88 protein-coding genes, 3 tRNA genes, 3 rRNA genes and 13 pseudogenes (2 of these 107 only partly in view) are annotated in these 115,343 nt (G+C 61.7%); 43 read left to right on the top strand and 64 right to left on the bottom strand.

Features of this window, described 5'->3' with window-relative positions:
- Positions 1 to 198: the 5' portion of a hypothetical protein gene (locus tag MB84_RS05260; protein ID WP_046291010.1), read on the bottom strand. 45 nt of this gene lie to the left of the window's left edge; only the first 198 of its 243 coding nucleotides appear in the window; it begins with the start codon at positions 196 to 198; its stop codon lies beyond the left edge, outside the window.
- A gap of 250 nt (positions 199 to 448) precedes the next feature.
- Here MB84_RS05260 and MB84_RS05255 point away from each other — a divergent pair, with 250 nt between their 5' ends.
- From MB84_RS05255 to MB84_RS05245, 3 genes are all read left to right on the top strand, one after another.
- The gene (locus MB84_RS05255) at positions 449 to 886 is read left to right on the top strand and encodes a MarR family winged helix-turn-helix transcriptional regulator (RefSeq protein WP_046291009.1); all 438 of its coding nucleotides are present in this window, start codon (positions 449 to 451) and stop codon (positions 884 to 886) included.
- Positions 887 to 978: 92 nt separating this feature from the next.
- Positions 979 to 2,733, top strand: coding sequence for a chloride channel protein (locus MB84_RS05250; protein WP_046291008.1), 1,755 nt, complete (start codon positions 979 to 981; stop codon positions 2,731 to 2,733).
- 160 nt (positions 2,734 to 2,893) lie between these two features.
- Positions 2,894 to 3,754, top strand: coding sequence for a DUF72 domain-containing protein (locus MB84_RS05245; RefSeq protein WP_046291007.1), 861 nt, complete (start codon positions 2,894 to 2,896; stop codon positions 3,752 to 3,754).
- Between the two features lie 86 nt (positions 3,755 to 3,840).
- On the opposite strand, the gene MB84_RS05240 is transcribed toward MB84_RS05245, so the two are convergent.
- Both MB84_RS05240 and pobA read right to left on the bottom strand, forming a co-directional pair.
- Positions 3,841 to 5,220 carry an MFS transporter gene (locus tag MB84_RS05240; protein ID WP_046291006.1) on the bottom strand — a complete coding sequence of 460 codons (1,380 nt, stop codon included), beginning with the start codon at positions 5,218 to 5,220 and terminating at the stop codon, positions 3,841 to 3,843.
- Positions 5,221 to 5,545: 325 nt separating this feature from the next.
- On the bottom strand, positions 5,546 to 6,724 hold the full coding sequence (gene pobA / locus MB84_RS05235; RefSeq protein ID WP_046291005.1) for a 4-hydroxybenzoate 3-monooxygenase: 1,179 nt from the start codon (positions 6,722 to 6,724) through the stop codon (positions 5,546 to 5,548).
- Between the two features lie 278 nt (positions 6,725 to 7,002).
- Here pobA and MB84_RS05230 point away from each other — a divergent pair, with 278 nt between their 5' ends.
- Positions 7,003 to 7,968, top strand: a complete 966-nt coding sequence (locus tag MB84_RS05230) for a helix-turn-helix domain-containing protein (RefSeq protein WP_046293433.1) — start codon at positions 7,003 to 7,005, stop codon at positions 7,966 to 7,968.
- 9 nt (positions 7,969 to 7,977) lie between these two features.
- Here the strand turns inward: MB84_RS05230 and pcaD are convergent, their stop codons facing one another.
- From pcaD to pcaH, 5 genes are all read right to left on the bottom strand, one after another.
- Positions 7,978 to 8,766 (bottom strand): 3-oxoadipate enol-lactonase, encoded by a 789-nt coding sequence (gene pcaD / locus MB84_RS05225; protein WP_046291004.1) that lies wholly within the window; start codon positions 8,764 to 8,766, stop codon positions 7,978 to 7,980.
- A gap of 13 nt (positions 8,767 to 8,779) precedes the next feature.
- Complete coding sequence (gene pcaC / locus MB84_RS05220; RefSeq protein WP_046291003.1) at positions 8,780 to 9,223, bottom strand: 4-carboxymuconolactone decarboxylase; 444 nt, start codon at positions 9,221 to 9,223, stop codon at positions 8,780 to 8,782.
- A 17-nt stretch (positions 9,224 to 9,240) separates the two neighbouring features.
- Positions 9,241 to 10,596: a 3-carboxy-cis,cis-muconate cycloisomerase gene (locus MB84_RS05215; RefSeq protein ID WP_046291002.1), complete on the bottom strand. Its 1,356-nt coding sequence runs from the start codon at positions 10,594 to 10,596 to the stop codon at positions 9,241 to 9,243.
- Positions 10,597 to 10,701: 105 nt separating this feature from the next.
- Complete coding sequence (gene pcaG / locus MB84_RS05210) at positions 10,702 to 11,301, bottom strand: protocatechuate 3,4-dioxygenase subunit alpha (RefSeq protein ID WP_046291001.1); 600 nt, start codon at positions 11,299 to 11,301, stop codon at positions 10,702 to 10,704.
- 3 nt (positions 11,302 to 11,304) lie between these two features.
- A complete protein-coding gene (pcaH, locus tag MB84_RS05205) occupies positions 11,305 to 12,015 on the bottom strand; it encodes a protocatechuate 3,4-dioxygenase subunit beta (RefSeq protein WP_046291000.1) in 711 nt (236 codons plus the stop codon).
- 131 nt (positions 12,016 to 12,146) lie between these two features.
- On the opposite strand from pcaH, the gene pcaQ reads away from it, so the two are divergent.
- A complete protein-coding gene (gene pcaQ, locus MB84_RS05200; protein WP_046290999.1) occupies positions 12,147 to 13,094 on the top strand; it encodes a pca operon transcription factor PcaQ in 948 nt (315 codons plus the stop codon).
- Between the two features lie 21 nt (positions 13,095 to 13,115).
- Here the strand turns inward: pcaQ and MB84_RS05195 are convergent, their stop codons facing one another.
- The 14 genes from MB84_RS05195 to MB84_RS05130 all read right to left on the bottom strand — a co-directional run bounded on the left by MB84_RS05195 (position 13,116) and on the right by MB84_RS05130 (position 30,139).
- Entirely contained in the window at positions 13,116 to 14,024 is a 909-nt protein-coding gene (locus MB84_RS05195) for an amidohydrolase family protein (protein ID WP_046290998.1), read from the bottom strand.
- Positions 14,021 to 15,757, bottom strand: a complete 1,737-nt coding sequence (locus MB84_RS05190; protein ID WP_046290997.1) for an acyl-CoA dehydrogenase family protein — start codon at positions 15,755 to 15,757, stop codon at positions 14,021 to 14,023. The genes MB84_RS05195 and MB84_RS05190 overlap by 4 nt, the downstream gene beginning before the upstream one ends.
- A 9-nt stretch (positions 15,758 to 15,766) precedes the next feature.
- Positions 15,767 to 17,650: a feruloyl-CoA synthase gene (locus tag MB84_RS05185; RefSeq protein ID WP_046290996.1), complete on the bottom strand. Its 1,884-nt coding sequence runs from the start codon at positions 17,648 to 17,650 to the stop codon at positions 15,767 to 15,769.
- Between the two features lie 77 nt (positions 17,651 to 17,727).
- Positions 17,728 to 19,179 (bottom strand): aldehyde dehydrogenase, encoded by a 1,452-nt coding sequence (locus MB84_RS05180; RefSeq protein ID WP_046290995.1) that lies wholly within the window; start codon positions 19,177 to 19,179, stop codon positions 17,728 to 17,730.
- A gap of 18 nt (positions 19,180 to 19,197) precedes the next feature.
- Positions 19,198 to 20,028 (bottom strand): p-hydroxycinnamoyl CoA hydratase/lyase, encoded by an 831-nt coding sequence (locus tag MB84_RS05175; protein WP_046290994.1) that lies wholly within the window; start codon positions 20,026 to 20,028, stop codon positions 19,198 to 19,200.
- A 157-nt stretch (positions 20,029 to 20,185) separates the two neighbouring features.
- On the bottom strand, positions 20,186 to 21,328 hold the full coding sequence (locus tag MB84_RS05170) for a porin (protein ID WP_046290993.1): 1,143 nt from the start codon (positions 21,326 to 21,328) through the stop codon (positions 20,186 to 20,188).
- A 162-nt stretch (positions 21,329 to 21,490) separates the two neighbouring features.
- Positions 21,491 to 22,756 (bottom strand): 3-(3-hydroxy-phenyl)propionate transporter MhpT, encoded by a 1,266-nt coding sequence (gene mhpT, locus MB84_RS05165; RefSeq protein WP_245725484.1) that lies wholly within the window; start codon positions 22,754 to 22,756, stop codon positions 21,491 to 21,493.
- 363 nt (positions 22,757 to 23,119) lie between these two features.
- Complete coding sequence (locus MB84_RS05160; protein ID WP_084009612.1) at positions 23,120 to 23,695, bottom strand: MarR family winged helix-turn-helix transcriptional regulator; 576 nt, start codon at positions 23,693 to 23,695, stop codon at positions 23,120 to 23,122.
- Positions 23,696 to 23,886: 191 nt separating this feature from the next.
- Complete coding sequence (locus MB84_RS05155) at positions 23,887 to 24,252, bottom strand: response regulator (RefSeq protein ID WP_046290992.1); 366 nt, start codon at positions 24,250 to 24,252, stop codon at positions 23,887 to 23,889.
- Positions 24,253 to 24,300: 48 nt separating this feature from the next.
- On the bottom strand, positions 24,301 to 24,942 hold the full coding sequence (locus MB84_RS05150) for a chemotaxis protein CheX (RefSeq protein WP_052652970.1): 642 nt from the start codon (positions 24,940 to 24,942) through the stop codon (positions 24,301 to 24,303).
- A 77-nt stretch (positions 24,943 to 25,019) separates the two neighbouring features.
- A complete protein-coding gene (locus MB84_RS05145) occupies positions 25,020 to 25,589 on the bottom strand; it encodes a hypothetical protein (protein WP_046290991.1) in 570 nt (189 codons plus the stop codon).
- A 30-nt stretch (positions 25,590 to 25,619) separates the two neighbouring features.
- Positions 25,620 to 26,348 carry a methyl-accepting chemotaxis protein gene (locus MB84_RS05140; RefSeq protein ID WP_046290990.1) on the bottom strand — a complete coding sequence of 243 codons (729 nt, stop codon included), beginning with the start codon at positions 26,346 to 26,348 and terminating at the stop codon, positions 25,620 to 25,622.
- A gap of 104 nt (positions 26,349 to 26,452) precedes the next feature.
- Positions 26,453 to 28,909, bottom strand: coding sequence for an MCP four helix bundle domain-containing protein (locus MB84_RS05135; protein ID WP_046290989.1), 2,457 nt, complete (start codon positions 28,907 to 28,909; stop codon positions 26,453 to 26,455).
- A gap of 288 nt (positions 28,910 to 29,197) precedes the next feature.
- A complete protein-coding gene (locus MB84_RS05130) occupies positions 29,198 to 30,139 on the bottom strand; it encodes a LysR family transcriptional regulator (protein ID WP_046290988.1) in 942 nt (313 codons plus the stop codon).
- A 123-nt stretch (positions 30,140 to 30,262) separates the two neighbouring features.
- On the opposite strand from MB84_RS05130, the gene MB84_RS05125 reads away from it, so the two are divergent.
- Both MB84_RS05125 and MB84_RS05120 read left to right on the top strand, forming a co-directional pair.
- Positions 30,263 to 31,549 carry a flavin-dependent oxidoreductase gene (locus MB84_RS05125; protein ID WP_046290987.1) on the top strand — a complete coding sequence of 429 codons (1,287 nt, stop codon included), beginning with the start codon at positions 30,263 to 30,265 and terminating at the stop codon, positions 31,547 to 31,549.
- Between the two features lie 107 nt (positions 31,550 to 31,656).
- The gene (locus MB84_RS05120; RefSeq protein WP_046290986.1) at positions 31,657 to 33,024 is read left to right on the top strand and encodes an MFS transporter; all 1,368 of its coding nucleotides are present in this window, start codon (positions 31,657 to 31,659) and stop codon (positions 33,022 to 33,024) included.
- A gap of 12 nt (positions 33,025 to 33,036) precedes the next feature.
- Here the strand turns inward: MB84_RS05120 and MB84_RS05115 are convergent, their stop codons facing one another.
- The 6 genes from MB84_RS05115 to MB84_RS05090 form a co-directional block, all read right to left on the bottom strand.
- Positions 33,037 to 34,674 (bottom strand): gamma-glutamyltransferase family protein, encoded by a 1,638-nt coding sequence (locus MB84_RS05115; RefSeq protein ID WP_046290985.1) that lies wholly within the window; start codon positions 34,672 to 34,674, stop codon positions 33,037 to 33,039.
- Positions 34,675 to 34,752: 78 nt separating this feature from the next.
- Complete coding sequence (locus tag MB84_RS05110) at positions 34,753 to 35,691, bottom strand: ABC transporter permease (RefSeq protein ID WP_245725483.1); 939 nt, start codon at positions 35,689 to 35,691, stop codon at positions 34,753 to 34,755.
- Positions 35,692 to 35,703: 12 nt separating this feature from the next.
- Entirely contained in the window at positions 35,704 to 36,648 is a 945-nt protein-coding gene (locus tag MB84_RS05105; protein WP_046290983.1) for an ABC transporter permease, read from the bottom strand.
- Between the two features lie 13 nt (positions 36,649 to 36,661).
- A complete protein-coding gene (locus tag MB84_RS05100) occupies positions 36,662 to 38,164 on the bottom strand; it encodes an ABC transporter substrate-binding protein (RefSeq protein ID WP_046290982.1) in 1,503 nt (500 codons plus the stop codon).
- Positions 38,165 to 38,207: 43 nt separating this feature from the next.
- Complete coding sequence (locus MB84_RS05095) at positions 38,208 to 39,314, bottom strand: ABC transporter ATP-binding protein (RefSeq protein ID WP_046290981.1); 1,107 nt, start codon at positions 39,312 to 39,314, stop codon at positions 38,208 to 38,210.
- The gene (locus MB84_RS05090) at positions 39,311 to 40,336 is read right to left on the bottom strand and encodes an ABC transporter ATP-binding protein (RefSeq protein WP_211279346.1); all 1,026 of its coding nucleotides are present in this window, start codon (positions 40,334 to 40,336) and stop codon (positions 39,311 to 39,313) included. Before MB84_RS05090 ends, MB84_RS05095 begins: the two co-directional genes overlap by 4 nt.
- A gap of 130 nt (positions 40,337 to 40,466) precedes the next feature.
- Here MB84_RS05090 and MB84_RS05085 point away from each other — a divergent pair, with 130 nt between their 5' ends.
- Positions 40,467 to 41,336, top strand: coding sequence for a LysR substrate-binding domain-containing protein (locus tag MB84_RS05085; protein WP_046290979.1), 870 nt, complete (start codon positions 40,467 to 40,469; stop codon positions 41,334 to 41,336).
- A gap of 131 nt (positions 41,337 to 41,467) precedes the next feature.
- On the opposite strand, the gene MB84_RS05080 is transcribed toward MB84_RS05085, so the two are convergent.
- Positions 41,468 to 42,802 (bottom strand): MFS transporter, encoded by a 1,335-nt coding sequence (locus MB84_RS05080; protein WP_046290978.1) that lies wholly within the window; start codon positions 42,800 to 42,802, stop codon positions 41,468 to 41,470.
- Between the two features lie 160 nt (positions 42,803 to 42,962).
- Between MB84_RS05080 and cyoA the strand changes: the two genes are divergently transcribed.
- The 5 genes from cyoA to MB84_RS05055 all read left to right on the top strand — a co-directional run bounded on the left by cyoA (position 42,963) and on the right by MB84_RS05055 (position 48,027).
- Entirely contained in the window at positions 42,963 to 43,997 is a 1,035-nt protein-coding gene (gene cyoA, locus MB84_RS05075) for a ubiquinol oxidase subunit II (RefSeq protein WP_046290977.1), read from the top strand.
- 100 nt (positions 43,998 to 44,097) lie between these two features.
- Complete coding sequence (gene cyoB, locus MB84_RS05070; protein WP_046290976.1) at positions 44,098 to 46,089, top strand: cytochrome o ubiquinol oxidase subunit I; 1,992 nt, start codon at positions 44,098 to 44,100, stop codon at positions 46,087 to 46,089.
- Positions 46,082 to 46,756 carry a cytochrome o ubiquinol oxidase subunit III gene (gene cyoC / locus MB84_RS05065; RefSeq protein ID WP_046290975.1) on the top strand — a complete coding sequence of 225 codons (675 nt, stop codon included), beginning with the start codon at positions 46,082 to 46,084 and terminating at the stop codon, positions 46,754 to 46,756. Before cyoB ends, cyoC begins: the two co-directional genes overlap by 8 nt.
- Positions 46,753 to 47,154, top strand: a complete 402-nt coding sequence (cyoD, locus tag MB84_RS05060; RefSeq protein ID WP_046290974.1) for a cytochrome o ubiquinol oxidase subunit IV — start codon at positions 46,753 to 46,755, stop codon at positions 47,152 to 47,154. Before cyoC ends, cyoD begins: the two co-directional genes overlap by 4 nt.
- A gap of 12 nt (positions 47,155 to 47,166) precedes the next feature.
- Positions 47,167 to 48,027: an SURF1 family protein gene (locus tag MB84_RS05055; RefSeq protein ID WP_425415885.1), complete on the top strand. Its 861-nt coding sequence runs from the start codon at positions 47,167 to 47,169 to the stop codon at positions 48,025 to 48,027.
- Positions 48,028 to 48,083: 56 nt separating this feature from the next.
- Here the strand turns inward: MB84_RS05055 and pdxR are convergent, their stop codons facing one another.
- The gene (gene pdxR, locus MB84_RS05050) at positions 48,084 to 49,529 is read right to left on the bottom strand and encodes a MocR-like pyridoxine biosynthesis transcription factor PdxR (protein WP_046290972.1); all 1,446 of its coding nucleotides are present in this window, start codon (positions 49,527 to 49,529) and stop codon (positions 48,084 to 48,086) included.
- Between the two features lie 227 nt (positions 49,530 to 49,756).
- Between pdxR and MB84_RS05045 the strand changes: the two genes are divergently transcribed.
- Both MB84_RS05045 and ggt read left to right on the top strand, forming a co-directional pair.
- Positions 49,757 to 50,425 carry a M24 family metallopeptidase gene (locus tag MB84_RS05045; protein ID WP_046290971.1) on the top strand — a complete coding sequence of 223 codons (669 nt, stop codon included), beginning with the start codon at positions 49,757 to 49,759 and terminating at the stop codon, positions 50,423 to 50,425.
- Positions 50,426 to 51,182: 757 nt separating this feature from the next.
- Positions 51,183 to 52,805, top strand: a complete 1,623-nt coding sequence (ggt, locus tag MB84_RS05040) for a gamma-glutamyltransferase (protein ID WP_245725559.1) — start codon at positions 51,183 to 51,185, stop codon at positions 52,803 to 52,805.
- Between the two features lie 99 nt (positions 52,806 to 52,904).
- Here ggt and MB84_RS05035 read toward each other — a convergent pair whose 3' ends face one another.
- From MB84_RS05035 to MB84_RS05025, 3 genes and pseudogenes are all read right to left on the bottom strand, one after another.
- Positions 52,905 to 53,549 (bottom strand): methionine ABC transporter permease, encoded by a 645-nt coding sequence (locus MB84_RS05035; protein ID WP_039400521.1) that lies wholly within the window; start codon positions 53,547 to 53,549, stop codon positions 52,905 to 52,907.
- A gap of 52 nt (positions 53,550 to 53,601) precedes the next feature.
- Positions 53,602 to 54,432 (bottom strand): annotated as a pseudogene (locus MB84_RS05030) (methionine ABC transporter ATP-binding protein); the annotation flags it as partial.
- A gap of 37 nt (positions 54,433 to 54,469) precedes the next feature.
- Positions 54,470 to 55,300 carry a MetQ/NlpA family ABC transporter substrate-binding protein gene (locus tag MB84_RS05025; RefSeq protein WP_046290969.1) on the bottom strand — a complete coding sequence of 277 codons (831 nt, stop codon included), beginning with the start codon at positions 55,298 to 55,300 and terminating at the stop codon, positions 54,470 to 54,472.
- 328 nt (positions 55,301 to 55,628) lie between these two features.
- Here MB84_RS05025 and MB84_RS05020 point away from each other — a divergent pair, with 328 nt between their 5' ends.
- On the top strand, positions 55,629 to 56,918 hold the full coding sequence (locus MB84_RS05020) for a serine hydrolase (protein WP_245725482.1): 1,290 nt from the start codon (positions 55,629 to 55,631) through the stop codon (positions 56,916 to 56,918).
- A 90-nt stretch (positions 56,919 to 57,008) separates the two neighbouring features.
- Here MB84_RS05020 and MB84_RS05015 read toward each other — a convergent pair whose 3' ends face one another.
- Entirely contained in the window at positions 57,009 to 58,523 is a 1,515-nt protein-coding gene (locus tag MB84_RS05015) for an MFS transporter (RefSeq protein WP_046290968.1), read from the bottom strand.
- A gap of 316 nt (positions 58,524 to 58,839) precedes the next feature.
- Here MB84_RS05015 and MB84_RS05010 point away from each other — a divergent pair.
- Positions 58,840 to 59,136 (top strand): annotated as a pseudogene (locus MB84_RS05010) (OPT/YSL family transporter); the annotation flags it as partial.
- Between the two features lie 30 nt (positions 59,137 to 59,166).
- Here the strand turns inward: MB84_RS05010 and MB84_RS05005 are convergent.
- Positions 59,167 to 60,377 (bottom strand): IS3 family transposase gene (locus MB84_RS05005; RefSeq protein ID WP_157122856.1). Its coding sequence is split into 2 segments (ribosomal slippage): positions 59,167 to 60,062 and positions 60,062 to 60,377, totalling 1,212 coding nucleotides; the frame shifts between segments, so codons are not numbered across the junction.
- A 16-nt stretch (positions 60,378 to 60,393) separates the two neighbouring features.
- Between MB84_RS05005 and MB84_RS04995 the strand changes: the two are divergent.
- From MB84_RS04995 to tnpC (MB84_RS04975), 5 genes and pseudogenes are all read left to right on the top strand, one after another.
- Positions 60,394 to 62,262 (top strand): annotated as a pseudogene (locus tag MB84_RS04995) (OPT family oligopeptide transporter); the annotation flags it as partial.
- A gap of 264 nt (positions 62,263 to 62,526) precedes the next feature.
- Positions 62,527 to 63,792 carry an IS256 family transposase gene (locus tag MB84_RS04990; protein WP_046290953.1) on the top strand — a complete coding sequence of 422 codons (1,266 nt, stop codon included), beginning with the start codon at positions 62,527 to 62,529 and terminating at the stop codon, positions 63,790 to 63,792.
- A 312-nt stretch (positions 63,793 to 64,104) separates the two neighbouring features.
- Positions 64,105 to 64,563, top strand: a complete 459-nt coding sequence (gene tnpA, locus MB84_RS04985) for an IS66-like element accessory protein TnpA (protein ID WP_052654594.1) — start codon at positions 64,105 to 64,107, stop codon at positions 64,561 to 64,563.
- A complete protein-coding gene (gene tnpB, locus MB84_RS04980) occupies positions 64,560 to 64,907 on the top strand; it encodes an IS66 family insertion sequence element accessory protein TnpB (protein ID WP_046289885.1) in 348 nt (115 codons plus the stop codon). The genes tnpA (MB84_RS04985) and tnpB (MB84_RS04980) overlap by 4 nt, the downstream gene beginning before the upstream one ends.
- Positions 64,908 to 64,965: 58 nt before the next feature.
- Entirely contained in the window at positions 64,966 to 66,552 is a 1,587-nt protein-coding gene (gene tnpC, locus MB84_RS04975) for an IS66 family transposase (protein WP_046289884.1), read from the top strand.
- A 638-nt stretch (positions 66,553 to 67,190) separates the two neighbouring features.
- On the opposite strand, the gene rrf is transcribed toward tnpC (MB84_RS04975), so the two are convergent.
- The 6 genes from rrf to MB84_RS04945 all read right to left on the bottom strand — a co-directional run bounded on the left by rrf (position 67,191) and on the right by MB84_RS04945 (position 73,548).
- A 5S ribosomal RNA gene (gene rrf / locus MB84_RS04970) occupies positions 67,191 to 67,303 on the bottom strand.
- A gap of 128 nt (positions 67,304 to 67,431) precedes the next feature.
- A 23S ribosomal RNA gene (locus tag MB84_RS04965) occupies positions 67,432 to 70,309 on the bottom strand.
- A 305-nt stretch (positions 70,310 to 70,614) separates the two neighbouring features.
- Positions 70,615 to 70,690: transfer RNA gene (locus MB84_RS04960), tRNA-Ala, on the bottom strand.
- Between the two features lie 51 nt (positions 70,691 to 70,741).
- Positions 70,742 to 70,818: transfer RNA gene (locus MB84_RS04955), tRNA-Ile, on the bottom strand.
- 64 nt (positions 70,819 to 70,882) lie between these two features.
- Positions 70,883 to 72,415: ribosomal RNA gene (locus MB84_RS04950) — 16S ribosomal RNA — on the bottom strand.
- Together the 16S, 23S and 5S rRNA genes with 2 tRNA genes alongside form the textbook arrangement of a ribosomal RNA operon.
- 647 nt (positions 72,416 to 73,062) lie before the next feature.
- Positions 73,063 to 73,548 (bottom strand): filamentous haemagglutinin family protein, encoded by a 486-nt coding sequence (locus MB84_RS04945; RefSeq protein WP_052652964.1) that lies wholly within the window; start codon positions 73,546 to 73,548, stop codon positions 73,063 to 73,065.
- 102 nt (positions 73,549 to 73,650) lie between these two features.
- On the opposite strand from MB84_RS04945, the gene MB84_RS04940 reads away from it, so the two are divergent.
- Complete coding sequence (locus MB84_RS04940) at positions 73,651 to 74,037, top strand: hypothetical protein (protein ID WP_046290966.1); 387 nt, start codon at positions 73,651 to 73,653, stop codon at positions 74,035 to 74,037.
- Between the two features lie 89 nt (positions 74,038 to 74,126).
- Here the strand turns inward: MB84_RS04940 and MB84_RS04935 are convergent, their stop codons facing one another.
- Positions 74,127 to 74,807 carry a response regulator transcription factor gene (locus MB84_RS04935; protein ID WP_046290965.1) on the bottom strand — a complete coding sequence of 227 codons (681 nt, stop codon included), beginning with the start codon at positions 74,805 to 74,807 and terminating at the stop codon, positions 74,127 to 74,129.
- 294 nt (positions 74,808 to 75,101) lie between these two features.
- Here MB84_RS04935 and MB84_RS04930 point away from each other — a divergent pair, with 294 nt between their 5' ends.
- Genes MB84_RS04930 through MB84_RS04920 form a run of 3 tightly spaced genes read left to right on the top strand, consistent with a single transcriptional unit; the run spans position 75,102 to position 77,723 of the window.
- The gene (locus MB84_RS04930) at positions 75,102 to 76,955 is read left to right on the top strand and encodes an amidohydrolase (RefSeq protein WP_046290964.1); all 1,854 of its coding nucleotides are present in this window, start codon (positions 75,102 to 75,104) and stop codon (positions 76,953 to 76,955) included.
- 46 nt (positions 76,956 to 77,001) lie between these two features.
- On the top strand, positions 77,002 to 77,445 hold the full coding sequence (locus MB84_RS04925) for a DoxX family protein (protein ID WP_046293426.1): 444 nt from the start codon (positions 77,002 to 77,004) through the stop codon (positions 77,443 to 77,445).
- Positions 77,442 to 77,723: a XapX domain-containing protein gene (locus MB84_RS04920; RefSeq protein ID WP_046290963.1), complete on the top strand. Its 282-nt coding sequence runs from the start codon at positions 77,442 to 77,444 to the stop codon at positions 77,721 to 77,723. Before MB84_RS04925 ends, MB84_RS04920 begins: the two co-directional genes overlap by 4 nt.
- An 83-nt stretch (positions 77,724 to 77,806) precedes the next feature.
- Here the strand turns inward: MB84_RS04920 and MB84_RS04915 are convergent, their stop codons facing one another.
- The 5 genes from MB84_RS04915 to MB84_RS04895 form a co-directional block, all read right to left on the bottom strand.
- A complete protein-coding gene (locus MB84_RS04915) occupies positions 77,807 to 78,370 on the bottom strand; it encodes a hypothetical protein (RefSeq protein ID WP_052652962.1) in 564 nt (187 codons plus the stop codon).
- A gap of 232 nt (positions 78,371 to 78,602) precedes the next feature.
- On the bottom strand, positions 78,603 to 79,061 hold the full coding sequence (locus tag MB84_RS30705) for a hypothetical protein (protein ID WP_046290961.1): 459 nt from the start codon (positions 79,059 to 79,061) through the stop codon (positions 78,603 to 78,605).
- Positions 79,062 to 79,307: 246 nt separating this feature from the next.
- On the bottom strand, positions 79,308 to 79,943 hold the full coding sequence (locus MB84_RS04905; RefSeq protein ID WP_046290960.1) for a flavin reductase family protein: 636 nt from the start codon (positions 79,941 to 79,943) through the stop codon (positions 79,308 to 79,310).
- A gap of 9 nt (positions 79,944 to 79,952) precedes the next feature.
- On the bottom strand, positions 79,953 to 80,693 hold the full coding sequence (locus MB84_RS04900) for a GntR family transcriptional regulator (protein ID WP_046293425.1): 741 nt from the start codon (positions 80,691 to 80,693) through the stop codon (positions 79,953 to 79,955).
- Positions 80,694 to 80,913: 220 nt separating this feature from the next.
- Entirely contained in the window at positions 80,914 to 81,891 is a 978-nt protein-coding gene (locus tag MB84_RS04895) for a polysaccharide deacetylase family protein (protein WP_211279345.1), read from the bottom strand.
- Between the two features lie 541 nt (positions 81,892 to 82,432).
- Here MB84_RS04895 and MB84_RS04890 point away from each other — a divergent pair.
- From MB84_RS04890 to MB84_RS28810, 4 genes and pseudogenes are all read left to right on the top strand, one after another.
- Positions 82,433 to 82,957 (top strand): annotated as a pseudogene (locus MB84_RS04890) (ABC transporter substrate-binding protein); the annotation flags it as partial.
- Positions 82,958 to 83,007: 50 nt separating this feature from the next.
- Positions 83,008 to 83,873, top strand: a pseudogene (locus MB84_RS04880) (IS3 family transposase); the annotation flags it as partial.
- 289 nt (positions 83,874 to 84,162) lie between these two features.
- The gene (locus MB84_RS04875) at positions 84,163 to 85,248 is read left to right on the top strand and encodes an IS110 family RNA-guided transposase (RefSeq protein ID WP_046289963.1); all 1,086 of its coding nucleotides are present in this window, start codon (positions 84,163 to 84,165) and stop codon (positions 85,246 to 85,248) included.
- A 16-nt stretch (positions 85,249 to 85,264) separates the two neighbouring features.
- Positions 85,265 to 85,582: pseudogene (locus MB84_RS28810) on the top strand (integrase core domain-containing protein); the annotation flags it as partial.
- Between the two features lie 151 nt (positions 85,583 to 85,733).
- On the opposite strand, the gene MB84_RS04870 reads toward MB84_RS28810, so the two are convergent.
- The 3 genes from MB84_RS04870 to MB84_RS28805 all read right to left on the bottom strand — a co-directional run bounded on the left by MB84_RS04870 (position 85,734) and on the right by MB84_RS28805 (position 89,226).
- On the bottom strand, positions 85,734 to 86,969 hold the full coding sequence (locus tag MB84_RS04870) for an ATP-grasp domain-containing protein (RefSeq protein ID WP_169834982.1): 1,236 nt from the start codon (positions 86,967 to 86,969) through the stop codon (positions 85,734 to 85,736).
- A 189-nt stretch (positions 86,970 to 87,158) separates the two neighbouring features.
- Positions 87,159 to 88,246, bottom strand: a protein-coding gene (locus MB84_RS04865) for an IS3 family transposase (RefSeq protein WP_157122635.1) whose coding sequence is annotated in 2 segments (ribosomal slippage) — positions 87,159 to 87,997 and positions 87,997 to 88,246 — 1,089 coding nt in all. Because the reading frame shifts where the segments join, the coding sequence is not laid out codon by codon here.
- 38 nt (positions 88,247 to 88,284) lie between these two features.
- A complete protein-coding gene (locus MB84_RS28805; protein ID WP_084009607.1) occupies positions 88,285 to 89,226 on the bottom strand; it encodes a pyridoxal-phosphate dependent enzyme in 942 nt (313 codons plus the stop codon).
- A 411-nt stretch (positions 89,227 to 89,637) separates the two neighbouring features.
- Between MB84_RS28805 and istA the strand changes: the two genes are divergently transcribed.
- The 3 genes and pseudogenes from istA to MB84_RS04840 all read left to right on the top strand — a co-directional run.
- Complete coding sequence (istA, locus tag MB84_RS04850; RefSeq protein WP_046290957.1) at positions 89,638 to 90,654, top strand: IS21 family transposase; 1,017 nt, start codon at positions 89,638 to 89,640, stop codon at positions 90,652 to 90,654.
- A complete protein-coding gene (istB, locus tag MB84_RS04845; RefSeq protein WP_046290956.1) occupies positions 90,651 to 91,436 on the top strand; it encodes an IS21-like element helper ATPase IstB in 786 nt (261 codons plus the stop codon). Before istA ends, istB begins: the two co-directional genes overlap by 4 nt.
- A gap of 89 nt (positions 91,437 to 91,525) precedes the next feature.
- Positions 91,526 to 92,074: pseudogene (locus MB84_RS04840) on the top strand (transposase); the annotation flags it as partial.
- Positions 92,075 to 92,110: 36 nt separating this feature from the next.
- Here the strand turns inward: MB84_RS04840 and MB84_RS04835 are convergent.
- Both MB84_RS04835 and MB84_RS31685 read right to left on the bottom strand, forming a co-directional pair.
- Positions 92,111 to 93,376 (bottom strand): IS256 family transposase, encoded by a 1,266-nt coding sequence (locus MB84_RS04835; RefSeq protein WP_046290953.1) that lies wholly within the window; start codon positions 93,374 to 93,376, stop codon positions 92,111 to 92,113.
- A gap of 126 nt (positions 93,377 to 93,502) precedes the next feature.
- Positions 93,503 to 94,018, bottom strand: a pseudogene (locus tag MB84_RS31685) (transposase); the annotation flags it as partial.
- A 127-nt stretch (positions 94,019 to 94,145) separates the two neighbouring features.
- Here MB84_RS31685 and MB84_RS04830 point away from each other — a divergent pair.
- Positions 94,146 to 95,411, top strand: coding sequence for an IS256 family transposase (locus MB84_RS04830; protein ID WP_046290953.1), 1,266 nt, complete (start codon positions 94,146 to 94,148; stop codon positions 95,409 to 95,411).
- Positions 95,412 to 95,433: 22 nt separating this feature from the next.
- Here the strand turns inward: MB84_RS04830 and MB84_RS28795 are convergent.
- Positions 95,434 to 95,880 (bottom strand): annotated as a pseudogene (locus tag MB84_RS28795) (IS110 family transposase); the annotation flags it as partial.
- Between the two features lie 213 nt (positions 95,881 to 96,093).
- Positions 96,094 to 97,052 (bottom strand): annotated as a pseudogene (locus tag MB84_RS04820) (IS3 family transposase); the annotation flags it as partial.
- A 336-nt stretch (positions 97,053 to 97,388) separates the two neighbouring features.
- Here MB84_RS04820 and MB84_RS31680 point away from each other — a divergent pair.
- Positions 97,389 to 98,141: a GHMP family kinase ATP-binding protein gene (locus MB84_RS31680; RefSeq protein ID WP_084009606.1), complete on the top strand. Its 753-nt coding sequence runs from the start codon at positions 97,389 to 97,391 to the stop codon at positions 98,139 to 98,141.
- Here the strand turns inward: MB84_RS31680 and MB84_RS04810 are convergent.
- Positions 98,130 to 99,143, bottom strand: a pseudogene (locus MB84_RS04810) (IS3 family transposase); the annotation flags it as partial. The gene MB84_RS31680 and the pseudogene MB84_RS04810 sit on opposite strands and share 12 nt — an antisense overlap.
- Positions 99,144 to 99,258: 115 nt before the next feature.
- Between MB84_RS04810 and MB84_RS04805 the strand changes: the two are divergent.
- Together MB84_RS04805 and MB84_RS31675 are read left to right on the top strand one after the other, a co-directional pair.
- Entirely contained in the window at positions 99,259 to 100,524 is a 1,266-nt protein-coding gene (locus tag MB84_RS04805) for an IS256 family transposase (RefSeq protein WP_046290953.1), read from the top strand.
- 39 nt (positions 100,525 to 100,563) lie between these two features.
- Positions 100,564 to 100,698, top strand: a pseudogene (locus MB84_RS31675) (IS110 family RNA-guided transposase); the annotation flags it as partial.
- A gap of 135 nt (positions 100,699 to 100,833) precedes the next feature.
- Here MB84_RS31675 and MB84_RS04800 read toward each other — a convergent pair.
- Positions 100,834 to 102,044 (bottom strand): IS3 family transposase gene (locus MB84_RS04800; RefSeq protein WP_157122856.1). Its coding sequence is split into 2 segments (ribosomal slippage): positions 100,834 to 101,729 and positions 101,729 to 102,044, totalling 1,212 coding nucleotides; the frame shifts between segments, so codons are not numbered across the junction.
- 85 nt (positions 102,045 to 102,129) lie between these two features.
- Here MB84_RS04800 and MB84_RS31670 point away from each other — a divergent pair.
- The 4 genes and pseudogenes from MB84_RS31670 to MB84_RS04775 all read left to right on the top strand — a co-directional run.
- Positions 102,130 to 102,255 (top strand): annotated as a pseudogene (locus MB84_RS31670) (IS3 family transposase); the annotation flags it as partial.
- 383 nt (positions 102,256 to 102,638) lie between these two features.
- Positions 102,639 to 103,322, top strand: a complete 684-nt coding sequence (locus MB84_RS04790) for a LuxR C-terminal-related transcriptional regulator (RefSeq protein ID WP_046293417.1) — start codon at positions 102,639 to 102,641, stop codon at positions 103,320 to 103,322.
- 138 nt (positions 103,323 to 103,460) lie between these two features.
- A protein-coding gene (locus MB84_RS04780; RefSeq protein ID WP_157122635.1) for an IS3 family transposase occupies positions 103,461 to 104,548 on the top strand; the annotation gives its coding sequence in 2 pieces (ribosomal slippage) (positions 103,461 to 103,710 and positions 103,710 to 104,548; 1,089 coding nt in all).
- A 39-nt stretch (positions 104,549 to 104,587) separates the two neighbouring features.
- Positions 104,588 to 105,778, top strand: coding sequence for an MFS transporter (locus tag MB84_RS04775; RefSeq protein WP_084009605.1), 1,191 nt, complete (start codon positions 104,588 to 104,590; stop codon positions 105,776 to 105,778).
- 185 nt (positions 105,779 to 105,963) lie between these two features.
- Here the strand turns inward: MB84_RS04775 and MB84_RS04770 are convergent.
- Positions 105,964 to 107,051 (bottom strand): IS3 family transposase gene (locus MB84_RS04770; RefSeq protein WP_157122635.1). Its coding sequence is split into 2 segments (ribosomal slippage): positions 105,964 to 106,802 and positions 106,802 to 107,051, totalling 1,089 coding nucleotides; the frame shifts between segments, so codons are not numbered across the junction.
- Between the two features lie 67 nt (positions 107,052 to 107,118).
- Here MB84_RS04770 and MB84_RS28785 point away from each other — a divergent pair.
- Complete coding sequence (locus MB84_RS28785) at positions 107,119 to 107,295, top strand: thiamine phosphate synthase (protein WP_084009604.1); 177 nt, start codon at positions 107,119 to 107,121, stop codon at positions 107,293 to 107,295.
- A gap of 31 nt (positions 107,296 to 107,326) precedes the next feature.
- Here MB84_RS28785 and tnpC (MB84_RS04760) read toward each other — a convergent pair whose 3' ends face one another.
- Genes tnpC (MB84_RS04760) through tnpA (MB84_RS04750) form a run of 3 tightly spaced genes read right to left on the bottom strand, consistent with a single transcriptional unit; the run spans position 107,327 to position 109,774 of the window.
- The gene (gene tnpC / locus MB84_RS04760) at positions 107,327 to 108,913 is read right to left on the bottom strand and encodes an IS66 family transposase (protein ID WP_046289884.1); all 1,587 of its coding nucleotides are present in this window, start codon (positions 108,911 to 108,913) and stop codon (positions 107,327 to 107,329) included.
- 58 nt (positions 108,914 to 108,971) lie between these two features.
- Entirely contained in the window at positions 108,972 to 109,319 is a 348-nt protein-coding gene (gene tnpB / locus MB84_RS04755; protein WP_046289885.1) for an IS66 family insertion sequence element accessory protein TnpB, read from the bottom strand.
- The gene (gene tnpA, locus MB84_RS04750; RefSeq protein ID WP_052652954.1) at positions 109,316 to 109,774 is read right to left on the bottom strand and encodes an IS66-like element accessory protein TnpA; all 459 of its coding nucleotides are present in this window, start codon (positions 109,772 to 109,774) and stop codon (positions 109,316 to 109,318) included. Before tnpA (MB84_RS04750) ends, tnpB (MB84_RS04755) begins: the two co-directional genes overlap by 4 nt.
- An 89-nt stretch (positions 109,775 to 109,863) precedes the next feature.
- On the opposite strand from tnpA (MB84_RS04750), the gene MB84_RS28780 reads away from it, so the two are divergent.
- Positions 109,864 to 110,178 carry a thiamine phosphate synthase gene (locus tag MB84_RS28780; protein WP_084009998.1) on the top strand — a complete coding sequence of 105 codons (315 nt, stop codon included), beginning with the start codon at positions 109,864 to 109,866 and terminating at the stop codon, positions 110,176 to 110,178.
- Between the two features lie 505 nt (positions 110,179 to 110,683).
- Here MB84_RS28780 and MB84_RS04745 read toward each other — a convergent pair.
- The 4 genes from MB84_RS04745 to acs all read right to left on the bottom strand — a co-directional run.
- A tRNA-Ser gene (locus MB84_RS04745) sits at positions 110,684 to 110,774 on the bottom strand.
- Positions 110,775 to 110,861: 87 nt separating this feature from the next.
- Positions 110,862 to 112,880 carry a sodium:solute symporter family protein gene (locus MB84_RS04740; protein ID WP_046290951.1) on the bottom strand — a complete coding sequence of 673 codons (2,019 nt, stop codon included), beginning with the start codon at positions 112,878 to 112,880 and terminating at the stop codon, positions 110,862 to 110,864.
- Positions 112,877 to 113,338 carry a DUF4212 domain-containing protein gene (locus tag MB84_RS04735; protein WP_065225753.1) on the bottom strand — a complete coding sequence of 154 codons (462 nt, stop codon included), beginning with the start codon at positions 113,336 to 113,338 and terminating at the stop codon, positions 112,877 to 112,879. The genes MB84_RS04740 and MB84_RS04735 overlap by 4 nt, the downstream gene beginning before the upstream one ends.
- 341 nt (positions 113,339 to 113,679) lie before the next feature.
- Positions 113,680 to 115,343: the 3' portion of an acetate--CoA ligase gene (gene acs, locus MB84_RS04730; protein ID WP_046290950.1), read on the bottom strand. The gene runs 319 nt beyond the window's last position; only the last 1,664 of its 1,983 coding nucleotides appear in the window; the start codon falls outside the window, past its right edge; the stop codon is at positions 113,680 to 113,682.

Genomic DNA, 115,343 nt, shown 5'->3' with positions numbered 1-115,343 from the left:
ACAGCGCGACGGCGCACCGCGCGCATGCGCGGCATGGCCGGACGACGCGCCCTGACGCCCGAAGCCAATCTGCTGAAAAACACCGCCACCGATCTCGAATCCGGTGGCGTAGTGATAAGCGGCAACGGTCGAACCAAGTGCCACCGACAGCAACAACAACGTACCCGTACGCCAGCGGCGTCGGACCGTGGAAGCCATGTCTCCTCCCTGTCAGAGGTCGGCCCGCTTGGAAGACGTCCGTCGCCGGTTCCCGGTGAACAGCACGCCGGCACGGCTACGTCTTGGCGGGGATCGAGTTTCCAGTCACTACTGAGTCTCGTTTTTTCGCGATTCTGCACGCATCGGTGGCGAATTGTCACCCCGGCTATCCCTAACAGCGAGCGAATATATCGTGATGTGATATATTTTTTGGTTTTCGGACACATCCCATTTACCTGACGGCCGACTTATGACTGCATCGACTCCGCCGAACGCACCGATCACAGGTGACGCGCTGACCAAGAGCGATTTCGAAGCGCTCTCCGAGTTTCGCTATCGCCTGCGCCGCTTCCTCAATTTCAGCGAGACGGCGGCACGCGAAGGGGGCATTACGCCCCAGCAGTACCTGTTATTGCTGCACGTCAAAGGTATCCCGGGACGCGAGTGGGCGTCCATCAGTGAATTGGCCGAGCGCCTGCAGGCGGTGCACCATAGCGTGGTGGCGCTCGTCGCGCGTTGCGAAAAGGCGGGGCTCGTGACCCGCCGCCAGAACGAGAGCGACCGGCGCGTGGTCGAGGTGCATCTCTCGCCGACCGGAGAAGCCTGTCTCGCAAAACTCGCCGCACAGCACCGCAACGAATTGAGCACGTTTGCGGACATCTTCCACATTCGTGGCGTTCATCTGTGATCCCCGAGACTGTCATGGCATCCGCTTCTCAACCGACTTCTCAACCGACTTCGACGCAAGCGTCGAGCGCCCATCGCTCACCGCTCGCGCCCATGGCCTTGCCGGAACACGCCCGCGACTTCGCGCGCGCGCCGGGACTGCCGCGCCTCATCGCACTGGCCGCCGTTATCGGCTTGTGCGGCGTGCCCGCCGCCTGGTTGCTGCTGAACCTGATTCAGGGCTTCACCAACCTCTTCTTCTATCAGACGCTCTCGTTCGCGCCGCACTCGCCTGCGGGTCACCCGCTCGGTGCCATGGTCATCGTGCTGCCGGTCATCGGCGGTCTGATCGTGGGCGCCATGGCACGCTTCGGCAGCGACAAGATTCGTGGTCACGGGATTCCGGAAGCGATCGAAGCGATTCTCTTCGGCAAGAGCAAGATGTCACCGCGCGTGGCCGTGCTCAAACCGCTGTCGTCGGGCATCGTGATTGGTAGCGGCGGACCGTTCGGCGCGGAAGGTCCGATCATCATGACGGGCGGGGCCATCGGCTCGCTCATCGCGCAGTACTTCCACCTGAGCGCCGCCGAACGCAAGACCCTGCTCGTAGCGGGCGCGACTGCGGGCATGACGGCTGTGTTCGGCACGCCGGTGGCGGCGGTGCTGCTCGCCGTCGAACTATTGCTGTTCGAATGGCGTCCGCGCAGTCTGCTGCCGGTGATCGTGGCCTGTGCTGTGGCCGGTTTTGCGCGGCCGTTGTTGCTCGAAGCCGGGCCGCTCTTCCCCATGGCGACGCCCGCCGTCTCTCCGATTGCACTGATGTCGTGTGTGATCGCGGGCGTGTGCGCCGGGCTGCTCTCAGCGGGAATGTCGCGCGCGCTGTACGCCATCGAAGACGCCTTCCACAAACTCCCCGTGCACTGGATGTGGTGGCCAGCCATCGGTGGCCTCGCCGTGGGCGTCGGGGGCTATCTCGAACCGCGCGCGCTGGGTGTGGGTTATGACGTGATCGCCGACCTGCTCGCCGGTCACTTCACGCTGCATGCGGCAGCGGCGTTGCTGCTCGTCAAGGCGCTGATCTGGGCGATTGCGCTCGGCTCTTGCACCTCCGGCGGCGTGCTCGCCCCGTTGCTTATGATCGGCGCCGGTCTGGGGACGTTGCTCGCACCGATTCTGCCAGGCGGCGATATCACCTTGTGGGCGCTCGTGTGCATGGCCGCCACCCTCGCGGGCGTGCTCGGCGCCCCGCTCACGGCCATCGTCTTCGCGTTGGGACTCACGCACGACGTCAATGCGCTGCTGCCGTTGTTGCTGACCTGTGGCGTGTCGTATGGCGTGACGATCTGGATCATGCCGCGCTCGATCATGACGGAGAAGATTGCGCGGCGCGGGCGTCACATCCATCGCGAGTACGGCGTCGATCCGCTGGAACGTCTTCACGTCGGCGAATTGATGACGCCCGAACCGGAAGCGCTTGTCGCCGACATGACCATCGACGAAGCGGCGCAACGCGCCTTCGGGGCAACGCAACGTCACCGCGCCTACCCGGTGATCGACGCGTCGCGCGCCGTGCTCGGCATGGTCGACCGTCAGGCACTCACCCGGGCGCAAGCACAGGGGCTGCAAACGCTTGGCCAGCTCTACGGCGTGAATCCGCCGCTCGTCGCCCTGCCGTCCGAAACCGGACGCATCGTGTCGGCCCGCTTCGCCGCACACCATCTGGAGCGTCTGCCGGTCGTGAGCGACGCCGCCTCACGCACACTCATCGGCATCATCAGCCGCAGCGACCTCGTCAAACCGGCCGAACACTGGCGCTCGGAAGAGGAAGTGCGCGAGCGCATGCTGCACCTCGGCCCCAAACGTCGCTGAGCGTCGCCGCCCGCACTCACGCATGCGTGATGCACGGGGCACGGGGCACGGGGCGCGGGGCGCGGGGCGCGCGTCAGCACCATTGACGCGCGCCCGGCCGTTGATTCACCATCGGGGCTTCCTCCCACCGAATGCGCACCGGCGCGTGCGCCTCTACCCGATGGCGACGACCCGACCCTCCAAAGCTTCGTCCTCCGCAACAGCCCCGTCCCAAGCCGCCGACACGCGCATTCGCATCGGCGTCGGCGGCTGGAACTTTGCGCCGTGGCAAGGCACGTTCTATCCCGAGAAGTGGCCCAAGCGGCGTGAGCTCGAATACGCCAGCCGTCACCTCACGTCCATCGAAATCAACAGCACCTTTTACGGCTCGCAAAAGCCCGCGACATTCCGCCACTGGTTCGAGGAAACGCCGGACGATTTCGTGTTCTCGGTCAAGGCGTCGCGCTACGCCACGCACCGGCGTGCGCTGGGCGAAGCCGGTGAATCCGTGGCGCGATTTTTCGACAGCGGTGTGCTGGAACTCGGCAAGAAGCTCGGCCCGGTGAACTGGCAATTCGCGCCGACGAAACAGTTCGACGCCGAAGACTTCGAGCACTTCCTGAGTCTGTTGCCGACGTCCGCGAACGGGCACACGATTCGCCACGCCCTCGAAGTACGGCACGAGACCTTCGCCGTACCTGAGTTCGTAGCACTCGCACGCAAGTACAAGACGGCCATCGTGCTCGCCGGAGACGCCAAGTTTCCGTGTATTGCAGACGTCACCGCTCCCTTCGTCTATGCACGCCTCATGGGGACCGAGGAACGCTACAAACTCGGCTACGCGCCGAAGGCCATGACGCAGTGGCTCGACCGCGCGACCACGTTCGCGAACGGCGGCGTTCCCGACGATCTCGACACGCTGACCAAAGCCTCGCCGAAGGCAAAGCATCGCGACGTCTTCCTCTATGTCATCAGCGGCTTCAAGGAACGCAACCCAGCCGCTGCAATGGAGATGATCGAGGCACTCGCCCGTCGAAAATAGGACAGCCGTAAAAGAACGCGGCGCTCAAGGCGCCGCGTCGGTAAAGCCACTGCTACGGTCAATCGATTCGCCGCACACTTCGCACGTCAGTGCATCGCGGCCGAGTTACGTGCCTCGCTCGCGTTCTGCGCCGCGTGGTTGCCGCTCGAACGCTCCCAGGCGTTCTTGGCGAGTAGCGCGACGGTCGCGATCACTGCCGGAATCGCCAGCAGCGAGAACGTGGCCGAGAAGCCGAGGTGACGACGCACCAGTTCCGCGCCGAGCAGCGCACCGGCAATGCCACCGAAGCGGCCGATGCCGAGCATCCAGGCCACGCCGGTCGCACGGCCGTTCGTCGGATAGAACATTGCCGCCAGCGACGGCATGGACGATTGCGCACCGTTCATCGCCGTGCCAGCAAGGAAGATCAGCGTCACCAGCATACCGATGTTGCCAATCGCCTGTCCTACGGCATAGACCAGCACAGCGGTCAGCGCATAGCCCACGGCCACGACTTTCTGCGCGTTGAACTTGTCCATCAGCCAGCCCGACAGGATCGTGCCGATGCCACCGCCCAGCGGGAACAGCGCCGTGATCAGCGCGGCGCGCTCGATGGTGAAACCCGCATCCTTGAACAGAATCGGCATCCAACTCGTGAGCAGATAGAAGATCACCAGCCCCATGAAGTAGGTGACCCACAGCATCAGCGATCCGAAACCGTATTGCTTCGACAGCACCACGCCGATCGCCGAGCCTGCGCGCTTCGGTGCGGCTTCCACGACGGTGAACGCGCCAACGTCATCGAGCGATTCGCCCGAGATCCGCGACAGAATGCGACGCACCCGCTCCACCGGCTTGTGCTTGACCACAAGAAACTTCACCGACTCCGGCAGGCAAACGATCAGCAGCACCGACAGCACCAGCGGCAGCACGCCGCCGAGCACCAGCACGCTATGCCAGCCGAAGTGGGGAATCAGCCATGAGGCGACGAACCCACCGACCGATGCGCCCAGCGGAAAGCCGCAGAACATGGTGTTGACGATCACCGCACGGCGCGCTTGCGGCGCATATTCGGAAATCAGCGTCACCGCATTGGGCATGGCCGCGCCCAGACCGAGGCCCGTGAGAAAACGCAGCACGGTCAGCGTCTGGAGATCCTGCGCAAACGCCGTCGCGAGACTGGCGATGCCGAAGAACACCACCGACAGCACGAGCATCGTCTTGCGACCGACCTTATCGGCGAGCGGCCCGGCGAAGATCGCGCCACCGGCCAGACCGAAGAGCGCCGCCGAGAGTACCGGGCCGAGCGAGCCCTTATCGATATGCCATTGCTGCACCAGCGACGGCGCAATGTAACCGATGGCCGCCGTGTCGAATCCGTCGATGGCCACGATAAAGAAGCACAGGATCAGCACCAGCCACTGATAGCCGGAAAATCGCTGTGCATCGATGTAGGCGGGCACGTCCATCGTGCGCGGTTGATTCATGACGCTGTCTCCTCGGGGCGATGCCGCCCCGTTGTTCATTCCATTATTTTTTTGAAATCGCCGCCGCCGGTGCGCGCCCGGATGTCGGGGGTGGTGCGCGCGGGGGTGTCCGGCGCTATCGCTGCCCGCCGTCTTGATGTGGCATCGCAGCGAAGCGGATTTCTGCCGCTAATGTACGTCCTTACGTCGCTTGTCGAAATGATCTTTCGTCAGTCCATCCATAACGGACAGTTATGGACGCTTATGGACGTTTATGGACGTTTATGGACGGACGGGGTAAGCGAGGCCATCGGTGGCGGTTATAGCACACCGGCGACCCGCGCCTTCAGGCCAGCGGCAGCCCGACGTAATTCTCCGCCAGCATGAGCGACGCCGCCCGCGAGCTGACCACGTACTCCAGCTCCGAGCGCTGCATCTGCTGTTCGAACGGTGTGGCATCGTCGATCCGGTGCAGCATGCGCGTCATCCAGTACGAGAAATGCTCTGCGCGCCAGATGCGCTTGAGCGCTGCCTCGGAATAGCCTTGCAGTGCAGTTTCACTGTCGCGATGAAAGAAGTCGTCGAGCGCACGCGCCAGACGCCACACGTCCGCCACGGCCAGATTCATCCCCTTCGCGCCGGTCGGCGGCACGATGTGCGCGGCGTCGCCCGCCAGGAACAGACGCCCGTACTGCATCGGCGTCGCCACGAAGCTGCGCATCGCGACCACGTTCTTCTGGAAGATCGGTCCTTCCTTGAGACGCCAGCCATCGTCGCTCTCGGTACGCGCATGCAGTTCTTCCCAGATGCGCGCGTCGCTCCACTGCTCCGCGCGTTCGTTCGGATCGCACTGGAAGTACATGCGCTGCACCGTGGGCGAGCGGGTACTGATCAGCGCAAAACCACGTTCGTGCGCGGCATAAATCAGTTCGTCCGACGACGGCGGCGCCTCGACCAGAACACCGAACCAGCCGAACGGATACACGCGCTGGTACTCCTTGCGCACCGACGCAGGCATGGCCGGGCGGCAAACGCCGTGGAAGCCGTCGCAGCCAGCGATGAAGTCGCACGTGAGTCGACGCGTCTGACCGTCCACCGTGAATTGCACACTCGGTTGCGTGCTATCGATGTCGTGCACCGAGACGTCGGACACGTCGAACAGAATCTCGCCTTGCGCCGCTTCTCGCGCGGCGATCAGATCCTTGATGACTTCATGCTGCGCGTAGACGGTAATCGCGCGCCCGGTCAGCTCCGTGAGCGCGATGCGGTGACGCTGCCCACCGAACGCCAGTTCGACACCGTGGTGCACCGCACCTTCGCGACGCATGCGCTCCCCGACGCCGGTCTCGTTCAGGATATCCATCGTGCCCTGCTCCAGCACACCGGCGCGAATGGTTGACTCGACGGCTGCACGCGAGCGCGATTCGAGCACGATGGACTCGACGCCTTGCAGATGCAGCAAATGGGACAGCAGCAGACCGGCGGGACCGGCACCGACGATGACGACAGGGTAATGGGTGCGCATGAGTTGTCTCCTTTCATTGCACCGCCCGCGTCCGGCACACCTGCGCCGGACATCTCGTGACAGGAAAACAGCATGTCGGCGGATTGCATTTCTTGGATGCTTCGCGCCAACCGCCCCAACTTAGGACTGCGCGTAAACGAGCATGTCCAAAGTCATTTTGATGCCTTGTCACGAGGGGCGAATGCGTCATATCTTATGGAGCGCGCACGTCGCGTTGAATGGATGAATCGACGACTTTCTTGTACTTTTTCGACAACTTCGACCAAGGGAAAACCAGTATGTCAGGCGCGTCACCCCGGCTGCGCGCGGCGCGCGAGACGATTCCGGAATTTTCCTTGTATGGCGAGTTGACGGAAACCGACAGCGGCGACTTCGTCCATATCGAATGGATCGAGACACGTAGCCGCCTTTACGACTGGCATATCGATACGCATCGCCATCTGGGGTTATTTCAGGTGCTCGCCATTTTCGAGGGCACGGTGGAAGCCAACGTCGACGACGCGACGTGGGAAGTCGAAGGCCCGGCCGTCATCACGGTGCACCCGTCGGCCGTGCACAACTTCCGGTTTTCGCGCGGCGCGCATGGCTTCGTACTCACGATGGCGCAGAGCGTGCCGTTCGATGCCGCCATCGGGGCGGATGCCGACATGGCGTCGCTGCTGCGAAAGCCGTGGCTGTTCCCTCTGGCCGATGCCCCGCAAACACGCGACCGTCTCTACACGCTGCTGGGCCTCGTCATGGACGAGTTCTCGCGCCCCCAACTGGGGCACGCGGAGATGGTCGGATGGCTCACGCGAAGCGTTCTGCTGTTGCTCGCTCGTCTGCATGCGCATCACGACTCGGCCACGCGCACGGGGCGTACCGAACTGGATCTGTTCGCGCGCTTTCGTGCGCTGGTGGAGGCGCACTACACCGAAGCGTGGGCCGTCCCGGCATATGCACAGCGGCTGCATGTGACGGAGAGCAAGCTCAATCGTCTGTGCCGACGCATCTCGGGAAAATCGGCCTTCGATCTGGTGCAGGACCGGTTGATGCTGGAGGCGCGACGCAAACTGATCTACATTCCCGCGCCGGTCTCGCACGTCGCCTACGAATTGGGGTTTCAGGACCCCGCCTACTTCTGCCGCGTGTTCAAGCGGCATGTCGGCGTCACGCCGTCAGCCTTTCGGCGGACGGCGCAACACGCGCATCTGGGCGACGAATCCGATCTCGCGGCGGATCTCGTCGCTGCCATCACCGAATAGTCACGACCGTCACGCGCGCAGGAAGGTCAGCAACGCTTCGGTCACCGCTGGTGCACACTCGATGTTCGAGAGGTGTGCACCCGGCACGATGACCTGCTTCGCCCCCGGAATGCGCTCGACCATCGCCGTCGACATTGCAGGCGGCGTCGCCAGATCGCCCGAGCCGGTAATCACCAGCGTCGGCGCAGTGATCGCGGCGATCTCGTCCAGCTGATTCATGTCGCGCACTGCCGCACAGGCGGCCGCATACCCGACGGGTGCGAGCGAGCGGAACATCGCCTTCATGCGCTCGACGGTCGCGCCCTCGCGCTCGGCGAATTCGGGCGTGAACCAGCGCGAAACTACGGCGTCTGTCACGGCGTTCATGCCGTCGGCCTGCACGGCGCGAATGCGGCCGTTCCACACGTCTTGCGCACCGATATGCGCCGACGAACAGACGATGGCGAGCCGATTCAGGCGCTGCGGCGCGTGAATGCCGAGCCACATGCCCGTCATGCCGCCCATCGACACGCCTGCGAGGCTCGCACGCTCGATATCGAGCGCGTCGAGCAAGGCCACGACATCGCGCCCCAACTGGTCGATGACGTACGGACCCGGCGTGACGGACGAGCCGCCATGCCCGCGGGTGTCATAGCGAATCACACGGAACTCGCGCGCAAGCGCGGGCACTTGCGGTGCCCACATGTCGAGCGTCGTGCCCAGCGAGTTGGACAACACCAGCGCAGGCGCACGATCGTCACCGTCGATGGCCACTCGCAGTTGGGCGTCGCCCACGTCGATCAGACGTTCTACTGTCATTTGCTTCGTCTCCTCAGGGCGTCTTCTTGCCACCCACATGATCCACGTCGGGCACGCGCGTGGTCGATCCGGGGTCAGCGGCTTCCATCTCTGCGAAGACCTTCTCGGCATCGTGAATCGCCTGATTGGCGGCGGGCAGCCCGGCGTACAGCGCTGCGTGCATGAACAGTTCCTTCATTTCCTCGCGCGTCACGCCATTGTTGAACGCCGCGCGCACGTGCATGCGGAATTCGTCGCCGCGATTGAGCGCGATGAGCAGCGACAGCGTGATCATGCTGCGCATGTGGCGCGTCAGTCCCGGGCGCGTCCAGATATCGCCCCAGGCGAAGCGCGTGATGAAGTCCTGAAAGTCCTCGTTGAAGTCATTGCGACGCGTGAGCGTGCGGTCGACGTGCGCGTCGCCGAGCACACCGCGTCGCACTTGCATGCCGTTGTCGTAGCGTTCCTGATCGTTCATCTGGATGTCCTGCTGTGTTAGGTTGACGGCACCGCCGCATCCGCGAGCGCAAGCACCTGGCTCACGAACGTATCGGCGGCGCCAAGATAATGTTGCGGGTCCGTCAGCCGCTCGAGCGCCTCGACGGACAGCACGCGGGTGATCTCGGTATCTTCGCGCAGGACGTCGAGCAGCTCGCGCTGTTGCGCGAGCGCGTCGCGGCAACGTGCTTCCACGCGACGATGGGCTTCGAGCCGTCCCATCGATTCGCCCAGCGCCATCGTCACCGCTTCGGCCATGATGAGCCCGTGCGTGACGCCGAGGTTGGCGCGCATGCGGGCGGTATCGACCGTCCAGTCGTTCACGAGGGTGCACGCCGTCGCAAGCGCACCGCCGCACAGCATGAGCAGCTCGGGCAACGTCTCCCACTCGGCGTGCCAGGTGCCCAGTCCGCGCTCGTGGTCCTGTTGCATGGCCGAGAACAGCGTGGCGACGAGTTGCGGGGTGCGCGCGGCAGCCGCGAGAATGGCCGCGCAGCCGACCGGGTTGCGCTTGTGCGGCATGGTGGACGAGCCGCCACGTCCCTCGCCGGAGGCTTCTGCGATCTCGCCCACTTCCGTTTGGGTCAGCAGCGCCGTATCGCGTGCGAACTTGCCGAGCGAGCCGGTCAGCGCCGCCGCCCAGCTGCCCGCCCGCACGATGCGATCGCGCTGGCCATGCCAAGGCGTCGCGCCTTCGGACAGGCCGAGATGCCGCGCGAGCGCCGCCGCGACGCTCGGGCCCTGGGTGCCAAGCGACGCCAGCGTGCCCGCCGCGCCGCCGAACTGCAGGCAGAGCACCTGTTCGCGCACGCTGGCGAGGTCGGCGCGCGCGCGCAATAAAGCGTCGAGTGTACCGGCAAGCTTCAGTCCGAAGGTGATCGGCAACGCGTGCTGAAGCCAAGTACGGCCGATCATGACCGTCGCGCGATGCTGCCGGACCTGCCCGGCGAGCGCAGCGATTAGCGCGTCGAGATCCGCGCCGAGGTCGTCGAGTGCGCCGCGCACTTGCAGGATGAGGCCGGTATCGATGGCGTCCTGACTGGTCGCGCCCCAATGAACGAAGCGGGCGGCGTCGGCGTCGTGCGTCTTCACGCGCGCCGTCAGTTGCTTGACCAGCGGAATCGCGAGGTTGCCCGCGCAGGCGGCGGCGTCGCGCAGCGCCATCCAGTCGAGATCGCTCGCACGTGCGGCGGCAGTGATCGGCGCGACGGCGGCGGCCGGGATCAGGCCGGCTTCGGCTTCGGCAGCGGCGAGCGCGACTTCGAAGTCGAGCATGGCCTGCAACGTGGCGTCGCGGGAAAATCGCGCCGACACGGCAGCGCCGCGCAGTAGAGAGTCAAGCAGTTCCGTCATCAGAGAATTCGATGCGTTGCAACAATGCAGATACGACCACGGGCTACCGGCATTCGCATGCCGGCAGCCCGAAGCCGCGCCAGATTCAGCGTGACATGACAGACGTCAGAGGTCGAGGAACACCGTCTCCTCGTCGCCCTGCATGCGAATGTCGAACCGGTACGACACACGACCGCCACGCACCTCACGGCGTGCAATGAGCGTGTGACGACGCTCGGCCGGCACTTGTTGCAGCACGGGGTCGGCCGCATTGGCCGCTACCTCATCGTCGAAATAGATACGCGTAAACAGGTGATTGAGCAAGCCCCGCATCGTCAGAATCACGTCGATGCGCGGTGCGTCACCCGGCGCAGCCGCGCCGGGCTTGACCGTCTCGATGACGAAGCGGTTCTCGGCGTCTGTACCCGTGCCGCAACGGGCCGCCCCGGCGAAGCCGGTGCGCTCGATGTCTTCGGCGGTCTCGACGTAGCGGCCATGCGCGTCCGCCTGCACGATTTCGATGAGGGCGTCGTTGACCGGATTGCCCGCGCCGTCGAGCACTTGTCCGATCAGGCGGATGTGCTCGCCTTCGGCCCGCTCGGTCGCGACCACCGGCGTGAAGGCGCTCTTGAAGTCGTACAGATACTGCTCCGGCGACAGGCCATAAGCGAAGTACGGGCCGACGGTCTGCGACGGCGTTTGCTTGAATTCGGGCGTAGTGGACATGGCTCAGGACTCCATCGGCGTTTGGTCGGCACCGCGCAGCACGATGTCGAATTCATAACCCAGTGCGTACTCCGGCTCGGTGATGTCCATCGAGAAGCGCGCGATCAGACGGTCGCGGGCATGGGCCGGCGTCGCTTCGAAGATCGGGTCGTAGGCGAGCAGCGGATCCCCCGGGAAATACATCTGCGTGACCAGACGGGTCGCAAAGTAATGGCCGAACACCGAGAAGTGCAGATGCTGGGGACGCCACGCGTTGTGGTGGTTCTTCCACGGATACGCACCCGGCTTGATCGTCAGGAATTTGTAGCGGCCTTCGGCATCGGTGATGGCGCGGCCGGCCCCGAGGAAGTTCGGGTCGAGCGGCGCGTCGTGCTGGTCGACCTTGTGCACATAGCGCCCGCATGCGTTGGCTTGCCACAGCTCCACGAGCGTGTTCGGCACCGGACGTCCGCCTTCGTCGAGCACGCGGCCCGTCACGATCATGCGCTCGCCCAGCGGCTCGCCGTTTCGCACCGCGTTACGCGTGAGGTCGTTATCGAGCGCGCCGATGATGCCGTTGCCGTAGACCGGCGAGCGCAGGTCGGCCAGATTCTGCTTGACCGGCACGAGCAATTGTTTGGGGCCTCGCAGCGCCGTGGACTTGTACCCGCTGTCGATGAGCTTGGGATGCGAATCCCAGTCGCGGGGGCGCAGGACGGTTGTCGTCTTCGACATGGTCTCACTCCATTTTGTGTTGACTGATCTGGCAGGCGCGTTGGCCGGTCACCAGCTTGTTTTCGACACTATATCCATAATCAACGGATATATTTATTGACATTTTCTTAGGCTTTTCATAACTTTCCGGCATGGAAAGACACCTACTCGACGGACGCATCAAGCTGCGTCATCTGCAGTGCCTGCTGGCCGTCGCGCAGCACGGCAGCTTGCAGCGCGCGGCAGAAGCCCTGTCCATTACGCAGCCCGCCGTCAGCAAGACGATTGCCGAACTGGAAGGGCTGCTGGGCGTACGTTTGTTCGACCGGGGCCGTAACGGGGCCAGACCCACGGCGCAGGCCGAGCTGTTCCTGCGTCATGCGGGCGCGAGCGTCAGTGCCTTGCGTCAGGGCATCGACGTGCTGTCGCGTGCCGTCGGCCAGACCGGCGGCGTGATCGAGATCGCCGTGCTGCCCACGCTTGCGGCCGCGATGATGCCCGGCGTGCTCGCAGCCTTCCGGCGCGAATGGCCGGGCATCGTCGTACAGGTGCATACCGGTGCCAACCAGCAACTCCTCACGCAACTGAAGTCCGGCCAGGTCGCGCTGGCGCTGGGGCGCATGTCCGACCCCCAGGGCATGGCAGGGCTGACGTTCGAGCATTTGTGCGCCACGCCGCTGTGCGTCGTCGTTCGCCCCGCACATCCACTGGTTCAGCAGCGCAGCGTATCGATGGCGGATATCGCCCACCATCACGTAATCCTGCCGCCGCACGGCACGATCCTGCGTCACACGGCCGACAGTTTTCTGCGGGCGCACGGCGTCGGCACGCTCGACGACTATTCCGAACTGCTCTCGATGTCGCTGGCCCGCGCGATGACCTTGCGCGACGACGTCGTCTGGATTGCCTCGGAGATCACCGTACAGGACGACCTCGCCGACGGCGCACTGTGCGCCCTGCCTTTCGCGACGAAAGGCACCGAGGAGTCCATCGGCATTCTCTGGCGCAACGACACCGTGCCCACGCCGCCCGAGCAGACGCTCATCAGCGCCATGCGCGACGCTGCGCGCGTGCGCTACGGGACGCCGGGGTTGCGCTGACGCCATCACCACTCACGCCGCTCACACCGTCACAGCAGCCACGGCATCCGACACCGGTGCCAGACCGAGCATGCGCACGGCGTTGTCCTTGAGCAAAAGCGGTTTGACCTCGTCGCGAAAGCCCGCCGTCTCGAAGTCTTTCAGCCAGCGGTCCGGCGCGATGAGCGGGAAATCCGAGCCGAACAGCATCTTCTCGCGCAGCAACGAATTCGCGTACTGGATCAGTTCCGGCGAGAAGTACTTGGGCGACCATCCCGACAGATCGATGTAGACGTTCGGCTTGTGCAGCGCGATGGACAGCGCCTGCGACTGCCACGGCCACGACGGATGCGCGATCACGATGTTCATGTCCGGGAAGTCGGTCGCCACGTCGTCGAGGTGGATCGGCTCCGAATACTTCAACCGCAACCCGCCGCCGCCCGGCATGCCCGAGCCGATCCCCGAATGCCCGCTGTGGAACACCGCCGTGAGTTTGTGCTCGGCGATGAGTTCGTACATCGGGTACGCCATGCGGTCGTTGGCGAAAAAGCCCTGCATCGTCGGATGGAACTTGAACCCGCGCACGCCGAACTCCTCGACCAGCCGACGCGCCTCGCGCACGCCCATCTTGCCCTTGTGCGGATCGATGCTCGCGAACGCGATCATGATGTCGGCATTCTCCTGCGCAAAGCCCGCGATCTCTTCGTTCGGAATACGACGTCGGCCGATGTTCGCTTCGCAGTCGACGGTAAACATCACAAAGCCGATATTTCGTTCGCGATAATGCGCGATGGTCTCGGGAATCGTGGGGCGGCGATTCTGCTTGAGCACCGTGCCGAAGTACTTGTCGGCGGCGTCGTCGAACGCCTTGCCGAACAAGTCCGGCGGCTGACAGCAGGACACTTCCGCGTGCACGTGCGTGTCGATGGCGACGAGGGTGTCGAGGTTCATTCGGCAGTCTCCGGATCCTGAATTTGCGATGCAACGATCGCCACGGCGCGACGCGCCTGCGGCAGTTCGAACTTCAGCCAATAGCGTGCCGCCCGACGTTTGGCCTCGGACGTGCCGCCCGCTGTGGCTTCCGCCATCGACGCCTGCGCCCAAAGCCCGGCCATCGACAAGCCGTGAACTGCCTGCATGACTTCCCCGGCGACGCACAGCGCGGCACGTGGCGTCGTGCGCGCCAAAGCGATGAGCGAGGGCATCAGGCCAGTCCACGCGTCGAAGTCGCGAAGCGCATCGTCGAATCCGTTCAGCCGCTCCAGCCCACTCGCCGCCCTCACCTGTGTCTGCGCCCAGGCCAGCCAGCGCGACAGTATCGTGCCGTCGTCTTTGACGATCTTGCGCATCAGCAAGTCGATGGCCTGAATTTCGTTGGTGCCTTCGTAGATCATCGGAATACGGGCATCGCGCACGAATTGCGAGATGCCCGTTTCTTCGACATAGCCATAGCCGCCGAAGACTTGCAGCGCATCGCTTGCTCCGTGAAATGCCTGCGCCGTCGCGGTGGCCTTGACGATGGGCGTAAGCAGCGCCGCCAGTGCATCGGCATCGGCGCGCATGGCCTGGGTGGCCGCGTGATGCGCTTCGTCGATGGCAAGTGCTGCGCGATACAAAAGCAAGCGCGCGCCCTCCACGCCGACGCGTTGCCCTTCGAGCAGACGCCAGACAGCCGGATGCCCGGCAATCGGCGCCCCTGCGTCTGCGCCCGGCACGCGCGATTGGATACGCTCGTGCGCATGACGCGCCGACATCTCGTAAGCGCCTTGCGCGAGCCCCACCGCCGACGCACCGACGTGCAATCGCGCCGAGTTCATCATCGCAAACATCGCTTCCAGTCCCCGATGCACTTCGCCGACGAGATATCCTGTCGCACCTTCGAACGCCATCGAACAGGTCGCGCTGCCGCGAATGCCCATCTTGTGTTCGATGCCGGTACAGCGCACTTCGTTGCGCGCTCCGTTCGCGAGAATCTTCGGCACCAGAAAGAGCGACAAACCGGCGCTGCCGGAAGGCGCATCCTGTGTGCGCGCCAACACGAGATGCACGATGTTCGGCGTCAGATCCTGCTCACCGCCGGAGATAAAGATCTTCTCCCCCGTGACGCGCACGGTCTCCTGTCGCTCGTCAGTCCAGACTGCGCGCGTACGAATCTGTCCCAGATCGCTGCCCGCGCCAGGCTCGGTCAGGCACATCGTTGCCAGCCACTCGCCGCTGACCAGCGGCGCGAGCCACGCATCGCGCAACGCCTCGCTGCCGAAGCGATGCACGCATTCGTACGCGCCGTGCAGAATGCCGGGATACATCGTCCAGGCGAGATTGGCGCCCGCCGTCAGTTCCTGCACAGCGATCTGCGCGACGAGCGGCAGTCCTTGCCCGCCCAGCGACGGATCGCACGGCAGCGACGGCCATCCTGCGTCGCGATACCGACGGTAAGCGTCGGCGAACCCGGCAGGCGTGCTCACAGCGCCATCGCGCCACGTGCAGCCCTCGCGGTCGCCGACAGCATTGAGTGGGGCGAGTACTTCTCGCGAGAAGCGGGCCGCCTCGTCCACGACCTGCACGAGCGTCGCCGTATCGAACTCGTGGAACGGCGCGAGACGCGTCAGCGCCTCGCCCACCCCGAGGGTCTCCAGCACGAACGCGATGTCATCGGCCGCGCTGCGCAATTCCCGTGGATGCATGACTGCGTCCTATCGACGTGCGGGCGCAAGGATCACGCGCGGGTCGCCTGCGGTGGCGGCGTGGAGCAAATCGACCGTCGCGGATCGATGGTCCTGCACGGCGCGCTGATTGATCGAGCCTTTGTCCGTCACCTCGCCCCGGTCGAGCGATGGCGGCGTGTCGAGCAGCAGCAGACGAGCGACGCTCGTGGCGCTGCCGCTCGCATTGGCATTGAGCCGCGTGAGCAGCGACGCGAACATCTCGCGCACCGGCATTGATGCCAGCACGTCGCCCAGCGGCGCATCCGCCGGCAGACCGCTCAACCGGCGGCAATCGTCCACGCGCGGGAAGATCATCAGGCCGATGTCGTCGCGATTGATGCCAGTGATCACGGCGTCCTGCACGTAGGGCGCACCTTCGGAGATCACGCGCGCGCGCAGCGGTCCCACACTGACGAAGGTGCCCGAGCTGAGCTTGAAATCCTCGGTGATACGACCGTCGAACTGAAGGCCCGCCTCGGGGTTTTGCGCATCGACGAAGGTCGCGGCGTCGCCCGTGCGGTAGTAGCCCTCTTCGTCGAACACCGGCTCCGACGCTTCATGACGCCAGTACCCCGCCATGACGTTCGGACCGCGAAAACGCACTTCGAGCTTGCCGCCCACTGGCGCGAGCTTCACCTCGCACCCCGGCGCGGGCAGGCCGATGTAGCCCGCGCGCATGACCGGTCCCGTGGTGAACATGCAACTCGGCGACGTCTCCGTCATGCCGAGACCGGACATGATGCGAATCCGCTCGCCGCAATGCGTTTCCGTCACGCGCTCCAGCCGGTCCCACGCCGCTTGCGACAATCCCGCACCGCCGAAGAAGTAGAGATTCACGCGTGCGAAGAAACGCTCGCGCAAGGCGGCGTCGCGCTCAAGCGCAATCGCCAGGTCTTCCCAGCCTTTAGGCACATTGAAGTAGACGGTCGGCGAGATCTCGCGCAGGTTGCGCAGCGTCTCCTCGAACTTGCCTGCGACGGGCTTACCGTCGTCGATATACAGCGTGCCGCCGTTGTAGAGCGCGATGCCCACGTTGTGACTGCCGCCATACGTGTGATTCCACGGCAGCCAGTCGACGAGCACAGGCGGCGCCTCGCCGAATGTCGGGAACGTTTGCAGCAACATCTGCTGGTTGCTGCACAGCATGCGTTGCGTCGTCGGCACGGCCTTCGGCTGACGTGTCGATCCCGACGTGAAGAGAATCTTGGCGATGGTTTCGCCGTTCACTTTCGCATGCACGGCGTCGATGTCGCGCGGCACCACGTCCACCAGCGTATCGAACGACACGGTGCGGGAATCGCCGTGCGCCGTGACGCGAATCACCTCGTCGCTCAGCACAGCGTCCATCGCGCGCCCGTAGGCCGTCGCGTCGCTCGCGCACACGAGGCCCGGCTTGAGCACACCCAACGTGTGACGCAGCTTGCCGTAGTCCGTCGATACGATGGAGTACGCCGGCGAGATCGGGGCGAACGGCACGCCCGCGTACATCGCGCCCAGCGCCAGTTGAAAGTGTTCCAGATCGTTGCCCGACAGAATGGCGATGGGACGCTCCGGCGACAGGCCCCGGTCGCGCAACGCCTGTGCGATGGCGCGCACGCGCAGCAACATCTGCGCATAGCTGATGCCGACCCACTCGCCTTGGGCGTTGCGGCGAGCCACGAGCCACCGCGTCGGATGCTTCGCCGCGCCCGAGACGAGCCGGTCGGTCAGACGCTCGGGAAAATCGCCCAGTGCCTCACGCGAGCGCAGATACCAGAACTCGCCGTCGCGCTGCACTTCGACACCGGGATTGCCGATGGCGACATGCCGATAGCGATGCTCGGCCATGTTGTTGCCTTGATTCAACACACTGTCTCCTGCTGGGTCATGCATTCACCCGGCACGACGCGCTTTTTTTCTCTGGGCAGCGTTCGTGCACGGGGACATTGTCGTCTCCCGCGTTGCGGGGATCAAATCGGATAGTGACGCGGCGTCGTCTGCACGGTGATCCAGCGCAACTCCGTGAACTCTCCGATGGAAGCCTTACTGCCGAAACGTCCATAACCGCTCGCCTTCACGCCGCCGAACGGCATCTGCGCTTCGTCGTGCACGGTCGGGCCGTTGATGTGGCAGATGCCCGATTCGATACGTTTGGCCAGTTGCAGCGCGCGCGAGACATCGCGGCTGAAGATCGCCGCCGACAGGCCGAACTCGCTGTCGTTGGCCACGCGCACCGCTTCGTCGTCGCCGCTCACGCGCTGAATCGTCACGACGGGGCCGAACGACTCCTCGCGATACAAACGCATCGCAGGCGTCACGCCATCGACAATCGTCGCCTGCATGATCGCGCCGTCCACGCGGCACCCGAGCGGCAGACGCGCACCGTGTTCGCGCGCATCCTCGACCAACGCCGCGACACGCGACGCCGCCTGGGCGCTGACCATCGCACCGAGCACGCTGTCGGGCGACGTCGGCGAACCGGCATGCAGCCTGGCGGCCTTCGCCGTCAGCTTCTCCACGAACGCATCGGCAATGCGTGCGTCGACGATCACCCGCTCCGTCGACATGCAGATCTGCCCTTGATTGAAGAACGCACCGAAGGCGACGCCATCGACGGCGGCATCGAGATCGGCGTCGTGCAGCACCAGCACGGGGGCCTTGCCGCCCAGCTCCAGCAACGCAGGCTTGAGATGCTCGGCCGCGAGACGCGCGATGATACGGCCGACGTGCGTCGAGCCGGTGAAGTTCACACGACGTACCGCCGGATGCGCAATCAGACGCGCCACGATGTCGCCAGCGTCCTGCGGTGCATTCGTCACGATGTTCACGACGCCATCGCCCAGTCCGGCGTCTTGCAGGCAAGCACCAATGAGCGCATGCACGCCGGGACATTGCTCCGACGCTTTGAGCACCACGGTATTGCCGCACGCGAGCGGCATGGCGAGCGCGCGCGTCGCCAGAATCACCGGCGCATTCCACGGAGCGATGCCCAGCAACACACCGACCGGCGAGCGCACCGCCATCGCGAGACTGCCGGGCACGTCGCTCGGAATGACGCTGCCGTCGATCTGCGTCGTCATCGCCGCCGCTTCGCGCAGCATGTTGGCAGCGAGCATGACGTTGAAGCCGTACCAGTTCGCCATGGCACCGGTCTCGGCTGCCCCAATCGCGATGAACTCCGCCACGCGGGCATCCATGCGCTCGGCTGCCGCCAGCAGACGCTGACGGCGCGCCGTCGGAGAGAGCGCCGCCCACGCGGGAAACGCTGCCTGAGCGGCATCGACGGCCGCGTCGGCATCGGCCAGCGTGGCCGCCGGGGCGCGCGTCGCCACGTCGCCCGTCACCGGATCGATTCGCTCGAACGTCTCCCCGCCTTGCGCGCCGCGCCACTGGCCGCCAATCAGCATCTGCACTTCATGCATCGCAGTCTTCCTCAATGTTCAACGCTTGTAGGCTTGCAGGCCCGGCTTGATCGACTTGTCGTCGAGGAACTGCTTCAGGCCCTGCTCACGGCCATGCTCCGGGTCACGCAGTTGCGCCTGATCGAGCTTGGCGTACAGGTAGTCTTCGCACTGCTCCCAGGTGAGTTCGCGCGAACGCTTGAAGCCATGCTTCGCCGCACGCAGCACCACGGGGTTCTTTTCGAGCAGTTTGGCGGCGAGCGCCTGCGTGGCGGTGCGCAGTTCGGCCAGCGGCACGCTCTGATTGACGAGGCCCATGTCGGCGGCTTCGCGGCCGGTGAACGTGTCGCCCGTCATGATGTAGTGCAGCGCACGACGATGACCCACGGTGTCGGCCATGGCCTTGCTCACCAGATTGCCCGGCGGGATGCCCCAGTTGATTTCCGACAGGCCGAACACGGCATCGTCGGCAGCGATCGCCAGATCGCAGGCCACCAGCGGCGAGAAGCCACCGCCGAAGCACCAGCCGTTGACCATCGCGATGGTCGGCTTGGCGTACATGCGCAGACGACGCCACTGCCAGTCCGAGGCGTCACGGCGAATGCGCTCCTGCACGATTTCCGGTCCGCCGTCGATCTCGCGGAAGTATTCCTTCAGGTCCATGCCTGCCGTCCATGCTGCGCCGGCGCCCGTCAACACGACGACACGGGCGTCGTTATCGAGTTCGAGCGCATCGAGCACCTGAATCATCTCGGTGTTGAGCGTCGGGCTCATCGCGTTGCGCTTTTCCGGGCGATTGAAGGTCACCCAGCCAATACCGCCCTCCACCTTCACGTCGACCGTCTTCCAGCGTCCTTCGTATGCATTCATTTTGCGTAATTCCCAAATGTCCGGGGCAACCGGACCGCACACCGGGAGTGGTGCGCAGCGTTGCCGACAGACACAATTTAATATCAGGTTACCTTACATTGCAAGCGCGGCGACTTCAGGGGAAACCCTGAAGATCGGTCCGCGCGTGATCAGAACATCAGAACGTGTGCCGCATGCCGAGCATCACACCGGCCTGCCCCTCGCCTGCGGGCGGCGTGGTGCCGCCACCGCCGCCGCTGACCGAATAGGCTGCGCGGGCGCTGTTGAAGAGGTAGGCGGCCTGTGCATAGACGGCCGTGCGTACGGAGAGCGAGTACGTGGCGCGCAGCGTGGTCATCGTGCCGCGCGTGTCGTGGTCGCTGTTGATGATGCGATAGACCTCGGCGTCGACCAGCCACGCGGGCGTGACGCTATACGCTGCGCCGAAATAGAACAGGTTCGAATGCGTGTTGACGGCAGACGTCGACACACGACGCCCCAGCCAACCGCCGCCGACCTTGAAGGCGCCGTACTTGTAGTACGCGCCGAGGGTCGTTCGGGTGTCCTTGTCGCCGCTGCTGGCGAAGGCGGACGTGGCTTGCCCGTCGAAGAAGTTGGCGGCCGCGTTGGTGCCGCCGCGCTGCTCTTCATACGACGCCGCCACGCCGAAGTTGCTCGCGTCGTACTTGAGCATGACCGACCAGTCGCGACATTGCACCGACTGACCCGGCACTTGTCCGGCGCAGGTGCCCTGCCCCGGCGAATTGCCGGTGCCCGCCGAGTCGCGGCCGAAGGAATAGCCAGCGCCGAACGTCAGGCCCTGCCAGCCGACCTGATAAGTCACCGAGTTGTCCGCACGGGCGTTCGGGATGTAGGCGTCGAACGAGCCCATGCCATAGATGTCCGGCCCGAGAATATCGGAGCCCAGCAGCGCGTAATACGTCATGGTGTATTGGCGGCCGAACGACAGCGTGCCATACGGTCCTTTCACGCCAACGAACGCCTGACGGCCGAACAATCGGCCGCCCTGACCGAGATCGCCGCCACGAATGTTGAAGCCGCTTTCCAACTGGAAGATGGCCGCGAGTCCGCCGCCGAGGTCTTCGCTGCCGCGCAGCCCCCAGCGCGACGGCAGTTCGCCGGTCACGCCCGGCATACGCACGACCGAGCCGTTCGGGCTCGCATGCGAGACGTACTCGATACCGGTGTCGACGATGCCGTACAGCGTGACGCTGGACTGCGCGCTAGCGATGGACGGTCCCGCCAACGCGGCGACCGCCGCCAATGGCGCAAGCGTGTGACGTGAAATGCGAAAAGCCATGAAAGTCTCCAGATTATTGATGTCGTTATGTGTGCTACGTGAATCAGGCGATGCGTCCGGCGATGTGCCAGAAAAAACGCGACGGCGGCCTTTGCATGCCGTCCGTCGCGCACAAGCGAGGCCGAGTCGAGTCAACCTTTCCAGCCAACTCGTGAAGCGAACTCAGTCGGCCGCGCGGGGACGACGGATCAGCGTGAGTGCCGCCAGTGCGGCCACGATCGTCACGGGAATGCTTGCGCCGATCACCACCGCTGCGCTGCTGCCCACGGCGAGCAACATGCCGGCGGCGAGCGGGCCAACCACGGAACCGATGCGACCGATGGCAACCGCTGCGCCCACGCCGGTGCCACGCATGGCCGTCGGGTAATAGGCAGCCGCGAGCGCATAAAGCACCGACTGGCCACCGATGATGAACATGCCCGCGAAGAATGCGGCGACGGCAAGCACACCGAAACCGTGTGCGGCGGCCAGACCGACGAGCGACACGATCATGCCGAGATACATGCCGCCGATCACGAACGACATGCGCGCGCGGTCCATCAGATAGCCCAGTCCCAGCACGCCGACGGCGCTACCCACGTTGAAGAGAATCTGCACCCAGCCGATTTCGCCACGTGCAAGGCCACGCGATCCCATCAGCGACGGCAGCCAGTTGAGCAGGAAGTACAGCACGATCAGCGTGCAGAAGTAAGACAGCCAGAGTTGCACCGTCGAGAGGCCGCGCCCTTCGGAGAACAGCACCGACATCATCGGCGCCGGCGTGGCGCGCTGCCCTTGCGACGTCGCCGCTGCGAAGGCGCGTGACTCCGGCAGGAACCAGGCGAGCAACGGCAGCAGCAGGATCGGGCCGAGGCCGCCGACGTAGAAGATGTGCCGCCAGTCGGCGTCGCTCACCGCCAGCATGCCGATGGTCGCCGCGATGCCGCCCCCCAGCGGAATGCCGCAATACATGATGCTCACCGCCGTGCCGCGCAGACGCGGGGCTACCGCCTCCGACGACAGTGCAATGAGGTTCGGCATCGCGCCGCCCAGCCCGACGCCCGTGAGCATGCGCACGATCACCAGCATCCAGAAATCGGACACGAACGCCGTGGCGATCGACAACACACCGAACAGCGCAGCACTGAGCATCAGCACGCGCTTGCGGCCGATGCTGTCGGCAAGGCGTCCGCCCACCATCGCGCCCGGCAACAAACCGAACGTGCCCGCCGAGAACGCAATGCCCATCTGGGCCACGCTCAGGCCGAACTCCTTCGCCATGCCGCGCGCCGCGACCCCGACCGACTGCAAGTCGAGACCTTCCAGCAACGCCACCGCGAAGCACAGCGCGAGTGTCAGCGCGACGGAATTCGCCGTACTGCCGACCCCGCCGGTTCCGTCATCGCCCAACGGCAACGCTTGCGCGCCACCCTCCCGATTCGATTTCATGGTGTCTCCTGTGATCTTCTTTTAGGGATGTCGGTTGCCACCCCGCACGGTCCGTCGACTTCGGTAAAGAACGCCTGCCGCGCACCCCACTTAATCAGGCAACCTGACATTAAGGGCGCACGTACGACGGACGCGACAACGCCGCGAGAGCGTTGCATCGCTTTCGTCTTACCGGGTCACTGGGATTCGGTCGCGCGCGCTTTCTTCACGCTCATTTTTTGGCGTCGGCAGACTTTTGCCAACGGGGCGCGATCCGGTTAGCCGCCGGTCGGCGTACGATGACGCCGACTGGGGTGACGGACTCCATTTAATATCAAGCAACCTGACAATACAAGCCATTGTCCGGTCAGGACAAACCCGGAGTCAGTCGCGCAGATTGCGCACGAACATTTCGATATGGCGCTGCACGGCGGCAGCGTCGTCGCGCGCCACACCGGCACGCATGCGCGTGTCGATTTCCTTGGCGACGGCTTCGCATTGCGCGAGCACGCGCCGGCCTTCGTCGGTCAGTTGCAGCAGTACGATCCGGCCGTGATTCGGATCCGGCTCGCGGGTGATCCACTGACGCGATGCCATGACGCTCACCACTTCGTTGGCGGACTGCGGCGTGATGAACGAGCGTTGCGCAAGTTGCGCGTTGGAGAGCTTGCCGCGCGCATCGAGCACGGAAAGCGCGGTGAATTGCGCGAGCGTGAGGCCCAGCGGAGCGAGCGCTTCCGACATGTGTCGGCGCAGCAAACGGTCGAGACTGGCGATGACGTAGGTCAGGCGCAGCTTGGACCGGCGCGGGCGGACATCGGCACCCGTCGCATCGGTGGAGGCCGCAGGTTCCACGTCGCCATCGGCCGCAAGCGCGACGTTGTCCGGCGTGTCGTGCGAACGTGAGTCGCTGGCGGAAGCTGCGGCGGCAGTCTTCTTCTTCGAGGGTACGACGCTCATGATGAGTCAGCGAGAATGCGGGGATTTTCGCGTAATGCGGGAAAGTCAGCAGTGTAACGCCGCCACCGGGCCGGTGGCGACGGTCTGTCCGCGATTCATCCCGACGATGAGCGGCGTTCGCGACCCGACCGGGTCGCAAGAAGCCCCCGCAGACCTCCGGTGCCGAGAGCAAGTCGCGAGGCTCGTCGATATCAGCTGGCGAGCTTGCGGAACGTTTCCAGCACGGCATCGCCCTTGAACGGCTTGACGATCCAGCCCTTCACACCGGCGGCTTTACCGCGCTCTTTCATGGCCGGGCTGCTTTCGGTGGTGAGCATCACGACATTGACGGACGCATTCGCGAGTTCGCCGCGAATCTTCTCGACCATCGTCAGGCCGTCCATATTCGGCATGTTCACGTCGCTGATGACGAGACGCACGCCCGGGCTGGCCTTGATCTTGGCGAGGCCATCGCGACCGTCCACGGCAGTGTCCACGTCCAGCCCGTTCTTGCGCAGAAAGCCGGCGACTTCGTCGCGCACGGTACTCGAATCGTCGACCACGAGAATCTTCGACATGGTGTTGTCCTTTGTGTGTAAGAGAGAGTGAATTGGCGAGCCGGGATCTCAGAACATTTCCAGCGCCCCGGTCTCGACGGGCTCAGTCGCGCTCTGTGCCGCCTCGCGAAACGCTTCGGGCGACCAGTTCAGGCTGAAGACAAAGTGCTGATGCAGCGTGACGATCTGTGCGTTGACCGGATCGGTCAGACGGTAGACGAAACACAGCTGCGGGTTATCGGTGCCGAAGGTGATGTACTTCTGCTTGTGGTTGATGAGCAGCGGCACTTGCACCTGCGTGCGATCCACCGCGAGCGGATCGCCCATGTAGCGGTTCTTGAATGCGCCCCAGATCAGGTTCGTCAGTTCGCCCAGCATGCCGTTGAGTTCGCGAAAACCGGCCTGCCCTTCGCAGCGGCCGGTGTGTTCGAGCAGTTGCATGAACGGCACCTGCTCGGCCTGCATCATCATGTAGCCACGGCACCAGGCGCTCTCAAGCGGAATCAGGCTGAACACCTCGCCGAAGATGATGCGCTCGCGCACGACGCTGGGCGAATCGCAGGTCACTTCGACGTCGCCGAACAAACCGCGGAACACGCCGTCGGTGATGTCGATCATGCCGCGCACCAGCGCGTCCGGGTATTCATGTTCGACGCTGTCTTCGAGGATCAGGAACTGGCTGACCGACTCGCGGGGGGTGCTTCGGTTCATTGTGGTGGTCTCCTAATGCGTAATTCATGAAAGGCGACGGGCTGCGACCTGAAGCGATCGGCGGTGCGCGAGTCGCGTCAAAACAATTCCAGTTCGCCACCGCTGTCCTGCGTCACGCTGACATCGGCGTTGAAGTCCAGCGGTGCATGCGCACACACGCACAGCGTGGCCGCCAGACTGACCGAACCGTCGAGCGTGATGTCCCACGACGCCAGATGGTTCGGCTTGAGCTGCATGAGGTGAGGCACGCAGCGCGCGCTGAGCACGTAGGGCGTGGACATGCCCAGATCGGCGAAGTAACCCAGCAACTCCTGGTTGATTGCCCCGCAGCACAGGTTGCCGATTTCGAGGAACGCTTCGCGAAACGACTTCTCCTGATCGTCGCCCACGAAGTACGCGCGGGTGGCGTCGTCTTCGTCGAAATGCAGCACGAGCAGCATGCGAAAATCGATGCCCGAGATCGTGAGCACGACCACGTTGGCGTGGCGTACCTTCAGCTCGAGGCTCATGGTCGTATCCGACGCGTCGGCCTGCTGCACCGCCAGCGGTGCAATCTCGCACAGCGCGTCGGCCGAGCGGGCGAGCCGCGTGCGCGCCGCCTTGTGAAGGATGCGTTCGAAACTGTCGCGTGCTTGAGCGCTGATCACAACGTAACCTGCCTGCTGAGTGCTGAGTGCTTAATGGAGACGGGAATGCAGTTGCTGCGCCAGCGATTCGACGCTGGAGAGCGACGCCGCAATCATTTTGCCGCCGGCCTGAATGTCCTGGAACGTCGCCGTGGTCGTGACGTCGTTGCGATGCAGACTGTCGCGGTAGCTCTTCGAGAGTTCTTCCGAGCGCGTCGCCAAGGCGCGCACTTCGCTCGCGACGATGCCGAAGCCGCGCCCGGCCGTGCCCGCACGCGCCGCTTCGATGGACGCGTTGAGCGAGACGATCAGCACATGGCGCACGATCGACGCGAGTTCGTGGTTCTTCGCGTGCATGTCCTGGTTCTGCGTCATCAGCGAGATCATCTGCTCGTGCCAGCGCTCGAACGTGGCCGCCAGACCGCGCAGGCGGGCGGCTTCGCCCGCGATGCGCTGCGCTTCGCCCTGCCACATCGCCTTGTCTTGCAGCACCGACGCTTCCGACTTCTGTGCGGTCTGCAGGTCCTGCTCGGCCTGCGCGAGGCGCGCCTGCAATGCGGCGATGGCGTCGTCATGCGACTGCACGAGTGCGTCCTTGCCTGCGACGGCGACACGCTCGCGCTCAAGCGCCTGCTCCAGCGCTTCGTCGTGCGTCTTGGTCAGCGCGCGCCAATGCGCCGTGGCCTGCGCCATGCGCCAGCGATGCACGACGTAACCCGCGACACCCGCACCGATAAGCCCTGACGCCACACCCGCGAATAGCCATTGAACTGCTTCCATACTCGATCCATCTCCGAAAGCGGCGTGGCGGCCGCAGCCCAGTCGGGTCTGCGCCGCCTTTGCCGAGCGTCCTGACGCCGGGGCCCGACGCTATTGCTCGCGCCTCAGACCTTCCCGGTTTGCGAGAGGTCGTCTCGTGACGTGTCCTGTGCCGCCGTCAGGCCGTTCGATCCGGCTTGCGGGACACCGTCGTCCAACGCGGGCAGGTCGACGGCGTCGGCCGCCACGCTGTTCAGATCGAAGCCGTCGACCACGAGGTTGTCGGGCAGGCACACCACCGTCTGGAACTGGCGGAATTCCGCGCCCTTGCGTTCATCCGTGAAGCGCAGTTCGATGCGGCCATGTTCGCGGCGCACGAAGTCCTGCACGGCGTCCATGCCGACACCACGCCCCGACACCTCGGTGACGCTCGACGCCGTCGAAAAGCCCGGACGGAAGATGAACTGCGCAATCTGTTCGTCGGCGACGTACGTCTCGGCAGTGATCCAGCCGCGCTCCACGGCGATGCTGCGGATGCGATGCAGCGCAAGGCCACGGCCGTCGTCGGTGAGCGTGACTTGCAGCATGTTGTGATCGAGACCCACTTCGATATCGATGGTGCCTGCGGCGGGCTTGCCCTTCGCACGGCGCTCTTCTGCCCCTTCCAGACCGTGGTCCATCGAGTTGCGCAGCAAGTGCATGAAGACGTCGCGCAGAATGCGCACGGCCGGGGCGCGCAGACGGTAACCGTTGTCGTCGATACGCACGGCCGGGGCTGGCTTGCCGAGTTCGCCCGCGAGCGACGGCAGCGAATCGAGCACGCCGCCCAGCGCTTCGCCCACGCCTTCGGTGCCCAGCAGGCGGAGCGTCTGGTGCACGGCGTCGCGCATGGCGACCAGTTGATGCAGATCGTTCGGATCGGCGGCTTCGAGCATGCGCAGGCTCGCGCGGATGTGCGCGCGGTCCACGACCATCGACTGTTCGTCGGCGGTGCGTCCCGGGCCCTTGCGACCGAGGCTCATCTCGTTGATCTGGGCATACGTGTCGACGGCGTTGCGCACGCGTTCGAGTTCGCGCATCAGGCCGTCCTGATCCCACAGACGCGCCTCGTCCGGCTGGCGCAGATCGTGATAGCGCTGCTCGGTCTCGTGCACGACGTTCGTCAGGTATTGCAGGTTGTACGTGCGCGCGTTGCCCTTGATCGTGTGCATGTTGCGGAACAGTTCTGCGATGGCCGCGCTGTCGGCCTGCGAATGCTTGCGAATGATGCGTTCGTTCTCGCGAATGAAGCCCGTCGAGCTTTCGATGAAGTGATGGAACTTCTCCTGGCTCACCGCCAGAATCTCGCCGATCATCTCCAGACGCTGCTTCTGCTCGTTCGCTTCGGCCGCGAGTTCGCGCAGTTCGGTCACATCGCGCACGCACAGCATCAGGCGCAGGATCGTGTCGGTCTCATCGGTGATCGCCGACCACGTCAGATCGAGTTGCTTCACGCGACCGTCCGGCATACGCTTGCCGATCTCGCCGACCAGCAGGTGTTCGTTGAATGCGAAGTTGATGGCGTCCTGACCGATACAGGCATCGATGGCCGCTTCGACTTGCGAGACGGCGTCCGATCCCAGATCGCTATCGGCGAACACCAGATCCATCACGCCGCGACCGGCGATGTCCTGCGTCTCGAAGATCGCTTCGAGGTAGGCCGAGTACTCGCCGTGCACCTTCGAGCCGTCGACGACCGTCAGAATGCCCTGCTGCATGTTCTGCAACATCGCCTGAATGTCGGCCGTCTTCTGCTTGAGTTGCGCGGAACGCTCCTGAATCTTCTCGATCATCCCGTTGAACGCGACGATGGAGTGCCCGATTTCATCCATGCGGCCGACCGGCACGCGACGGGTGAAGTCCTGGCTGTTCGCGATCTCGCTCATCATGGCCTGCATGCGCGAGAGCGGACGCGTAATCTGGCGATACAGCAGCGCGCCGATGGCCGTGAGCAGCACAATGGCCAGCCCCGTCACGATGCCGATGGCAGTCGTGGTGGTCGAGAGCGTGTCGTTGAGCGTGGCGATGGCCGAGTCTTTCTGACGGTTCTTCTCGACGCGCAGGGTGTTGACCACGCCTTCGAGTTCGTCGCGGTACTGCGCGACCATCGCGAAGAGGAACGCCTGCGCCATCTCGGTTTTGCCCGCCTGCTTGAGTTTGGCGGTGTCGTTGATGGCGTTGAAGTAGTTCTCGACGCTCTCGCTCGCCTGTGTCACGAGCCCCTTCTGGGCGTCGCTTGCGGCACCTTCGGCCTGACGGGCGAGCGACTGGTCGATGTCGCCGCGCAGCTTCTTGAGATTGTCCAGCGCCTGCTCGACGACGGTGTCGTCGGGCGCGTAGACCAGCGTCATCGTGGCGATCTGCACCGCCTTGACTTGCGAGACGAGATCGGCGGAAGCGAGTGCGCTGGGCACCACGCCTTCCGTTACCTGCCGTACTTTGTGAGCGCTGGCGCGTGTCTGATAGACCGCGTAGCCACCAATGATCGAGAGCGCGACAAACGTCAGGATCACCAACAGCGTTATTCGATGACGGATGGTCATTGCGTCATTTCCCCGGGTCGCACCGGCGCCCGGTGCCACGCGTGATTTGACGCAGTAGATCGGCCGCCGAATTAGTTTGTAGATTCCTCGTGCGCCGTGATTATTGCGGGTGAACTGTGACGATTCGATGAATCAACAGAAGCTTCACGTTACCTCGATGCCGTAGCGCCGTGTAGGAATCCGAGATGAGTGAGCGCGTACTGACGGCATCGACCTCCCTCGCCCCTTAAGATTTCGGTCCTCACAACGTCCCCCGTCCATCGCGTGACAGCCGCCACCCAGCCAGTACTAACTTCTGCGCTCGTCCGCGACGGCATCGATGCGTTGCAGCGACTCGACGACCCGTTCGGTGAACTGTCGCCACAGTTCGGGCTTCGCACGCCCACGTTTCACGATGCGATGGAAACCCAATGTGACTTCCGGGTCGGTGAGCACCTCCCAACGGACCGCGCGATGACGACACGCCGGTAGCGCGAAGGTCGGCACAATCGCGGTGCCGATACCGGCCTCGGCCATGCCGATCAGTGTCTCGAAGCGGCGAAACGCGGCGCGTGGCTCGTCTGCCCTGTCGATGCGCGCGAGATGCGCCTCGACGAGTTGCTGAATCGGATTGTCCGATGGCAGACCGATCAGCGGTTCGTCCCGCAGGGCATGCCACGATGCATCGCCCGCCTGTGCTTTGGGGTTTCCCGTTTTGCGCACGGGCCGCGTCGTCGCCGTCACGCGCATCAGACGAAACGATTGCAGCAGCGTTCGCTCGATGCCGTGCGATGCCTTGGTGAAAAAGCCGAAGCCCATGTCCGCCTCACCTTGCTCGACGAGCGCATGCACCTGTGCAAGTTCGGTTTCATGCAGTCGCAGGTCCACATCGGGATTCGCCTGTTGAAACGTGCCGAACCATTCGGGCATCAGATGCGACGACACGAGTGGCGTGGCCGCGATGCGCAGCGTCTTGCGCGACACCTGCCCGAACGTTGCGATCTGTCCCGCGACGGCATCGAGCTGGCTCACGGCCGCGCTCGCGACCGGGAGCAAGGCATGACCGGCGTCGGTCAGCGTCACGCTGCGTGTCGTGCGGTCGAACAGACGGCTGCCGAGTTGCGTTTCGATCTCGCGCATCATCACCGACAAGCCCGCCTGCGTGATGTGCAGCCGCTCGGCCGCACGCGTGAAATTGCCCAGCGTGGCCACGAGTACGAACGCTTTCAGTTGACGCAGTGAGATGTTCATCGTCGATTCATAACTGACTCATATTAATTCATATGATAGTCAAAATTCCCTGATGACTGACGACGCGCTTTAATGGTGGCCATTCCAGAACCATCTGCGCATTCGCGCTCAGGAGACTTTCCCATGCCCCCATCGATCGATGTGGCCATCGTCGGCGCAGGTATCGGCGGTTTGACGCTCGCGCTCAATTTGCATCAAGCCGGTATCGCCTGCCGCGTGTTCGAGGCTGTCCCCGAAATTCGTCCGCTGGGCGTCGGCGTGAACATCCTGCCGCACGCCGCGCGCGTGCTTGACGGGCTGGGCCTGACGCCCGCGCTGCGCGACATTGCGGTGACGACGCGCGAGTCGGCGTTCTTTAACCGCTTCGGCCAGTTCGTTTACAGCGAGCCCGCCGGAGAACATGCCAGTTACGCATGGCCGCAATTCTCGATTCATCGGGGCGATCTTCAGGGCGTGTTGCTGGCCGCCGTGCGGGAGCGCCTTGGAGAAGACGCGGTCGTCGTGGGACATCGCTGCACCGGCTTTCTGCAGGACGACGACGAGGTCACGATCTCGTTCGAGTCGCCGGACGGCGACGCCCTGCCGCCGGTCACGGCACGCCTGCTGGTCGCCGCAGACGGCATCCATTCGGTCGTACGCAAGCAGTTCTATCCGACTGAGGGCGCGCCGCGATATTCCGGCGTGAACATGTGGCGCGGCAGCGTCGTGCTGCCGCCGTTTCTGAGCGGTGCGTCGATGGTGCGCGCGGGCTGGCTGTCGGTGGGCAAGATGGTGATCTACCCGATTCGCAACAACGTCGACGGCCACGGCAATCAGTTGGTGAACTGGGTTGCGGAGATCGAAGCGCCGCACCCGGCACGTCGTGACTGGAACGGCGTGGGGCGTCTGGAAGACTTCTTCCCCGCGTTCGCCGACTGGCATTTCGACTGGCTCGATGTGGCGGGCATGATCGAGGCGACCGAGACGATTCTCGAATATCCGATGGTCGATCAGGATCCGTTGCCGCGCTGGAGCTTCGGGCGGGTCACGTTGCTGGGCGACGCCGCGCATCCGATGGTGCCGCGCGGCTCGAATGGCGCGGGTCAGGCGATTCTCGACGCCCCATGTCTTGCAGCACAATTGCGCGAACATGGGCTCACGCCCGAGGCGCTGGACGCCTACGAGCGCATTCGCGGCAAGGCGACCGCCGACGTGGTGCTGATGAACCGCAAAGCGCCGCCGGACGCGATTCTGCAAACGGTGCACGAACTGAGCGGCGACAAGCCCTTTACGCATATCGACGATGTGATCAGCGCCGCCGATCTCGCGGAGATTTCGAATCGCTACAAGAACGTCGCGGGTCTGAACCGGGAAGTACTGAACGCTGCTCAGGCTGACCCGACGGCTCAGGCGGCACAGACCGGTCGTTGAGTCACCTGGCAGCCGACTGCCAATGACGCGTGCGCGCCCCCGGGTGCGCGCGCTTTTTGCCTATTCGACAGAGCCTCGCCAACGAGGCCGATCATGGAGACAGTGCCATGCCCCAACCCAGCATCGATCTGCGCGCGCTCATCGACGAACGGCCCTTCGGCCGTTATCGGACATTCGTCACGGCGCTCTGCGGGCTGATCGTTTTTCTCGATGGTTTCGACACGCAGGCCATCGGCTATGTGGCCCCGGCCATCGTGCATGCGCTGGGCATCGAACGCTCGGCGCTCAGTCCCGTGTTCTCGGCCAGTCTGGTCGGCCTCACGCTCGGCGCGCTCGTCGGCGGACCGGTGTCCGATCGCATCGGGCGGCGACCGGTGCTGATCGCTGGCATGCTGATCTTCGGGGCGATGTCGCTCGCGACGGCGTTCGCGTCGTCCGTCCCGGCGTTGCTGGTGTTGCGACTGCTTACCGGCATTGGCCTGGGCTGCGTGATGCCCAATGCGATTGCGCTGACCGGCGAGTTCGCCCCCGAGCGTGTGCGCTCCACCGCCATCATGGTGATGTTCTGCGGATTCTCGCTGGGCGCGGCGCTCGGCGGACTCGCTGCGGCCGGGCTGATTCGCGATTACGGCTGGCCGTCCGTCTTCGTCGTGGGCGGTTTGCTGCCGCTCGCCGCCGCGTTGCTCGCCTGGCGGCATCTGCCCGAATCGCCGCGCTTTCTCGTCGTGCAGGCAAAGCACCCGGCGCGGCTGCTTGCCGTCTTGCGAAAACTCGCCCCCGATCTGCCGGAAGACGTGCGCATCGACAGCGGGATCGACGTGCACGCCAAGGGGCAGGCCAGCGTATCCGCCCTCTTCGCGGACAAGCGTGCGCGAATCACAGCACTGCTGTGGGTGATCTTCTTCATGAGCCTGATGGATTTGTACTTCCTGTCGAGCTGGCTGCCGACGGTGATTCACGACGCGGGCATCGCACTCGATACCGCTGCGATCATCACCTCCATGCTGCAAATCGGCGGCACGCTCGGCACGCTCACGCTCGGCCGTGTATTCGACCGGGTGCCGCCCTTCAAGGCGCTTGGCGTGGTGTATCTGGGCGCAGCGGTGTGCGTCGTGCTGGTGGGACTGGCGGGCACATCGGTCGCCGTACTCGCTGCGACGATCTTCGCGGCGGGGTTCTGCGTCGTCGGCGGACAGATCGGCGCGAACGCCCTGGCCGCACGCACCTATCCCACGACGATTCGCGGCACGGGCGTGGGATGGGCGCTGGGGATCGGGCGCATCGGCTCCATCGCCGGGCCGATGGTGGGTGGTGTGCTGCTGGCCCTGCACTGGGACCCGCAGCATCTGTTCATGATGGCCGCCGTGCCGGTGGCCATCGCCGGGGTGGCGGCCTTTACGATCAGTGCTCTCGCGCAGCGTGAAGCACGGCTTGAAGCCCGTCGCGTCGCCCGCACTGCGAGCGACGCGACCTGACAAGCGACGAACTCAGTAGCCCGCAGCGAGGCCGTCGCGACGGCTGTCGCTTGCAGCGACGTAGCCGCGCTCCGGATCGTTGCGATCCAGACGCCAGATGTACTGGCCAGAGCCGAAGTCCATGTACGGGTCGTCGATGGACTTGAGTTTGTGGCCCTGCGCCACGAGCCCGGCCACCGTTTCGCGGTCCATCGTCGATTCGATATCGACGGTGAAGTCGCGATTGACCTTCCAGCGCGGCGCGTCGCATGCAGCCTGCGGTTGCTGACCGTAGTCGAGCATGCGCACCACGGATTGCAGATGGCCTTGCGGCTGCATGTCGCCGCCCATCACCCCGAAGCTCATCACGGCCTCGTGCTGGCCGTTGACCTTCTGCGTGAGGAACGCCGGAATGATCGTGTGGAACGGACGCTTGCCGCCCTCGACCACGTTGGCCGACTTCGGGTCCATCGAGAAACCGCAACCACGGTTTTGCAGCGCAATGCCGTAGTCCGGCACCACGACACCCGAGCCAAAGCCCATGTAGTTCGACTGGATGAAGCTGACCATCATGCCCTGCTCGTCGGCCGCAGTCAGATAGATCGTGCCGCCCGACTTCGGCATGCCGAAGTCGAAGTGCGTCGCCTTGTCCGGATCGATGAGCTTCGCGCGCTCGCTCAGGTAAGCGTCGTCGAGCATCTGCTCCGGCGTCACTTCCATCGAGCGCGGATCGGCCACGTACTTGTAGAGATCGGCGAAGGCCAGCTTCATCGCCTCGATCTGCAAGTGTTGCGAATGCACGCGGTCCACCGCGAGGCTGGAGACGTCGAACTTGTCCAGAATACCCAGTGCGATCAGCGCCGCAATGCCCTGCCCGTTCGGCGGAATTTCGTGCACGGTGTAGCCACGATAGTCCTTCTCGATCGGCTTGACCCAGTCGGCACGATAATTGCGCAGGTCGTCGGTCGTCATCACGCCGCCATGCTCGGTGCTCCACGCCACGATGCGCTCGGCGATCTCGCCTTCGTAGTACGCGCGCGGGCCCTCTTTCGCCAGCAGACGCAGCGTACGGGCGTGGCCAGGCATGCGCATCATCTCGCTGGTGGTCGGCGCACGGCCATTCGGCATGAACGTCTGCGCGTATCCGGGCTGGTTCTTGAGTTCGGGCACCGCAGCGGCCCACTTGCGCGCGACGATGTTCGCGACAGCGTGACCGCGCTCGGCGATCTCGATGGCCGGGGCCATCAGGTCGGCAAACGGCAGCTTGCCGAACTTCGCGTGCAGCGCTTCCCAACCGGCGATCACGCCGGGCAAACTCACGGAGTCGACACCGCGAATCGGCTGTTTGGCGATGCCGTGCTCCTCGCCGTACTTCTTGCGGAAGTAATCGACGTTCCATGCGCCGGGTGCGGTGCCGGAGGCGTTCAGGCCATGCACCTGCTTGCCGTCCCAGACCAGCGCGAAGCAATCCCCGCCCAGACCGTTGGAAACCGGCTCGACGATGGTCATGCACGCGGCTGCGGCAATCGCGGCATCGACGGCATTACCGCCCTGCCAGAGAATGCGCAGGCCGGCTTGCGCGGCGAGCGGGTGCGACGTCGACACGATGTTGCGGGCGAACACCGGCAGGCGCGGTGTCGGGTACGGGTTTTGCCAGTTGAAGTGCGTCATGGGAATCGCTGATGACCTCTGTCTCGAATGGTTGGAATAAGTCTGCCGGAGCGTGATGTTGCTTTGGTTACGTGACGTTTATTGCTCGCGAGGATCCAGCGCATCGCGCAGCCCGTCACCCAGCAGGTTGAAGCCGAGTACCGTCAGGAAAATGGCGATACCGGGAAAAATGGACATCCAGGGCGCCTGCTCGACGAAGTCCTTGGCCGTGTTGAGCATCGAGCCCCACGACGGCAGCGGCGGCAATTGCCCCAGCCCGAGGAACGACAGGCTCGCCTCGGCGATGATCGCGGTCGCAACCGTGAGACTGGCCTGAACGATGATCGGCGGCAGCACGTTCGGCAGGATATAGCGCACGATGATGCGCGTGTCCGCAAGGCCGATGGCACGTGCCCCCTCGACATACTCCTCCGCCTTCACGGTGAGCGCCTGCGCGCGCGCCAGCCGGACAAAGCGCGGCATGGCGGACACGCCGATGGCGATCATCGCGTTGGTCAGGCTCGCACCGAGGAACGCCGCCATCGCAATGGCCAGAATCAGGAACGGGATGGACAGCAGCGCGTCGGCCAGCCGTGAGACGATGGCGTCGACCCAGCGGCCAAAGTAGCCCGCGAGCAGCCCGAGCGGCACGCCCACGATCACTGCGATACCGACCGACACCACACCTGCCGCCAGCGACGCCTGCGCGCCGTAGATCATGCGCGCAAGAATGTCGCGGCCCAGCTCGTCGGTACCGAACCAGTGCAGCGCACTCGGCGCCTGACGCACCGTCAGGAAACTCGTGGCAATCGGATCGTAGGGCGAGATCCACGGCGCAAGCAGTGCGACGAGCACCGCGAACGCAACGATGATCGCCCCGGCGACCGCCGCCTTGTTGCGCGCGAACTTGCGCAGCCCGCGATTGCGGCGGCGCGGCAGGCGCTCCGCGCTCACCGCGGCGGGCACGGGTGCGACGGTCGCGTTCGCGTCCGATGCTGGCGAAGAGGATGACGTCTGTGTCGTATGGATAGCAGCCATGTTCCCGGACTCTCAGGCGCGACGCAGGCGCGGGTTAAGCAGGACGTAGAGCACGTCGGCCAGCAGGTTCAGCACGATGAAACTCACGGCTGTCACCAGCACGACACCCTGCACCACCGCATAGTCGCGGTTGAACACGGCGTCGACGACCAGCTTGCCGAAGCCCGGAATCGTGAAGACCTGCTCCGTCAGCACAGCCCCCGCCAGCAACTCGCCGAACAGCAGCGCCAGCACCGTCACAATCGGAATCAGCGCATTGCGAAACGCATGCTTGAGCACCACCGTACCGCGCAGCATGCCCTTCGCGCGCGCCGTACGGATGTAGTCGGTGCGCAGCACGCCGAGCATCGCGCTGCGCGTGTGACGCATCAGTTGCGCACCCAGCGCCGCCCCGAGCACGAAGGCAGGCATCACCATCGTCTTGAAGCTCATCCACAAATCTTCGCCCGGTGGCACGTAGCCCGACGACGGCAGCAACTGCCAGCGCACGGAAATGAGAAAGATCAGCAGAATGCCAAGCCAGAAGTTCGGAATCGACATGCCCGAGAGCGCCAGCACGTTGGATCCGTAATCGATGGCTTTGCCACGATTGGCCGCCGAGAGAATACCCAGCGGAATACCGATACCGATGGCGATCACGAGGCCGAACATGGCCAGTTGCAGCGTGACGGGCAACTTCTGCGCGATGAGATTCGTCACCGGTTCGCCCGTGCGCAGCGAATTCCCGAGGTCGCCTCGCAGCACGCTGCCGATCCACAGCGCGTACTGCGTGGGCAGCGGCTTGTCGAGGTGATACTTCTCGCGCAGCGCGGCAATGACCTGCGGGTTCTGATCCTCGCCAGCCATCGCAAGCACGGGATCGCCGGGCAGCATCTTCTGCAACCCGAAGATCATCATCGACACGATAATGAGCGTGGGAATGGCAACCAGCGCACGATGGACGACGAGGCGCAGCATGGCGGCAGTCCCCTTAGCCCTTGATGGCCACGCCGCGCAGACGGATCAGGCCGTCCGGGTAGGCCACAAAGCCCTGCACCTTCTTCGTGAGCACATACGGCCAGGGCTGCACGTACAGATAGAGGATCGGGTCTTCATCGGACAGGATCTTGTTCGCGGCGTCATACAGCGGCTTGCGCTCGGCGACGGTGGACTTCACGCGGGCGTCGTTCAGCAGCTTGTCGACCTCGGCGTTGCAGTACTGGCCGTAGTTCAGGTTGCCCTTGCAAGAGACGAACTGATGCAGATTGCCGTCGGGGTCGACGCGTCCCGACCAGCCGTTGTAGAGCACGTCGAAGTCGCCACGATGCGCCGCGTCGAGCGCTGCCGCGTAGTCCATCGGACGCAGCTTGAGCGTGATGCCCGCTTCCGCGAGCATCGCCTGCAACATCTGCGCCATCTGATTGGAGACGGTGCTGTTGCCGAAGCTCAGCGTCACGTTGACCTTCTCGAAACCGGCCGACTTCAGTAGCGCCTTCGCCTTGGCAACGTCGCGCTTCGTGGTCTTGATGGACGCGTCGTAATACTGCCCGGAGTGCGGCAATGCCTGATTGGCGGGCGTAAAGATGCCGCCGCCGATCACCTGATTGATCGCGTCGCGGTCGATGGCCAGATCGAATGCCTGACGCACGCGCTTGTCACGCAGCGCCTTGTTCGCATTCGGCGCGACGTTGAACGTCAGGCCGTAGTAGCCCAGTCCGTCCATCGAGATGAAGGTGAGGTTCGCGTCGCGCTTGACCGACTTCACGTCGGACGGCGAGAGACGCTCCAGCATGTCGAGCGAGCCGGAGCGCACGTTCGCGAGACGTACCGTCGTGTCCGGAATCGGCAGGAAGACGACCTTCTGGATCGGGTACTTGTCGGCTTCCCAGAAGCCCGGGAATTTCTCCAGCACCACGCGATCGTTCTGCACGCGCTGCACGAACTTGTACGGGCCGGAACACACCGGCTTCGATTGCACGCTCGCATCGTCGGCCAGCGTCTTGGGCGCGAGCATCATTCCCGCACGGTCGGACAGCGTGGCGAGCAGCGCCGAGTCCGGGGTCTTGAGCACGATGTTCACGGTCGAGTCGTCCACCACGTCGACATGATCGATGGACGACAGCTCGCTCTTGCGGTTGCTGGCCTGCATCGTGCGCGCACGGTCGAGGTTGGCCTTCACGGCAGCGGCGTTGAACGGCTCGTCGTCGTGGAACTTCACGCCCTTGCGCAGTTTGAACGTCCACGTCTTGCCGTCGGCGCTCACATTCCATGCGGTAGCCAGCATCGGCACGAACTGCAGATCGGTACCGATATCGACCAGCGAGCTGCACAGCGAGCGCAGCACCATGCGGTCGACGACCTGCGAACTGCGCGCAGGATCGAGCGAACCGATGTCTTCCTGCAAGCCAATCCGGATGGTCGATTGCGCCATGGCCGAAGCCGCGCCGGTCGTGAGAGCCGCCGCCAATACAAGATCGAGCAGAACGTTGCGCATGCGTGTGATCCCTTGTCTGTGTGATGGTGTCGTGAAGGTGTTCTTATGCACTCGTGCGGGCCGCGGTTGCATCGGCCTGCGACTGCCGCGCCCGATACAGCGCCAGCCGCTCGCTCAGCTTCTCGCTTGGTGCCGCCGCCCGCGCCGGGCTTGCCCCGGCGTTCTGGATCTCGCGCCAGAAGTGGCAAGCGACCTGTCGGCCGTCCGGCAGCACTTCGTCGACCGGCTTCTGCATCCGACACGCGTCGCGCGCATGCGGGCAACGCGGGTGGAAGCGGCAGCCCGGCGGCGGCGCAGTCGGGCTCGGCAGTTCGCCGCCCAGCGGCGCGCGCTCGCGTCGCAGATGCGGACGGCTCGCCGGAATCGCCTGAAGCAGCGCCTGAGTATAGGGATGCAGCGGGTTGTCGAAGAGCGCATCGGCGCTCGCCAGTTCGACGATCTCACCGAGGTACATCACCGCCACCCGGTCGCTCATGTGGCGAATCACCGCCAGATCGTGCGCGACCATGATGAGCGTGAGGCCGAAGTCGTGCTTGAGCCGTTCGAGCAGGTTGATGACCTGCGCCTGCACGGAGACGTCGAGCGCCGAAACCGGTTCGTCGCCGACGATCACGCGCGGCTCACCGGCAAGCGCGCGTGCGATGCCGATGCGCTGGCGCTGCCCGCCGGAAAATTCATGTGGGAAGCGTTGTGCGTAGTCCGGTTGCAGGCCGACGGTGCGTAGTAGTTCGGCGACGCGCTCGTCGCGGGCACGGCCGTGCGCGAGACCATGCAGCGCGATCGGTTCACCGATCAGGCCGCCCACGGTCATGCTCGGATTGAGCGACGCGAACGGGTCCTGGAAGATGATCTGGAGTTCGCGCCGCAGACGCCGCATCGCGCCCGCCCCCAGCGTCATGATGTCTTCACCCTGATAGCGCACTTCGCCGCGCGTTGCGTCGAGAAGTCGCAGCAGCAGACGTCCCAGCGTGGATTTTCCGCAGCCCGATTCGCCGACGATGGCGAACGTCTCGCCCGCCTGCACCGCGAACGACACGCCACCCACGGCATATACCGTAGGGGCGCGTGAAAAGCCCACGCGATGACCGCCGAAGTGTTTGGCCAGATCGCGGGCTTCGAGCAGCAGGGGGATTGTCGATGGTGCATTCATGCCACGGCCTCCTCGCGCACGGACGGCGGCGGCGTGAGCGACTCGACCGGCGCGAGCCAGCACGCCACGCGGTGCGTGCCGGACAATGTCCGCTCGGGCGGGGCCTCACGGGTACAACGCGCTTCGGCAACCGGGCAGCGCGGCGCAAAACGGCATCCCGCAGGCATGCGCTCCGGCGAGGGCACGGCGCCGCGAATCGTCGCCAGTGTGCCTTCGCGTTTGCCGATGGACGGAATCGCGCCCATCAGCCCGATGGTGTAAGGGTGCTGCGGATCGTCGAAAATCTCGCTCACGGTGCCGTACTCGACGATGCGCCCGGCGTACATCACGGCCACGTCGTCCGCGACTTCGGCCACCACGCCCAGATCGTGCGTGATGAGTACGACGGCGGTGCCGGTTTCGCGTTGCAACGTCTGAATGAGCGTGAGCACCTGCGCCTGAATCGTGACGTCGAGTGCCGTCGTCGGCTCGTCGGCGATGAGCAGCGCGGGACGGTTGGCGAGCGCCATCGCGATCATCACGCGCTGGCGCATGCCGCCGGAGAGTTCGTGCGGATAGTTGTCGAGCCGGGTTTCGGGCGCGGGAATGCGCACGAGCTTGAGCATGTCGAGCGCTTCGGCACGCGCGGCGCGCCGGTCCAGGCCACGATGTCGCCGAACGCCCTCCTCGATCTGATGACCGATCGTGAAGGACGGATTGAGCGAGGTCATCGGCTCCTGAAAAATCATCGCCAGACGTTTGCCGCGCAGGTCCGCGAAGTCGCGCTCGTCCAGCGCCAGCAGGTCGCGGCCTTCGAACATGGCGCGTCCGGCCACGAGGTTCGCCGGTGGGCTGGGCAACAGGCCCATGAGGGCGAGCGACGTCACGCTCTTGCCGCATCCCGATTCGCCGACGATGCACAACGTCTTGCCGGCGTGCACGGCGAAAGAGACGCCATCGATCAGATTCGGCGCGTCGGGTGCCTTGGAGAATTTCAGCGACAGTCCGGTGACATCAAGCACCGGCCCAGCATCTGCGGGCATGGTCATGGGGCGCGTTGTGTGGGTCGGCCACCCGCTCATGCGGGATGTGCATGACACGATTATGTCTTCCCCGCACGCAAAGGAAATATTAATATTTCTTTTTCATGCTTAAGTTATTTTTACTTCCCAAATGCTCACGCTGCGCATGTTGAAGACGTTTCGTCTGGTGGCCCAAACCGGCTCGTTTGCGGCGGCGGCCGAGCGCGCCGCATTGACGCAGGCAGCCGTCAGTTTGCAGATGCGCGGGCTGGAAGACGCCGTTGGTCAGCGGCTGTTCGACCGGCGCGGGCGGCAGATTACGCTCACGCGTCAGGGGCGCGAACTGTTTCCCCGTGTCGAGCAGATCCTGGCGCTCACGGCCGAGCTGACGACCTCCCCGGTTGATGCGATGGAGGGCCCCGTGACCATCGGCGCCGTGGTGTCGGTCATCGGTGCGCTCTCGCTCGTGGTCGCCGAACTGAAGACGGCGCACCCGCAGCTCGATGTGCGGCTGACCTCCGCGCGCTCGGACGAACTGACCGACCTCGTCGAACAGGGCGAAGTGGACATCGCCGCCGTGGTCGCGCGTGCGGATGACGCCCGTGCCGACGGACTGGTCTGGACGCCGCTCTACACAGAGCCGATGGTGATGGTCGTCAATCGTGACGTCGCGGAGTCAGATCCTCAGCAGATTCTCGACGCGCACGCCTTTCTGCGTTTCGACCGCCGCGTGCGAACCGGTCTTGTCGTCGAGCAGGCGTTGCGCGCAGCGAAACTCAGCGTGACGGAATATCTGGAACTGAACTCCATCGAGACGATCGTCGCACTCGTGCGCAAGAACGTGGGCGTATCGGTATTGCCGTTGCTGCATCGGGGCGATTGGCATGCAGACCCGCTGCTGCGCATCGTCCCGATTGCCGAGCCACCGCTGCTTCGCACCGTGGGCATGATCCATCGCGAACACGACTCGCGCACGCATAACATCACCGCCGCGATTGCGGGCATGCTGTACGACGTTTGAACGGGTCTGAGCGGATCTGAGCGAATTTGGGCGGGTTTGACCCGCACGAACAAGTCGCACCAATGACAACGGCGCGAACTTTGTCGCGCCGTTGGCGGGAAACAACGTGAGGTGAAATTGTCGAGCGGCGCTCAGTCTTTCGTTTCGAACGCCTTGTTGATGCGCAGTGCGAGCAGCGTGCAGACCGCGCCGGAGAGCAGATAGCCGCTCACTGCGATCAGCCCGAACTCCGCCGACAAACCGAGTGCGACGAGGGGTGCGAACGCCGCGCCAAACAGCCACGCGAAGTCCGTTGTAAGCGCCGCGCCGGTATAGCGAAAGCGTTGCTCGAAGTTGGACGTCACCGTCCCTGCCGCCTGACCGTAGGACAGGCCGAGCAGGCCGAAGCCGACCAGAATGAAGATGTCCTGCCCCACCGAACCGCCACCCATCAGGAACGGCGCGAACAGGGCGAAGACGCCGATGAACAGCGCGAAAAGGCCCAATGTCGTGCGTCGGCCGATACGGTCGGCAATGCGTCCGGAAATCACCGTGCAGATGATGGCGATGACCGCGCCGCAGAGCTGCACGATCAGCACGCTGTTCAGATCCTGCGTGTTTTGCAGCGAAATCCACGACAGCGGGAACACCGTCACCAGGTGGAACAGCGCATAACTTGCCAGCGCCGCGAACGCGCCGAGGAAGATGTTGTAGCCCTGCGAGCGCACCATCTCCCGCGTGCTGATCGGCTCCAGTTGCCCCTCTTCGAGCATGGCCGTGTATTCGTTCGTCACAACCAGACGCAGCCGTGCGAACAGCGCCACCACGTTCACGGCGAAGGCGACGTAGAACGGATAGCGCCAGCCCCAGGTGAGGAAGTCGTCCGGATCGAGGCTCCAGTGCAGGAACAGGAACAGCGACGCCGCGATGATGAAGCCGATCGGCGCGCCCAGTTGCCCCATCATCGAATACCAGCCACGACGCTGCGGCGGGGCGTTCATCGCCAACAGCGACGGCAAGCCGTCCCACGAGCCGCCGAAGCCGATGCCCTGTACCAGACGGAAGAAAGCGAGCAGCCAGATGGCCTTGTCGCCGATCACCGCATGGCCGGGCAGGAAGGCCATGCCCGCCGTTGCCGTACCGAGCACGAACAGCGCCGCCGTGAGCTTGACGCTGCGTCCCCAGCGGCGCTGCACGTTCATGAAGAGCGCGGTGCCGAACGGGCGCGAGATGAAGGCGAAGGAGAAGAGGGTGAACGAGTACAGCAGCCCATGCAGGCCGTCCGCAAACGGGAAGAAAACGTGTGGAAAGACGAGGACGGCAGCGATGCCGAACACAAAGAAGTCGAAGTACTCGGAGGCGCGTCCGACCACGACGCCGACCGCGATTTCCTCAGGCGCGATGCGGGACTTGCTCCCGTGATCGTGCGCTGTCTGCGCGCCGGGTACCCCCGGTTGCGTCGGCGATTGATGAGCACTGCTTGACATTATCGGACCCCCTCGCGGATCGGGATGACGATGACACTCGTGCCAGAAAAGCATCGCAGGTATCTCGAATTGCCGCTATAGGGTTTACCCTAAATTGATGCTTCAGGGAGGGCGGTCCATGATGGGTACGGTCTGAGGCTACGGTTCCATCGATCGCAGCATGACTTCCCCCAAGTTCCTTCGCGGGGTACTTTTACTCCCCGCCTTCGCGCTGCTGTCCGGCTGCAATACCGTATTGATGTCGCCTTCGGGGGATCTCGCGGTAAGGCAACGGGACATCATCATCGTTTCCACTGTTCTGATGTTGCTGATCATCGTTCCGGTGATCGTGCTGACATTGCTGTTCGCCTGGAGATACCGGGCATCGAACAAGAACGCCGTCTACACGCCCGAATGGGATCACTCGACGCTGCTCGAACTGCTGATCTGGGCCGCGCCATTGCTGATCATCATTGCCCTGGGCGCGCTCACCTGGGTCAGCACCCACAAGCTCGACCCTTACCGGCCGCTTGAGCGCATCGATGCGAAACGCGAGATTCCGCCCGACGCGCGTCCGCTCACGGTGCAGGTCGTGGCGATGGACTGGAAGTGGCTGTTCTTCTACCCCGACCAGGGCATTGCGACCGTGAACGAACTGGCCGCGCCGATCGACCGTCCGATCCGTTTCGAAATCACGTCGACCACGATGATGAATTCGTTCTTCGTCCCAGCGCTCGCCGGTCAGATCTACGCGATGCCGGGCATGGAGACGAAGCTGCACGCGGTCATCAACAAGCCCGGCGTGTATGACGGCTTCTCCGCGAACTACAGCGGCGCGGGCTTCTCCGGCATGCGCTTCAAGTTCCACGGCATGACGGCGGACGAATTCGACGCGTGGGTGAAACAGGTCAGGACGAAGGGCGAAAACCTGTCGCGCGACAAGTACGAGGCGCTCGCGAAACCGAGCGAGTGGGTGCCGGTGAAGTATTACGCCGACGTGGCGCCCGACCTCTACGACGCGATTCTGAATCGTTGTGTTCAGCAGGGGCAGACGTGCCTGAAGGACATGATGGATCAACCGAATCACGCGCATGCCAGCCGGGCCGGTTCGCGCAAGACCGATGCGTTGCTCGCCGACGCGATGTGTACCGCACAGAACACCGTGCAGTTCGCCGCCGACGCGCAACGTGCCCCGGGGACTGCGCGTGCGCAGTGACTTCGTGAAGCCGATTCGCAACGTCCTACCCGTGACGCGCACTGCGCCTAACCGTCGACAATGATGCGCCTCGCGCGCGAATGATCCCAGGTTCGAGCTTATGGACATCGTCAAGCTGATCTTCGGTCGCCTCACGCTAGAGGCGATCCCGTACCACGAACCGATCCTCCTCGCGACCTTTGCAGGGGTAGCGATCGGCGGCGTCGTGGTACTGGGCGCTATCACCTACTTCAAGCTGTGGGGCTACCTGTGGCGAGAGTGGTTCACGAGCATCGATCACAAGAAGATCGGCATCATGTACGTGATCCTCGGCATCATCATGTTGCTGCGTGGCTTCGCCGACGCCGCGATGATGCGCCTGCAACAGGCGGTCTCGTTCGGCGACAACATGGGCTATCTGCCGCCGCACCACTACGATCAGATCTTCACCGCGCACGGCGTGATCATGATCTTCTTCGTGGCGATGCCGCTCGTGACCGGTCTCATGAACTTCGTGGTGCCGCTACAGATCGGCGCACGCGACGTAGCCTTCCCGTTTCTCAACAACTTCAGCTTCTGGATGACAACCAGCGGCGCGGTGCTCGTGATGATGTCGCTGTTCGTCGGCGAATTCGCGCGCACCGGCTGGCTTGCGTATCCACCGCTCTCGGGCGTGCTGCAAAGCCCCGACGTGGGCGTCGATTACTACATATGGGCCTTGCAGATCGCAGGGGTCGGCACCTTGCTCTCGGGGATCAACCTGCTCGTGACCATCGTGAAGATGCGCGCACCGGGCATGACGATGATGCGCATGCCGGTGTTCACGTGGACGTCGCTGTGCACCAACGTGCTGATCGTGGCCGCCTTCCCGGTGCTCACCGCTGTGCTCGCCCTGCTCTCCCTCGACCGCTACGCCGGGACCAACTTCTTCACGAACGATCTCGGCGGCAACGCCATGATGTACGTGAACCTGATCTGGATCTGGGGCCACCCCGAGGTCTACATTCTCGTGCTGCCGGTGTTCGGTGTGTTCTCGGAAGTGGTGGCGACGTTCTCCGGCAAGCGACTGTTCGGTTATGCGTCGATGGTCTACGCCACGGTCGTCATTACGGTGCTGTCCTACCTCGTGTGGCTGCACCACTTCTTCACGATGGGCTCGGGTGCGAGTGTGAACTCGTTCTTCGGGATCACGACGATGATCATCTCGATACCGACCGGGGCGAAGATATTCAACTGGCTGTTCACGATGTATCGCGGGCGAATCCAGTTTGAAGTGCCGATGCTCTGGACGGTCGGCTTCATGGTGACGTTCGTAATCGGCGGCATGACCGGCGTGCTGCTTGCCGTACCGCCTGCGGACTTCTCGCTGCATAACGGCCTGTTCCTGATTGCCCACTTTCACAACGTGATCATCGGCGGCGTCGTGTTCGGCGTGTTCGCCGCCATCAGCTACTGGTTCCCGAAAGCCTTCGGCTACAAGCTCGATCCGTTCTGGGGCAAGTGCTCGTTCTGGTTCTGGCTCATCGGTTTTTACGTGGCGTTCATGCCGCTCTACCTGCTCGGTCTGATGGGCGTGACGCGACGCGTGAGCCACTTCGACGATATGTCGTTGCAGATCTGGTTCCAGGTCGCCGCCGTGGGTGCGCTGCTCATCGCCATCGGCATCGCCTGCTTCATCATCCAGCTGGTGGTGAGCTATATGCATCGCGACCAACTGCGCGACGAGACGGGCGATCCGTGGGGTGGACGCACGCTGGAATGGTCGACGTCGTCGCCGCCGCCGGTCTACAACTTCGCCTTCACGCCGCTCATTCACGACAACGACGCCTGGTGGCAGATGAAGCAGCACGGCTTCAAGCGCCCGATGGAGGGCTTCATCCCGATTCACATGCCGAAGAACACCGGTGCAGGCATCATCCTCGCGGGGCTCGCGACGGTGTGCGGCTTCGGGTTGATCTGGCATATGTGGCTGGTGGTGATCGTGGCCTTCGTCGCACTGATCGCCACGGCCATCGGACACACGTTCAACTATCACCGCGACTACTACATCCCGGCCGATCAGGTCGAACACACGGAGGCAGCGCGCACGCGACTGCTCGCCCAGAATGTCTGACACGACCGTACCGTTTCCTACCGGAGGCGTGCCGCTCGGCGGCGGCGCCCATGCCCCCGCCCCGCCGCATGAGGGCAACCTGAAGTTCATGATGTCGACGGACTACCACCCGCCGGGTGGCACGTTGCTCGGCTTCTGGATTTATCTGATGAGCGACTGTCTCGTCTTCGCCTGTCTGTTCGCGACGTATGGCGTGCTCGGTCGCAACTACGCGGGCGGGCCGACCGGGGCGGAGCTGTTCGAACTGCCGCTCGTGGCGGTCAACACCACGTTCCTGCTGCTCTCGTCGATCACCTACGGCTTCGCGATGCTCGAGATGCAACGGCGCCGCCAGGGGGCCGTGACCGGCTGGCTGATCGTGACGGGGTTGCTCGGCGCAGCCTTCCTCTCGCTCGAACTGTACGAGTTCGCCACGCTGATCCATGAAGGTGCCGGGCCGTGGCGCAGCGCGTTCCTGTCGTCGTTCTTCACGCTGGTGGGCACGCACGGGCTGCACGTCACGTTCGGCATCATCTGGCTCATCACGCTGCTGGTGCAGATCGGCAAGCACGGGCTGAGCGCGCCGAACCGTCGGCGGCTGATGTGCCTGTCGATGTTCTGGCACTTTCTGGACGTCGTGTGGATCGGCGTCTTCACGTTCGTCTATCTGATGGGAGTGCTGCCGTGAGCACCCACGACTCGACTTTGCACGATGCCCACGGGCATGACCATGACGAGGATCATGTCGATGAGGGACCGCACAGCACGCTGCGCGGTTACACGACCGGTTTCATTCTGTCGGTGGTGCTCACCGCGATTCCGTTCTGGTTCGTGATGGGTGGCGTGTTCGAGAAATCGAGCACGACGGCGATCATGATCCTGTTCCTCGCGGCGATTCAGATCGTGGTGCACATGATCTACTTCCTGCACATGAACGCGAAGTCGGAGGGCGGCTGGAACATGCTCTCGCTGATCTTCACGATCGTGCTGGTCGTCATTACGCTCTCGGGCTCGCTGTGGGTGATGTATCACCTGAACCAAAACATGATGCCGGGTATGATGCAGGATACGAAAAACCTCCCTTGAACGGCATTTCCCTTGAGCAGCGATCGACTTCACGATTCGGGGGACGCACAGCGTCCCCCGCGCGCTTCCGGCGCATCCTCCCGCACATCTCCCCTTCGCGTGGTGATGCTCGGCGTCATCACGCTGGTGCTGATTTCCCTCTTCGTCTCGCTCGGCACGTGGCAGTTACAACGCCGCGCGTGGAAACTCGATCTGATCGAACGCGTGAATTCGCGCGTGCATGCGCCGCCGACGGCCGCGCCCTCGCGCGCGCAGTGGCCCGAGGTCAACGCCGAGAAGGACGAGTATCGTCACGTCTCGCTCACCGGCACCTATCAGTACGACAAGGACACGCTCGTTCAGGCCGTCACCGATCTGGGCGGCGGCTACTGGGTGCTCACACCGCTGCGCACGACGGATGGCGGGGAAGTGCTGGTCAATCGCGGCTTCGTGCCGCCGGGCTGGAAAGCATCGGTGCCGCCCGGCCCGGCAGGCGAAGTCACGGTCACGGGATTACTGCGCATGCCCGAGCCGGTCGGCGGCTTCCTGCGCAAGAACGCCCCGGCGGAGAACCTCTGGTATTCGCGTGACGTGGTGGCGATTGCGGCGGCGCGCGGCCTCAATACGTCCGACGTCGCCCCCTATTTCGTGGACGCCGATGGCAAACCGGACGCAAAAACCGGCGCGAGCGCGAACGCCATTACCAACGACGCCGAAGCCATGACCAGCAAGGCGCAATCGCAAGATCGCGACTATCCCGTGGGCGGCCTGACCGTGGTGCAGTTCCCGAACAACCACATGAGCTATCTGCTGACGTGGTACGCACTCGCGATCATGTCGGCCGTCGCGGGCTGGTTTGTCATCCGGCTCGAACTGCGCAAACGTGGCGAATAGCCGCTAGTGACGGATGAGCGTCGCCAGGGGTCGGTGGCGCATCTCGATTGCGTCGCTTAGCCTGCGACTGCGGCGACAGCACGGGCGATATACGCCGCAATCTCCGGTAGCCGCGCATCGTCGAGCGCGGCGTAGCCGAGTACCAGCCCCGGGGGCACCGTCTGCGCCCGGGTGAACTCCCTCAATCCCTCCACGAACACGCCTTGCACGCGCAACGCCGCGACGAGCGCCGCCTCGTCCGCCTGCGACGGCAACCACAGCACGCAGTGAAAGCCCGCGTGGTCGCCGGTGATGCGGCAAGGCGTCGTCATCCGCGCGCGCAACGTCTCCAGCAGCAGATTGCGACGTCTGAGATACACGCTGCGCGAGGCACGCAGATGCCGCGCGAAATCCCCCGCATCGATATAGCTCGCGAGCGCCATCTGCTCGATGAGGCTGTTCGAGCGTCCCGACGCCGAGCGCTGCCCCGCGATTCGTGCAAGCAATGCTGGCGGCGCGAGCAGATAGCCGATGCGCAGCGACGGAAACAGCGACTTGTTGAAGCTGCTGCAATGGATCACGCGCGCCTGTGTGTCGATGGCCTTGAGCGCAGGTAACGGCGCGCTCCCGTAGCTGAACTCGCTGTCGTAATCGTCTTCGACGATCCAGACGTCGCGTGCGCTCGCCCACTCCAGCAGTTGCATGCGGCGATTGATCGACATCGTATTGCCGAGCGGTGCCTGATGCGCGGGCGTCACGTAGGCGATGCCGGGACGTCCCCCGCCCGCATGGTCGGCAGCTTCCACGACGAAGCCCTCCTCGTCGACAGGCACGCTCACGCAGCGCTTCGACGGCGCACGCACCAGCGTCGACAGATTCTTGTAGCCGGGGTCTTCGAGATAGAACGCCGTGGTCTCGTGCGCGAGGACTTCCGTGACGAGATCGATGGCGTGGCGAATGCCGGTCGTCACCACGATTTCGTCTGCTTCGCAGGCGATGCCGCGCGTCATGCGCACGTAGCGGGCGATGCTCTCGCGTAGCGGCAAATAGCCGCGCGGGTCCGTGTCGGCCAACAACTCGGGCGTGACGGCTCGCAGCGCGCGGTTCATATGCTTGCGCCAGACCGATAGCGAGAACAGCGCGGCATCGGGCGAACGTCCGGTTTTCGATGCCAGCGATGCGGCGCTTTCAGGTAACGGCTGCGTCGATCGCTCGACTTGACCGGGTGCAGCCGCTGTCGCTACCGCCCCGGAGAAGTCCGCGACCACCTCCGTACCCGCGCCAACGCGACTCGCCACATAGCCTTCGAGCGTCAGTTGCTCGAACGCCAGCTCGACGATGCCGCGCGACACCCCCCAGCGCTCGGCCAGCGTGCGCGTGGACGGCAGACGGTCGCCCCGTCGCAACTCGCCCGCGACGATGCGCTCGCGCACGCAACGGTAGACCCATGCCTGGCGGGTCTCCTTTTCGTGGCGAGCGGAGAGCGGCAGTTCCAGCGGCTGGCTGAGGTGGCGTCGGCGCATGAGGCGGCTACTCAAAGGGATTGGAGAGCGTCGGTGTCGCAGCGGGCGCGGGCTTTTCACGGCGGTCGAATCGCCGATCCGATTCAAAGTGGCCCAACCCATCCTGCGACAAATGGCGCTTCGAATTATACAAGTTAGGCTTTATCCTAAACGCCATGACGTCTGTTCCGCAGGTTGCAACGCGACTGGCGTTTCCCCCAAATCAGAATAATCCGTGGAGAGATTCGATGGAGTTGACGGAGTTAGCCCGGCGCGAAGCGGTCGGAACCAAGTACAGCGCCGAGGCCATGCAACGTGCGCAGGCGCTCACGTGGGAGGCCACCGAGAAAATCGCCGCCATGATCAAGCCCGGCATGCGCGAGTCGGAAGCCATCGCCGCGAGCAAGACGCTGCTCGGTACGCTCGGCATGGACCGCATCTGGCACCCGGTGCTGATCCGCTTCGGCGAAAACACGTTGCGCACGTTCAGCGAGCGCAGCGATAATGACCCGGTACTCGGCGACGACGACATCTATTTCATCGACATCGGCGTGGTGTTCGGCGCGCACGAAGGCGATTGCGGGTTCACGCGCACGACCGGCAGCGATCCCGAGATGCAGCGGTGTGCGCTCGACGCCAAGCGCCTCTTCGACATCGTCCACCAGCATTGGCGCGCCGAAGGAGTGAGCGGTCAGGCCCTGTACGAATTCGCTAAGGCGCAGACCGAAGCGATGGGCTGGGTGCTCAATCTCGACATCAAGGGTCATCGCGTGAGTGACTTCCCGCATGCCATCTACAAGGGGGGCAAGCTCGGCGATTTTGAAGGAACGCCCAACGGCGGCCTGTGGATTCTCGAGATCCAGATCGCGCATCCGACACGTGCGTTCGGCGCGTTCTACGAAGACCTGCTGATCTGAGCGTCAGCGAAGACGCGAGCGCCGCCGATGGCCCTCGCGTCGCTTGTTGATCCGCAACTGCCGCCTCGGCGAGCGTTGCGGCAACGAAACCCTCTGCTCCCCCGCACCAAAACTCAACATGCAGTTCAATCCTGCTCAACACGACGATATCTGCCTGTTATCTGTGCAAGTCGCGGTTGCGTCCCGACTTCGATTCGCTAGTACACGGGTCTCATGACAGCGTGGTGATCGCGCAACAACAACGAGTGGATTCCGAACTTTTCACGGTGTTTCGCTTCGTGATCCCCTCCGTTTCGACGGACAAACCTCCATCGATATCTGACCCCATATCGAGGGAAGTCTGCGTTACGCAAGGCCTGTGAAGGTGCGCGCGCGATTTCGCGAATTGTCCAGAGCCATCTGAAGGCGCGTCGTGGCCTGTCGCCCGGACTTTTGGCGCATCTTTCCCCAATTACCCGTTTTGCGTTAACGTTCGATGGTCGACGGGGTTGTTCACGCACGTCGTAACGTTGTAAAGGCAGCGGAGACGTCGCCCCGCAACCGTGTCGCCCGCCGAGGCACATGGGCGAGGGCGAGCTGCCCGTCGTGTGTCCGTCGCTAGCGCAGTTGAAGCTACCTCCATCTCGCTCACCATAAGAACCACAGATAGACGATGAAAAACCCAACCTTCACCAAAGCGCTCTTAGCCACCGCTCTGAGCTGCGCGCTATTCAACGTTCACGCGGCATCGGTAGCGCCGGTCGGCGCACAGAACGGCATGGTCGTGACGGCCCAGCACCTCGCGTCGAAAGTCGGCGTCGACGTGCTCAAGGCTGGCGGCAATGCCGTCGACGCCGCAGTTGCGGTGGGTTACGCGCTCGCCGTGGTGTACCCGGCAGCGGGCAACATCGGCGGCGGCGGCTTCATGACGATCCAGCTCGCCGACGGTCGCAAGACCTTCCTCGACTTCCGTGAAAAGGCCCCGCTCGCGGCGACGGCCAACATGTACCTCGACAAGGACGGCAACGTCATCAAGGGCGCCTCGACGACCGGCTATCTGGCCGTCGGCGTGCCGGGCAGCGTGTCCGGCATGGAATACGCGCGCGAGAAGTACGGCACGAAGACGCGTCAGCAACTGCTCGCACCGGCCATCACGCTCGCCGACAAGGGCTTCGTGCTCGATCAGGGCGACGTCGACATGCTGTGGACGTCCACCAAGGACTTCGAGAAAGACCACGCCAACTCGGGCGCCATCTTCCTGAACAAGGGCCAGCCGTTCCAGCCGGGCGAACGCCTCGTGCAGAAGGACCTCGCGCGCACGCTCAAGCTGATCAGCGCCAAGGGCACCGACGGCTTCTACAAGGGTGAGGTCGCCGACAAAATCGTGGCGTCCATGAAGGCGGGCGGCGGCATCATCACGCAGGCCGACCTCGATCAGTACAAAACGCGCGAACTGGCCCCGGTCGAGTGCGACTACCGCGGCTATCACGTCGTGTCGGCCCCGCCCCCGAGTTCGGGCGGCGTGGTGATCTGCGAGATCATGAACATTCTCGAAGGCTACCCGATGAAGGAGCTGGGCTATCACTCGGCTCAGGGCGTGCACTACACCATCGAAGCCATGCGTCACGCGTACGTCGACCGCAACAGCTATCTGGGCGACCCGGACTTCGTGAAAAATCCGATCGCACAGTTGCTCGACAAGAACTACGCCGCGAAGATTCGTGCCGCGATCAACCCGCAAAAGGCTGGCATCTCGCAGGAGATCAAGCCGGGTGTGCCGCCGCATGAAGGCAGCAACACGACGCACTACTCCATCATCGACAAGGACGGCAACGCCGTATCCGTGACCTACACGCTCAACGACTGGTTCGGCGCGAAGGTGATGGCCAACGGCACGGGTGTGCTGCTCAACGACGAAATGGACGACTTCACCTCGAAGGTGGGCGTGCCGAACATGTACGGTCTGATTCAGGGTGAGGCGAACGCCATTGGCCCGGGCCGTCGTCCGCTGTCGTCGATGAGCCCGACCATCGTCACGAAGGACGGCAAGCCGGTGATGGTCGTCGGCACGCCGGGTGGCAGCCGCATCATCACGGCTACGCTGCTGACGATGCTCAATGTGATCGACTACGGCATGACGCTGCAGGAAGCCGTCGATGCGCCGCGTTTCCACCAGCAATGGATGCCGGAAGCGACCAACATCGAAGCGTTCGCGGTGAGCCCGGACACGCAGAAGATTCTGGAAAGCTGGGGCCAGAAGTTCGCGGGCCCGCAACCGGCTAATCACATTGCGGCGATTCTCGTCGGCGCACCGTCGCTCGGCGGCAAACCGGTCGGCAAGAACCGCTTCTACGGTTCGAACGATCCGCGCCGCAATACGGGTCTGGCACTCGGGTATTGAGGGTTGAACGGATTCGGCGTTGTGCCGAATCCGCGTAGCGAATGAAAGGAGGCCGCAGATGCGGCCTCTTTTTCGTTGAATGCTGTCTGTCTTCTTTGCTCAGCGGCGATGATCCACGCGGCGCGCAAGACGCTCCCCCGCGAACTGCACCAGCGTCACGAGCGCCACGAGAATCACGATCACGTTGAACATCACACTCGTTTCATAGCGCTCATAGCCATACCGCACGGCGAGATCGCCGAGACCGCCTGCCCCGACCGCCCCGGCCATCGCCGACGCCCCAACCATCGCAATCACCGTCACCGTCGCACCGCCGAGAATGGCGGGCAACGCTTCGGGTAGCAACACGTGGCGCACGATGTGCCAGCGACGGCAGCCCATTGCGCGCGCCGCTTCGATCAGTCCCGGATCGATCTCGCGCAAGCCGACTTGCGTCACCCGCGCGAAGAACGGAATCAGATGGACGGCGAGCGGCACCACGGCGGCCCATGTGCCCATCGTCGTGCCGACGATCCAACGCGTGACCGGCAACAACGCCACCAGCAGAATGATGAACGGTACCGCGCGGAACAGATTCACCACGACCGACAACGCACGGTTGAAGCGCGGACGCGGGACCAGCCCGCCCGGTGCGGTGATCACCAGCACAATGGCGATCAGCATGCCCACTGCAAAGACAATGGCGCACGCGCTCGTGACCATTAGCAACGTTTCGCCGAAGGCGCGCAGATATTTGTCGAGCATAACGATTCCGGAGGAATTAGACCGCCTGAGCCTGATGGCGCTGCGTACTTTGCGCGAGACGTCCCTGCCAGGCGTGCTGCAACGGACGTAGCAGCGCGCGCGTGGCCTCGGCCAGCGGGTTCGCGAAGACTTCGTCGACCGGACCGAGTTCGGTGATGCGTCCCTGATCGAGCACCAGTACGCGGTCGCAGGCCTGATGGATCACCCCCATATCGTGCGTGATGAGGACGACCGTCAAGCCGAATTCGCGCTGGACGTCGCGCAACAACGCGAGAATCGAATCGGTCGTCTCGGGGTCGAGTGCGGACGTCGCTTCGTCGCACAGCAGAATTTCGGGGCGATGCACCAATGCACGCGCGATGCCCACGCGCTGCTTTTGTCCGCCGGAGAGCATGGCGGGATAGGCGTCGGCCTTGCCCGACAGTCCCACGAGCGCTAATAGCTCGTTCACGCGCGGCGCGATTTGCGCGTTCGGTACGCCCGCCACACGCAGCGGCAAGGCCACGTTTTCGAAGACGGTCTTCGCCGACAGCAGATTGAAGTGCTGGAAGATCATGCCGATGCGTCGACGCAGACCGACCAGCGCCGCTTCATCCAGCGACGCCACATCGACGCCGTCCACCTTCACGTGCCCCGTGCTCGGCAACTCCAGCGCGTTGATGGTACGCAGCAGCGTGGACTTGCCCGCACCGCTGCGTCCGATGATGCCGAAGCTCTCGCCGCGATGCACGGCGAAGGCAATGTCCTGCAATGCCGCACTCGATGCCCCGGGGTAAATCTTGCCGAGTCCGTCGAACGTGATATGAGCGACTTCGCGCGTCGCAGCCGTGGGCAGCCGGGTCACCGTGGTCGTGGGGCTGCTTGAAGTTTGCCGGATGTTCATCGACGGAATCCTCGCTGATGCGGATGACGGGAGGCGATCAGAACGCCGGGACGACCGAGCCCTGATACTTCGTCTCGATGAACTTGCGCACTTCGTCCGATTGATAGGCCTTCACTAGCGGCGCGACCCACGGCGCGTTCTTGTCCTTTTCGCGCACCGCAATGATGTTCACATACGGATTGTTCTCTCGCTTCTCGACCGCGATGCCGTCGCGCGTGGCGATCAGCCCCGCCTGATACGCGAAGCTGTTGACGATGGCCGACGCATCGACGTCCGGCAGCGAGCGCGCCAGCACGACCGACGCGCTTTCGATGAACTGAAGCTTGCGCGGGTTCGCGGTGACGTCCGAGAGCGTGGCCGTGCCGGTGTATGGGTCGAAGCCGTCGCGCAGTTTGATCAGACCGTGATCGCGCAGGATCACCAGCGCACGCGTCTGATTGCTCGGGTCGTTCGGCAATCCGATCTTCGCGCCTTCGGGGAGCGATTCGAGCGACTTGTACTTCTTCGAATAGAACGCGATGGGCGAGATCAGCGTGTCGCCGACCGACACGAGCTTGTAGCCACGCTGTTTGACCTGATCGCGCAGGAACGGAATGTGCTGGAACGAATTGGCGTCGAGATCGCCGTTGTTCAGCGCTTCGTTCGGGCTGGCCGTGCCGCTCACCACCACGGACTCGACGTTCAGGCCACGCGATTTCGCGACCTTCGTGACCACTTCCCAAATCTCTTCGTCGACGCCGCCGCGCACACCGACCTTGAGGGGCTTGTCGGCCGCAAAAGCGCTTGCCGAACCCAACGTACCGAGCGAGCCGATGGCCAGTGCGAGCGACAGACTGCCGAGCAGACGAAACAATTGGCGGCGTTGCATGACGTATTCCCCTTGATTTAGGTATGGGTGATGCCGATTCAGGCGAACGCTCAGTCTAGGAAGTGCGGGCCCGCAGCGTCCAATAACCAATTGCGCAAAGCTAAGTCGCCGGGGCGCGCGGAGCATTCGTACGCCGACGGTTCTGCACTTGTAACTTTTTGTAATACGCCGACGAGAATCTCAGGAACTCCTCTTCTGACCGACGTCCAACTGGTTTCCCCGTGGATTGCGTCTTGCTCTCGTGTGGCGATTGCCGTCGCGCGAGCGGAGCATTTTTGTTCGACGCACATCGCTTTCTCGTCACTTCTCTCTACGGAACCGCGCGAAGATGTCTGCCCTGTGGTACCCGCTGCTCAGCCCGTCCCTGCCCCGTCTTTACCGTATGCCGCCACGTGCGATTGCCATGGCGCGCCTCGTGTTGTTCGGCGTCATTCTGCTCATCGCGGGTCTGCCCGTCAGCGACGCCCTCGCCGCCAACGCGCATCCGACGAGTACCGGCAAGCGTCGGCATGACGCCGTCAAGAAGAGGAAACCGGTGGCGAAAAAGGCGAAGGCAGCCCCCCATCGCAAGGCGACGGCAGCGAGCGCGTCGCGCAAGCGTGCGGCGACTCACGCGGCAAAGGGACGCACGAGCCGCGCCGCGAAGAGAGCGACACCGCCGCGTCGCGCCAGGGTGACGAAGTCGACACCGAAGCGCTCGCCGACGGTGGCTCGGCGCAAGGCAGTACCGAAGGCTGCTGTAGCGGCAGGGGCAGCAGCAGGTGCGACAATGGCGGCCGCAGCGAAACCCGGAGACACCACGGCGGCTTCAGCCCAAGTGAGCACTGACGCCAAACCCCGGCTGCTTGCGCGTTGCGGCTTCACGCCAGCATCGCGCAAACGTCTGTTCTCCAAGGCGGTATACATCGTCGACGAAAAGACGCACACGCCGCTCTTCGCCCTGAATGCCGATCAGGTGCGCCCCATCGCGTCGCTCTCGAAACTGATGACGGCGGTCGTCTGGCTCGACAGCGGCCCGGCCATGCGCGCGCCGCTCACCGTCACGAATGCGGATCTCGACACGCTGAAGTTCACGCATTCGCGTCTGGCCGTGGGCTCGACCCTCTCGCGCGCCAACATGTTGCACATCTCGCTGATGGCCTCCGAGAACCGTGCGGCCGCGGCGCTGAGTCGTGACTATCCGGGCGGGCGGCCTGCGTTTATCTCGGCAATGAACGCCAAGGCGCGCTTGCTCAACATGCCCAATACGCGTTTTGAAAACGCCACGGGACTCTCGCCGCGCAATGTGTCGACGGCGCGTGAACTGGCGCGGCTGGTGCGCGCATCGAACGGCTATGCGCTGATTCGCCGCTACTCGATCGATCATCAGCAGTTAGTACCCACTGGCAAAGGGCAGTTGCAGTACGTCAATACGAACCGGCTGGTGCGTTACGGCAAGGTGCACGCCAGCGTGCAGAAGACGGGCTTCATCAACGAGTCGGGACACAACATGGTGATGCGGATGATGGTGCACAAGACGCGTCCCGTGATCGTGACGATGCTCGGCAGCGACACGCCCGAAGGTTCACGCCTCGATGGCGTTCGTATCGCGCATTGGCTGTCGTGCTCGTTGCGTTGAGCTGATGTGGCGAGACAAAGAACAAAGACAAAAGCGCGCACTCACCAGTGGGTGAGCGCGCGCTTCGGTGACGACGACGGCAAGGGGCGGTTAGTGCTGACGTGCGTGCCAGCGTCCCCAGATCGCCGTGGCAAAGAGCAGGAAAGCGCCCGCGCCGATCACAGCGTCGAACCCGTGATTGAATGCTGTGTTGGAGAGCACCGTCAGCGCATCGGCGGCCGCCGGCGGCAAGTGCTCGGCGACGATCTGCGCCTCGTCGAGGCTGTCGCGCACGGTGTCCGGGAGCGTCGCCACCTGCGGCACATCCATCGAACGACCGTAGACGAACGTCAGCAGGCTGCCCATGAAGGTCACACCCAACGCACCGCCGAGTTCGTACGAGACCTCTTCGACCGACGCCGCCATCCCGGCGCGCTCGGGTGGTGCGCTCTGCATGATGGTGCTCGACGCCGCCGTCATGGTCGCACCGACGCCAACACCGAGCGTCGCCAGCGCCAGGGCAGACAACGCGAGGCCCGAATCGCGCAGGATCAGGTAGCCCGCCATGCCCACGGCCGACGTCATCAACGAGATGAACAACATTCGCGCGCTGCCCATGCGGGGGAGCATGCGACCGGCAATCGGTCCCGCGACGAAGGCGGCAATCGATAACGGCATGCCCGCCCATCCGGCTTCCAGCGGCGAATAGCCCATCGTCAGTTGCAGACGCTGGCTGAACACCAGTTGCATGCCGATCAACGCCGCTGCGGCCATCAGTGCCGCCGCCACCGCACCAGCGAACACCGGATTGCGGAACAAGGCGAAGTCGAGCAACGGATGCGCACTGCGCTGCTGGCGTTTGACGAACGCCCACAGGAACGCAACACCTACGACGACCGCAACGCCGACCGTCGCCCAGTCGGGGGCCAGCTTGCCCGCGCTCTTGATCGCGTACGTCACGCCGATCAGGCCGACCATGAAGAGCAACGAGCCGAACCAGTCCCACGGTTGGGACGACGTCGCACCGCCCTTCGGGATCAACCACCAGGCCACAGGCAATGCGATCAGCACGATCGGGACGTTGATCAGGAAGACCGAGCCCCACCAGAAGTGTTCGAGCAGCGCGCCGCCGACAATCGGGCCGAACGCCGCACCACCTGAAGCCACCGACGCCCAGATACCGATGGCGAGCGCTTGCTCATGGGGGTCGGCAAACGTCAGCCGAATCAGCGAGAGCGTGGCGGGCATCATCATGGCCGCCCCCACCCCAAGGAAACCTCGGGCGACGATCAGGACGTTGGCGCTCGGCGCAAAGGCGGCGGCGAGCGACGCCACGCCGAAGACGACCAGACCGGCGAGAAACAATTGCTTGTGACCAAGACGGTCGCCGAGCGTGCCCATGCCGAGCAGCAGGCCCGAGACCACGAGCGCGTAGGCGTTTACGATCCACAGCTTGGCGGAGGCCGTCGCTGCCAGATCGTGGGTCAGACGCGGCAGTGCCGTATAGAGCACCGTCATGTCGATCACGATGAGCAGCAGCGCCACCGACACGATGGCCAGCACCAGCCAACGGCGTGCGCCGCTCGCATGAGGTACCGGATGTGTTGAGGTATGCAGACTGGACATGGGGAAAGCTCCTTTCCTTTTGGGTGCGCAACGGCCGCTTCCCCGACGGCGTTACGTGTTGACTTTATCTCTAGGGAAAACCCGCATCATCCATCAATAAATCGATTGATAAAAGTTGGATTCCATCTGATAAGTGGATGGATTTGAAGGTTTTTCCGTTTAATGACTGCCAGACGCGAATGCCGACGATTTAGCGGTGAGAGGGTCAGATTCGAACGGCCGTTCTAGTGCGCCCGTCAAGACTGGCGGCGCACCACGCAGGCGCATACAATCTGCGCCACATTCCCATTGGGCGATAAATCCCCCCTATTCGTACATGGCATCTCATCCAACCCGAATTCCCGACGCCGTCTCGCTCCCCGAGTTGACGGTACGCGGCATGATCCTGGGCGCGCTGATCACCTTAGTGTTCACCGCCTCCAACGTTTATCTCGGCCTCAAGGTCGGTCTCACGTTTTCTTCTTCCATTCCTGCGGCCGTGATTTCGATGGCGGTGCTCCGCGCGCTGCGGGGCGGCAACATCCTCGAGAACAACATGGTGCAGACGCAGGCGTCTGCGGCAGGCACGCTCTCATCGATCATCTTTGTGTTGCCCGGCTTGCTGATGATCGGTGGAGTTGACCCTGTAAAACCGGACACACCATCACACTAAGGTTGCTGAATCCATCGAGCGCCGGAACTCGCGAGGCGAGCGGTATTTCAGCGCGCTATGGGGGTGCTTCTCGTTGTAATGCTCAAATGCAATGGCCAGATTGTGAGCAGCGGTTGCAGCATCCGGCTTCGGCATGAAGGCGACGTAGTCGCGCTTCATCGTTTTCACGAAGCTCTCGGCCATGCCGTTACTTTGCGGACTGCACACGGGCGTGGTCAATGGCTTTAGTCCGATGTTCATCGCAAACCGGCGCGTATCGTCAGCCGTATAGCCCGAACCATTGTCGCTCAGCCACTCGATTTCGGACGGCGTATGCACCTCGTTGCCGAACCGATTTTCCACTGCGGCCAGCATCACGTCGCGCACAATGTCGCCGCTGTGGCCTGCTGTCGTCGCCGCCCAGCTCATCGCTTCTCGGTCGCAGCAATCCAGCGCAAACGTCACACGCAGCGGCTCGCCGTTGTCGCAGCGGAACTCGAAGCCGTCCGAGCACCATCGCTGATTGCTGCGCGCGACGGCCACTTTGCCATCATGTCGACGGTGGGCTCGCGGCGCAATCGGTCGGCGCTGCGTCAGCAGCCCATGCGTTCGCATGATGCGATAAATGCGCTTGGCATTGAACGGCGCCAGTCCAACTGCAACGCGCTCGTTGCGCAACGTGCCCCAAACCCGCCGGTAGCCATAGCTGGGCAAATCGCCGACGACACGGCGGATTTCCTCGACTACAGTTTCGTCGTCGGTCGGCCTTGATTGCCGGCCATCGCGCCACGTCGCCGGACGCGACAGTCGTGCCGATACGTTCGAGCGCGACACGCCGAGAACTTCACAGACCAGTTTCACTGGCCGTCCTCCGGCAGCAAGGGCGAGTGCGCTATCCATTTTTTTGCTCGGCTGTATTCAACTGCTTCCCGGAGAATCTCGTTCTCCATTGTTTTTTTGCCGAGCATCCGTTGCAGCTCGCGAATCTGCTTGAGCGCATCAGCCAACTCCGATGCCGGAACCACTTCTTCGCCAGCCTTGACCGCTGACAGGCTACCGTCCTGGTACAGCTTGCGCCAGTGGAATAGCTGGTTCGGGTTCACGCCGTAATGGCGCGCGACCATTGAAACCGATTTTCCCGGTTCGAAACTCTCGCGAACCATCGACAGTTTCTGCTCCGCCGTCCAGCGACGCCGGCGCTCTGGGCCCGTCAACACTTCCATCACTTCCTGCTTGGTGTTAGTCAAAAACACAGTCTTATGCCTACCCGTTATTGTAAGTGGGTCGCTGTGTCCGGTGTTTCATGGGGCCGCTCCAATCGGACACTGGCAGGGCTTTCCATTTGGCCTGACGCTGGCGATCTGCGCGTCGGGTGGCATTCTTGGCGTGCTGTTCACGATCCCGTTGCGTCGCGCGATGGTGGTCGACAGTGACTTGCCGTATCCGGAGGGTGTGGCGGCAGCGGAAATTCTGCGCGTCGGCAGTGAAGGTGACGAAGGTAAGACGTCCCCCAGCGGGAAAACAGCGACGGGTAACGAAGCGAGTGGCGTGCGGGAGATTGCCTTCGGCGGGATCGTCTCGGCGCTGTTTGCGTTTGCGACGGCGGGCCTGAAGATCCTCGGCGAGAGTATTACCGCGTGGATCCCGGCGGGCGCTGCGGTCTTCCGTCTGACGACCGGCTTCTCGCTCGCGTTGATCGGTGCCGGTTATCTCATCGGCATCGTGTCGGGGCTGGCCATTCTGCTCGGCTTCGTGCTCACCTGGGGTATTGCTGTGCCGGTGCTCACAGCTATCACACCGAATCCCGATGGTCTGGCGATGACGGCATTCGCGGATGGACTGTGGCAACACAAGGTGCGGTTCATTGGGGCCGGTGTGATCGGCGTGGCGGCCATATGGACACTCATCACGCTAGCAAAGCCGATGGTCGATGGCGTGAAGACGTCGTTCACGGCGTTGGGCAAGGCGCGAGGCGCACGAGGTAAGGCTGGTAACGGACAGGCGCTGGGTCGCACGGAGCAGGATCTGTCGCCGTACTGGGTGATCGGTCTCACGTTGCTGTGCGTGGCCGTGTGGGTCGTGACGTTCGGCGTGTTCCTCGCGGATGCGCCGCTGTCGTTCGGTGGTATCGCCACGCTGGTGATTTGCAGCGTCGTGTTCGCCGTGGTCTTCGGCTTTCTGGTAGCAGCCGCATGTGGCTACATGGCGGGGCTAGTGGGATCGTCTGCCAGTCCGATTTCGGGTATCGGGATCGTTGCGGTGGTGTTGGTGTCGCTGCTGATTCTGAGCGTCAGTCAGGCGAGCGGGCTGCTCGATACCGCTGGCGGCAGCAAGCTCGCCATTGCGTTGGCCCTCTTCACGACGGCTGCCGTCATCGCCATTGCCACGATTTCCAACGACAACCTTCAGGATCTGAAGACGGGTTGGCTGGTGGGCGCGACGCCGTGGCGTCAGCAGGTGGCGCTGTTGGTGGGCTGTGTCGTAGGTGCTGCGGTGATTCCGCCAGTGCTGAACCTGTTGTACAACGCCTACGGGTTCACCGATGCATTGCCGCGCGCGGGAATGGATCCGTCGCAGGCACTGTCGGCGCCGCAGGCGATTCTGATGACGGCGATTGCCAAGGGCATCTTCACGCACCGGCTCGACTGGTCGATGCTCGGCATCGGTGCGGTGCTGGGGCTAGCGTTGATTGCGATTGATGCAGCGTTGGCCAAGCGTGGAGGTGTTGCGCGTGTCCCGGTCATTGCGGTAGGCATCGGTATCTATCTGCCGCCGACGATCGGCTCCGTATTGGTGATCGGTGCGGTGCTGGGTTGGATCTCGCAGCGTGTGCTGAAAGCGCGAGCCAAGGCACAAGGAAAGGACTTCGGACCGTATGCGGAAGCGGCTGAACGACGCGGTGTGTTGCTGGCATCGGGCCTGATTGTCGGTGAAAGTCTGGTGGGCGTGGCGATGGCGATGGTCGTCGGCTTCACCGGCTCCGACGCCCCGCTGGCCATCGTCGGCAGTGGCTTTGCCCCGACGTCGGAATGGCTCGCCCTGCTCGTCTTCGCAGGCATCTGCGTCGTCATCGTCCGCCGGGTGCTGTCGCCAACGCGGTCGGCGTGATCTGCGCGATCTGCGCGATCTGCGCGATCTGAGTGATCTGAGTGATCTGAGTGATCTGAGTGATCTGAGTGATCTGGGTGATCTGGGTGATCTGGGTAATCTGCGTTATTGGCGTAACGAGTATTCGTACGCTACTGTGAGCTATTGTCGAATCTGGTGTACGGGGTGCTTTGGGAAATATGAGAAGGCGGTGGCGGTTTAGCTGAGAATGTTGCTTGTCGAAGGCACACCGAGCAAAGCCGGCGCGAGCCGGCCCCGACCACCATGAAGAAGATTATGAAAGAAACGAACGGCAGAAAAGCACAAACGAAGAGCGCGCTCGATGAACTGATCCAGCAAGGCGCGCGGCAGATCATCGAGCAGGCAGTCGAAGCGGAACTGGCGAGCATGCTTGAACAGTACAGCAACGTGAGGTCGATCGACGGTCGGCGTGCCGTGGTGCGCAACGGCTACCTACCAGAGCGCGAAGTCGTCACGGCCATCGGTCCGGTGCCGGTTCGGGTACCGAAGGTGCGTGATCGCTCGGGTTCGGGCATCCGCTTCAATTCGGCGGTCGTGCCGCCGTACGTTCGCAAATCCGCACGCGTGTCGGCCGCACTACCGTGGCTGTACCTGCGAGGCATCTCGACGGGCGACATGAGCGAAGCCATGGGCATCATGCTGGGCGGCCAGGTCAGCGGCCTGTCGCCAAATGTGGTGAGTCGTCTGAAGGCGCAATGGGCCGATGAGCATGCTCAGTGGAATCAGCGTGAGTTGTCGTTGGCGCGCTGGGTGTACTGGTGGGCTGACGGCATTCACACCGGCGTGCGCAGCGACGATTCCGACGGCCAGTGCCTGTTGGTGATCATTGGTGTCAAACCGGACGGAACGAAAGAGCGTGTGGCGATCAGTGACGGGTATCGGGAATCGAAGGCGTCGTGGGCCGAACTGCTGCTCGATCTGAAAAAGCGCGGTCTGCAGTCAGGGCCGCTGCTGGCTTGCGGAGATGGTGCGATGGGATTCTGGGCAGCGATGGAAGAAGTGTTCCCGCAGACCAAGCATCAGCGCTGCTGGTTCCACAAGATGGGCAACGTGCTCAACGCGCTGCCGAAATCGCAGCAGGCCCGCGCCAAAAAGGCGATGCAGGACATTTGGATGGCCGCCACGCGTGCCGAAGCGCTGGTTGCCTTCAATCACTTCGTTGATACCCACTCGGCAAAGTATCCGAAGGTGGTCGAAAAGCTGACGCAAGATCGCGACGAGCTGCTGGCATTTTACGATTTCCCGGCCGAACACTGGCAGCATCTGCGCACGACGAATCCGATTGAATCGACCTTCGCGACGGTGCGTCACCGCACCAAGCGCACGCGTAACTGCGTCTCGCGCGCGACGTTCCTCGGCCTGGCATTCAAGCTGATCGAGTCGGCCGAAGACTCGTGGCGGCGCATCCGCGCCCCCGAAAAGATCGCGACGATGCTTGACGGGATGACGTTCAAGGATGGAGAGCCGGTGACCGACAGCACACCGGCTCAGCAGCCCCTGGCCGCCTAATCTTGCTCACGCCCCGTACACCAGATTTGACTTTAACTCCGCTACTGTGCTCAACATCCTATAAGTTTTAGCGTCAACCTGTGAGTCGATAAGCGCTTTCCACGTGCATCGACTCACAACATCTCTCCTAGCGGGTCATTCCCCCGTTCCGATCGCTCGCCAGAACGCCCGGATTTCGCTCATGAAAATGACGCGTCGTGAGCACGCGGCCCAAGATTTATTCGAGCAGAACCGCGCTTTACAGTAAAGGCTCGAGGAGTACCGTCTTGATGGGAGGCGAGTCTGTGGGTACTTTTGCGTCCACCAAATGAAATGGTGGGCGCAAAAGTGGACAAGGTTTTGAGTGTGGCTGTGGAAGCGGTACCTTACCGACGAGCGAATTTCTCAATGGAGTTCAAGCGCGCAACGGTTGAGGCAACGTTAAGGCCAGGTGCGTCGGTTGCTTTGACGGCGCGCAAGGCAGGCATCAACGCCAACTTGTTATTCAAATGGCGCCGGCATTATCTGGCTGGCGCTTACGGTGATGTCACGCCTGAGCTTGTTACTCGCCAGAGTTCTGCGGCTTCGGTGACCGAGTTTGTTCCCGTGACGATCACGAAGGCTCTCGTTGGTATCCCCACGCCGTCGGCAGACCAAGCAGTCCCGACCTCACGATGTTCATTGCGGCACGAGGGGAAGATCGAGTTGGTGATGCGTGGCGGCACAATGCGCTTCGATGGTCCGCTGAGTTTGGAGTTACTGCGCGAGTTGATCTCGGAGCTACGCACATGATCGGGTTGCCCTCGAACACGCGGGTGTGGATTGCCGCTGGCGTCACGGATATGCGCTGCGGCTTTAATAGCCTGGCAGCCAAGGTCGAGTTGGTGCTGCAAAAGGACCCGTTCTCGGGGCACATCTTTCTGTTTCGTGGCCGGCGCGGTGATCTGCTCAAGGCCCTGTACTGGAGCGATGGCGGGCTGTGCCTGCTGGCCAAGCGGCTGGAGAAGGGGCGATTCGCGTGGCCACGGGCCGATGGTGGTGTCGTGGCACTCACCACTGCGCAGCTCTCACTCTTGCTTGAAGGGTTCGATTGGCGCGAGCCCATCGACGCGGCTCGCCCACGCAGTGCGAGATAACGTATTTTTTAGGAGATATCCGATAGGCAACGGGTGCTCTGGGCGATAGGCTTACGTCATGAGCTTCTCCCGCGCCAATCTGCCTGACGACATCGATGCCCTCAAGGCGTTGGTGTTGGCTAGCCAGCAGGTTTTGCACGAACGCGAAACACAGCTCGCCGAGCTGCAGACGCGCCTCACATCGCGCGAGCAAGAGATTGCGCATTTGAAGCTGCTCATCGACAAACTCAAGCGTATGCAGTTTGGACGAAAGTCGGAGAAACTGGCGCGTCAGATCGAACAGCTTGAGCTGCGCCTGGAAGATCTGCAGGCCGACGAAGGTGCCACCGAGGCGGCCACGCCGATCAAGTCCCAGGCAAAAGTCCGAGTCGAGCGCCAGGCGCTGCCGGAGCACCTCGAGCGCGAAGTGCGCGTCTACCTACCCGAGGCAGACGATTGCCCGGCCTGCGGTGGTAACCTCAAGCCGCTGGGCGAAGACGTCTCGGAGCAGCTCGAATACGTGCGAGCGCACTTCCGTGTGATTCGCCACCGCCGCCCCAAGCTCGCTTGTGCGTGCTGCGACACGATTGTGCAGCAGCCGGCACCGAGTCGCCCGATTGAGCGTGGCGTGGCCGGCCCCAATCTGCTCGCACACATTATCACCAGCAAATTCCTCGACCACCAACCGCTGTACCGCCAGCAGGCAATCTATGCCCGTGACGGCGTGGAACTCGAGGCCGGGCAGATGGGGCATTGGCTGGGGCGTGTTTGCTGGTTGCTCGATCCACTGGTAGACGCCGTGCGAGCCTACGCGCTGGGCGGCACCAAGGTCCACGGCGATGACACACCATTACCGGTGTTAGAGCCCGGGCGAGGCAGCACAAAGACCGGACGGCTCTGGGTGTACGTGCGTGACGACCGGCCGTGCGGCTCGGATGAGGCGCCCGCGGTGTGGTTTGCCTACACGTCGGATCGGCGTGGTGAGCACCCACAGCGACATCTGGCAAGCTTTAGCGGGGTGCTGCAAGCCGATGCGTTTGCCGGTTACGCGCCGCTCTTTGAGGACGGCAGCATCCGCGAAGCGGCGTGCATGGCGCACGCGCGACGCAAGATCTACGACCTGCATGCGGTACGCCCCAGCGCCATTACAGAAGAAGCGCTGCACCGCATCGGCGAGCTATATCGCATAGAAGCCGAAATCCGGGGTAAGCCGCCTGATGAACGACGGCAGGTGCGCCAAACTCGGGCGGTACCGCGACTCGAGGCACTGCGACAATGGTACGAGTCGGTATTGCCCATGCTCTCGGCCAAATCCGACACGACCAAAGCGATTCAGTATTCTCTGAACCGCTGGCCTGCACTCGCCTATTACTGCGAGGACGGGCAAGCGGAGATCGACAATCTGATTGCCGAGCGTGCGCTGCGCGGCGTGGCGATTGGCCGCCGCAATTATCTGTTTGCTGGCGCTGATTCGGGCGGTGAGCGTGCTGCGGCGATGTACAGCCTCATCGGTACGGCACGCTTGAACGGCATCAACCCGGAAGCCTACCTCGCCCACGTGCTCGAGCGCATTGCCGATCATCCGGCCAATCGGATCGACGAGTTGCTGCCATGGAATGTGGCGCAGCAACTGCCTGACACCGCCAAGATCGAGCCCATTCGCTAACCGCCATTTACCGGCGCGTCAACAACCCGATCTACGGTACACATCGAGTGCTTACGCTTTACACACGGGCAAGCCGACTGTACGGGTTCGCGTGGACACTCACGCTGGCGATTATGCCGTCTCGCAAAGATCACCGAGAGGCGTCGTGGAAATCGGAGCGACCAATGCAGTTGAATGCGGTCAACGCATGCTTCCGGGCCCCACCTAGCGCAGCGCAGAACGAAGCACCAGTCGTTGTGACCTCGACGCGGGTAATCAATCTGCGAGATCAATCCGTAACGATGTGAAACGACCAGACGTCTCAGCCCTAGGCAATCGGCACTTGCTGCCTAGCGATAGCCGCGTGGGATTCACAACCCATCGGGAAATGAGGTGCCAGACGGCTCAGCATGCCCGAAGCTTTGAACCAAGGCACACCCTGTTAAGGCAACCGAGCCTGATTGGCCGATCGCTGGGGTCAATCTGGAGACTGGATCGTGGCGTTAGCGGCCCCGTTACCTCGGACCTGCAGTCGAACAAACACTGTTGAAGAGGAAAGCCACACCTGGAAACTGACGGCGCGCTGGCTTCGTGTACAAATGCACGCCCCAAAAGCAAAAACCCCTTGCTACGTGAGTAGCAAGGGGTTTTTAAGGGGAGCCTGACGATTACCTACTTTCACACGGGTATCCGCACTATCATCGGCGTGGAGTCGTTTCACGGTCCTGTTCGGGATGGGAAGGGGTGGTTCCAACTCGCTATGGTCATCAGGCTTAACTTGTATGTTCTGCTGACATGGGTCAGCAAAACCAATTCGGAAGAAGCGTAGTACAACAATTCTTGTGGGTTGTGAGTGTATCGGCACAGCGATACTCACACCAGGAAAAACACACTGGTTATAGGATCAAGCCTTACGGGCAATTAGTATCAGTTAGCTTAACGCATTACTGCGCTTCCACACCTGACCTATCAACGTCCTGGTCTTGAACGACCCTTCAAAGGAATCGAGTTCCTAGGGAAGTCTCATCTTAAGGCGAGTTTCCCGCTTAGATGCTTTCAGCGGTTATCTCTTCCGAACATAGCTACCCGGCGATGCCACTGGCGTGACAACCGGTACACCAGAGGTTCGTCCACTCCGGTCCTCTCGTACTAGGAGCAGCCCCCTTCAAACTTCCAACGCCCACGGCAGATAGGGACCAAACTGTCTCACGACGTTTTAAACCCAGCTCACGTACCTCTTTAAATGGCGAACAGCCATACCCTTGGGACCGGCTACAGCCCCAGGATGAGATGAGCCGACATCGAGGTGCCAAACACCGCCGTCGATATGAACTCTTGGGCGGTATCAGCCTGTTATCCCCAGAGTACCTTTTATCCGTTGAGCGATGGCCCTTCCATACAGAACCACCGGATCACTATGACCTGCTTTCGCACCTGCTCGACTTGTCAGTCTCGCAGTTAAGCACGCTTTTGCCATTGCACTATCAGCACGATTTCCGACCGTACCTAGCGTACCTTCGTACTCCTCCGTTACACTTTGGGAGGAGACCGCCCCAGTCAAACTGCCTACCATGCACTGTCCCCGATCCGGATTACGGACCTAGGTTAGAACCTCAAACAAGCCAGGGTGGTATTTCAAGGACGGCTCCACAGAAACTAGCGTTCCTGCTTCAAAGCCTCCCACCTATCCTACACAGACCGGTTCAAAGTCCAATGCAAAGCTACAGTAAAGGTTCATGGGGTCTTTCCGTCTAGCCGCGGGTAGATTGCATCATCACAAACACTTCAACTTCGCTGAGTCTCGGGAGGAGACAGTGTGGCCATCGTTACGCCATTCGTGCAGGTCGGAACTTACCCGACAAGGAATTTCGCTACCTTAGGACCGTTATAGTTACGGCCGCCGTTTACCGGGACTTCAATCAAGAGCTTGCACCCCATCATTTAATCTTCCGGCACCGGGCAGGCGTCACACCCTATACGTCCACTTTCGTGTTTGCAGAGTGCTGTGTTTTTATTAAACAGTCGCAGCCACCAGTTTATTGCAACCCCTTCACCCTCCTGGCGCAGGCCAGTTAAGCTACAAGGGCGTACCTTATCCCGAAGTTACGGTACCAATTTGCCGAGTTCCTTCTCCCGAGTTCTCTCAAGCGCCTTAGAATACTCATCTCGCCCACCTGTGTCGGTTTGCGGTACGGTCTCGTATGACTGAAGCTTAGAGGCTTTTCTTGGAACCACTTCCAATTGCTTCGCGAACAAGTTCGCTCGCCCCACAGCCTTGAATTACGCGCCCGGATTTGCCTAAGCGCCTTCTCCACTGCAGGGACCGGGACTTCCAACACCCGGACAACCTTCCGCGATCCGTCCCCCCATCGCATCATACGACGGTGCAGGAATATTAACCTGCTTCCCATCAGCTACGCATCTCTGCCTCGCCTTAGGGGCCGACTCACCCTACGCCGATGAACGTTGCGTAGGAAACCTTGGGCTTACGGCGAGGGGGCCTTTCACCCCCTTTATCGCTACTCATGTCAGCATTCGCACTTCTGATACCTCCAGCATCCTTTACAAGACACCTTCACAGGCTTACAGAACGCTCTCCTACCATGCGAGCAAGCTCGCATCCGCAGCTTCGGTATATTGCTTAGCCCCGTTACATCTTCCGCGCAGGACGACTCGATCAGTGAGCTATTACGCTTTCTTTAAAGGGTGGCTGCTTCTAAGCCAACCTCCTGACTGTTTTAGCCTTCCCACTTCGTTTCCCACTTAGCAATATTTAGGGACCTTAGCTGGCGGTCTGGGTTGTTTCCCTCTTGACACCGGACGTTAGCACCCGATGTCTGTCTCCCGTGATTGCACTCTTCGGTATTCGGAGTTTGCTATGGCGAGGTAATCCGCAATGGACCCCTCAACCATGACAGTGCTCTACCCCCGAAGGTGATACACGAGGCACTACCTAAATAGTTTTCGGAGAGAACCAGCTATTTCCAAGTTTGTTTAGCCTTTCACCCCTATCCACAGCTCATCCCCTAACTTTTCAACGTTAGTGGGTTCGGTCCTCCAGTACGTGTTACCGCACCTTCAACCTGGCCATGGATAGATCACTTGGTTTCGGGTCTACACCCAGCGACTGAACGCCCTATTCGGACTCGCTTTCGCTACGCCTTCCCTATTCGGTTAAGCTTGCCACTGAATGTAAGTCGCTGACCCATTATACAAAAGGTACGCCGTCACCCCTTACGAGGCTCCGACTGTTTGTATGCATGCGGTTTCAGGATCTATTTCACTCCCCTCCCGGGGTTCTTTTCGCCTTTCCCTCACGGTACTGGTTCACTATCGGTCGATTACGAGTATTTAGCCTTGGAGGATGGTCCCCCCATCTTCAGACAGGATTTCACGTGTCCCGCCCTACTTTTCTCAAGCTTAGTTCCACACCAGAGTTTTCTCATACGGGGCTATCACCCACTATGGCCGGACTTTCCATTCCGTTTTGATAACACCGGTGCTAAATCTTGAAGGCTGGTCCCATTTCGCTCGCCACTACTTTGGGAATCTCGGTTGATTTCTTTTCCTGCAGCTACTTAGATGTTTCAGTTCGCCGCGTTCGCTTCGCTAGACCTATGTATTCAGTCTAGGATGACCTAAAAGGCCGGGTTTCCCCATTCGGACATTTGTGGATCAATGCTTATTTGCCAGCTCCCCACAACTTTTCGCAGGCTATCGCGTCCTTCATCGCCTGTAATCGCCAAGGCATCCACCACATGCACTTATTCGCTTGACCCTATAACGAGTGTGTCTTGCCGAAGCAGGACATTCGCTACAGGTTGAGTATTCGCGTTGTGCCGTATTCCAAGTCATCTTTCGATCACTTAAATACTGGTTGATACAATCACAACCCGTACAATTTCCACGCGCCATCTCTAACGCGCTTCCGTTGTACTACTTCTTCTTCCAAATTGTTAAAGAACATAAACTGCATGACATTGCTGTCATTCAAAAGCTTTCACTCAGCTTGTAATTCATCACGAGGGATTGGACTACAGACGTAAAGCGCTTTTGACTGACATCGATGCGATCTAAGGTTTTTGGTGGAGGATGACGGGATCGAACCGACGACCCCCTGCTTGCAAAGCAGGTGCTCTCCCAGCTGAGCTAATCCCCCAATCAAGCCGACTTACCACCACTTGAGTCTATCGCACAGTGGTTAAAAGCTTGGTGGGTCTAGATGGACTCGAACCATCGACCCCCGCCTTATCAAGACGGTGCTCTAACCAACTGAGCTATAGACCCGACTTAGATCTACGCAGTCAACAACCGATAAGCGTGAACACTCAACTTCCAGTGCATGCTCTAGAAAGGAGGTGATCCAGCCGCAGGTTCCCCTACGGCTACCTTGTTACGACTTCACCCCAGTCATGAATCCTGCCGTGGTAAGCGCCCTCCTTACGGTTAGGCTACCTACTTCTGGCAAAACCCACTCCCATGGTGTGACGGGCGGTGTGTACAAGACCCGGGAACGTATTCACCGCGACATGCTGATCCGCGATTACTAGCGATTCCAGCTTCACGCAGTCGAGTTGCAGACTGCGATCCGGACTACGATCGGTTTTCTGGGGTTAGCTCCACCTCGCGGTTTGGCAGCCCTCTGTACCGACCATTGTATGACGTGTGAAGCCCTACCCATAAGGGCCATGAGGACTTGACGTCATCCCCACCTTCCTCCGGTTTGTCACCGGCAGTCTCCTTAGAGTGCTCTTGCGTAGCAACTAAGGACAAGGGTTGCGCTCGTTGCGGGACTTAACCCAACATCTCACGACACGAGCTGACGACAGCCATGCAGCACCTGTGTTACGGTTCTCTTTCGAGCACATCCGCCTCTCAGCAGACTTCCGTACATGTCAAGGGTAGGTAAGGTTTTTCGCGTTGCATCGAATTAATCCACATCATCCACCGCTTGTGCGGGTCCCCGTCAATTCCTTTGAGTTTTAATCTTGCGACCGTACTCCCCAGGCGGTCAACTTCACGCGTTAGCTTCGTTACTAAGGAAATGAATCCCCAACAACTAGTTGACATCGTTTAGGGCGTGGACTACCAGGGTATCTAATCCTGTTTGCTCCCCACGCTTTCGTGCATGAGCGTCAGTATTGGCCCAGGGGGCTGCCTTCGCCATCGGTATTCCTCCACATCTCTACGCATTTCACTGCTACACGTGGAATTCTACCCCCCTCTGCCATACTCTAGCCTTGCAGTCACGAATGCAGTTCCCAGGTTAAGCCCGGGGATTTCACATCCGTCTTACAAAACCGCCTGCGCACGCTTTACGCCCAGTAATTCCGATTAACGCTTGCACCCTACGTATTACCGCGGCTGCTGGCACGTAGTTAGCCGGTGCTTATTCTTCCGGTACCGTCATCCCCCCGAGGTATTAACCCAGAGGATTTCTTTCCGGACAAAAGTGCTTTACAACCCGAAGGCCTTCTTCACACACGCGGCATTGCTGGATCAGGCTTTCGCCCATTGTCCAAAATTCCCCACTGCTGCCTCCCGTAGGAGTCTGGGCCGTGTCTCAGTCCCAGTGTGGCTGGTCGTCCTCTCAGACCAGCTACAGATCGTCGCCTTGGTAAGCTTTTACCCCACCAACTAGCTAATCTGATATCGGCCGCTCTTGTAGCGCGAGGCCCGAAGGTCCCCCGCTTTCCTCCTCAGAGCGTATGCGGTATTAATCCGGCTTTCGCCGAGCTATCCCCCACTACAAGGTACGTTCCGATATATTACTCACCCGTTCGCCACTCGCCACCAGGTGCAAGCACCCGTGCTGCCGTTCGACTTGCATGTGTAAGGCATGCCGCCAGCGTTCAATCTGAGCCAGGATCAAACTCTTCAGTTTAAACCTGTTACTGTTTTCGGTTTTTCGTGATAAATCACTCGAACCGGTCGCTCTCAAAGTATGCTGACAAGTTAATTACTTAACTTACCTATTACTATGTGAGCCTCAATAAATTTAAAGCTTATCTGCCGAAGCAGACGCACCATTCATCGAGTGCCCACACTTATCGGTTGTTTAATTTTTAAAGATCAATCGCATCTGACTTAACTTCGTCGCTCAACTACCGCGCCGTCGCTTCGTTTTCTGCGTCGCTGCATCAGCAGCAGAGAAGTGAGATTATGTCGCAGCTTCTCGTCGTCGTCAACAGTTTTTTTCGCTTTCTTCGTTCGTCGCCGTAGCGACTCGCAAGCTCCAAAACCACTAACCACCGGGCTTTCCAGCCCGTCGCTTCAACTTCGTCGCCGCTTTCGCTGCGTCGCTGTCGTTGCGAGAGACGGAATATTAATGACCTTCGTGGGCGAGCGCAAGCCCTTTGTGAAACTATTTTTAAAATCGCAAGAATCTTGCGCAGCATCCTCCCCCTCCGGTCAGGAGAAGGAGGCAGGAAGGGGAGAAAGGTCGCTTCCCCCCTTATATATAGAACGGTCGGCGCATCAGATTCTTCCGCTCCGTCGGCGTCAGTGCTTGCACCTACGCGTCGGAGAGATTCATCTGCCCAACCACCCGCACCGGTGACGCCGGGTCGTAGCGGAACATCTTGCCGGTACCGGCTTGCGGTTGCCTGTCCTGTCCGTCTGCGCACCGGCACCGAGCATCCGCACGCTTAAGATCGACGACTGGTTCTGTCGCACCGATGCCCAATCGCGCGCCATCGCGTCCTGCGCTGCCGACGCCGCCTGTGCCGCCGTCGCACTCGCATTGGTCAGCGCCTCGACGTTCACCGCCGCGATCGTCGGAATGCCCAACGACTTACCCTGCACCTGAATGTTCTCGGTATTGACCATCCGTAGCGCAGCCACGTTGACGTTGCCCGACACACGAATCCCCGCCTCGCCCGCATCGACCGTCCCCAGCGGGGCAATCAGATCGATGTCGCCAGGCGGAATCTCCGGAATCGGATTCAGCGTTGCAATGCCCGCACCGGTGTTTGGCGTGGACGGCGAGAGCGACACGAGACCGAGGTCGTCATACACCCGGCGCTGCGGCGTCCTGACGGCTGATCATTTTTTGACGGGGAGACCTGCGATGACGACGCAGCGCAGCGGCACAGACGTTGGGGGTCAGATGAGAATCGAATGGGCAAACTCGCCGTGACAGTCGCAGCAACGGTGCTGCTGAGCCCGGTGTCGCAGTTCGCCGTCGCAGCCGACGACGCCCCGCGTGTGGGCGGCGCGGCACCGGTATCTCGGGCAGGCTGCGCGGACGTCGAAGTAAACGGGCAGCGTTCGCCGTCCTACGACTGTCTGACGAATCAGTTGCAGCCAGCCCCCGCGCCGGATTCGGGCCGCGCGCCGGGACTGGAATCGGAAGAGATCGCCAACAAGCCGAGCAATCAGATCGGCGGACAGATCAACTGGAGTGCGACGTCTCATCGCATGGGAAACAGCTTCGGCAACTCGCCCACGCCGCAGCGCCCGGCCGCGCCGCCGCCGTCTGCGCCCATCGTGACGCCCGGCCGCTGAGTCGCTGCGCAGGCGAAAAAATGCGCCACCCGGTGGAGGTGGCGCATGGTCGGCGAATGTCAGTAGACGTCCGTGAGCGTCGGTAAGCGTCAGGCCAGTTCTCGCCGATTTCGTCCGATCCCGCCGTGATACAGCGCGGGCGACGTCATACCGAGCTTGTGCGCCATGATCACGAGATCGGCAAACGAGCGTGCTTCCATCTTGCGCATCGCGTTCCCGCGATGAATCTTGACGGTGACTTCGCTGATGCCGAGTTCGTCGGCGATGTGCTTGTTCATCCGCCCCGCCGCCACAAGCGCCATGACTTCGCGCTCGCGTTGCGAGAGCCGCTGGGCGCGTTCGATCACGTCGGTGCTTGCCCGCTCGCGTCCGAGGCGTTGCCGGTCAAGCGCCAGTGCCGCGCCCACCGCACTTAGCAGCACGCCCTCCGGCATCGGCTTGGTCAGGTAATCGACCGCGCCCGCTTTCATGCCGCGCACGCTGGTCGTCACATCGGCGCGGTCGGTGATGAGCACGACGGGAATCGGGTCTTGCAAATCGGTGAGGGCATCCTGAAGCAAGAGGCCTCCGCCGGGCGTGTCGAGGTCGGCGTCCAGCACAACGCACGCCGGTCCGGCGCTGCGCTCGCTGGCAAGAAACGCCGCCGCACGCGTAAAGCCGCGCGCCCTCAGGCCGACGTCGGTCAGTTGTGCACAAAGCGTGTCGTTCTCCGCCGGGTCGTGGGCGACGACGTAGACGGTCGCGATGTCGCTGTCCGGAAGCGCATTCATGCAGGGGCGATGTATTGATTCGGTGAAGCTAAGTATACGTCAGTCATGTGACGTTCAAAACTGCGAAAAAGCACGAACGTGCTTGCGTTTTCGCGGCTCGGGGACGCGATTTCCCTGTCGGAGCACCGCCCGGCGTGGGATTTGGGCGCTAATACGAAAAGACGATAGTGAGGCGACAGGAGTCGGCATACGCTCATGGACCGTCGTTCGTGGCACGCTGACGGCCTTCCGGGCCGTGCCGGTGGCGTCCACGCGCGGCAGGAAACGTCCGCCGACTTCCCACCGGAGCCTCCCATGTCAAATCCCGACCTCATTCTGGTCAATGGCAAGTTCACCACGCTCGACCGTGCGAACCCGCAGGCGGACGCCGTCGCGCTCACCGGCGGCACCTTCTCCGCCGTGGGCACACGCGACGACATCATGCGTCTGGCCGACAATGCCACGCAGGTCATCGACCTCAAGGGCCGACGTGTGATTCCGGGGCTCATCGACAGCCACATGCACATCATTCGTGGTGGCCTGAACTACAACATGGAGCTTCGCTGGGACGGTGTGCGCTCGCTGGCGGACGCCATGCGCATGCTCAAGGCGCAGGTCGACCGTACGCCCGCGCCGCAGTGGGTACGCGTGGTCGGTGGCTTCACCGAGCATCAGTTCGCAGAGAAGCGCTTGCCGACCATCGACGAGCTGAACGCCGTCGCCCCCGACACGCCGGTATTCATCCTGCATCTGTACGACCGCGCGATCCTGAACGCTGCCGCGTTGCGCACCGTCGGCTACACGAAGGACACGCCGAATCCGCCGGGCGGCGAGATCGTGCGCGATGCGTCGGGTAACCCGACCGGTCTGTTGCTCGCCAAGCCGAACGCGACCATTCTTTACGCAACGCTCGCCAAAGGACCGAAACTCCCGCCGGAGTATCAGAAGAACTCGACGCGCCACTTCATGCGCGAGGTGAACCGGCTCGGTGTGACGGGCGTCATCGACGCAGGCGGCGGCTTCCAGAATTACCCCGAGGACTACAGCATCATCGAAGAACTGCACCGCGAAGGGCAGTTGACGGTGCGCCTGGCGTACAACCTGTTCACGCAAAAGCCCAAGGCAGAACTCGCGGACTTCAGCCAGTGGGTCAAACAAGTCAGCCCGGGGCAAGGCGACGATCTCTATCGTCACAACGGCGCTGGCGAAATGCTCGTGTACACGGCAGCCGACTTCGAGGACTTCCGCGTCGAGCGCCCGGAGATGCCACCTTCGATGGAAGGCGATCTCGAACCGGTGGTGCGACTGCTTGCGGAGAACCGCTGGCCGTGGCGTCTGCATGCCACCTACGACGAGACGATCTCGCGCGCACTCGACGTCTACGAAAAGGTCGCGAAGGACATCCCGTTCGACGGCCTGCACTGGTTCTTCGACCACGCCGAGACGATCAGCGACCGCAACATCGACCGCATTGCGGCGCTCGGCGGCGGCATTGCCGTGCAGCACCGCATGGCGTATCAAGGCGAGTACTTCGTGGAGCGCTACGGCGCGAAGGCGGCGGAGGCGACTCCGCCAGTGCGTCGCATGCTGGAGCGCGGCGTGAAGGTCGGTGCGGGCACGGATGCGACGCGCGTTGCGTCTTACAACCCGTGGGTATCGCTGTACTGGCTGGTGACGGGCAAGACCGTCGGCGGGCTGCGCATGGCCGCCCCGGGCAGTCTGCTCGACCGCGACGAAGCGTTGCGTCTGTGGACGGAAGCCAACACGTGGTTCTCGTCCGAAGTCGGCAAGAAGGGACAGATCAAGGTCGGACAGCTCGCCGATCTGGCCGTGCTCTCGGAGGATTACTTCAGCGTGCCGGAAGACGAAATTCAGGACATTACGTCGGTGCTTACGATGCTGGGCGGCAAGGTCGTGTATGGCGACGGCGACTTCGGTAGTTATGCACCGGCACTGCCGCCAGCGATGCCTGACTGGTCGCCCGCGCGACACGGCGTGGGGTATCAGCCGCGACAACCGAATGTGCTTAACGTGAGCGTGAGTTGCGCGTGTGCGACGTCGTGCGGTGTGCACGGTCATGCGCACGCGAAGGCATGGTCGTCGAATGTCCCCGCGTCGGACGAGAGCGGGTTCTGGGGCGCGCTCGGCTGCTCGTGCTGGGCGTTTTGATGTCGGTACCGTTAGCTACCCACTGTTGAGGTTCGTCATGGCCACGATGCTGCCGTCGTCCGATCCTTCCTCGTCGTTGGCACGCGAGGCGTCTTTGCTGCCGGGCTGGGCTTATTGGCTTGCGCTGTTGCTGCTGTGCAGCGCGTATCTGCAAGGCGGCATCGACAAGGTGCTGGACTTCTCCGGCGCCATCGCCGAGATGCAGCACTTCGGACTGTCCCCGGCGGCGCCGATGGCGGTTGCCGTCATCGTGCTGGAGATCGGCGCGTCGCTGATGATTCTGACGGGTAAGGGGCGATGGCTGGGTGCATTGGCGCTGGCGGCCTTCACGCTGGCCGCGACGTTCCTCGCCAACCGCTTCTGGTCCGCCCCACCGGACGCCCGCACGATGCTCGCCAACAGTTTCTTCGAACACCTCGGACTCGTCGGCGGCTTTATCGCCGTCGCGTGGTACGACCTCAGAATGCGCGCCGCGCGGAGTCAATCATGAAGCTCTATCTCGTTTCGCTTGCCGTAGGGGTTCTCGTCGGCATCATCTACGGCGGTCTGGGCGTTCGCTCACCGGCACCGCCTGCGGTAGCGCTCATCGGTCTGCTCGGCATGCTGATCGGTGAACAGGTCGTGCCGCCGGTCAAGCGTTTGCTCGCCGGTGAGCCGGTCAACCTCGTGTGGTTCCATCGCGAATGCGTGCCGAAGATCACCGGACTGCCGGGGCCGGTGGCGCAAGCGACGAAGGATGAAAATAAGGGGGAAACACCGAAGGCGTGACACCGAAGTTTTCCGGGAATCGCCGGACTCGGGACGGGCGCGGCCTCGGGGTGGCACCCACCGCGCCCACGACGCTTCGCGCCTTACTTGCCGATTTCGTAGTGAAGAAGCAAAGCCGCTACCCGTGCCCGATCCACTTCGGGAATGCGCTTCAATCCGAAGTACTTCCAGAACTCTTCGACGGCGGCGACGCCTTCGGGCCCGTCAGCGAGCAGACATGCGAGCGCATCGGCCCGATGTTGCGGCGGCAGGATGTCGAGACTCAGGATCAGCGCGTCCATCACACGCTGTCTCAGACTGCCTTTGAAGAACCGCGCACTGATTCCTCCGACGAACGCGGACCACGCATCGGAAGCGCTGCCTGCCGTCGCCGCAACCGCCCACCTCTCGAGCAGCGGCGCGTCGGCTTTCAGCGGTTCACGGAAAAACAGGTAATCGACGGCAGGCCGCGGCGGGGCCGGTTCAGCTGTCCCCTTTGCAGAGAGGATTGGCAGTCTGCGCAGCGCGCCTCCTGGCCCGACGTGCGCCGCCTGTGGAATGCTCGCCTCACGCAATCCGCCAGCGGGCGCGAGCCGGGCGATGCGGAGGTCCGTCGCGAGACGCTCGGGGCGAGCGTGCGACTGAGGGTCAAACGTCTGAGCCTGCAAAGTTAGGGAACCGGCCGTCGATACGCTCCGGGGATTCATTGTCGACCTCCATCGTAGATAGGAGATCGCATCCTGACAGCCTGTCGCCGACGGTCTTTGCGTTACCGCCGGTCGACTGTCACTTCCGTGAGTTCGGCCAGTTCCGACGTCATACCCGTCGGGCAGCGCTGCGGCGCGGGGGACTTCGCGGTGCGCCGCAGACTTGGGCTTCGGCGGCTGAGTCACGGATGGGTTACATCTTGGCCTCCTCCAGGACTCGCTGGACAGTGCCTTCTTCGAGGCCCTCCGCCGATTTGACGATCGTCGTGAACGCGTTTTGACGGATCTGCTGCGGCAAGCGCCAAATCTCCTTCGCAAACATGACCAGCAACGCTCCACGGTCTGCGGCGCATCCGAGTTTCGGGCCAGCTTCATCCAGAATCGACGCCCAAAATTCCATGTCGCCGTCCGTCAACGCCATCTCCCAGTCGCAGACAATCGACGTCCACACGTCGTCGTCCCCCGAGATGTCAGCCGCGGCCACCCGCGCGCTGGCCGTGCCCTCATGGACTCGAAGCCCACGTTCCGTCGATGTTTGTCTCGTCGCCGACAAGTCTGTGGGGATCCCGCCCCCCGTCGAGCGTGCCGGGTCGACCTCGGTCGTGGAACTCGGAACAGGGACCGAGCCTTGCGTGTGCGTCGGCTGGATCATGATGGGTCTCCATCGGTGGGGGAGCATCCAATATGACACTCATGAAGCACCGCACTTTGCGCTCCAGACGCCCCTCTTTGCTTTTCGTGTTCGCCGCTGCCAGCCAGCGTCACCGCCCGAGAGACTTCATGTGCGCGAGTTTTATTGCTCAACGCGCGCCATGCTGCGGAGTCAGATAGTGCGATTCGGGCGCTTGGGCCCGTCGCGAGTTCGGATCTGTGGATGTGTCCGATGGCCACCCCGCCGTCACATCTCGTCCACCGCTGTGGTGGCGGTCGGCTGACCGTCGTGGCATTCGAGCGAGAAGCGATTGCGCGTATCGACGTAAAAGCTCGCGCCGAAGCGTCCGACAGGGAAGTAGTTTTGCAGACGCACGCGCCAAGCCTGCGTGTCGATCAGTTCGTCGCGCGCGTGCATGCGCTCGACGCGGCCGATGAAGATGTGGCGGCTCGGTGTTTCGAGCGTTTCCCATAACGTGCATTCGAACGCGACCGGGGCTTCGGCGATGCGCGGCGGGGCCACGAGGCTGCTCGCCACGGGTGTGAGCCCCGCATGCACGAGCTCGCTTTGCGTCGGTGGGAGACGTTCGCCGCACGCGTGCATGCGCGCCGCCATCGCCTCGTCCGTCAGGTGCACGACGAACTCGCGCGTGCGCAGAATATTCCCTGCGGTGTCCTTGAGCGAATCGTCGTTGCGGCGGTTGATCGAGAGCATGACGATCGGCGGCTCCTCCCCGAGCATATTGAACATCGAGAACGGCGCAGCATTGACGACGCCGCCTTCGTTGACCGTCGTGACGAGCGCAATGGGACGCGGCACGATCAGGCTGGCCATCAACTTGTAGCGTTGATAGGCGGTAATTTCCCGGAAGTCGATTTCCATGCGATGGCCTCAGGTGCGCGGGCGAATGGTGGATTTGGCGGATTCGGCGGACGGTGTGACGGCGTCGCGCTGCGCGGTGCCGGTCTCGGGCAAGCCGAGCAGCGAGGCCAGGCTCTTCTGTCCACGCATTCGGGTCGTCTCGATGCGTCGCTCCAGTTCTTCCAGATGCGATTGCATACGGTCGATGGCGCCTGCGGCATCCCGTCGCTCGATGCACGCCACGATGGCGGTGTGTTCGTCGTGCTCGCACGGCGCGTAGCCCGGTGGCTCGTACAACCCCACGATGAGCGAGCAGCGCGAGATCAACTCACCGAGATAGCGCAGAAGCACTGCGTTGCCTGCGAGCGCCGCCACGCGCAGATGGAAGTCGCTCGCCAGCCGTGCCCAGGACGGCTGATCGAAGCGGTGCATGGCCGCATGCTCGGCATCGAGTTGCCGACGCAGCATGGCCAGATCCTCATCGGTCACCCTTGCCACCGCCAGCTCGACGAGCGCGCGTTCCAGCGCCCGTCGCGCTTCGAAGATCTCGCGCGTTTCTTCCGGCGTCGGCTCGGCGATCACCGCGCCCTTGTTGGGGCGCAGCGTGACGATGCCGTCATGCGCCAGCCGTTCGAGCACTCGGCGTACGACCGCCCGGCCCACGTCGAAGAGCTGACAAAGCTCGGGCTCGGGGAGCTTGGTGCCGGGCGTCAGACGGTGCGCCAGCACGCCGTCGACGATGGTCCGGTAGATGTGCGTCTCGACCCGCATCTCGGCGCTCTGCTCAAGCGCATCGTCGGCCAGGGGCGAGTGCAGCGCGTGGAGCGAGAGCGGGCGGGATCCGGCAAGCCCGGTCGCTGCGGCGTCTGCGGCGGCACGGGCGGGATGACGACGCGCACGCGGCGCTGGCTTGTTGGCGGACATGGCAGGTGAAGGCAGTAAGGTCGACGTCGGACAATCGGGACAGTAGGGCTTGAGCGTCATGATGCCCTCACCCCATCACGGCATCGGGCTGCGTCTGACTGACCGAGGCGACGTGCGCGGCGATGTCGCCCGGGCGCGTGAGCCATATCTCACCGCGCTGCGCGGCTTGCACGATCGGTGTGAGCACGCGGCGCAAGTGCCGCAACCGGTAGGGCTGCCCCACGAGATACGGGTGCAGCGCGATCCCCATGACCAGCGGCTGAGCGCGGGTCGGGTGCTCGGCCTGCGCGTACATCTCGTCGAAGTTGTCGGCAATCATGTCGGCGAACGCCATGCCGTCCATCTGACGGCCGACGATCATCGGAATGTCGTTGACCTCCTGAGGATAGGGCACGGACCAGAGCGTTCCATGGGCGGTGCGCATGCGCACCGGGCGGTCGTCGTGGCACCAGTTAAGGGTATAGCGGTAGCCGGTGCAGGCCAGCAGATCCGGCGTGTGATGCGTCTCCGAAATCCACGGCGAGAGCCATCCCGTGGGCGCAGATCCCGTCGCCTGCGCCAGACGCGACCGGCAGTGCACGAGCAAATCGTGCTCGTGCGCGGGCTCGAAGTCGCTCTGACGGTGCGCGTTCGTGTGTCCGTGTCCGATCAGTTCGTCACCGCGAGCGACGCAGGCGTGCACGAGCGCAGGGCAATGATCGAGCAGCGATGTGTTGAGTACGACACCCGCAGGCATCGACAGGTCGTCGAACAGGTCCAGACAACGCCATGCGCCGACCCGATTGCCGTATTCGCGCCAACTGAAATTGAGCACGTCCGGCTGCGGCGAGACGGGGCCGAGATTCGCGCCCATCCCCTCCCCGAAGGCGAAGTGCTCCAGATTGAAACCCACATAGACGGCCAGGCGCGCGCCATTGGGCCATCGATACGTATCGCGCGCCGTGATCGGCAGATAGTCGAAGCGGTCGTGAGAGCGCAATGCGCCGAAGCGCATGTCGTCGTTCGCCAGTTCGTCACGTTCCGGAAGCGTCAGAGCAGAGGTCATCGGTATGTCGTCGTTACGGTACGGCATCGCTGGCGGCTCAGCGACTGAGGCCGTTCATTCATCGTCGAATCGTTCGTTGTTCGAATCACGTGTCCCGGCGTCGGGCAGCTGCACGGCCGAACATGCACCCGCGTGATGAGCCGTCTTGAAACATTCGCGCACTACCACAGTGCGCACAAGTTCCGAGTTGGCGCAAAACGCTTCGTCAACGAACGCCACACAGAATCGTTCGCAATTTCAATGCCAGATCGTCAACACATTGACGCGCATATCGTGCAAGGCGATCGCCATGAAACGTCGACGTGGTGGCACGCCTCTTGCGTACGGCGACACCATAGTGGGGTGTGCCCGATGCCGATGCGCGCCCCGTCTTCGAATCGCCTTAGCTGTGTCTTATGTGTTCTTACGGAGATTGCTCATGTCTGCCTCTGCACGTCGCCACACCCCCTGCTCCGCCCTCACCGGGGGCCCGGCACCGCTCGCGGCCCCCGCCCGCCGCCGCTGGTTTCGCACCGGCGCGCTCGCTCTGGCGGCAGCGGGTATGACGTTTGCCAGCGTTTCGGGTTACGCAGCGGAAACGATCAAGATCGGTCTCGTCACGGCCCTCTCCGGCCAGTCGGCGCGGGCAGGTGAGGCGTTGACGCGTGGCATGACCATCGCCATCGACGAGATCAATGCGAGCGGCGGCGTACTCGGTGGCCGCAAGCTCGAACTGGTGCGTCGCGACGATGAAGGCAACCCGGCCAAGGGCGTGCTCGCCGCGCGCGAATTGATTTACAAGGACAAGGTGGCCGTGCTCTTCGGCGGGCTGGATACGCCGGTCTCGATGGCCATCGTCCCGATCGCCAATCAGGAAAAGGTGCCGTTCATGGGACCGTGGGCGGCAGGCACGCCGATTACCCGCAATGGTGCGAATCCGAACTACGTGTTCCGCGTCTCGGCGGTCGACGAGATCGTCGATGGCGCGATGGTGAACTACGCACAGCAGACGTTCGGTGCGAAGAAGCTCGGCCTCATTCTCGTGAACAACCCGTGGGGTGAATCGAACGAAAAATGGGCTGCTGCCGTTCCGGTGGACACCTTGTTAAAGTGTGAAGGTGAAACCGGAGATGGCAGTTGGGAACGAGAAGAGTGTTCAGTCGCGAGTTCAAGCTCGAGGCGGTCAAGTTGGTCAAGGAGCGCGGCGTAGCGGTCGCGCAGGCGGCGCGCGAGCTCGACGTGCATGAGAACGTCCTGCGTAAGTGGATGCGAGATGCTGCGGTCGACCCTCAGCGCGCTTTCCCTGGGCAGGGCGTGATGACGTCGGAGCGGGCCGAGATTGAGCGACTGCGCAAGGAGAACGCGAAGCTCAAGATGGAGCGCGACCTGCTGAAAAAAGCGGCGGCCTACTTCGCGCGGGAGTCGACGTGAAGTTCGGCTTTATGGCGAAGCACCGAGGAATCTGGCCGGTGGGGATGATGTGCGAGGCGCTCGGTGTCTCGCGAAGCGGCTTCTATGCGTGGTTGGTTCGCCCGCCATGCGAGCGGCATCGGACCGACGAAGTCCTGAGTGTCCAGGTGCGCCAGAGCTTCCTTAGCAGTGACCGCACCTATGGCGCCAGACGGGTATGGCACGATGTGCTCGCACTCGGCTTACGCTGCGGCCTACATCGCGTCGAGCGGCTGATGCGCGAGCAGGCTCTGCGTGCGAGACCAAGGCGCCGTGGCTTGCCAAAGGACCGCGCTCAACGTGGCGCGGTCGCCGCGAACGTGCTTGACCGACAATTCCAGGCGGATGCGCCGAACCAGAAATGGGTAGCCGACTTCACGTACATTTGGACGGCAGAAGGCTGGCTGTACGCTGCGGCCGTGCTGGACTTGTACTCGCGACGTATCGTCGGCTGGTCCATGCAGCAAAGCATGAGCTCGCAACTCGTCGCCGATGCGCTCATGATGGCGGTTTGGCGACGCGGCAAGCCCGTGGCCTTACTGCACCATTCGGATAGTAAGAATACGGGTATCAGATGTTTCCGGGCTTCTCGCGGCTTTCAATGAGGGCTGTCCGGCGACTTTTGGTGCCGTAAAGCGTTCCGGGCGACCTGACCCACATTCCGATCGACGTAGTGTCTTTCCCCTGACCTGTCGATCGTCCGGAACCGCCGAGCGGCGAGGTTTCGCCTCGTCGATACGTGTGACTCAAGAAGGGCCTGACGCTCTGTCGCTTTACTGTCTTGTCCAGGTACTCGATGCCGGTGAAATCGCCTCAATCTCATCGGCAACCGGAGCAAGGCTCATGAAAGAAGAACCGGCTATTTCTGGATATCGCAACGTTGTGGGCGGCGTGGATACCCATAAGGACGTGCATGTTGCAGCTGTCGTTGACGAACACGATCGTCTGCTCGGCAGTGAATGCTTCCCTACCACGCGGCATGGCTACAAACAGATGCTGCTCTGGATGCGCTCATTCGGAGAGCTTGCCCGGGTTGGCGTCGAATGCACCGGCTCCTACGGAGCGGGCTTGCTTCGCTACCTTCAACTGGCCCACGTAACGGTGCTTGAGGTCACGGCACCCGACAGGAGCGACCGGCGCAAACGCGGCAAGGACGACACGCTGGACGCTTGCAACGCGGCGCATGCTGCCTTTGCTGGTGTGCGTACAGTCACGCCCAAGACACGCGACGGCATGATTGAATCGCTGCGCGTTCTGAAAGTCTGCCGGAAGACCGCCATCTCCGCGAGGCGCGTTGCATTGCAACTAATTCACAGTACCATCATCAGCGCGCCTGACGAGTTACGCGAATCGCTGCGCAAGATGACACGGATGCAGCTTATTCGAACATTGGCCGCGTGGCGTCCCGATCTGTCTGACTATCGGAGCCTGATCTCTGCCAACCGGATTGCATTAAAATCACTGGGGCGTCGGTATCTCGAGTTGCACGACGAGATCGCCGACCTCGATGTCATGATCGCGGCTCTGGTCGATGAACTCGCCCCCGATCTGGTCTCCCGGTATTCAATTGGCTATGAGTCCGCTTCGCAACTGCTACTGACCGCTGGCGACAACAGCGACCGGCTTCAGTCAGAGGCCAGCTTCGCCGCCCTCTGTGGAGTGAGTCCCGTCCCGGCGTCTTCTGGCAAGGTGACACGACATCGACTGAATCGCGGTGGAGATCGCGCGGCCAACAGCGCCCTGCACATTATCGCCATCGGTCGATTGCGAACCGACGATCGCACAAAAGCCTATGTCGCCAAACGCGTCAGCGAGGGCCACTCAAAGCTTGAAGCGATTCGATGCCTCAAGCGCTATATCGCACGAGAGGTCTTCTACGCCATCCGGCAACGTTACCGCCAGATCGCGCAGACCCAATTTACCTCTTGACCTTTAGAAGGGCGTCAGGGGATCGCAATATGTTTCCATTCGGTACACCGAGCGACTTGCCCAAGCGGGCATTGAGCCATCGGTCGGCAGCCGCGGCGACAGCTATGACAACGCCCTGGCGGAAACGATCAACGGTCTATACAAAACGGAACTGATTCACCGGCGAGCGCCTTGGAAAACGAAGGAATCCGTCGAGCTCGCCACCCTGGAATGGGTAGCCTGGTACAACCATCATCGGCTGATGGAACCGCTGGGCTATATCCCGCCAGCCGAGGCTGAGGCAAACTACTACAGGCAACTCAGAAATACTGCTGAAGCGCCTGCGTTAACTTAAACCAACCGGCCTCCTCGAAAGCCGGGGCGATTCAACACAGCTTCAGAAAGAAGGGATCGCTGGTTTGATGCAGCGAAGCCGGAGACCCTATATCCCAGTCCTAACGCCGCTTCGTAGTTCTCGGCCCAGCCACCGATAATCAATACGTGTTTCATGCGATTTGCGTCTCGATCACGATTGTCGCGGCCGCTGCCCGAGCATAGTCGTACGCGAGTGACGGGGTCTCGCCGGTCGAAAGAAGATAGCCAACGGTGTTGCGATAGTCGCGAGCGGAGGCGACGATGTCACCCGGCCGTCGAACGAGGTTCAGAGAGGTAAATCCCGGAAAACCGCCCAAAGCTTCAACACCCCGAATAGATCGTATTCTTCCCTTCGACTTCGCCCCGAGAATCTTGCAACCCACATGGATTCCCTTTGATGTCAGTGGTACGGGTGGAGTCAAACCAAGGCTCAGCGCAACCGCGATTTTAAATACATTGTCGCGCAGCGCGAGCGATAGCATCCGCCCAAGCCCGATACCTCCCATTCTGGGGTTCACCTCAACTACTTGAGGCCCGTCGTTTGTGAGAATGAACTCGATGTGCGCAAAGCCATTCCTCAACCCCACTGCCTTGGACACACTCTCAACGTAGGTATGGGCTTTCTCTTTCCATTTCGGGGGGATATCTGCTGGGAACGTAAGGCCGAGTTCATTGAAGTCAGGAAACTCGGTGAGCTCTCGATTCGAGTAACCCAGAATCGTCACCCCTCCATTCCGAATTACACACTCTGCACTAAACAGCGGGCCGCGCAGGAACTCTTCGAGAAGAACCGAATTACGAGTTGCAAGAATTTCGGCCGTGGCATCCGCCAACTCCGAAGCATTGTTGACGACGAAAACATTCGCGCTTCCCGTGCCACTCGGGTCTTTAACGATTAGCGGATAGCCAATTGCCTCAGCCTTTTCTAGCGCCCAAACCGATGAGGTAACCTCAGAGAATAGAATAGACCTGATACCCGCGGCCGCGAGAGCCCGCCGGGTCTGAGACTTGTCACGGCACACTCGCATGGTGGAGACTGGATGCGCTGGCAGGCCAAGGTCCTGTGCGATACAGGCACCAAGCACAGCCGCACGGTCAGACTGAATCATGACGCCAGCCAATCGGTATTGTTTGGCTAGGCTGCGGACTGTGTTCTGCACTTCCTCTGGGGCACCGAAATCGACCGACACGAGTTGAAGAGCCGCAGCACTAGCCCTCTCCCTTCCGATTTCGTCGAGCAGTTGATCCGGCGACGAAGTTAAAACGATAAGTCCCTGCTGATAAAACTCCGCAGCATCAAGCAACAAGTCTGTAGTTGCGCCGAGCGTATCGACAGAAAGCACAAACGACTTTACTCCGTATTCCATCTCAGTCTCCTTCACACGGCAACTCGGAAGCCACCACACCGAGACTTCTTCGCCGCCAATCAAAGCGGACCCAGTGGTCTTCCTCATTCACTTGGGTCGGATGTGTTACTGAATCCGGTCTGTTAGGAATACTTTCAGATAAGAACCCGGGGTAATGCCCCCGTTTTCCACGGTCAGCAGAAGTAGAAACTAAGCGACCATGGCAAGCCGCTGCTTCGGGGTAAAACCGCCCAATGCCATATTCGGGCGCTCGTGATTGTAAATCCACATCCAGTCGGCCGCCGCTTCGCGAACCTGCTCCAGGTCCTCCCACAGGTACTGCGACAGCCATTCGTATCGCGCAGTCCGGTTGAACCGTTCGATATACGCATTCTGCTGCGGCTTGCCCGGCTCGATGTATTCCAGCCGGATGCCTTGCTTCTGCGTCCATGTCACGATGGCCGCACTCAAATATTCCGGGCCGTTGTCGCACCGGATGACCTTCGGCTTGCCTCGCCATTCCATATGCTGCTTCAGCGTGCGAATCACCCGCTCGGATGGCAACGAGAAATCCACCTCGATGCCCAGCGCCTCGCGGTTGAAATCATCAATCACGTTCAGCGTCCGGATACTGCGCCCGTCAACCAGTTGGTCATGCATGAAGTCCATCGACCACACTTCATTGATGGCCTCCGGTACCGATAGCGGCTGCGGCGTTTCGCGCACCAGCCGCTTTTTCGGCTTGATGCGCAGGTTCAGCTCCAGCTCCCGGTAAATCCGGTAAATGCGCTTGTGGTTCCAGCCGAATCCCTTCACATTACGCAGGTAGAAGTAGCACAGCAGAAAACCCCAGTTGCGATGGCAGCCCGTAATACGCAGTAGCCAGTCGGCAATCTCTTCGTTCTCCGTGTTCAACTTCGCCGCGTACCGGTAGCACGACTCGCTGATGCCGAGCACCGCGCACGCCACACGAATTGACACGCGCCGCTGTTGCACAACTTGCTTTGCCATCTCGCGCCGACGAGATGGCTTCAGAACTTTTTTTGCAGGGCCTCCGAGGCAATCTCAGCCTTGAGCTTCTCCTCGATGTACATCTTGCGAAGCCGGGTATTCTCCGCCTCCAGCTCCTTCATGCGCGACATCATCGACGCGTCCATGCCGCCGTACTTCGAGCGCCACTTATAAAACGTTGCCGAACTGATGCCCAGTTCTCGGCACAGCTCCGGCACCGCCAGCCCAGCCTCCGCGCGCTTGAGCGCCTCCAGTATCTGGCTGTCCGTGAATCTCGACTTCTTCATCTGCAGAACTCCCTCTTAACGAGAAAATTCTACTTCTCCTAGCGGTGGATTTCAGGGGGCATTACCCCGGTTTCCCTCTGCCATTGCGATGAATACACGGTATCTACGTATCGATAACCGTCGTCCGGAAGAACTGTTACGACACGCTTGTCCGGAAAGTTGCTTGCTGCCCACGCTCCGACGACGTACGCGGCTCCGCTTGTGGGCCCCTTGAATAGGCCATGATCCACGTAAAGCGAATGCGCATGCTGATGCGCAACCGCGGCACTCACCCAATGCACCTCATCGAACTGGAGATGATCGAGGTTTCCCATCAACATACCTGATCCAAGCCCACCCAGCTTGCGGCTTCCGACTCGCGCTCCGAATAGGATGCTGCCCGGCGTGTCGACCGCGATGGCCCGTACATTGAGTCCCCTTCGGCGCAAAGCCAGGGCAGTTCCCGACATTGAACCACCTGAACCTACGGAGCCCACAAGAATATCGAAGTCGCCCAAAGTTCGAATGAGGTGATCGGCGAAGTGGCCATACGCGCGTGGATTTTCTGGGTTCACATACTGTTCAGGCCAAAATGCGTCCGGATATTCTCGCAATACCTCCCGTAGTTTCGATAAGCGAGCTTCCTGAATATCTAAACCCCGACGCGGCGGCACAAAATGAACGTCTACGCCAAGAATCCGAAGTTGAGACGCCAAGCAAGAATCCAAGCAATCGGTAACGATCATCAGTCGATGCTCGCGAGGTCGCGCGATCAGCGCTAACCCCAACGCGAAGGTCCCAGAGCTACTTTCCGCTATCAAGCCTCCGCGCTCAGGCAACCGACCTGCACGCGTTGCCGCGTCAACGATGATTCGCGCTGGAAGCAGCTTCATTAGCGAAAAATTTGCAGCAGTCAGATTTCTTCTTAGATTGACGAGCGGAGGAAGCACGTGCTGCTGTACGCCGCCGGACACCGTTGACGAAACGTCGAACTCATCCATCACTTCCCCCTTACGGAATTACAAACCGAAGAGCTGAACGTCGTGGACGTTCAGGCGAGAGACTTCGTCCATTGCAAGTTCAATGCAGCTTAGATCGCGCGATGAAGAGGGCGGCCGAAAGAGAAGCCCCGTGACGCATCCACTGTGCGCGACTTGCACTCCGAGAGCGCCAGTGCGCTGGGATATGCAGAGCAATTCGTCAAAAAGTGGCTTGGGCCTGTATTTTTGATTTATGCGAGCGCTGTTAGTCGCGACCGCACCTATCGCCGACAAATCGCCCGAGCGAAACGCTTGGCGCAGCGTTGCAATTCCAGCGGCGAAAGCATCAATGTCTTGACTTGTATACTCGATACCTGTTAGCGCCGATGTAAAACTGACCCACCTGGGGGAGGATGGTGGCTTTTGCCGCCGATGCTGACTCAGGAGCAAGCAGTGGAAATCAAGGTATTGGCAAGGCGTGGATCGCCGGTGCGAGAGATAGCGAGACAGATGGGTGTCTCGCGGAACACGGTCCGGCGATATCTGCGCGACCAGGAGGCTAGCCGGTATAAGGAGCGAGAGCCTCGGCCAACCAAACTGGATGCGTTCAAGGCGTACCTGCTTGAGCGAATCGAGGCGGCGCGGCCGCACTGGATTCCGGCAACGGTGTTACTGCGTGAGCTGCGAGATAAAGGCTACGACGGCGGTATCAGCCAACTCAAGGTGTTCCTCGCGCCATACAGGAACGCGGAGCCGGAACCAGTCGTGCGCTTCGAGACGCCGCCAGGCCGACAGATGCAAGCAGACTTCACCACCATCCGGCGCGGCAGGTCACCGTTGCTGGCGCTGGTCGCCACGTTGGGCTACAGCCGGGCGACGTACGTGCGTTTCACGAGCGGCGAGGATGCCACGACGTTGTGTGAGTGTCTGCGTGAAGCCTTCATCTACTTCGGCGGCACGCCCGAGCATGTGCTGTTCGATAACGCCAAGTCGGTCATCGTCGAACGCGATGCTTACGGCGATGGTCATCATCGCTGGAACGGCGAGATGTTGGCGCTGGCGGAAACGTATGGATTTACGCCGAAGGTATGCAGGCCGTACCGTGCCAAGACCAAGGGCAAGGTCGAGCGCTTCAACCGTTATCTGAAGCAGAGCTTCGTGGTGCCGCTGGCGGCGACGCTCAAGCAATCTGGCCTGAAGCTGGATGTCGAGGCGGCTAACGGCCATATTGGCCGCTGGCTGGCCGAGGTGGCGAATGTCCGGGTGCATGCCACGACGAAAGAGAAACCGTCGGTTCGACTGCCGTTAGAGCAAGCGGCACTGCTGCCATTACCGGTGTCGACCTCGATTGCAGCCCCGGTACCGACGCGGCTTAAGCGAGTGCTGCCGAGCGAAAGCCTGCAGCATCCGCTGTCGGTCTACGACGCCTTGCTGGAGGTGGCAGCATGAATCTCCAGCATGAACGCATTGCAGGGCTGTGCGACGAACTGAAACTGGACCGCATCGGGAGCGACTGGAGCGTGCTGGCCCAGAGCGCTGCCAACGCTGATGCCAGTCACGCCGACTTCCTCGAACAGCTACTGCTGACCGAACGGGATGCCCGAGAGGAACGCAAGCGCCAGACGCTGACCAAGATGGCCTCCCTGCCGGGCATCAAGACGCTGGAGCAATACGACTTTGGCTTCGCCAGCGGCGCACCGCGAGCCCAAATCCAGGAACTGTCCGGGCTGGCGTTTATCGAACGGGCCGAGAACGTCGTGCTGCTTGGGCCGTCTGGCGTGGGCAAAACGCACATCGCCTGCGCTCTAGCGTATCGGGCGACACAGGCAGGAATCAAGACGCGCTTCACCACCGCCGCCGACTTGATGATGCAGTTGGCCACGGCCCGGCAGCAGAACCGGCTGCGGGAGTTTTTTAACCGCGCCGTGGTTGGCCCGAAGCTGCTGGTTATCGATGAAATCGGCTACCTGCCGTTTGGACGCGAGGAAGCCAATCTGTTTTTTAACGTGGTGGCCAAGCGATACGAGCGCGGAGCCATCGTGTTGACGAGCAACCTGCCATTTACGCAGTGGGCCACGGCATTTGCCGACGACCAGACGCTGACTGCGGCGATGCTCGACCGGCTGCTGCATCACGCGCACATCGTGCAGATTGCAGGCGAAAGCTATCGGCTGAAGGACAAACGGAAAGCTGGACAAACTACACGCGCAGGCGCGAAAGCCGCCGCGTGACACGGAGCCTGGGTGGGTCAGATTTACTTCGGCGATACGCCGGAAGGTGGGGATGCGGACAAAATCTTGGACTACTTTGAAGGTAGTCCATGTATTCATACCAAGAACGCGTTCGGGCGGTCGAGCTGTACCTGAAACTCGGGAAGCGCAGCAAAGCGACCATTCGCCAGTTGGGTTACCCGACGAAGAATTCTCTCAAGGCGTGGTGTAACGAATTCGAGAAGATTGGCGATCTGCAGAGGGGGTATGTTCGCGTAAAGCCGAAGTACTCAGAAGAACAGAAGAACGTAGCACTCGAGCATTACGTCAACCACGGGCGCTGCTTCGCCTTCACCCTCAGGACATTGGGCTATCCCTGTCGCCAGATACTAACGGAGTGGGTTCGCGAGCGCTATCCGGAAACCAGGAAATGCGTGGTTGGCAAGGCCGGTCGACCAACTGCTTCATTGGTGTCCAAGCAGGCTGCGGTGTACGAACTGTGCACACGGGAAGGAAGTGCAGAGGCGGTGGCCCGAAAGCTGGACGTCGACAGGGTGACGCTGTACAACTGGAAGAACCAGTTACTCGGCCGAGAGGCTCCTGCATCCATGAAACGCGACAAAGGCTCGCCCGCAGAGACAGATCGGGACGAACTGGAGTTAAAGTCAAATCTGGTGTACGGGGCGTGAGCAAGATTAGGCGGCCAGGGGCTGCTGAGCCGGTGTGCTGTCGGTCACCGGCTCTCCATCCTTGAACGTCATCCCGTCAAGCATCGTCGCGATCTTTTCGGGGGCGCGGATGCGCCGCCACGAGTCTTCGGCCGACTCGATCAGCTTGAATGCCAGGCCGAGGAACGTCGCGCGCGAGACGCAGTTGCGCGTGCGCTTGGTGCGGTGACGCACCGTCGCGAAGGTCGATTCAATCGGATTCGTCGTGCGCAGATGCTGCCAGTGTTCGGCCGGGAAATCGTAAAATGCCAGCAGCTCGTCGCGATCTTGCGTCAGCTTTTCGACCACCTTCGGATACTTTGCCGAGTGGGTATCAACGAAGTGATTGAAGGCAACCAGCGCTTCGGCACGCGTGGCGGCCATCCAAATGTCCTGCATCGCCTTTTTGGCGCGGGCCTGCTGCGATTTCGGCAGCGCGTTGAGCACGTTGCCCATCTTGTGGAACCAGCAGCGCTGATGCTTGGTCTGCGGGAACACTTCTTCCATCGCTGCCCAGAATCCCATCGCACCATCTCCGCAAGCCAGCAGCGGCCCTGACTGCAGACCGCGCTTTTTCAGATCGAGCAGCAGTTCGGCCCACGACGCCTTCGATTCCCGATACCCGTCACTGATCGCCACACGCTCTTTCGTTCCGTCCGGTTTGACACCAATGATCACCAACAGGCACTGGCCGTCGGAATCGTCGCTGCGCACGCCGGTGTGAATGCCGTCAGCCCACCAGTACACCCAGCGCGCCAACGACAACTCACGCTGATTCCACTGAGCATGCTCATCGGCCCATTGCGCCTTCAGACGACTCACCACATTTGGCGACAGGCCGCTGACCTGGCCGCCCAGCATGATGCCCATGGCTTCGCTCATGTCGCCCGTCGAGATGCCTCGCAGGTACAGCCACGGTAGTGCGGCCGACACGCGTGCGGATTTGCGAACGTACGGCGGCACGACCGCCGAATTGAAGCGGATGCCCGAACCCGAGCGATCACGCACCTTCGGTACCCGAACCGGCACCGGACCGATGGCCGTGACGACTTCGCGCTCTGGTAGGTAGCCGTTGCGCACCACGGCACGCCGACCGTCGATCGACCTCACGTTGCTGTACTGTTCAAGCATGCTCGCCAGTTCCGCTTCGACTGCCTGCTCGATGATCTGCCGCGCGCCTTGCTGGATCAGTTCATCGAGCGCGCTCTTCGTTTGTGCTTTTCTGCCGTTCGTTTCTTTCATAATCTTCTTCATGGTGGTCGGGGCCGGCTCGCGCCGGCTTTGCTCGGTGTGCCTTCGACAAGCAACATTCTCAGCTAAACCGCCACCGCCTTCTCATATTTCCCAAAGCACTCCGTACACCAGATTCGACAATAGCTCGTATGCTCGAGTTCTCGGATCACTGCGCATGCGCACCATCGCTATGGTCCACAGGGCATTGTTCGCTGCTCGATCACCCCCACGGTTCAAGCGATGTCGGACTGTCTTGCCAGAGGAGGCTTGCAACGGACTCGTGCCACAAAGTGCAGCGAGCGCCGCATCGCTTTTCAAGCGCTCCGGGTTGTCGCCAGCAACGGCGACAAGCACTGCTGCCGTTTGAGGTCCAACGCCGAATCGCTCTCGAAGCCTTCTGGCATGTCTTTGTGTTAAGTGTTCGAGCATCGCATCGAGCGTTGAGAGTTCCTCCGCGAGCGCGAGGTAGCGCTTTGCTAGCAGGCGCAACGTAGTCGCCAATGCCTGCAACATTGGTGCACCTCCCAACGAACGCAGCTTCGCGCAGTTAGCAACGCATTCCGAAGTCTTCGTCCTCAGAAGCCGTTCGCGGATGTCTTGCGGCGCACTCACCAGCAAGGCTCGCAATTGGTTTATCGCCTGTGTCTTCGCCTTGACGGCACTGGAGCTATTGTCGAATCTGGTGTACGGGGTGCTTTGGGAAATATGAGAAGGCGGTGGCGGTTTAGCTGAGAATGTTGCTTGTCGAAGGCACACCGAGCAAAGCCGGCGCGAGCCGGCCCCGACCACCATGAAGAAGATTATGAAAGAAACGAACGGCAGAAAAGCACAAACGAAGAGCGCGCTCGATGAACTGATCCAGCAAGGCGCGCGGCAGATCATCGAGCAGGCAGTCGAAGCGGAACTGGCGAGCATGCTTGAACAGTACAGCAACGTGAGGTCGATCGACGGTCGGCGTGCCGTGGTGCGCAACGGCTACCTACCAGAGCGCGAAGTCGTCACGGCCATCGGTCCGGTGCCGGTTCGGGTACCGAAGGTGCGTGATCGCTCGGGTTCGGGCATCCGCTTCAATTCGGCGGTCGTGCCGCCGTACGTTCGCAAATCCGCACGCGTGTCGGCCGCACTACCGTGGCTGTACCTGCGAGGCATCTCGACGGGCGACATGAGCGAAGCCATGGGCATCATGCTGGGCGGCCAGGTCAGCGGCCTGTCGCCAAATGTGGTGAGTCGTCTGAAGGCGCAATGGGCCGATGAGCATGCTCAGTGGAATCAGCGTGAGTTGTCGTTGGCGCGCTGGGTGTACTGGTGGGCTGACGGCATTCACACCGGCGTGCGCAGCGACGATTCCGACGGCCAGTGCCTGTTGGTGATCATTGGTGTCAAACCGGACGGAACGAAAGAGCGTGTGGCGATCAGTGACGGGTATCGGGAATCGAAGGCGTCGTGGGCCGAACTGCTGCTCGATCTGAAAAAGCGCGGTCTGCAGTCAGGGCCGCTGCTGGCTTGCGGAGATGGTGCGATGGGATTCTGGGCAGCGATGGAAGAAGTGTTCCCGCAGACCAAGCATCAGCGCTGCTGGTTCCACAAGATGGGCAACGTGCTCAACGCGCTGCCGAAATCGCAGCAGGCCCGCGCCAAAAAGGCGATGCAGGACATTTGGATGGCCGCCACGCGTGCCGAAGCGCTGGTTGCCTTCAATCACTTCGTTGATACCCACTCGGCAAAGTATCCGAAGGTGGTCGAAAAGCTGACGCAAGATCGCGACGAGCTGCTGGCATTTTACGATTTCCCGGCCGAACACTGGCAGCATCTGCGCACGACGAATCCGATTGAATCGACCTTCGCGACGGTGCGTCACCGCACCAAGCGCACGCGTAACTGCGTCTCGCGCGCGACGTTCCTCGGCCTGGCATTCAAGCTGATCGAGTCGGCCGAAGACTCGTGGCGGCGCATCCGCGCCCCCGAAAAGATCGCGACGATGCTTGACGGGATGACGTTCAAGGATGGAGAGCCGGTGACCGACAGCACACCGGCTCAGCAGCCCCTGGCCGCCTAATCTTGCTCACGCCCCGTACACCAGATTTGACTTTAACTCCGACGGCACTGCGACGTGCAACTGATACAGTTCGCATTGCCTCAGCCGCGCCCGACTGCTCTTTGGGAATCGCAGTGGCTCGTCCAGCGAGGACCGCTCTCGCAGCATTTTCCGCATCAGTCGGATCAGATTTTCCTCGTGATCGACGCGCTGCACGATCAGGGCGATTGACCTCCAGTACATCGATATCATGATCTCGCAACACTCGGGCAAGACCTGCGCCATATGTGCCGGTCCCTTCAACTCCGGCGCGCCGAACATGCCCCAATGAGTTCGCCCAAGTCAGAAGCTTGAGATACCCCGTAGTTTCGGCCGCGACTGACAGGGTTCCAACGAGTTTCCCTGTTTCACTAATTAATGCACCGACATGGGTATCGAGATGCGTATCGACGCCCAGAATGACTTCGCCTTCAATCGCTCGATCGTCCATATTTGTTTCCCAAGAAGTGGACGCATCGCCAACCCCATTCGCTGGACAGGACACTCATGGTGCAGAACAAAGCTCCTATTAGGTCACAAACGCTGGGCCCGGCAACGCTCGGGGAACGTCGGAGATCGATCGACAGGTCAACTCAAAGGCAGCTTCGCCAATCCCAGCAAGGGTCAGATCGGACCGACGTTCAAAGCCGATCTTAGACTGAGTGTCCCAGCAATTGCCGCGCCGACTCATGCTCTGCTCAATCCGGTACCGCCACAGTCGTTGGCGGAACTTGCGACTACCGTACTGACCACCCTGATCCGAGTGAAATTGCAGCCCTTGTGGACGACCCCGCTGCTCATAGGCCATATCGAGTGCCTGCACCACCAGGTCGGCGTCAGGACGCGCCGAGAACGCCCAACCGACGACACGGCGCGTGAACAGGTCCAGAACTGCGGCCAAGTAATGCCAACGGCCTTGCGCCCAAACGTACGTGATGTCGCCGCACCAGACTCGGTTCGGCGCTTCCACCACAAACTGCCGATTCAGGCGATTCGGAATGTCCTCGCGCTCGATGGTGGCTCGCTTGTAGGCGTGGCTGCCCGGCTGTTTGCAGATCAGTCCAAGCTCCGCCATCAAGCGACTGACCTTGAAACGTCCGATGGCAATGCCTTGCTCACGCATCATTCCCACGATGCTGCGGCTGCCCGCTGAGCTTCGGCTTTCGACGAATAATTCATGCACACGACTGCGTTGGGACATACGTATCGGGTCGACACGCTGGCACCGCTGACGATAAGCGTACAAGCAAGATCGTGGAAGCTCGAACAGCGCGCAGAGTAAGGCTATGGGCTCGCCCTTGGCCAGTTGCTCAATCAGCGCGTACGTTCGATCCCTTCCGACATTAAGAGCGCGGTGGCTTTTTTTAAAATGGCTTTCTCGCGCTCAAGGCGATCGATACGCGCCTCAAGCTCTTGGATACGCTGCTGCTCTGGCGTGAGGGCCTTGCTCTGAGGGGTAACACCCCGGCGCTCAAGCTGGAGCTGATCAACCCATCGGCGCATAACGGACTCGGCAACGCCGACAGAACGGCACGCATCCACGTGGCTGTAGCTCTGATCAAGGACTAGTGCCGCAGCGTTGCGTTTGAACTCAGGGGAAAACGAACGACGTTGTTTGGTCATCAGACACCTCTTCATGGCGAGCATTCTCGCCTAAATGAGTGTCCGGAGGGATTAAACCACTACAAAAGTGAGCCTCTGAAGTCCCACGCCTAGGCGTCTCCCTCGGTTTCTCTTCCGCTTGAACTGCTGCGCTATCTCAGTTGATTTCACGGATGCGCGACGGGCGTTGTTCGTAAAAGATCCCTCTTGTGGGAGTGAAGGGGGGCGCCAGCCAAGGGTGTCCCCGAGCGACAAGAAACTGAGTTCCGTCCACAGAAGTGGAGGCTCTTCGCATATTGAGCATGATTTGCATGCGAACGAAGAATTTTCTCAGTATGTCCTCGGTGGTGCTGCGCGATGAAATGCTCGCCACTTTCCGAATTCCCCCTCAGTTGTAGCGCCACCAATCCGAAATACCTGGAGTTCGAAATGCTACGCCCATACGAAAGGGTATTCGCTTCAAATCATGCGATAGTCCAGAGTAAAGCGACCGCCATGGGACAAGCGTCTGCACATGCTCATCATGGCGAACTGGTTCAGGGGAAGTTCCGATTTCGTGGGCGTTTAATCGATGCGCTCGTCACGTTGCCAATCATGGGCAAGTGTAGTGCCGCTACGTTTTTTCCATTCGCGGAATCGACGTCCATTACGGTCATCCCTCCGTCGCGGCATAAGGCAAGGCGCGCAGCGACTATTGCGCTGGAATACCTAGGTGCGAGTGGTGGGGGCACGCTGGTAATCGACTCTAGCATTCCGTTAAAGTGGGGAATGGGTTCCTCCACCGCCGATGTGGTCGCTGCGGTAAGAGCCGTAGCGTTTGCCACTGGCAACGTGTTAATGGAATCTGAAATAGCATCATTGGCGGTTCGAGCCGAAGGGGCATCAGACCCCATCATGCTGGCCGACAAGCCGTGCCTTTTTGCGCATCGCGAAGGCTTTGTGCTCGAACTTTTAGAGGGAGCGTCACCGGCTTTCACCGTAATGAGTGTCGTGCCACGCGGACTTGCTTGTGGACTGGACACGCTATCGTTGTCGGGTATCTGTCAACGCCGGTTTAAATCTGACCCACCGGGGATGCGGCTATTTTCTTGGACTGTTTTACGTCGTTAACCCGAGGCTTTCACGGTACTCGATGGGGCTGAGATAGCCAAGGGAGCCCTTGATCCGCTTTTCGTTGTACCAGCGAATGTAGGCGTTCAGTGCCTCTACGAATTGCACGATGGTCGTCGAACGCCAGTCCCCTGGATAGAACATTTCGGTCTTCAGCCTTCCGAAGAATCCCTCACAGGCCGCATTGTCTGGTGAGCAGGCTTTACGCGACATGGATCGGATCAGATTAGCCTTTGCAACTCGCGATAGCCAGCCAGGCCAACGGTAGTGGCCACCCCGATCGGAATGTACGATCGGCTTCTCATCGTCCTCGGTCACGGTCTCGATAGCCGCATCTAACATGGTATTCACGAGCTCGGCGTCGGGGCTTGTGCCAATCGACCAACTGACTACCATGCCATCGAAGCAGTCGATCATCGGCGATAGATATACCTTCCCGGCCGGGATCTGGAACTCGGAGATATCCGTCAGCCACTTTTCGTTGGGGGCGGTAGCGTGGAAATCGCGATTGATGATGTTATCTGGGGCAGGGCTAATTTCCCCGACATAAGAACGATATCGGCGCCGCTTGGGCCTCGCCGCGTAGAGGCCGCCTTGTTTCATGAGGCGACGCACGACTTTCTCCGATAGAAACACGCGTTGTCTGCTGAGCGCTGCCTGCACCCGACGATAGCCGTAGGATCGGTGATTGTCCTCGAAGATTTCCGCAACGGTACGACGAACTTCGGCATATTTGTCGGCAACCCGCATGGGCGACCGATGGTAGAAATAGGAGCTGCGCGCCAAGTCCAGCTGCTCAAGCAGCTCAGCCAAAACGTACTGCTCTCTCAGGGCGTCAACCAGCGTCGTCTTCTCCCGGTTGCTCAGGAGTTGCAGGTCGACGCCCAGGTCTTTTTTTAGGAGTTCATTCGCCTTCTTCAACAGGTCCTGTTCAAGCTGCAGATTGCGAATTTTGCGCTGGAGCGCTTCGACCTGCCGTTCCAGTTCGTCAGAGCTATTGTCGAATCTGGTGTACGGAGTGCTTTGGGAAATATGAGAAGGCGGTGGCGGTTTAGCTGAGAATGTTGCTTGTCGAAGGCACACCGAGCAAAGCCGGCGCGAGCCGGCCCCGACCACCATGAAGAAGATTATGAAAGAAACGAACGGCAGAAAAGCACAAACGAAGAGCGCGCTCGATGAACTGATCCAGCAAGGCGCGCGGCAGATCATCGAGCAGGCAGTCGAAGCGGAACTGGCGAGCATGCTTGAACAGTACAGCAACGTGAGGTCGATCGACGGTCGGCGTGCCGTGGTGCGCAACGGCTACCTACCAGAGCGCGAAGTCGTCACGGCCATCGGTCCGGTGCCGGTTCGGGTACCGAAGGTGCGTGATCGCTCGGGTTCGGGCATCCGCTTCAATTCGGCGGTCGTGCCGCCGTACGTTCGCAAATCCGCACGCGTGTCGGCCGCACTACCGTGGCTGTACCTGCGAGGCATCTCGACGGGCGACATGAGCGAAGCCATGGGCATCATGCTGGGCGGCCAGGTCAGCGGCCTGTCGCCAAATGTGGTGAGTCGTCTGAAGGCGCAATGGGCCGATGAGCATGCTCAGTGGAATCAGCGTGAGTTGTCGTTGGCGCGCTGGGTGTACTGGTGGGCTGACGGCATTCACACCGGCGTGCGCAGCGACGATTCCGACGGCCAGTGCCTGTTGGTGATCATTGGTGTCAAACCGGACGGAACGAAAGAGCGTGTGGCGATCAGTGACGGGTATCGGGAATCGAAGGCGTCGTGGGCCGAACTGCTGCTCGATCTGAAAAAGCGCGGTCTGCAGTCAGGGCCGCTGCTGGCTTGCGGAGATGGTGCGATGGGATTCTGGGCAGCGATGGAAGAAGTGTTCCCGCAGACCAAGCATCAGCGCTGCTGGTTCCACAAGATGGGCAACGTGCTCAACGCGCTGCCGAAATCGCAGCAGGCCCGCGCCAAAAAGGCGATGCAGGACATTTGGATGGCCGCCACGCGTGCCGAAGCGCTGGTTGCCTTCAATCACTTCGTTGATACCCACTCGGCAAAGTATCCGAAGGTGGTCGAAAAGCTGACGCAAGATCGCGACGAGCTGCTGGCATTTTACGATTTCCCGGCCGAACACTGGCAGCATCTGCGCACGACGAATCCGATTGAATCGACCTTCGCGACGGTGCGTCACCGCACCAAGCGCACGCGCAACTGCGTCTCGCGCGCGACGTTCCTCGGCCTGGCATTCAAGCTGATCGAGTCGGCCGAAGACTCGTGGCGGCGCATCCGCGCCCCCGAAAAGATCGCGACGATGCTTGACGGGATGACGTTCAAGGATGGAGAGCCGGTGACCGACAGCACACCGGCTCAGCAGCCCCTGGCCGCCTAATCTTGCTCACGCCCCGTACACCAGATTTGACTTTAACTCCGAGCATACGTCGAGCGCCGAACCAAAGAAGGTATGTCGAACAAGGAAATTCACCGCTGTCTGAAGCGCTATATCGTCAGAGAATTGTACCCACTCATTCTTGCCGATCTAGCCGATTCAGCGAGTGCTTCTTGACATAGGAGCGTCAACTCGCCAATGGAGCGTTTGTTCCGGAGTTTGAAAACGGAATGGGTGCCTAACACAGGATATATGACGGCACCGCAAGCTCACCGGGACATTGGAGTTGACCCTGTAAAACCGGACACACCATCACACTAAGGTTGCTGAATCCATCGAGCGCCGGAACTCGCGAGGCGAGCGGTATTTCAGCGCGCTATGGGGGTGCTTCTCGTTGTAATGCTCAAATGCAATGGCCAGATTGTGAGCAGCGGTTGCAGCATCCGGCTTCGGCATGAAGGCGACGTAGTCGCGCTTCATCGTTTTCACGAAGCTCTCGGCCATGCCGTTACTTTGCGGACTGCACACGGGCGTGGTCAATGGCTTTAGTCCGATGTTCATCGCAAACCGGCGCGTATCGTCAGCCGTATAGCCCGAACCATTGTCGCTCAGCCACTCGATTTCGGACGGCGTATGCACCTCGTTGCCGAACCGATTTTCCACTGCGGCCAGCATCACGTCGCGCACAATGTCGCCGCTGTGGCCTGCTGTCGTCGCCGCCCAGCTCATCGCTTCTCGGTCGCAGCAATCCAGCGCAAACGTCACACGCAGCGGCTCGCCGTTGTCGCAGCGGAACTCGAAGCCGTCCGAGCACCATCGCTGATTGCTGCGCGCGACGGCCACTTTGCCATCATGTCGACGGTGGGCTCGCGGCGCAATCGGTCGGCGCTGCGTCAGCAGCCCATGCGTTCGCATGATGCGATAAATGCGCTTGGCATTGAACGGCGCCAGTCCAACTGCAACGCGCTCGTTGCGCAACGTGCCCCAAACCCGCCGGTAGCCATAGCTGGGCAAATCGCCGACGACACGGCGGATTTCCTCGACTACAGTTTCGTCGTCGGTCGGCCTTGATTGCCGGCCATCGCGCCACGTCGCCGGACGCGACAGTCGTGCCGATACGTTCGAGCGCGACACGCCGAGAACTTCACAGACCAGTTTCACTGGCCGTCCTCCGGCAGCAAGGGCGAGTGCGCTATCCATTTTTTTGCTCGGCTGTATTCAACTGCTTCCCGGAGAATCTCGTTCTCCATTGTTTTTTTGCCGAGCATCCGTTGCAGCTCGCGAATCTGCTTGAGCGCATCAGCCAACTCCGATGCCGGAACCACTTCTTCGCCAGCCTTGACCGCTGACAGGCTACCGTCCTGGTACAGCTTGCGCCAGTGGAATAGCTGGTTCGGGTTCACGCCGTAATGGCGCGCGACCATTGAAACCGATTTTCCCGGTTCGAAACTCTCGCGAACCATCGACAGTTTCTGCTCCGCCGTCCAGCGACGCCGGCGCTCTGGGCCCGTCAACACTTCCATCACTTCCTGCTTGGTGTTAGTCAAAAACACAGTCTTATGCCTACCCGTTATTGTAAGTGGGTCGCTGTGTCCGGTGTTTCATGGGGCCGCTCCAGACATCAGTCATTACCTGATGCAGCGGTACAACTGGATACGACCGCATCAGTTCAATGGCGGGATAGCTCCTGCCGTAGCAGAAGAAAAACTTAACGCAGTGTCCGGGATGGGTTGACCACTACACTTTTGACGTGCCGCCCCCCCAAAAAAGACTTGAGGACATGGGCGAGAAGTTCACGAGCGGGTCACCGCTCGTGGCGTAGCGCCCAGCGCCGCAACGGGGCCCGCCCGACATCTGCAATATGTCGACGTACGCACACAGCCAGAAGCGGGAGGCTTTTGCCGTGCAGCATGCCCAGCCTCGACACCACAGGCTACGGTTACACGCCGACCAATCACCTAAGAATTTCGATAACCACAACCAATCGAAATTAGCAATTTGTAGGAAACATCACATCTCATAGCCAAACAGCCGGAGATGTCGTAGTTTTTCCCTGGCAGTCTTCGACAACATTCGGTCTGATTGTGGACCACTCATCGCGTGGAGGGCTCATCGTCGTGAAGTCAGAAAGCTCAATTATCAGCCTCATACAGAGCTTCCCCGTATCTGCAAGTCTCAAAGATGCAAGCACAGGGAGATACATCGTCAACAATGCTCACAACTCCCGCCAGTTCGGCGTTGAGAACCCCCGCGAAATCGAAGGACTCACGGTAAACGATCTTAGTTTTCGGCAGGCGGGATGGGGTAAGCAGTATGCGAAATCAATAGAGGAGCACGATTTTTTGGTGCTTGAGCAGCGATCGAGTGTTATTCGCAGAAATAAGTTTCTCGACGATTCCGGCGATGCTCAAATCGAGGAAATGACAAAGTTTCCGATCCTCGGAGCCCGAGGGAACATTCTTTGTGTGGCGACCTATCGACATGACATTACCCGGACGCTGCCGCCATTCAACATCTACCACCTTCACAGAAATTTCTACGCTGCTAACGAGGCAATCGACCGAACAATGGCCCTCATTGGAGTCAAGGAATACTTCATCTCACGCCCAACAGAAGCGCAGTTTCGAGTCTTCCTCCTCAAAGCCGAGCGACTTTCGAACAAGGAAATATCAAGAACTCTGGGTGTTTCAGATAGAACCGTCGAGTGTCACTGTGTCGCAGTTCGCAATAAGTTAATAGGCGATCTTTTTTATACAGCACTATCTGCTGCAAAAGGCGGAGAAGGGTATGACTTGAGTTGAACTCGATACTGAGAGTAGCGTTCACGGCCAATCTGGTCGAATGGTACGAGTTCTCGTTGACGTCGTTTATGGGGTAATGCCCCCTGAAATCCACCGCTAGGAGAAGTAGAATTTTCTCGTTAAGAGGGAGTTCTGCAGATGAAGAAGTCGAGATTCACGGACAGCCAGATACTGGAGGCGCTCAAGCGCGCGGAGGCTGGGCTGGCGGTGCCGGAGCTGTGCCGAGAACTGGGCATCAGTTCGGCAACGTTTTATAAGTGGCGCTCGAAGTACGGCGGCATGGACGCGTCGATGATGTCGCGCATGAAGGAGCTGGAGGCGGAGAATACCCGGCTTCGCAAGATGTACATCGAGGAGAAGCTCAAGGCTGAGATTGCCTCGGAGGCCCTGCAAAAAAAGTTCTGAAGCCATCTCGTCGGCGCGAGATGGCAAAGCAAGTTGTGCAACAGCGGCGCGTGTCAATTCGTGTGGCGTGCGCGGTGCTCGGCATCAGCGAGTCGTGCTACCGGTACGCGGCGAAGTTGAACACGGAGAACGAAGAGATTGCCGACTGGCTACTGCGTATTACGGGCTGCCATCGCAACTGGGGTTTTCTGCTGTGCTACTTCTACCTGCGTAATGTGAAGGGATTCGGCTGGAACCACAAGCGCATTTACCGGATTTACCGGGAGCTGGAGCTGAACCTGCGCATCAAGCCGAAAAAGCGGCTGGTGCGCGAAACGCCGCAGCCGCTATCGGTACCGGAGGCCATCAATGAAGTGTGGTCGATGGACTTCATGCATGACCAACTGGTTGACGGGCGCAGTATCCGGACGCTGAACGTGATTGATGATTTCAACCGCGAGGCGCTGGGCATCGAGGTGGATTTCTCGTTGCCATCCGAGCGGGTGATTCGCACGCTGAAGCAGCATATGGAATGGCGAGGCAAGCCGAAGGTCATCCGGTGCGACAACGGCCCGGAATATTTGAGTGCGGCCATCGTGACATGGACGCAGAAGCAAGGCATCCGGCTGGAATACATCGAGCCGGGCAAGCCGCAGCAGAATGCGTATATCGAACGGTTCAACCGGACTGCGCGATACGAATGGCTGTCGCAGTACCTGTGGGAGGACCTGGAGCAGGTTCGCGAAGCGGCGGCCGACTGGATGTGGATTTACAATCACGAGCGCCCGAATATGGCATTGGGCGGTTTTACCCCGAAGCAGCGGCTTGCCATGGTCGCTTAGTTTCTACTTCTGCTGACCGTGGAAAACGGGGGCATTACCATGGCACTGGATATTGGTCGCCTGTTCTTCCCGTCAACGAGCGATAAATCCGCGCTCATGTTGAGCTTCGCTGTGTTCGCTATCAGCTACCTCGCACGCCCCATCGGCAGCATCTTCATCGGGTATTTCAGCGAAACACGTGGAGCGGGATCCGCGCTGAAGCTGAGCATGGTCGGCATGGCCGGACCCGCTTCGGTAATAGCACTTCTTCCAACCTATGAAACAGCCGGATACGTGGCGACGGTAGCGCTTCTCGGATTGAAGTTGGTTCAGGGATTTTGTGCAGGTGGCCAACTGCCCCTTACCGGTTACTTTGTTTCTTTGAATTCATCAGGGAAGAATAGGGGGCTCTACTGTGCCATTTCTGCTGCGAGCGGCTTCTTGGGCATGTTATTGGCCTCTGAGACAATCTTGACCGTCCAACTGATAGCGTCGACGCTATCGAATCAGCATGGGATCATCCCCGCCAAATACGTCCCTGATCCGTGGCGATGGCCGTTTATCATCTGCATACCACTTTCGATACTGGTCTACAAAGCGCGCACATCGGTAGACGGCAGCCGGGAGCTTTGCGAAGACGGTTCCCCTCGGCATCGTCCCGCTATGCCCCTGCTACAAGCATTTTTCCTGGTGGCGTTCATGGAAATTGTGATCTATTCGGTACTCGTTTGGATGCCCGCTTACCTGCACACGTACCTTGGCGTATCACGAACTGATGCTGGCGCAACCCACTCGATAACGCTGCTGATTTTCTCGCTGTCTATGGTCGGGATCGGGTATTTCTCCCGTTTCGTTGCCCCTTCGACTCTTGTCTTCATCGGCACCGCATTGATTTCAGTATCCTGTGTTCCATTGTTCTTCGCCTTGCAAAACGCAGCATTTTTCACGCTCATGGCGGTGCAAGCCGTCTTTGGGGTCTTGGCCAGCTGCGTCGTGGGCGTGATTTTTGTTGTGCTACCCGAACTGTTCAGAAAGAACTGGGGAAGTTTCGGCATGGTGGTCACGTACTCAGTCGCCACCGCAGTTTTTGGGGGAACGGCGCCGATAGTATGTGCATATCTTATCGACGCAAGCCATTTGCTGACAGCGCCAGCGATCTACATTCTGATAACAGGAGTGCTAGCAACGCCCGTTGCCTTTCGCCTCATGCAACAAGACAAAGCACACTTACCACTTCGAGCGGTAAGCTGAAGAGCACCTATCCGAGACGTCCAATGACACCACCAAACAGCTTGCCATCTACGTATCTCATTACGCCCGAGCCGCCAGACGGGAAACCGTTGAATAGCTTTATCGCGGACTTGGACCATTCACTCTTGGCAGGCATCCGATTAGTGGGTAATGCCCCCGTTTTCCACGGTCAGCAGAAGTAGAAACTAAGCGACCATGGCAAGCCGCTGCTTCGGGGTAAAACCGCCCAATGCCATATTCGGGCGCTCGTGATTGTAAATCCACATCCAGTCGGCCGCCGCTTCGCGAACCTGCTCCAGGTCCTCCCACAGGTACTGCGACAGCCATTCGTATCGCGCAGTCCGGTTGAACCGTTCGATATACGCATTCTGCTGCGGCTTGCCCGGCTCGATGTATTCCAGCCGGATGCCTTGCTTCTGCGTCCATGTCACGATGGCCGCACTCAAATATTCCGGGCCGTTGTCGCACCGGATGACCTTCGGCTTGCCTCGCCATTCCATATGCTGCTTCAGCGTGCGAATCACCCGCTCGGATGGCAACGAGAAATCCACCTCGATGCCCAGCGCCTCGCGGTTGAAATCATCAATCACGTTCAGCGTCCGGATACTGCGCCCGTCAACCAGTTGGTCATGCATGAAGTCCATCGACCACACTTCATTGATGGCCTCCGGTACCGATAGCGGCTGCGGCGTTTCGCGCACCAGCCGCTTTTTCGGCTTGATGCGCAGGTTCAGCTCCAGCTCCCGGTAAATTCGGTAAATGCGCTTGTGGTTCCAGCCGAATCCCTTCACATTACGCAGGTAGAAGTAGCACAGCAGAAAACCCCAGTTGCGATGGCAGCCCGTAATACGCAGTAGCCAGTCGGCAATCTCTTCGTTCTCCGTGTTCAACTTCGCCGCGTACCGGTAGCACGACTCGCTGATGCCGAGCACCGCGCACGCCACACGAATTGACACGCGCCGCTGTTGCACAACTTGCTTTGCCATCTCGCGCCGACGAGATGGCTTCAGAACTTTTTTTGCAGGGCCTCCGAGGCAATCTCAGCCTTGAGCTTCTCCTCGATGTACATCTTGCGAAGCCGGGTATTCTCCGCCTCCAGCTCCTTCATGCGCGACATCATCGACGCGTCCATGCCGCCGTACTTCGAGCGCCACTTATAAAACGTTGCCGAACTGATGCCCAGTTCTCGGCACAGCTCCGGCACCGCCAGCCCAGCCTCCGCGCGCTTGAGCGCCTCCAGTATCTGGCTGTCCGTGAATCTCGACTTCTTCATCTGCAGAACTCCCTCTTAACGAGAAAATTCTACTTCTCCTAGCGGTGGATTTCAGGGGGCATTACCAGTGCAGTTGCGAGCCAAGAGCGTGACAGATTCGCAGTACGTTTGGCTGTCCGAACAAGCCCTGGAGTGCTGCCGACGTCATGGCGCACGCCTCCTCCTCAACGCGCCGCCCAGCTTGGCATTGGCCTTAAAAGTCGACGGAGTGCATCTGACCGTAAGCACTCGATGTGTACCGTAGATCGGGTTGTTGACGCGCCGGTAAATGGCGGTTAGCGAATGGGCTCGATCTTGGCGGTGTCAGGCAGTTGCTGCGCCACATTCCATGGCAGCAACTCGTCGATCCGATTGGCCGGATGATCGGCAATGCGCTCGAGCACGTGGGCGAGGTAGGCTTCCGGGTTGATGCCGTTCAAGCGTGCCGTACCGATGAGGCTGTACATCGCCGCAGCACGCTCACCGCCCGAATCAGCGCCAGCAAACAGATAATTGCGGCGGCCAATCGCCACGCCGCGCAGCGCACGCTCGGCAATCAGATTGTCGATCTCCGCTTGCCCGTCCTCGCAGTAATAGGCGAGTGCAGGCCAGCGGTTCAGAGAATACTGAATCGCTTTGGTCGTGTCGGATTTGGCCGAGAGCATGGGCAATACCGACTCGTACCATTGTCGCAGTGCCTCGAGTCGCGGTACCGCCCGAGTTTGGCGCACCTGCCGTCGTTCATCAGGCGGCTTACCCCGGATTTCGGCTTCTATGCGATATAGCTCGCCGATGCGGTGCAGCGCTTCTTCTGTAATGGCGCTGGGGCGTACCGCATGCAGGTCGTAGATCTTGCGTCGCGCGTGCGCCATGCACGCCGCTTCGCGGATGCTGCCGTCCTCAAAGAGCGGCGCGTAACCGGCAAACGCATCGGCTTGCAGCACCCCGCTAAAGCTTGCCAGATGTCGCTGTGGGTGCTCACCACGCCGATCCGACGTGTAGGCAAACCACACCGCGGGCGCCTCATCCGAGCCGCACGGCCGGTCGTCACGCACGTACACCCAGAGCCGTCCGGTCTTTGTGCTGCCTCGCCCGGGCTCTAACACCGGTAATGGTGTGTCATCGCCGTGGACCTTGGTGCCGCCCAGCGCGTAGGCTCGCACGGCGTCTACCAGTGGATCGAGCAACCAGCAAACACGCCCCAGCCAATGCCCCATCTGCCCGGCCTCGAGTTCCACGCCGTCACGGGCATAGATTGCCTGCTGGCGGTACAGCGGTTGGTGGTCGAGGAATTTGCTGGTGATAATGTGTGCGAGCAGATTGGGGCCGGCCACGCCACGCTCAATCGGGCGACTCGGTGCCGGCTGCTGCACAATCGTGTCGCAGCACGCACAAGCGAGCTTGGGGCGGCGGTGGCGAATCACACGGAAGTGCGCTCGCACGTATTCGAGCTGCTCCGAGACGTCTTCGCCCAGCGGCTTGAGGTTACCACCGCAGGCCGGGCAATCGTCTGCCTCGGGTAGGTAGACGCGCACTTCGCGCTCGAGGTGCTCCGGCAGCGCCTGGCGCTCGACTCGGACTTTTGCCTGGGACTTGATCGGCGTGGCCGCCTCGGTGGCACCTTCGTCGGCCTGCAGATCTTCCAGGCGCAGCTCAAGCTGTTCGATCTGACGCGCCAGTTTCTCCGACTTTCGTCCAAACTGCATACGCTTGAGTTTGTCGATGAGCAGCTTCAAATGCGCAATCTCTTGCTCGCGCGATGTGAGGCGCGTCTGCAGCTCGGCGAGCTGTGTTTCGCGTTCGTGCAAAACCTGCTGGCTAGCCAACACCAACGCCTTGAGGGCATCGATGTCGTCAGGCAGATTGGCGCGGGAGAAGCTCATGACGTAAGCCTATCGCCCAGAGCACCCGTTGCCTATCGGATATCTCCTAAAAAATACGTTATCTCGCACTGCGTGGGCGAGCCGCGTCGATGGGCTCGCGCCAATCGAACCCTTCAAGCAAGAGTGAGAGCTGCGCAGTGGTGAGTGCCACGACACCACCATCGGCCCGTGGCCACGCGAATCGCCCCTTCTCCAGCCGCTTGGCCAGCAGGCACAGCCCGCCATCGCTCCAGTACAGGGCCTTGAGCAGATCACCGCGCCGGCCACGAAACAGAAAGATGTGCCCCGAGAACGGGTCCTTTTGCAGCACCAACTCGACCTTGGCTGCCAGGCTATTAAAGCCGCAGCGCATATCCGTGACGCCAGCGGCAATCCACACCCGCGTGTTCGAGGGCAACCCGATCATGTGCGTAGCTCCGAGATCAACTCGCGCAGTAACTCCAAACTCAGCGGACCATCGAAGCGCATTGTGCCGCCACGCATCACCAACTCGATCTTCCCCTCGTGCCGCAATGAACATCGTGAGGTCGGGACTGCTTGGTCTGCCGACGGCGTGGGGATACCAACGAGAGCCTTCGTGATCGTCACGGGAACAAACTCGGTCACCGAAGCCGCAGAACTCTGGCGAGTAACAAGCTCAGGCGTGACATCACCGTAAGCGCCAGCCAGATAATGCCAGCGCCATTTGAATAACAAGTTGGCGTTGATGCCTGCCTTGCGCGCCGTCAAAGCAACCGACGCACCTGGCCTTAACGTTGCCTCAACCGTTGCGCGCTTGAACTCCATTGAGAAATTCGCTCGTCGGTAAGGTACCGCTTCCACAGCCACACTCAAAACCTTGTCCACTTTTGCGCCCACCATTTCATTTGGTGGACGCAAAAGTACCCACAGACTCGCCTCCCATCAAGACGGTACTCCTCGAGCCTTTACATCTGACCAGTAGTCAGCTGATGACCTACAGCAGCCGACCTATGCCGCCAGGATTTCTGGTGTCCGTTGCCTGCCATGACGCCCGTCAAATAATCCATGCGGAGCAAATTGGGGCAGATTTGATTACCCTCTCGCCTGTTCTCCCGACACAGACCCACACCAGTGCGGAACCGCTTGGCTGGGCTAAGTTTCGAGAGCTTGTGGCGCTAACGTCAATACCAGTCTATGCGTTGGGGGGAATGTCTGTACAGACCTTGCCCACATCGATCGACGCAGGCGCCCGCGGCATTGCCGCCATTCGCGGCTTGTGGAAGGGCGTCGTCGAAAGATCGTAGCTAGCGCTCCAGCATAAAAAGCGGGCCTGCCTATGAATGCATCGGGGCGGTCAGCCGTCGCAGCGCAAAAGCGCTTTTTCTGATTTACCGATTCCTGTTCAACAACCTACGTGCTGTACGTTCGTTGCATTTTTGTACTCGCCACCACGAGAACAGAAGGTCCCACAGTCCAAGTGAACCCCCGGCGGACTTCGTTGGTCTTTCGTCGCCAGAGGGCGGGCGCGGGGAAGGGACTAAGGAGATTCCCCGAGGCTCGCAATAGCGCTCTCCCTGCGTCATAAGCCAACGCGCACTTTCGTGCGGCAGCATTCGTGTTTCACGCCGCCCGTTTGCAGACTGGTACGAGGCCGAAGGTAAGCCGGACCATGAACGCCGCTGGACGGCCAAGAAGTAGGCGAAACGGCACGAATTATGGTTGGGGGCACGAAGCTCGTTACGTCAACGAACCCCTATGAATAGTAAACAAACAAAGGGCCTCCCAACTGGGAAGCCCTTTGTTTGTTCTTGGCGGAGAGAGGGGGATTCGAACCCCCGATAGGCTATTAACCTATACACGCTTTCCAGGCGTGCGACTTAAACCGCTCATCCATCTCTCCTGAATGGTCGCGCATTATAGCAGGTCGGCGACAACATCTCACCCTCTTTCGTGAAATGCCGCGTCAAATTCCTTTGAACGCCCGTCGTTACGGGCGTCGGAGATGGTCTACGAGATGGCGGTCGCGCTCGCTCGGGCGGCTGCCCAGCAGGCTGAATGCTATCGCTACCGCGAAACCTACCGGCACCCCGAACGCGCCCGCCGAGATCGGGTCCACGCCCCACCATCGGGCGCCCGCGAAGCCCGTCAGGCGGGTGAAGAACGGGTACGTCGTCATGATGTAGTACACGCACACCAGCAATCCACTGACCATCCCCGCCGTCGCGCCCAGACGTGTCGTCCGCTTCCAGAACACCCCCAACACCAATGCCGGGAACAAACACGACGCCGCCAACGAAAACGCCGCCCCCACCAAAAACAAAATGTTCCCCAGCTTCAACGACGTCACATACGACGCAAACATCGCGACGCACAACAGCAATATCTTCGACGTCGTCACCCGCTTCTGACTCGACGCATTCCGATCCACCATATGGAAGTACACGTCGTGCGACAACGCATTCGCAATCGTCAGCAACAACCCATCCGCCGTCGACAACACCGCCGCCAACGCCCCCGCCGCCACCAACCCCGATATCACATAAGGCAACCCCGCAATCTCCGGTCCCGCCAGCACCAGCATGTCCGGCTGCATCCAGATCTCGCCCCACTGCACGACCCCGTCACGATAGACGTCCGAGATATCCAGTTGCACCGGCGTCGCATGACGCCATTGCGTCACCCATCCCGGCAAATTGTCATAGCGCGCGCCGACCAGATGCAGCAGCACGTCGTACTTGAGCATCACCGCCAACGCCGGCGCACTCACATACAACAAGGCGACGAAGAACAACGTCCAGCCCACCGAACTTCGCGCCCCCTGCACCGTCGCGGTCGTGCCGTAGCGCGTCAGGATGTGCGGCAAGCTCGCCGTCCCGATCATCAGACACACCATCAACAGCAAGAAATTCAGACGCTGCGAGTTGCGCGTCGTGTCGTCGCGCGCCGGAAACGGCTCCGTCATCGCACGTGGCGGCTCGCTACGCTCAATGTACTGGTTGCGCATCTCCAACCACTGGTTCTGCGCCTCGCCCACGTCCCGTGGAAACGCCTCCAGCTTCGCTTCGAGCACCTTCACATCCCGCAGCGGACCGTTGCGACGCTTCGTGTCCAGCAACTGCCGCTCCAACTCCGCCCGCTCGCTGAAGAACGTATCCGGCAACCCGTCCAGCCGACGCTGCATCTGCTCCGCCTGCTCCCGGTAGTAGTCGCGCACTTCACGCTCCGGCACAGAATCGCGCAGCTCCTTTTTCAGCACCTCGACCTTCGCCAGCGCCTCGCCGTAGCTGAACTGAGGAAACCAGCCGTTGCCCGTCTGATGGCCGATCATCGCCGTCGGCACCAGGAACGCAGTGATCATGATGATGTACTGCGCCACCTGCGTCCAAGTCACTGCACGCATGCCGCCCAGGAACGAGCAGACGAGAATGCCCGCCAGTCCGAAGAAGATGCCGATCGTGAACTCGACGCCGATGAAGCGCGACGCGATCAGCCCCACCCCCTGAATCTGCGCGACGAGATACACGAACGAACACAAGATCGTCGAGAAGACGCCCAACGCACGCACGAGGTTGCTGTCGTATCGCGTGCCAAGGAAGTCCGGCACCGTGTAGCGCCCCATCTTGCGCAAGTACGGCGCGAGCAGGAACGCCACCAGACAGTACCCGCCCGTCCATCCCATGACGTACGCAAGGCCGTCATATCCGGAGACGTAAAGCGAGCCCGCCAGACCCATGAACGACGCGGCGCTCATCCAGTCCGCCGCACACGCCATGCCGTTGAACATCGGCGGCACGCGACGTCCGGCGACGTAATACTCGGCAGCGTCGGACGTGCGGGAGATAAGACCGATCACCGCATACACGGCAATCGTCACGAAAAGGAAGGCGTAGCCGATCCACACGCCCGGGCCGTTGACGCGCTCGAGCAAGCCGATCATCAGCACGAACGCGAGGAATCCCGCCGTGTAATACAGGTAGTAGCGCAGCAGCCTGCGCGTGAAACTCATCGGTAGGTTTGCGCCGAGGCGGCGCGGGAGGAAGCACTGCCGAGATGACCCGCACTACGTGGCGTGCCAGGCGCTAACGCGCTCCCCGGCGTGTCGCCCGGAAGACCGAGACTGGTACGACGTGCGTCGCGAAGTGCCTGCAACGCCCTGCGATAGCGTGAATCGTTAAGACGCTGCACGAACGCGTAAATGACGATCAAACCGATGTCGATCAGGATCGCACCCTGCGCCGCCATATAGAACGGTAACGGCCACCCGGCGAATCGCATAGACGCCCATTCGCGCGCCCAGAACTGCGGCACGAACGTCACAACGAAACCGATTGCCATGAGCATGGCAACAAGCCCCAAGGTACGGCGCCAGTGCTGCGCGGCGATCTCGGCCGCTTCGCCATGCCAATCGATGTCGGCAGGCACACCGTCGGGGGCGATGCCACCAGTCATTGGGTCGGTCGACATGGCATAAGGTCCATCAGAAGAAGCAACTGCAGTCGTGGCAGCAATATCGGCAGACGCACTCGATCGATCGGCAAACGCAACGTCCGCGCATAGCGCGCCACGCAAGACGAGGCATGCTTCGGTAGCACCATCGGTGAAGCCGGATGAGATGGCCGACGAGCGCTCAGGCGGAACACCCTGTGCCGTCGCGTCACTCGCCCCGGAGAACGAAACACGCCGTCAGACGCAGTGTCCGACGGCGTGCCGCGCACATTGACCGTACCCGGCGCCACCGGATGACCCGGCGCACCGAACGGCGAACGCCTCGTCATTGAAGGCCGCGAACCGAATCGAACCCGCGCTTACTGCGCTTGCTTCAATTGATCCAGAATGGCCGGGTTTTCGAGCGTCGACGTGTCCTGCGTGATCTCTTCACCCTTCGCAATCACACGCAGCAAACGACGCATGATCTTGCCCGAGCGCGTCTTGGGCAGGTTGTCGCCAAAACGGATGTCCTTCGGCTTGGCGATCGGACCGATCTCCTTGCCCACCCAGTTACGCAGCTCCAACGCCAGTTGCTTCGCTTCGTCACCCGTCGGACGCGAACGCTTTAGCACCACGAACGCGACAATCGCCTCGCCCGTCGTATCGTCCGGACGCCCCACCACCGCCGCCTCGGCCACGATCGGGTTCGCCACCAGCGCCGACTCGATTTCCATCGTGCCCATGCGGTGACCCGAGACGTTCAGCACGTCGTCGATACGGCCCATGATCGTGAAGTAGCCGGTCTTCGCGTCGCGAATCGAACCGTCACCCGCCAGATAGATCTTGCCGCCCAGCTCTTGCGGGAAGTAGCTCGACTTGTAACGCTCCGGGTCGCCCCAGATCGTACGAATCATCGACGGCCACGGACGCTTGATCACCAGCATCCCACCCTGACCGTTCGGCACGTCCTGACCGGTTTCGTCGACGATAGCCACCGCAACGCCCGGCAGCCCCAGCGTGCACGACCCCGGCACCAGCGGCGTTGCACCCGGCAGCGGCGTGATCACATGGCCGCCCGTCTCCGTCTGCCACCACGTGTCGACGATGGGGCAACGGCCGTTGCCGACGTTCTCGTAGTACCACATCCACGCTTCCGGATTGATCGGCTCGCCGACCGACCCGAGAATGCGCAGCGACGACAGGTCGTACTTCTTCGGATGCACTTCCGGCGTCTGCTCCGCCGCCTTGATCAGCGAACGGATCGCCGTCGGCGCGGTGTAGAACACCGTCACCTTGTGGCTGTCGATCATTTCCCAGAAACGACCCGCATTCGGATACGTCGGCACGCCCTCGAACACGACCTGCGTCGCGCCCACTGCCAGCGGGCCGTACGCGATGTACGTGTGACCGGTGATCCAACCGATGTCGGCCGTGCACCAGAAGACGTCGTCCGGCTTGATGTCGAACGTCCACTGCATCGTGAGCGACGCCCACAGCAAATAGCCGCCGGTGCTGTGCTGAACGCCCTTCGGCTTGCCCGTCGAGCCCGACGTGTAGAGGATGAACAGCGGATGCTCGGCGCTCACCCACTCCGGCTCGCACTGGTCCGACTGCGTGGCGACGAGGTCTTGCAGCACTTCGTCACGACCGGCTTGCATCGCCACGTTGCCGCCGGTGCGACGGTAGACAATGACCGACTTCACATGATCGCAACCACCCATCGCGAGCGCTTCGTCGACGATGGCCTTCAGGGGCAGCGCCTTGCCGCCGCGCATCTGCTCGTCGGCGGTGACGATGGCGACCGCGCCTGCGTCGATCACGCGCTCGTTGAGGGATTTGGCCGAGAAGCCGCCGAACACGACCGAGTGGGTAGCACCAATGCGGGCACACGCCTGCATCGCGACCACGCCTTCAATCGACATCGGCATGTAAATGACCACGCGGTCACCCTTTTTCACGCCCTTCGCCTTGAGCGCGTTCGCGAAGCGGTTCACGCGCGCGAGCAGGTCGCGATAGGTGACAGGCGTCACCGTGCCGTCGT

This window comes from Pandoraea oxalativorans, assembly GCF_000972785.3.
In the GTDB taxonomy this organism is placed as follows: Bacteria; Pseudomonadota; Gammaproteobacteria; order Burkholderiales; family Burkholderiaceae; genus Pandoraea; species Pandoraea oxalativorans.
This window is presented reverse-complemented; position numbering and strand designations above follow the sequence as displayed.

Coding starts and splice junctions, on each gene's coding strand:
- MB84_RS05255 (WP_046291009.1), top strand. CDS start 449: ATGACTGCATCGACTCCGCCGAACGCACCGATCACAGGTGACGCGCTG.
- MB84_RS05250 (WP_046291008.1), top strand. CDS start 979: ATGGCCTTGCCGGAACACGCCCGCGACTTCGCGCGCGCGCCGGGACTG.
- MB84_RS05245 (WP_046291007.1), top strand. CDS start 2,894: ATGGCGACGACCCGACCCTCCAAAGCTTCGTCCTCCGCAACAGCCCCG.
- MB84_RS05240 (WP_046291006.1), bottom strand. CDS start 5,220: ATGAATCAACCGCGCACGATGGACGTGCCCGCCTACATCGATGCACAG.
- pobA (WP_046291005.1), bottom strand. CDS start 6,724: ATGCGCACCCATTACCCTGTCGTCATCGTCGGTGCCGGTCCCGCCGGT.
- MB84_RS05230 (WP_046293433.1), top strand. CDS start 7,003: ATGTCAGGCGCGTCACCCCGGCTGCGCGCGGCGCGCGAGACGATTCCG.
- pcaD (WP_046291004.1), bottom strand. CDS start 8,766: ATGACAGTAGAACGTCTGATCGACGTGGGCGACGCCCAACTGCGAGTG.
- pcaC (WP_046291003.1), bottom strand. CDS start 9,223: ATGAACGATCAGGAACGCTACGACAACGGCATGCAAGTGCGACGCGGT.
- MB84_RS05215 (WP_046291002.1), bottom strand. CDS start 10,596: ATGACGGAACTGCTTGACTCTCTACTGCGCGGCGCTGCCGTGTCGGCG.
- pcaG (WP_046291001.1), bottom strand. CDS start 11,301: ATGTCCACTACGCCCGAATTCAAGCAAACGCCGTCGCAGACCGTCGGC.
- pcaH (WP_046291000.1), bottom strand. CDS start 12,015: ATGTCGAAGACGACAACCGTCCTGCGCCCCCGCGACTGGGATTCGCAT.
- pcaQ (WP_046290999.1), top strand. CDS start 12,147: ATGGAAAGACACCTACTCGACGGACGCATCAAGCTGCGTCATCTGCAG.
- MB84_RS05195 (WP_046290998.1), bottom strand. CDS start 14,024: ATGAACCTCGACACCCTCGTCGCCATCGACACGCACGTGCACGCGGAA.
- MB84_RS05190 (WP_046290997.1), bottom strand. CDS start 15,757: ATGCATCCACGGGAATTGCGCAGCGCGGCCGATGACATCGCGTTCGTG.
- MB84_RS05185 (WP_046290996.1), bottom strand. CDS start 17,650: ATGCATGACCCAGCAGGAGACAGTGTGTTGAATCAAGGCAACAACATG.
- MB84_RS05180 (WP_046290995.1), bottom strand. CDS start 19,179: ATGCATGAAGTGCAGATGCTGATTGGCGGCCAGTGGCGCGGCGCGCAA.
- MB84_RS05175 (WP_046290994.1), bottom strand. CDS start 20,028: ATGAATGCATACGAAGGACGCTGGAAGACGGTCGACGTGAAGGTGGAG.
- MB84_RS05170 (WP_046290993.1), bottom strand. CDS start 21,328: ATGGCTTTTCGCATTTCACGTCACACGCTTGCGCCATTGGCGGCGGTC.
- mhpT (WP_245725484.1), bottom strand. CDS start 22,756: ATGAAATCGAATCGGGAGGGTGGCGCGCAAGCGTTGCCGTTGGGCGAT.
- MB84_RS05160 (WP_084009612.1), bottom strand. CDS start 23,695: ATGAGCGTCGTACCCTCGAAGAAGAAGACTGCCGCCGCAGCTTCCGCC.
- MB84_RS05155 (WP_046290992.1), bottom strand. CDS start 24,252: ATGTCGAAGATTCTCGTGGTCGACGATTCGAGTACCGTGCGCGACGAA.
- MB84_RS05150 (WP_052652970.1), bottom strand. CDS start 24,942: ATGAACCGAAGCACCCCCCGCGAGTCGGTCAGCCAGTTCCTGATCCTC.
- MB84_RS05140 (WP_046290990.1), bottom strand. CDS start 26,348: ATGGAAGCAGTTCAATGGCTATTCGCGGGTGTGGCGTCAGGGCTTATC.
- MB84_RS05135 (WP_046290989.1), bottom strand. CDS start 28,909: ATGACCATCCGTCATCGAATAACGCTGTTGGTGATCCTGACGTTTGTC.
- MB84_RS05130 (WP_046290988.1), bottom strand. CDS start 30,139: ATGAACATCTCACTGCGTCAACTGAAAGCGTTCGTACTCGTGGCCACG.
- MB84_RS05125 (WP_046290987.1), top strand. CDS start 30,263: ATGCCCCCATCGATCGATGTGGCCATCGTCGGCGCAGGTATCGGCGGT.
- MB84_RS05120 (WP_046290986.1), top strand. CDS start 31,657: ATGCCCCAACCCAGCATCGATCTGCGCGCGCTCATCGACGAACGGCCC.
- MB84_RS05115 (WP_046290985.1), bottom strand. CDS start 34,674: ATGACGCACTTCAACTGGCAAAACCCGTACCCGACACCGCGCCTGCCG.
- MB84_RS05110 (WP_245725483.1), bottom strand. CDS start 35,691: ATGGCTGCTATCCATACGACACAGACGTCATCCTCTTCGCCAGCATCG.
- MB84_RS05105 (WP_046290983.1), bottom strand. CDS start 36,648: ATGCTGCGCCTCGTCGTCCATCGTGCGCTGGTTGCCATTCCCACGCTC.
- MB84_RS05100 (WP_046290982.1), bottom strand. CDS start 38,164: ATGCGCAACGTTCTGCTCGATCTTGTATTGGCGGCGGCTCTCACGACC.
- MB84_RS05095 (WP_046290981.1), bottom strand. CDS start 39,314: ATGAATGCACCATCGACAATCCCCCTGCTGCTCGAAGCCCGCGATCTG.
- MB84_RS05090 (WP_211279346.1), bottom strand. CDS start 40,336: ATGCCCGCAGATGCTGGGCCGGTGCTTGATGTCACCGGACTGTCGCTG.
- MB84_RS05085 (WP_046290979.1), top strand. CDS start 40,467: ATGCTCACGCTGCGCATGTTGAAGACGTTTCGTCTGGTGGCCCAAACC.
- MB84_RS05080 (WP_046290978.1), bottom strand. CDS start 42,802: ATGTCAAGCAGTGCTCATCAATCGCCGACGCAACCGGGGGTACCCGGC.
- cyoA (WP_046290977.1), top strand. CDS start 42,963: ATGACTTCCCCCAAGTTCCTTCGCGGGGTACTTTTACTCCCCGCCTTC.
- cyoB (WP_046290976.1), top strand. CDS start 44,098: ATGGACATCGTCAAGCTGATCTTCGGTCGCCTCACGCTAGAGGCGATC.
- cyoC (WP_046290975.1), top strand. CDS start 46,082: ATGTCTGACACGACCGTACCGTTTCCTACCGGAGGCGTGCCGCTCGGC.
- pdxR (WP_046290972.1), bottom strand. CDS start 49,529: ATGCGCCGACGCCACCTCAGCCAGCCGCTGGAACTGCCGCTCTCCGCT.
- MB84_RS05045 (WP_046290971.1), top strand. CDS start 49,757: ATGGAGTTGACGGAGTTAGCCCGGCGCGAAGCGGTCGGAACCAAGTAC.
- ggt (WP_245725559.1), top strand. CDS start 51,183: ATGGTCGTGACGGCCCAGCACCTCGCGTCGAAAGTCGGCGTCGACGTG.
- MB84_RS05035 (WP_039400521.1), bottom strand. CDS start 53,549: ATGCTCGACAAATATCTGCGCGCCTTCGGCGAAACGTTGCTAATGGTC.
- MB84_RS05025 (WP_046290969.1), bottom strand. CDS start 55,300: ATGCAACGCCGCCAATTGTTTCGTCTGCTCGGCAGTCTGTCGCTCGCA.
- MB84_RS05020 (WP_245725482.1), top strand. CDS start 55,629: ATGTCTGCCCTGTGGTACCCGCTGCTCAGCCCGTCCCTGCCCCGTCTT.
- MB84_RS05015 (WP_046290968.1), bottom strand. CDS start 58,523: ATGTCCAGTCTGCATACCTCAACACATCCGGTACCTCATGCGAGCGGC.
- MB84_RS04990 (WP_046290953.1), top strand. CDS start 62,527: ATGAAGAAGATTATGAAAGAAACGAACGGCAGAAAAGCACAAACGAAG.
- tnpA (WP_052654594.1), top strand. CDS start 64,105: ATGGTGGGCGCAAAAGTGGACAAGGTTTTGAGTGTGGCTGTGGAAGCG.
- tnpB (WP_046289885.1), top strand. CDS start 64,560: ATGATCGGGTTGCCCTCGAACACGCGGGTGTGGATTGCCGCTGGCGTC.
- tnpC (WP_046289884.1), top strand. CDS start 64,966: ATGAGCTTCTCCCGCGCCAATCTGCCTGACGACATCGATGCCCTCAAG.
- MB84_RS04940 (WP_046290966.1), top strand. CDS start 73,651: ATGGGCAAACTCGCCGTGACAGTCGCAGCAACGGTGCTGCTGAGCCCG.
- MB84_RS04935 (WP_046290965.1), bottom strand. CDS start 74,807: ATGAATGCGCTTCCGGACAGCGACATCGCGACCGTCTACGTCGTCGCC.
- MB84_RS04930 (WP_046290964.1), top strand. CDS start 75,102: ATGTCAAATCCCGACCTCATTCTGGTCAATGGCAAGTTCACCACGCTC.
- MB84_RS04925 (WP_046293426.1), top strand. CDS start 77,002: ATGCTGCCGTCGTCCGATCCTTCCTCGTCGTTGGCACGCGAGGCGTCT.
- MB84_RS04920 (WP_046290963.1), top strand. CDS start 77,442: ATGAAGCTCTATCTCGTTTCGCTTGCCGTAGGGGTTCTCGTCGGCATC.
- MB84_RS30705 (WP_046290961.1), bottom strand. CDS start 79,061: ATGATCCAGCCGACGCACACGCAAGGCTCGGTCCCTGTTCCGAGTTCC.
- MB84_RS04905 (WP_046290960.1), bottom strand. CDS start 79,943: ATGGAAATCGACTTCCGGGAAATTACCGCCTATCAACGCTACAAGTTG.
- MB84_RS04900 (WP_046293425.1), bottom strand. CDS start 80,693: ATGCGGGTCGAGACGCACATCTACCGGACCATCGTCGACGGCGTGCTG.
- MB84_RS04895 (WP_211279345.1), bottom strand. CDS start 81,891: ATGACCTCTGCTCTGACGCTTCCGGAACGTGACGAACTGGCGAACGAC.
- MB84_RS04875 (WP_046289963.1), top strand. CDS start 84,163: ATGAAAGAAGAACCGGCTATTTCTGGATATCGCAACGTTGTGGGCGGC.
- MB84_RS04870 (WP_169834982.1), bottom strand. CDS start 86,969: ATGGAATACGGAGTAAAGTCGTTTGTGCTTTCTGTCGATACGCTCGGC.
- MB84_RS28805 (WP_084009607.1), bottom strand. CDS start 89,226: ATGGATGAGTTCGACGTTTCGTCAACGGTGTCCGGCGGCGTACAGCAG.
- istA (WP_046290957.1), top strand. CDS start 89,638: ATGCTGACTCAGGAGCAAGCAGTGGAAATCAAGGTATTGGCAAGGCGT.
- istB (WP_046290956.1), top strand. CDS start 90,651: ATGAATCTCCAGCATGAACGCATTGCAGGGCTGTGCGACGAACTGAAA.
- MB84_RS04835 (WP_046290953.1), bottom strand. CDS start 93,376: ATGAAGAAGATTATGAAAGAAACGAACGGCAGAAAAGCACAAACGAAG.
- MB84_RS04830 (WP_046290953.1), top strand. CDS start 94,146: ATGAAGAAGATTATGAAAGAAACGAACGGCAGAAAAGCACAAACGAAG.
- MB84_RS31680 (WP_084009606.1), top strand. CDS start 97,389: ATGAAATGCTCGCCACTTTCCGAATTCCCCCTCAGTTGTAGCGCCACC.
- MB84_RS04805 (WP_046290953.1), top strand. CDS start 99,259: ATGAAGAAGATTATGAAAGAAACGAACGGCAGAAAAGCACAAACGAAG.
- MB84_RS04775 (WP_084009605.1), top strand. CDS start 104,588: ATGGCACTGGATATTGGTCGCCTGTTCTTCCCGTCAACGAGCGATAAA.
- tnpC (WP_046289884.1), bottom strand. CDS start 108,913: ATGAGCTTCTCCCGCGCCAATCTGCCTGACGACATCGATGCCCTCAAG.
- tnpB (WP_046289885.1), bottom strand. CDS start 109,319: ATGATCGGGTTGCCCTCGAACACGCGGGTGTGGATTGCCGCTGGCGTC.
- tnpA (WP_052652954.1), bottom strand. CDS start 109,774: ATGGTGGGCGCAAAAGTGGACAAGGTTTTGAGTGTGGCTGTGGAAGCG.
- MB84_RS28780 (WP_084009998.1), top strand. CDS start 109,864: ATGACCTACAGCAGCCGACCTATGCCGCCAGGATTTCTGGTGTCCGTT.
- MB84_RS04740 (WP_046290951.1), bottom strand. CDS start 112,880: ATGAGTTTCACGCGCAGGCTGCTGCGCTACTACCTGTATTACACGGCG.
- MB84_RS04735 (WP_065225753.1), bottom strand. CDS start 113,338: ATGTCGACCGACCCAATGACTGGTGGCATCGCCCCCGACGGTGTGCCT.